This is a genomic window from Pseudomonas sp. 8O (assembly GCF_902506495.1).
Taxonomy (GTDB): Bacteria; Pseudomonadota; Gammaproteobacteria; order Pseudomonadales; family Pseudomonadaceae; genus Aquipseudomonas; species Aquipseudomonas chaetocerotis.
The window spans coordinates 1,376,159-1,488,017 of record NZ_LR733264.1 but is presented as its reverse complement, the minus strand read 5'-3'; the positions used below and the strand labels follow the sequence as shown (position 1 = coordinate 1,488,017).

At 61.0% G+C, this 111,859-nt stretch carries 107 protein-coding genes, 1 tRNA gene and 6 pseudogenes (2 of these 114 cut by a window edge); 50 read left to right on the top strand and 64 right to left on the bottom strand.

Going from position 1 to position 111,859, the window contains the following annotated elements; all coding sequences use genetic code 11:
* On the bottom strand, window positions 1-364 hold the 5' end (the start) of the coding sequence (locus GV002_RS09610; RefSeq protein ID WP_160018082.1) for a LysR family transcriptional regulator. The gene continues 491 nt to the left of window position 1, outside the view; only the first 364 of its 855 coding nucleotides appear in the window; the start codon lies at window positions 362-364; the stop codon falls past the left edge of the window.
* Between the two features lie 97 nt (window positions 365-461).
* Here GV002_RS09610 and GV002_RS09605 point away from each other — a divergent pair, with 97 nt between their 5' ends.
* Genes GV002_RS09605 through GV002_RS09590 form a run of 4 tightly spaced genes read left to right on the top strand, consistent with a single transcriptional unit; the run spans window position 462 to window position 3,352 of the window.
* A complete protein-coding gene (locus GV002_RS09605; protein ID WP_160018081.1) occupies window positions 462-686 on the top strand; it encodes a DUF1127 domain-containing protein in 225 nt (74 codons plus the stop codon).
* A gap of 24 nt (window positions 687-710) precedes the next feature.
* Window positions 711-1,655, top strand: a complete 945-nt coding sequence (locus tag GV002_RS09600; protein WP_160018080.1) for a DMT family transporter — start codon at window positions 711-713, stop codon at window positions 1,653-1,655.
* A gap of 17 nt (window positions 1,656-1,672) precedes the next feature.
* Complete coding sequence (locus GV002_RS09595; RefSeq protein WP_160018079.1) at window positions 1,673-2,119, top strand: DUF3291 domain-containing protein; 447 nt, start codon at window positions 1,673-1,675, stop codon at window positions 2,117-2,119.
* Window positions 2,120-2,158: 39 nt separating this feature from the next.
* Complete coding sequence (locus tag GV002_RS09590; RefSeq protein WP_160018078.1) at window positions 2,159-3,352, top strand: winged helix-turn-helix domain-containing protein; 1,194 nt, start codon at window positions 2,159-2,161, stop codon at window positions 3,350-3,352.
* Here the strand turns inward: GV002_RS09590 and GV002_RS09585 are convergent.
* The 8 genes from GV002_RS09585 to GV002_RS09550 form a co-directional block, all read right to left on the bottom strand.
* Complete coding sequence (locus GV002_RS09585; protein ID WP_160018077.1) at window positions 3,349-3,735, bottom strand: lysozyme inhibitor LprI family protein; 387 nt, start codon at window positions 3,733-3,735, stop codon at window positions 3,349-3,351. The two genes, GV002_RS09590 and GV002_RS09585, sit on opposite strands and share 4 nt — an antisense overlap.
* 52 nt (window positions 3,736-3,787) lie before the next feature.
* Window positions 3,788-4,543 carry a M48 family metalloprotease gene (locus GV002_RS09580; RefSeq protein WP_160018076.1) on the bottom strand — a complete coding sequence of 252 codons (756 nt, stop codon included), beginning with the start codon at window positions 4,541-4,543 and terminating at the stop codon, window positions 3,788-3,790.
* A 162-nt stretch (window positions 4,544-4,705) separates the two neighbouring features.
* Entirely contained in the window at window positions 4,706-6,052 is a 1,347-nt protein-coding gene (locus GV002_RS09575; protein ID WP_160018075.1) for a class II 3-deoxy-7-phosphoheptulonate synthase, read from the bottom strand.
* Between the two features lie 85 nt (window positions 6,053-6,137).
* A complete protein-coding gene (locus tag GV002_RS09570) occupies window positions 6,138-7,931 on the bottom strand; it encodes an N-acyl-D-amino-acid deacylase family protein (RefSeq protein WP_160018074.1) in 1,794 nt (597 codons plus the stop codon).
* Window positions 7,928-8,668 (bottom strand): sulfite exporter TauE/SafE family protein, encoded by a 741-nt coding sequence (locus GV002_RS09565; RefSeq protein WP_160018073.1) that lies wholly within the window; start codon window positions 8,666-8,668, stop codon window positions 7,928-7,930. The genes GV002_RS09570 and GV002_RS09565 overlap by 4 nt, the downstream gene beginning before the upstream one ends.
* Window positions 8,668-9,450 carry an SDR family NAD(P)-dependent oxidoreductase gene (locus GV002_RS09560; RefSeq protein ID WP_160018072.1) on the bottom strand — a complete coding sequence of 261 codons (783 nt, stop codon included), beginning with the start codon at window positions 9,448-9,450 and terminating at the stop codon, window positions 8,668-8,670. Before GV002_RS09560 ends, GV002_RS09565 begins: the two co-directional genes overlap by 1 nt.
* On the bottom strand, window positions 9,450-10,388 hold the full coding sequence (locus GV002_RS09555; protein WP_160018071.1) for a bile acid:sodium symporter family protein: 939 nt from the start codon (window positions 10,386-10,388) through the stop codon (window positions 9,450-9,452). The genes GV002_RS09560 and GV002_RS09555 overlap by 1 nt, the downstream gene beginning before the upstream one ends.
* Window positions 10,385-11,713 carry a flavin-containing monooxygenase gene (locus GV002_RS09550; RefSeq protein ID WP_160018070.1) on the bottom strand — a complete coding sequence of 443 codons (1,329 nt, stop codon included), beginning with the start codon at window positions 11,711-11,713 and terminating at the stop codon, window positions 10,385-10,387. The genes GV002_RS09555 and GV002_RS09550 overlap by 4 nt, the downstream gene beginning before the upstream one ends.
* 136 nt (window positions 11,714-11,849) lie before the next feature.
* Between GV002_RS09550 and GV002_RS09545 the strand changes: the two genes are divergently transcribed.
* Window positions 11,850-12,629, top strand: coding sequence for a spermidine synthase (locus GV002_RS09545; RefSeq protein WP_160018069.1), 780 nt, complete (start codon window positions 11,850-11,852; stop codon window positions 12,627-12,629).
* A 289-nt stretch (window positions 12,630-12,918) separates the two neighbouring features.
* A complete protein-coding gene (locus GV002_RS09540) occupies window positions 12,919-14,601 on the top strand; it encodes a DEAD/DEAH box helicase (protein WP_160018068.1) in 1,683 nt (560 codons plus the stop codon).
* A gap of 87 nt (window positions 14,602-14,688) precedes the next feature.
* Here GV002_RS09540 and GV002_RS09535 read toward each other — a convergent pair whose 3' ends face one another.
* The 3 genes from GV002_RS09535 to GV002_RS09525 all read right to left on the bottom strand — a co-directional run bounded on the left by GV002_RS09535 (window position 14,689) and on the right by GV002_RS09525 (window position 17,371).
* On the bottom strand, window positions 14,689-15,090 hold the full coding sequence (locus GV002_RS09535) for a transcriptional regulator (protein WP_160018067.1): 402 nt from the start codon (window positions 15,088-15,090) through the stop codon (window positions 14,689-14,691).
* Between the two features lie 141 nt (window positions 15,091-15,231).
* Window positions 15,232-15,729, bottom strand: coding sequence for a DUF934 domain-containing protein (locus GV002_RS09530; RefSeq protein ID WP_064494784.1), 498 nt, complete (start codon window positions 15,727-15,729; stop codon window positions 15,232-15,234).
* Window positions 15,713-17,371, bottom strand: a complete 1,659-nt coding sequence (locus GV002_RS09525) for a nitrite/sulfite reductase (RefSeq protein WP_160018066.1) — start codon at window positions 17,369-17,371, stop codon at window positions 15,713-15,715. The genes GV002_RS09530 and GV002_RS09525 overlap by 17 nt, the downstream gene beginning before the upstream one ends.
* Before the next feature lie 464 nt (window positions 17,372-17,835).
* Between GV002_RS09525 and GV002_RS09520 the strand changes: the two genes are divergently transcribed.
* Window positions 17,836-18,864 (top strand): ABC transporter substrate-binding protein, encoded by a 1,029-nt coding sequence (locus GV002_RS09520; protein WP_160018914.1) that lies wholly within the window; start codon window positions 17,836-17,838, stop codon window positions 18,862-18,864.
* Here the strand turns inward: GV002_RS09520 and GV002_RS09515 are convergent, their stop codons facing one another.
* Complete coding sequence (locus GV002_RS09515) at window positions 18,865-19,092, bottom strand: DUF2970 domain-containing protein (protein WP_160018065.1); 228 nt, start codon at window positions 19,090-19,092, stop codon at window positions 18,865-18,867.
* Window positions 19,093-19,211: 119 nt separating this feature from the next.
* Between GV002_RS09515 and GV002_RS09510 the strand changes: the two genes are divergently transcribed.
* Genes GV002_RS09510 through GV002_RS09495 form a run of 4 tightly spaced genes read left to right on the top strand, consistent with a single transcriptional unit; the run spans window position 19,212 to window position 22,987 of the window.
* On the top strand, window positions 19,212-20,033 hold the full coding sequence (locus GV002_RS09510; RefSeq protein ID WP_160018064.1) for a helix-turn-helix domain-containing protein: 822 nt from the start codon (window positions 19,212-19,214) through the stop codon (window positions 20,031-20,033).
* 45 nt (window positions 20,034-20,078) lie between these two features.
* A complete protein-coding gene (locus tag GV002_RS09505; RefSeq protein WP_160018063.1) occupies window positions 20,079-21,485 on the top strand; it encodes an NAD(P)/FAD-dependent oxidoreductase in 1,407 nt (468 codons plus the stop codon).
* A 34-nt stretch (window positions 21,486-21,519) separates the two neighbouring features.
* The gene (locus tag GV002_RS09500; RefSeq protein ID WP_160018062.1) at window positions 21,520-21,861 is read left to right on the top strand and encodes a cupin domain-containing protein; all 342 of its coding nucleotides are present in this window, start codon (window positions 21,520-21,522) and stop codon (window positions 21,859-21,861) included.
* Window positions 21,862-21,910: 49 nt separating this feature from the next.
* Window positions 21,911-22,987, top strand: coding sequence for a polyamine ABC transporter substrate-binding protein (locus GV002_RS09495; protein WP_160018061.1), 1,077 nt, complete (start codon window positions 21,911-21,913; stop codon window positions 22,985-22,987).
* A gap of 69 nt (window positions 22,988-23,056) precedes the next feature.
* On the opposite strand, the gene GV002_RS24600 is transcribed toward GV002_RS09495, so the two are convergent.
* From GV002_RS24600 to GV002_RS09480, 4 genes and pseudogenes are all read right to left on the bottom strand, one after another.
* Complete coding sequence (locus tag GV002_RS24600; RefSeq protein WP_372241830.1) at window positions 23,057-23,884, bottom strand: methyl-accepting chemotaxis protein; 828 nt, start codon at window positions 23,882-23,884, stop codon at window positions 23,057-23,059.
* 30 nt (window positions 23,885-23,914) lie between these two features.
* Window positions 23,915-24,940: pseudogene (locus GV002_RS24595) on the bottom strand (cache domain-containing protein); the annotation flags it as partial.
* Between the two features lie 147 nt (window positions 24,941-25,087).
* Window positions 25,088-26,128 carry an RNA methyltransferase gene (locus tag GV002_RS09485; RefSeq protein WP_074678479.1) on the bottom strand — a complete coding sequence of 347 codons (1,041 nt, stop codon included), beginning with the start codon at window positions 26,126-26,128 and terminating at the stop codon, window positions 25,088-25,090.
* Window positions 26,129-26,143: 15 nt separating this feature from the next.
* A complete protein-coding gene (locus GV002_RS09480) occupies window positions 26,144-27,169 on the bottom strand; it encodes a DUF5924 family protein (RefSeq protein ID WP_160018059.1) in 1,026 nt (341 codons plus the stop codon).
* Between the two features lie 139 nt (window positions 27,170-27,308).
* Here GV002_RS09480 and GV002_RS09475 point away from each other — a divergent pair, with 139 nt between their 5' ends.
* Window positions 27,309-27,608, top strand: a complete 300-nt coding sequence (locus GV002_RS09475; RefSeq protein ID WP_160018058.1) for a DUF1883 domain-containing protein — start codon at window positions 27,309-27,311, stop codon at window positions 27,606-27,608.
* A gap of 148 nt (window positions 27,609-27,756) precedes the next feature.
* Here the strand turns inward: GV002_RS09475 and GV002_RS09470 are convergent, their stop codons facing one another.
* Both GV002_RS09470 and metH read right to left on the bottom strand, forming a co-directional pair.
* On the bottom strand, window positions 27,757-27,900 hold the full coding sequence (locus GV002_RS09470) for a hypothetical protein (protein ID WP_160018057.1): 144 nt from the start codon (window positions 27,898-27,900) through the stop codon (window positions 27,757-27,759).
* Window positions 27,890-31,600, bottom strand: a complete 3,711-nt coding sequence (gene metH, locus GV002_RS09465; protein WP_160018056.1) for a methionine synthase — start codon at window positions 31,598-31,600, stop codon at window positions 27,890-27,892. The genes GV002_RS09470 and metH overlap by 11 nt, the downstream gene beginning before the upstream one ends.
* A 152-nt stretch (window positions 31,601-31,752) precedes the next feature.
* Here metH and GV002_RS09460 point away from each other — a divergent pair, with 152 nt between their 5' ends.
* Both GV002_RS09460 and nfuA read left to right on the top strand, forming a co-directional pair.
* Window positions 31,753-34,029, top strand: coding sequence for a fatty acid cis/trans isomerase (locus GV002_RS09460; protein WP_160018055.1), 2,277 nt, complete (start codon window positions 31,753-31,755; stop codon window positions 34,027-34,029).
* 145 nt (window positions 34,030-34,174) lie between these two features.
* On the top strand, window positions 34,175-34,759 hold the full coding sequence (gene nfuA, locus GV002_RS09455; RefSeq protein WP_160018054.1) for a Fe-S biogenesis protein NfuA: 585 nt from the start codon (window positions 34,175-34,177) through the stop codon (window positions 34,757-34,759).
* A gap of 50 nt (window positions 34,760-34,809) precedes the next feature.
* Here the strand turns inward: nfuA and GV002_RS09450 are convergent, their stop codons facing one another.
* The 4 genes from GV002_RS09450 to GV002_RS09435 form a co-directional block, all read right to left on the bottom strand.
* Window positions 34,810-35,037 carry a DUF1272 domain-containing protein gene (locus GV002_RS09450; protein WP_160018053.1) on the bottom strand — a complete coding sequence of 76 codons (228 nt, stop codon included), beginning with the start codon at window positions 35,035-35,037 and terminating at the stop codon, window positions 34,810-34,812.
* Window positions 35,038-35,140: 103 nt separating this feature from the next.
* The gene (locus GV002_RS09445) at window positions 35,141-35,410 is read right to left on the bottom strand and encodes a hypothetical protein (RefSeq protein ID WP_160018052.1); all 270 of its coding nucleotides are present in this window, start codon (window positions 35,408-35,410) and stop codon (window positions 35,141-35,143) included.
* Between the two features lie 181 nt (window positions 35,411-35,591).
* Window positions 35,592-36,785 (bottom strand): catalase family protein, encoded by a 1,194-nt coding sequence (locus tag GV002_RS09440; protein ID WP_160018051.1) that lies wholly within the window; start codon window positions 36,783-36,785, stop codon window positions 35,592-35,594.
* 36 nt (window positions 36,786-36,821) lie between these two features.
* Window positions 36,822-38,696: a di-heme-cytochrome C peroxidase gene (locus tag GV002_RS09435; protein ID WP_160018050.1), complete on the bottom strand. Its 1,875-nt coding sequence runs from the start codon at window positions 38,694-38,696 to the stop codon at window positions 36,822-36,824.
* Between the two features lie 266 nt (window positions 38,697-38,962).
* Here GV002_RS09435 and GV002_RS09430 point away from each other — a divergent pair, with 266 nt between their 5' ends.
* Both GV002_RS09430 and GV002_RS09425 read left to right on the top strand, forming a co-directional pair.
* Window positions 38,963-40,138, top strand: coding sequence for a sigma-54-dependent transcriptional regulator (locus GV002_RS09430; RefSeq protein WP_256667054.1), 1,176 nt, complete (start codon window positions 38,963-38,965; stop codon window positions 40,136-40,138).
* Window positions 40,139-40,207: 69 nt separating this feature from the next.
* Complete coding sequence (locus GV002_RS09425; protein WP_160018049.1) at window positions 40,208-40,675, top strand: DUF3429 domain-containing protein; 468 nt, start codon at window positions 40,208-40,210, stop codon at window positions 40,673-40,675.
* Here the strand turns inward: GV002_RS09425 and GV002_RS09420 are convergent.
* The 5 genes and pseudogenes from GV002_RS09420 to GV002_RS24585 form a co-directional block, all read right to left on the bottom strand.
* The gene (locus GV002_RS09420) at window positions 40,643-41,194 is read right to left on the bottom strand and encodes an AAA family ATPase (RefSeq protein WP_160018048.1); all 552 of its coding nucleotides are present in this window, start codon (window positions 41,192-41,194) and stop codon (window positions 40,643-40,645) included. The two genes, GV002_RS09425 and GV002_RS09420, sit on opposite strands and share 33 nt — an antisense overlap.
* Window positions 41,191-41,760, bottom strand: coding sequence for a nicotinamide riboside transporter PnuC (gene pnuC / locus GV002_RS09415; RefSeq protein ID WP_160018047.1), 570 nt, complete (start codon window positions 41,758-41,760; stop codon window positions 41,191-41,193). Before pnuC ends, GV002_RS09420 begins: the two co-directional genes overlap by 4 nt.
* 50 nt (window positions 41,761-41,810) lie before the next feature.
* A complete protein-coding gene (locus GV002_RS09410) occupies window positions 41,811-42,425 on the bottom strand; it encodes a hypothetical protein (protein ID WP_160018046.1) in 615 nt (204 codons plus the stop codon).
* A gap of 7 nt (window positions 42,426-42,432) precedes the next feature.
* Window positions 42,433-43,200: pseudogene (locus tag GV002_RS24590) on the bottom strand (methyl-accepting chemotaxis protein); the annotation flags it as partial.
* A 138-nt stretch (window positions 43,201-43,338) separates the two neighbouring features.
* Window positions 43,339-43,977, bottom strand: a pseudogene (locus tag GV002_RS24585) (cache domain-containing protein); the annotation flags it as partial.
* Between the two features lie 341 nt (window positions 43,978-44,318).
* On the opposite strand from GV002_RS24585, the gene GV002_RS09400 reads away from it, so the two are divergent.
* Both GV002_RS09400 and GV002_RS09395 read left to right on the top strand, forming a co-directional pair.
* Window positions 44,319-45,149: an undecaprenyl-diphosphate phosphatase gene (locus GV002_RS09400; RefSeq protein ID WP_160018044.1), complete on the top strand. Its 831-nt coding sequence runs from the start codon at window positions 44,319-44,321 to the stop codon at window positions 45,147-45,149.
* Window positions 45,146-45,868, top strand: coding sequence for a DUF1294 domain-containing protein (locus GV002_RS09395; protein WP_160018043.1), 723 nt, complete (start codon window positions 45,146-45,148; stop codon window positions 45,866-45,868). The genes GV002_RS09400 and GV002_RS09395 overlap by 4 nt, the downstream gene beginning before the upstream one ends.
* Here GV002_RS09395 and GV002_RS09390 read toward each other — a convergent pair.
* Complete coding sequence (locus GV002_RS09390; RefSeq protein ID WP_017676915.1) at window positions 45,854-46,207, bottom strand: MmcQ/YjbR family DNA-binding protein; 354 nt, start codon at window positions 46,205-46,207, stop codon at window positions 45,854-45,856. The genes GV002_RS09395 and GV002_RS09390 overlap by 15 nt on opposite strands.
* Window positions 46,208-46,367: 160 nt before the next feature.
* Between GV002_RS09390 and GV002_RS09385 the strand changes: the two genes are divergently transcribed.
* Window positions 46,368-48,218 (top strand): diguanylate cyclase, encoded by a 1,851-nt coding sequence (locus GV002_RS09385; protein WP_160018042.1) that lies wholly within the window; start codon window positions 46,368-46,370, stop codon window positions 48,216-48,218.
* A 68-nt stretch (window positions 48,219-48,286) separates the two neighbouring features.
* On the opposite strand, the gene GV002_RS09380 is transcribed toward GV002_RS09385, so the two are convergent.
* The 4 genes from GV002_RS09380 to GV002_RS09365 all read right to left on the bottom strand — a co-directional run bounded on the left by GV002_RS09380 (window position 48,287) and on the right by GV002_RS09365 (window position 55,220).
* On the bottom strand, window positions 48,287-49,675 hold the full coding sequence (locus GV002_RS09380; protein WP_160018041.1) for an efflux transporter outer membrane subunit: 1,389 nt from the start codon (window positions 49,673-49,675) through the stop codon (window positions 48,287-48,289).
* Window positions 49,672-52,851, bottom strand: coding sequence for an efflux RND transporter permease subunit (locus GV002_RS09375; protein ID WP_160018040.1), 3,180 nt, complete (start codon window positions 52,849-52,851; stop codon window positions 49,672-49,674). The genes GV002_RS09380 and GV002_RS09375 overlap by 4 nt, the downstream gene beginning before the upstream one ends.
* 29 nt (window positions 52,852-52,880) lie before the next feature.
* The gene (mexE, locus tag GV002_RS09370) at window positions 52,881-54,119 is read right to left on the bottom strand and encodes a multidrug efflux RND transporter periplasmic adaptor subunit MexE (RefSeq protein WP_160018039.1); all 1,239 of its coding nucleotides are present in this window, start codon (window positions 54,117-54,119) and stop codon (window positions 52,881-52,883) included.
* Window positions 54,120-54,305: 186 nt separating this feature from the next.
* Entirely contained in the window at window positions 54,306-55,220 is a 915-nt protein-coding gene (locus GV002_RS09365; RefSeq protein ID WP_100548906.1) for a LysR family transcriptional regulator, read from the bottom strand.
* Between the two features lie 218 nt (window positions 55,221-55,438).
* On the opposite strand from GV002_RS09365, the gene GV002_RS09360 reads away from it, so the two are divergent.
* The 4 genes from GV002_RS09360 (at window position 55,439) to GV002_RS09345 (ending at window position 59,151) form a co-directional block, all read left to right on the top strand.
* On the top strand, window positions 55,439-56,461 hold the full coding sequence (locus GV002_RS09360) for a zinc-dependent alcohol dehydrogenase family protein (protein ID WP_160018038.1): 1,023 nt from the start codon (window positions 55,439-55,441) through the stop codon (window positions 56,459-56,461).
* Between the two features lie 58 nt (window positions 56,462-56,519).
* Window positions 56,520-57,413 carry a chemotaxis protein CheV gene (locus tag GV002_RS09355; protein ID WP_072424018.1) on the top strand — a complete coding sequence of 298 codons (894 nt, stop codon included), beginning with the start codon at window positions 56,520-56,522 and terminating at the stop codon, window positions 57,411-57,413.
* A 165-nt stretch (window positions 57,414-57,578) separates the two neighbouring features.
* Window positions 57,579-58,082, top strand: coding sequence for a hypothetical protein (locus GV002_RS09350; RefSeq protein WP_160018037.1), 504 nt, complete (start codon window positions 57,579-57,581; stop codon window positions 58,080-58,082).
* 205 nt (window positions 58,083-58,287) lie between these two features.
* Window positions 58,288-59,151 (top strand): helix-turn-helix transcriptional regulator, encoded by an 864-nt coding sequence (locus tag GV002_RS09345; protein WP_160018036.1) that lies wholly within the window; start codon window positions 58,288-58,290, stop codon window positions 59,149-59,151.
* 46 nt (window positions 59,152-59,197) lie between these two features.
* Here the strand turns inward: GV002_RS09345 and GV002_RS09340 are convergent, their stop codons facing one another.
* Entirely contained in the window at window positions 59,198-60,403 is a 1,206-nt protein-coding gene (locus GV002_RS09340; protein ID WP_160018035.1) for an NAD(P)/FAD-dependent oxidoreductase, read from the bottom strand.
* Window positions 60,404-60,529: 126 nt separating this feature from the next.
* On the opposite strand from GV002_RS09340, the gene GV002_RS09335 reads away from it, so the two are divergent.
* Window positions 60,530-62,029, top strand: a complete 1,500-nt coding sequence (locus GV002_RS09335; RefSeq protein ID WP_160018034.1) for a PLP-dependent aminotransferase family protein — start codon at window positions 60,530-60,532, stop codon at window positions 62,027-62,029.
* A gap of 33 nt (window positions 62,030-62,062) precedes the next feature.
* Here GV002_RS09335 and GV002_RS09330 read toward each other — a convergent pair whose 3' ends face one another.
* The 4 genes from GV002_RS09330 to imuA all read right to left on the bottom strand — a co-directional run bounded on the left by GV002_RS09330 (window position 62,063) and on the right by imuA (window position 68,749).
* Window positions 62,063-63,316: an OprD family porin gene (locus GV002_RS09330; protein WP_160018033.1), complete on the bottom strand. Its 1,254-nt coding sequence runs from the start codon at window positions 63,314-63,316 to the stop codon at window positions 62,063-62,065.
* Window positions 63,317-63,649: 333 nt separating this feature from the next.
* Complete coding sequence (locus GV002_RS09325; protein WP_160018032.1) at window positions 63,650-66,718, bottom strand: error-prone DNA polymerase; 3,069 nt, start codon at window positions 66,716-66,718, stop codon at window positions 63,650-63,652.
* Entirely contained in the window at window positions 66,715-68,124 is a 1,410-nt protein-coding gene (locus tag GV002_RS09320) for a Y-family DNA polymerase (protein WP_160018031.1), read from the bottom strand. Before GV002_RS09320 ends, GV002_RS09325 begins: the two co-directional genes overlap by 4 nt.
* Window positions 68,125-68,131: 7 nt before the next feature.
* Complete coding sequence (gene imuA / locus GV002_RS09315; protein WP_160018030.1) at window positions 68,132-68,749, bottom strand: translesion DNA synthesis-associated protein ImuA; 618 nt, start codon at window positions 68,747-68,749, stop codon at window positions 68,132-68,134.
* 771 nt (window positions 68,750-69,520) lie between these two features.
* Between imuA and GV002_RS09310 the strand changes: the two genes are divergently transcribed.
* The 4 genes from GV002_RS09310 to GV002_RS09295 all read left to right on the top strand — a co-directional run bounded on the left by GV002_RS09310 (window position 69,521) and on the right by GV002_RS09295 (window position 72,052).
* Complete coding sequence (locus GV002_RS09310; RefSeq protein ID WP_160018029.1) at window positions 69,521-69,838, top strand: hypothetical protein; 318 nt, start codon at window positions 69,521-69,523, stop codon at window positions 69,836-69,838.
* A gap of 12 nt (window positions 69,839-69,850) precedes the next feature.
* Window positions 69,851-70,306 (top strand): hypothetical protein, encoded by a 456-nt coding sequence (locus GV002_RS09305; protein WP_256667053.1) that lies wholly within the window; start codon window positions 69,851-69,853, stop codon window positions 70,304-70,306.
* Between the two features lie 379 nt (window positions 70,307-70,685).
* The gene (locus GV002_RS09300) at window positions 70,686-71,660 is read left to right on the top strand and encodes a lysylphosphatidylglycerol synthase domain-containing protein (RefSeq protein ID WP_160018028.1); all 975 of its coding nucleotides are present in this window, start codon (window positions 70,686-70,688) and stop codon (window positions 71,658-71,660) included.
* A 170-nt stretch (window positions 71,661-71,830) separates the two neighbouring features.
* A complete protein-coding gene (locus tag GV002_RS09295) occupies window positions 71,831-72,052 on the top strand; it encodes a hypothetical protein (protein WP_160018027.1) in 222 nt (73 codons plus the stop codon).
* 234 nt (window positions 72,053-72,286) lie between these two features.
* Here the strand turns inward: GV002_RS09295 and GV002_RS09290 are convergent.
* The 5 genes and pseudogenes from GV002_RS09290 to gorA form a co-directional block, all read right to left on the bottom strand.
* A pseudogene (locus GV002_RS09290) lies at window positions 72,287-72,436 on the bottom strand (general stress protein); the annotation flags it as partial.
* Window positions 72,437-72,639: 203 nt separating this feature from the next.
* Window positions 72,640-73,503, bottom strand: a complete 864-nt coding sequence (gene galU, locus GV002_RS09285) for a UTP--glucose-1-phosphate uridylyltransferase GalU (RefSeq protein WP_160018025.1) — start codon at window positions 73,501-73,503, stop codon at window positions 72,640-72,642.
* Window positions 73,504-73,672: 169 nt separating this feature from the next.
* Window positions 73,673-74,053 carry a VOC family protein gene (locus GV002_RS09280; protein ID WP_160018024.1) on the bottom strand — a complete coding sequence of 127 codons (381 nt, stop codon included), beginning with the start codon at window positions 74,051-74,053 and terminating at the stop codon, window positions 73,673-73,675.
* 2 nt (window positions 74,054-74,055) lie between these two features.
* The gene (locus GV002_RS09275; RefSeq protein WP_160018023.1) at window positions 74,056-74,679 is read right to left on the bottom strand and encodes a trimeric intracellular cation channel family protein; all 624 of its coding nucleotides are present in this window, start codon (window positions 74,677-74,679) and stop codon (window positions 74,056-74,058) included.
* A gap of 7 nt (window positions 74,680-74,686) precedes the next feature.
* Entirely contained in the window at window positions 74,687-76,045 is a 1,359-nt protein-coding gene (gene gorA / locus GV002_RS09270; RefSeq protein WP_160018022.1) for a glutathione-disulfide reductase, read from the bottom strand.
* Window positions 76,046-76,117: 72 nt separating this feature from the next.
* Here gorA and GV002_RS09265 point away from each other — a divergent pair, with 72 nt between their 5' ends.
* Window positions 76,118-76,540: a VOC family protein gene (locus tag GV002_RS09265; protein ID WP_160018021.1), complete on the top strand. Its 423-nt coding sequence runs from the start codon at window positions 76,118-76,120 to the stop codon at window positions 76,538-76,540.
* Between the two features lie 48 nt (window positions 76,541-76,588).
* Here GV002_RS09265 and galU (GV002_RS09260) read toward each other — a convergent pair whose 3' ends face one another.
* Both galU (GV002_RS09260) and GV002_RS09255 read right to left on the bottom strand, forming a co-directional pair.
* Window positions 76,589-77,428, bottom strand: coding sequence for a UTP--glucose-1-phosphate uridylyltransferase GalU (galU, locus tag GV002_RS09260; RefSeq protein WP_160018020.1), 840 nt, complete (start codon window positions 77,426-77,428; stop codon window positions 76,589-76,591).
* Window positions 77,429-77,470: 42 nt separating this feature from the next.
* Entirely contained in the window at window positions 77,471-78,832 is a 1,362-nt protein-coding gene (locus GV002_RS09255) for a UDP-glucose dehydrogenase family protein (protein ID WP_160018019.1), read from the bottom strand.
* Between the two features lie 540 nt (window positions 78,833-79,372).
* Here GV002_RS09255 and GV002_RS09250 point away from each other — a divergent pair.
* Entirely contained in the window at window positions 79,373-79,597 is a 225-nt protein-coding gene (locus GV002_RS09250; RefSeq protein WP_160018018.1) for a hypothetical protein, read from the top strand.
* Window positions 79,598-79,701: 104 nt separating this feature from the next.
* Here GV002_RS09250 and GV002_RS24580 read toward each other — a convergent pair.
* The 8 genes and pseudogenes from GV002_RS24580 to GV002_RS09215 form a co-directional block, all read right to left on the bottom strand.
* A pseudogene (locus GV002_RS24580) lies at window positions 79,702-79,758 on the bottom strand (mRNA interferase MqsR); the annotation flags it as partial.
* Window positions 79,752-79,961 (bottom strand): type II toxin-antitoxin system MqsR family toxin, encoded by a 210-nt coding sequence (locus GV002_RS09245; protein ID WP_306109745.1) that lies wholly within the window; start codon window positions 79,959-79,961, stop codon window positions 79,752-79,754. The gene GV002_RS09245 and the pseudogene GV002_RS24580, both read right to left, overlap by 7 nt.
* Before the next feature lie 745 nt (window positions 79,962-80,706).
* Window positions 80,707-81,393 carry a hypothetical protein gene (locus GV002_RS09240; RefSeq protein ID WP_160018017.1) on the bottom strand — a complete coding sequence of 229 codons (687 nt, stop codon included), beginning with the start codon at window positions 81,391-81,393 and terminating at the stop codon, window positions 80,707-80,709.
* 29 nt (window positions 81,394-81,422) lie between these two features.
* Window positions 81,423-82,349, bottom strand: coding sequence for a hypothetical protein (locus GV002_RS09235; RefSeq protein WP_160018016.1), 927 nt, complete (start codon window positions 82,347-82,349; stop codon window positions 81,423-81,425).
* Between the two features lie 45 nt (window positions 82,350-82,394).
* Window positions 82,395-83,165 carry a hypothetical protein gene (locus GV002_RS09230; protein ID WP_160018015.1) on the bottom strand — a complete coding sequence of 257 codons (771 nt, stop codon included), beginning with the start codon at window positions 83,163-83,165 and terminating at the stop codon, window positions 82,395-82,397.
* A 34-nt stretch (window positions 83,166-83,199) separates the two neighbouring features.
* Complete coding sequence (locus GV002_RS09225) at window positions 83,200-84,240, bottom strand: hypothetical protein (protein ID WP_160018014.1); 1,041 nt, start codon at window positions 84,238-84,240, stop codon at window positions 83,200-83,202.
* A 112-nt stretch (window positions 84,241-84,352) separates the two neighbouring features.
* On the bottom strand, window positions 84,353-85,069 hold the full coding sequence (locus GV002_RS09220) for a hypothetical protein (RefSeq protein WP_160018013.1): 717 nt from the start codon (window positions 85,067-85,069) through the stop codon (window positions 84,353-84,355).
* Window positions 85,066-85,863: a hypothetical protein gene (locus tag GV002_RS09215; protein ID WP_160018012.1), complete on the bottom strand. Its 798-nt coding sequence runs from the start codon at window positions 85,861-85,863 to the stop codon at window positions 85,066-85,068. The genes GV002_RS09220 and GV002_RS09215 overlap by 4 nt, the downstream gene beginning before the upstream one ends.
* A 430-nt stretch (window positions 85,864-86,293) precedes the next feature.
* Here GV002_RS09215 and GV002_RS09210 point away from each other — a divergent pair, with 430 nt between their 5' ends.
* The 6 genes and pseudogenes from GV002_RS09210 (at window position 86,294) to GV002_RS09190 (ending at window position 88,270) form a co-directional block, all read left to right on the top strand.
* The gene (locus GV002_RS09210; RefSeq protein ID WP_160018011.1) at window positions 86,294-86,509 is read left to right on the top strand and encodes a DNA-binding protein; all 216 of its coding nucleotides are present in this window, start codon (window positions 86,294-86,296) and stop codon (window positions 86,507-86,509) included.
* Window positions 86,506-86,655, top strand: a complete 150-nt coding sequence (locus GV002_RS24155; protein ID WP_178094634.1) for a hypothetical protein — start codon at window positions 86,506-86,508, stop codon at window positions 86,653-86,655. The genes GV002_RS09210 and GV002_RS24155 overlap by 4 nt, the downstream gene beginning before the upstream one ends.
* Window positions 86,656-87,090: 435 nt before the next feature.
* Window positions 87,091-87,300: pseudogene (locus tag GV002_RS24300) on the top strand (DUF5447 family protein); the annotation flags it as partial.
* On the top strand, window positions 87,206-87,502 hold the full coding sequence (locus GV002_RS09200) for a hypothetical protein (RefSeq protein ID WP_256667081.1): 297 nt from the start codon (window positions 87,206-87,208) through the stop codon (window positions 87,500-87,502). The pseudogene GV002_RS24300 and the gene GV002_RS09200, both read left to right, overlap by 95 nt.
* On the top strand, window positions 87,489-87,668 hold the full coding sequence (locus GV002_RS09195) for a hypothetical protein (protein ID WP_160018010.1): 180 nt from the start codon (window positions 87,489-87,491) through the stop codon (window positions 87,666-87,668). Before GV002_RS09200 ends, GV002_RS09195 begins: the two co-directional genes overlap by 14 nt.
* Before the next feature lie 359 nt (window positions 87,669-88,027).
* Entirely contained in the window at window positions 88,028-88,270 is a 243-nt protein-coding gene (locus GV002_RS09190) for a type II toxin-antitoxin system Phd/YefM family antitoxin (RefSeq protein WP_160018009.1), read from the top strand.
* Between the two features lie 94 nt (window positions 88,271-88,364).
* On the opposite strand, the gene GV002_RS09185 is transcribed toward GV002_RS09190, so the two are convergent.
* Window positions 88,365-88,454 (bottom strand) — tRNA-Ser (locus tag GV002_RS09185).
* A gap of 90 nt (window positions 88,455-88,544) precedes the next feature.
* Complete coding sequence (locus GV002_RS09180; protein WP_160018008.1) at window positions 88,545-88,763, bottom strand: hypothetical protein; 219 nt, start codon at window positions 88,761-88,763, stop codon at window positions 88,545-88,547.
* A 186-nt stretch (window positions 88,764-88,949) separates the two neighbouring features.
* Between GV002_RS09180 and GV002_RS09175 the strand changes: the two genes are divergently transcribed.
* A complete protein-coding gene (locus tag GV002_RS09175) occupies window positions 88,950-89,639 on the top strand; it encodes a crotonase/enoyl-CoA hydratase family protein (protein ID WP_160018007.1) in 690 nt (229 codons plus the stop codon).
* A 134-nt stretch (window positions 89,640-89,773) separates the two neighbouring features.
* Here GV002_RS09175 and GV002_RS09170 read toward each other — a convergent pair whose 3' ends face one another.
* The gene (locus GV002_RS09170) at window positions 89,774-90,166 is read right to left on the bottom strand and encodes a hypothetical protein (RefSeq protein ID WP_160018006.1); all 393 of its coding nucleotides are present in this window, start codon (window positions 90,164-90,166) and stop codon (window positions 89,774-89,776) included.
* A 154-nt stretch (window positions 90,167-90,320) separates the two neighbouring features.
* Between GV002_RS09170 and GV002_RS09165 the strand changes: the two genes are divergently transcribed.
* The 12 genes from GV002_RS09165 (at window position 90,321) to cobA (ending at window position 105,936) form a co-directional block, all read left to right on the top strand.
* Window positions 90,321-90,635 carry a hypothetical protein gene (locus GV002_RS09165; protein ID WP_012018520.1) on the top strand — a complete coding sequence of 105 codons (315 nt, stop codon included), beginning with the start codon at window positions 90,321-90,323 and terminating at the stop codon, window positions 90,633-90,635.
* Window positions 90,636-91,021: 386 nt separating this feature from the next.
* Window positions 91,022-92,305, top strand: coding sequence for a CmpA/NrtA family ABC transporter substrate-binding protein (locus GV002_RS09160; RefSeq protein ID WP_160018005.1), 1,284 nt, complete (start codon window positions 91,022-91,024; stop codon window positions 92,303-92,305).
* Window positions 92,306-92,317: 12 nt separating this feature from the next.
* On the top strand, window positions 92,318-93,169 hold the full coding sequence (gene ntrB / locus GV002_RS09155) for a nitrate ABC transporter permease (protein ID WP_160018004.1): 852 nt from the start codon (window positions 92,318-92,320) through the stop codon (window positions 93,167-93,169).
* A gap of 180 nt (window positions 93,170-93,349) precedes the next feature.
* Window positions 93,350-94,141, top strand: coding sequence for an ABC transporter ATP-binding protein (locus tag GV002_RS09150; RefSeq protein WP_160018003.1), 792 nt, complete (start codon window positions 93,350-93,352; stop codon window positions 94,139-94,141).
* Window positions 94,142-94,236: 95 nt separating this feature from the next.
* Entirely contained in the window at window positions 94,237-94,926 is a 690-nt protein-coding gene (locus GV002_RS09145; protein WP_160018002.1) for a polysaccharide lyase family 7 protein, read from the top strand.
* A 48-nt stretch (window positions 94,927-94,974) separates the two neighbouring features.
* Window positions 94,975-95,418, top strand: a complete 444-nt coding sequence (locus tag GV002_RS09140) for a thioesterase family protein (RefSeq protein ID WP_160018001.1) — start codon at window positions 94,975-94,977, stop codon at window positions 95,416-95,418.
* 700 nt (window positions 95,419-96,118) lie between these two features.
* Window positions 96,119-97,330 (top strand): nitrate/nitrite transporter, encoded by a 1,212-nt coding sequence (locus GV002_RS09135; protein WP_160018000.1) that lies wholly within the window; start codon window positions 96,119-96,121, stop codon window positions 97,328-97,330.
* 116 nt (window positions 97,331-97,446) lie between these two features.
* Window positions 97,447-99,114, top strand: coding sequence for a bifunctional protein-serine/threonine kinase/phosphatase (locus GV002_RS09130; RefSeq protein ID WP_160017999.1), 1,668 nt, complete (start codon window positions 97,447-97,449; stop codon window positions 99,112-99,114).
* A gap of 354 nt (window positions 99,115-99,468) precedes the next feature.
* Window positions 99,469-101,925, top strand: coding sequence for a nitrite reductase large subunit NirB (nirB, locus tag GV002_RS09125; protein ID WP_160017998.1), 2,457 nt, complete (start codon window positions 99,469-99,471; stop codon window positions 101,923-101,925).
* Window positions 101,922-102,239: a nitrite reductase small subunit NirD gene (gene nirD, locus GV002_RS09120; RefSeq protein ID WP_160017997.1), complete on the top strand. Its 318-nt coding sequence runs from the start codon at window positions 101,922-101,924 to the stop codon at window positions 102,237-102,239. The genes nirB and nirD overlap by 4 nt, the downstream gene beginning before the upstream one ends.
* Window positions 102,240-102,327: 88 nt before the next feature.
* Window positions 102,328-105,042 carry a nitrate reductase gene (locus tag GV002_RS09115; protein WP_160017996.1) on the top strand — a complete coding sequence of 905 codons (2,715 nt, stop codon included), beginning with the start codon at window positions 102,328-102,330 and terminating at the stop codon, window positions 105,040-105,042.
* 150 nt (window positions 105,043-105,192) lie between these two features.
* Window positions 105,193-105,936, top strand: a complete 744-nt coding sequence (gene cobA / locus GV002_RS09110; RefSeq protein WP_160017995.1) for a uroporphyrinogen-III C-methyltransferase — start codon at window positions 105,193-105,195, stop codon at window positions 105,934-105,936.
* A gap of 112 nt (window positions 105,937-106,048) precedes the next feature.
* On the opposite strand, the gene GV002_RS09105 is transcribed toward cobA, so the two are convergent.
* The 6 genes from GV002_RS09105 to rraA all read right to left on the bottom strand — a co-directional run bounded on the left by GV002_RS09105 (window position 106,049) and on the right by rraA (window position 110,417).
* Window positions 106,049-107,029 carry an OmpA family protein gene (locus tag GV002_RS09105; protein WP_160017994.1) on the bottom strand — a complete coding sequence of 327 codons (981 nt, stop codon included), beginning with the start codon at window positions 107,027-107,029 and terminating at the stop codon, window positions 106,049-106,051.
* A gap of 108 nt (window positions 107,030-107,137) precedes the next feature.
* Window positions 107,138-107,728, bottom strand: a complete 591-nt coding sequence (sigX, locus tag GV002_RS09100; protein WP_160017993.1) for an RNA polymerase sigma factor SigX — start codon at window positions 107,726-107,728, stop codon at window positions 107,138-107,140.
* Window positions 107,729-107,810: 82 nt separating this feature from the next.
* Complete coding sequence (locus GV002_RS09095) at window positions 107,811-108,635, bottom strand: mechanosensitive ion channel family protein (protein ID WP_160017992.1); 825 nt, start codon at window positions 108,633-108,635, stop codon at window positions 107,811-107,813.
* 1 nt (window position 108,636) lies between these two features.
* Window positions 108,637-108,888 (bottom strand): CrfX protein, encoded by a 252-nt coding sequence (locus tag GV002_RS09090; RefSeq protein WP_372241829.1) that lies wholly within the window; start codon window positions 108,886-108,888, stop codon window positions 108,637-108,639.
* Between the two features lie 49 nt (window positions 108,889-108,937).
* The gene (locus GV002_RS09085; protein ID WP_160017990.1) at window positions 108,938-109,924 is read right to left on the bottom strand and encodes a zinc transporter ZntB; all 987 of its coding nucleotides are present in this window, start codon (window positions 109,922-109,924) and stop codon (window positions 108,938-108,940) included.
* A 4-nt stretch (window positions 109,925-109,928) separates the two neighbouring features.
* Window positions 109,929-110,417, bottom strand: coding sequence for a ribonuclease E activity regulator RraA (rraA, locus tag GV002_RS09080; protein ID WP_017676814.1), 489 nt, complete (start codon window positions 110,415-110,417; stop codon window positions 109,929-109,931).
* Here rraA and GV002_RS09075 point away from each other — a divergent pair.
* Window positions 110,416-110,556 carry a hypothetical protein gene (locus GV002_RS09075; protein WP_160017989.1) on the top strand — a complete coding sequence of 47 codons (141 nt, stop codon included), beginning with the start codon at window positions 110,416-110,418 and terminating at the stop codon, window positions 110,554-110,556. The two genes, rraA and GV002_RS09075, sit on opposite strands and share 2 nt — an antisense overlap.
* A 63-nt stretch (window positions 110,557-110,619) precedes the next feature.
* Here the strand turns inward: GV002_RS09075 and GV002_RS09070 are convergent, their stop codons facing one another.
* Both GV002_RS09070 and ppsA read right to left on the bottom strand, forming a co-directional pair.
* Complete coding sequence (locus GV002_RS09070) at window positions 110,620-111,609, bottom strand: alpha/beta fold hydrolase (RefSeq protein ID WP_160017988.1); 990 nt, start codon at window positions 111,607-111,609, stop codon at window positions 110,620-110,622.
* A gap of 169 nt (window positions 111,610-111,778) precedes the next feature.
* Window positions 111,779-111,859, bottom strand: partial view of a phosphoenolpyruvate synthase gene (ppsA, locus tag GV002_RS09065; RefSeq protein ID WP_160017987.1) — the end only. The gene runs 2,292 nt beyond the window's last position; 81 of the gene's 2,373 nt are visible here — the last part of the coding sequence; its start codon lies beyond the right edge, outside the window — the gene reads right to left on this strand; the stop codon is at window positions 111,779-111,781.

Here is a 111,859-nt window from a genome sequence, read left to right as displayed (position 1 = left end):
AAGCCTGGGCAAAGCGCGAGAGAATCTCCGGCAGAAAACGCATCACGTAGTCGTCCGGTGTACCGATGCGCACGGCGCCGACCATGTGTGGTTCGCGCAGGGTGTTGAGCACCTCGCCATGCAGCTTGAGGATGCGCCGCGCGTAGCCCAGCAGCACCTGGCCTTCGGGCGTCAGCCGCACCTGGCGGCCGTCGCGCTCGAACAACGGGCGCTGTACCACGTCTTCCTCCAGCCGCTTCATTTGCATGCTAACGGCTGACTGGGTGCGATTGACCGTTTCTGCGGCGCGGGTGAAACCACCGGTGTCGGCGATGGCAACGAAGCTGCGCAGCAATTCGGTATCAATACTGGGGTGGAAGGCCATTCATCAATCCTCGAGATGGATTCCATAAGAAACATTCGTTGGATTGATCTTAAGCGCGACCCGACACTGACGCCAACCCCACAAGGAGGGCGAAAAGATGAAAGGTCAGAAAGGTTACGCGTTGGCTCAGGCCATCCACTTCGAACGTCTGCCATCACTGGCTGGTATGTGGCGTATGCTGCGGCGCTGGCGTCAACTGGCACGCGAGCGTGGGCAACTGGCGCGGTTGGATGATGCTGCACTGAAGGATCTGGGCCTCTCCCGGGCCGATGTGTTGCAGGAGGCCGAACGGCCGTTCTGGGATGACCCGTTGAGAAAGTGAGTGACACATGACAGGAGTTGCTGAATGACCGCGGTACGCAAGGGCGCCGATTTTTTCCTGTTCCAACTGATGCTGCTGCTGTGCGCCATCTGGGGCAGCCAGCAGGTGGCGATCAAGCTGGCGGCGGACGATATCGCGCCCATGCTGCAGGTGGCGTTGCGCTCGGGCGTTGCCGCGCTAATGGTCGGCTTGCTGTTGCTGTGGCAGCGCGGTTGGCGCGAGTGGGTCAGTTCCACTTGGCTGGCCGGGATTCTGGCCGGCGTATTGTTCGCGCTGGAGTTCTTTTTTATTGCGCTGGGCCTGCGCTACACCACGGCCTCGCACATGGCGGTATTCCTTTATACAGCGCCGATTTTCTCGGCGCTTGGCCTGCATCTGCTGTTACCCAGCGAGCGCTTGCGTCGCCTGCAGTGGCTGGGTATCGCGCTGTGTTTCGGCGGTGTGGTGATGGCCTTCGGCGTGGGCGGTAACTGGGCCCAGATCGATCGCAGCATGCTGCTCGGCGATGCGCTGGGGCTGTGCGCCGGCATGGCCTGGGGCGCGACCACGGTCGTCGTGCGAGGTTCGCGATTGTCCGAAGCGCCGGCCGGGTTGACGTTGTTCTATCAACTGGCGGTGGCGTTCGTGCTGCTGCTGACCTATGCGTTGGCGATAGTCGACCTGTCCCAACTGCGCTGGACCCCGATTGCCATCGCCAGCATCCTGCTGCAGGGCGTGGTGGTGTCGTTCTTCACCTACCTGGCCTGGTTCTGGCTGCTGCGCCGCTACCTGGCCTCGAATATGGCGGTGTTCTCCTTCATGACCCCGCTGTTTGGCGTCACCTTCGGCGTGCTGGTGCTGGACGAGCCGTTGACCCTGAACTTCATCATCGGCGCAGCGCTAGTGCTGTCGGGCATCACCCTGGTCAGCAGTGAGGCCTGGCTGCGTCGCCGTCTGGCCGGCTGGCGTGGTTTGCCACAGCAACCCTGACGCAAGGAGGCTGGAAATTGTCTGCTTATCACCTGGCTCAATTGAACATCGCCTGGATGAAGGCGCCGCTGGAGTCGCCAGAGATGGCTGACTTCGTCGCCAATCTGGAGCGTATCAACGCGCTGGCCGAAGGCTCGCCTGGCTATGTCTGGCGTTTGCAGGACGAGGCGGGTGACGCGACGGCGATCCGTCCGTTCGGTGACGAGGTGTTGGTCAATATGTCGCTCTGGCAGAACGTGAAGTCGCTCAGCGATTACGTCTATAAATCGGCGCATACCGAGATGCTCAAGCGCCGCCGCGAATGGTTCGAGCGTGTCGAACAGGCGCACCAGGTGCTGTGGTGGGTGCCAGCCGGGCATCGGCCGAGCGTGGTCGAAGCCGCCGAGCGCCTGGCGCATCTGCGCGAGCATGGCGCGACGGCACAGGCCTTCACCTTTCGCCACGCCTTCGCCGCGCCGGCCTGAACTCGTCGGCAGCCAAACTGCCTGATAGGCTGAGTCGCCATGACGCTCTCACTTTCTCTCGCCGAAGCCCGCCGCCTGGCCCTGGCTGCCCAGGGGTTCGGTCGTACGCCACGCGGCGCCATAGGCCGCAAGCACCTGCAGGCGCAGATCGAGCGCCTTGGTGTGTTGCAGATCGACTCGGTCAATGCCCTGGTGCGCTCGCACTACCTGCCGGCTTTTTCCCGTCTTGGTCATTACCAGGCCGAGCACCTCGATGAACTGGCCTGGGACCGGGCGCGGCGCAGGCGGCTGTTCGAATACTGGGGGCACGAAGCCTCGCTGATGCCACTCGAGCTTTATCCGCTGCTGCGCTGGCGAATGCGCCGGGCTGCGGATGGGCAGGGCATCTACAGTCAGCTGGCGAAGTTTGGTGTGGAGCGGCGCGATGCGATAGACAGCGTGCTGCAGGCCGTGCACGAGCGCGGTGCGCTGGGCGCCGGCAGCCTTTCCAAACGAACCGAAAAGGCTGGCCCCTGGTGGGACTGGAGCGCTGAAAAGATGGCGCTGGAATGGCTGTTCGCTGCAGGTCTGGTCACTGTTGCTGGGCGCCGCGGCTTCGAACGGCTGTACGATCTGCCGGAGCGGGTCATTCCCGCGGATGTGCTGAATCACCCGGATCTGCATGAGGCCGAAGCGCAGCGCCGGCTGTTGCTGCGTTCTGCCGATGCCCTTGGCGTGGCGACCGAGCGCGATTTGCGCGACTACTACCGACTCGACGTCAGTGACAGCAAGCACCGTATCGCCGAACTGGTGGAGGCGGGCGAGCTGTTGCCCGTCACGGTACAGGGCTGGCGACAGACGGCCTATTGCCGTGGTGAGCCGCGTATTCCAAGGCGCGTGCGCCATAGTGCACTGCTTTCGCCGTTCGACTCACTGATCTGGGAGCGCGAGCGCACCGAGCGGTTGTTCGGCTTTCGCTATCGCCTGGAGATCTACACTCCTCAGGCCAAGCGCGTGTATGGCTACTACGTGTTGCCGTTTCTGCATCACGAGCGCTTGTTGGCGCGGGTGGATCTGCGTAGCGAGCGCGCGACCAGGCGCCTGGCGGTGCATGCCGTGCATCTGGAAGAAGCGGTGTTGAGCGAGGAGGCGCGCCTGGCGCTGGAAGATTCGCTGCGTGCGCTGGCGCACTGGCTGGGCCTGGATGAGGTGTGGCTGGCGCCGAGCATCAGCCTGCGCGGGCTGCTGGGCTAGCCACCGTTCTCCAGCAGAAACTTCAATTCATCGACGCGCTGGATGTTCAGCTCCATCGGGCAGGTGTAGTACATCGGTGAACCGACATGCTTGCCTTGCAGGTCGCACTGGCCGTTGCGGTAGATCAGCCAGGCCTTTTGCGTCGTTTCCAGTTGTTCGGCATCTTCCGGGGCACTCTCCTGCAGCTTGAGGAACAACTGCTGGTAAATGCGGTTCATCTCCTTCTTCACCGTTTCGGATACCCCTTCGGCGCAGCCGGCGACGCTGGCGTTGTTGATCACTCCGCTGGCATCCAGACAGGCCTGGTACTGCTGGTCATAATCGGCCTGAACCGCGGGTGAAAGAATGAGCAAGAGTGCTAGGCAGTTGCGCGGTTTCGACATGGCGATCTCCAAATGAAACAGGGGCTGCATTAGCAGCCCCTGGACTTGGCCTTTACTTGGCCGCCAGGCGGGTGCGCATGTTGGCGGCGCGGTCGCTGGAGCCGGGGTGCGAGTCGAACATGCTGCTTTCGCCGCCGCCCAGCTTGGCCAGCTTCTCGAACGCAGTGACCAGGCCATCGCGCGGGATGTTGCGCTGGCTCAGCAGGTCGAAGGAGAAGTTGTCGGCGGCATTCTCCTGGCTTTGCGAGAACTGGGCATTGACCAGTTGCTCACCCAGAGCGCCGAGCTGCGAGGTGGACAGGGCGGCGAGGGTGCCGTTGCCCGAAGCGGCTGCTGCATTGCGCGCGGCGGTGGTGGCGTAAGCGGTCTGCATGGCCTTCTTGCTGTGGCCGAGGGCTACGTGGCCGATCTCGTGGCCGAGCACGCCTTCCACTTCGTTGTCGCTCATCAGGTCCATCAGGCCGCTGTAGACGCGCACGCAGCCGTTGGCCATGGCCCAGGCGTTGACCTCATCGGCCTGGTAAACCTTGTAGGTGATCGGCGTGCCGTTGATCTGGTGGCCAAGGTTGTTGGCGATCTTGTCCAGACGCTTGCTGTACGGGCTGTTCGGGCCGGCGATGTTGGCTTCGGCATCCATTTCGGTGCAGGCCTGGTCGGACATGCTGCGTACTTCGGCGTCGCTGAGGGTTGCGGCCTGTACGGCCATCAGGCCGGATTGCAGCATGGCGTCGGGAGACATGTTCTGGCAGCCGGTCAGCAGAACGGCGCTGGACAGGGCGAAAGCGGAGAGGGTGGTGCGCAGTTGCATGGTTCATCGTCCTTGTTGGGGGTGTTGGCCGCGAGTCCTTTCCGGCTGGGTAGCGTCTTTGGCACCTGCACGGTGCTCGCGATGGAGCGGCATTATGCCGGATAGCGCACAGAAGATGTGCGAGCCCGTTCGCGCCCTGGCCAGTGGCCAGGGCGCGGAGGATCAGCGGCGTACCTGCTTCAGCGTTTCGGCGATCATGAAGGCCAGCTCCAGGGACTGATCAGCGTTCATGCGCGGGTCGCAGTGGGTGTGGTAACGGTCGGACAGGCCGTCCTCGGTGATCGGGCGGGAACCGCCGATGCACTCGGTGACGTTCTGCCCGGTCATTTCGATATGGATACCGCCGGCATAGGTGCCTTCTGCCTGGTGCACAGCGAAGAACTGCCGGACTTCGCTGAGAATCTGCGCGAAATCGCGGGTCTTGTAGCCGCTGCTGGCCTTGATGGTGTTGCCGTGCATGGGGTCGGAGCTCCACAGCACCTGGCGACCTTCTTCCTTGACCTTGCGCAGCAGACGCGGGAAGTGCGCCTCGACCTTGTCCGCGCCCATGCGCACGATCAGGTTGAGGCGACCGGGATCATTTTCCGGGTTGAGCGTGTCGATCAGGCGGATCAGCTCGTCCGGGTCCATGCTCGGGCCGACCTTGACGCCGATGGGGTTCTCGATACCGCGCATGAACTCGATGTGCGCGCCGTCCAGCTGACGGGTGCGGTCGCCGATCCACAGCATGTGCGCGGAGCAGTCGTACCAGCGGCCGGTAAGGCTGTCGCGACGGACGAAGGCTTCTTCGTAGTTCAGCAGCAGCGCCTCGTGGGCGGTAAAGAAGCTGGTTTCACGAAGCTGCGGGGCGCTGTCCATGCCCACGGCACGCATGAAGGCCAGGGTTTCGTCGATGCGGCCGGCGAGCTGATGATACTTCTCGGCCAGCGCCGAGTTGGCGATGAAGTCGAGGTTCCACTGGTGCACCTGATGCAGGTCGGCAAAACCACCCTGAGCGAAGGCGCGCAGCAGGTTGAGGCTGGCGGTGGCCTGGTGGTAGGCCTGCAGCAGGCGCTCCGGGTCGGGTGCGCGACTGGCTGCGTCGAAACCGATGCCGTTGACGATATCGCCCCGGTAAGCGGGCAGGGTGACACCCTCGATGGTTTCGCTGCCGGACGAGCGCGGCTTGGCGAACTGGCCGGCCATGCGCCCGACCTTGACCACAGGGCAGCCGGCAGCGAAGGTCATGACGATGGCCATCTGCAGTAGCACCTTGAAGGTGTCGCGGATCTTCGCGGCGGAAAACTCGGCGAAGCTTTCGGCGCAGTCGCCACCCTGCAGCAGGAAGGCGCGTCCCTGGGTGGCCTCGGCGAACTGGCGACGCAGCTCGCGCGCCTCGCCAGCGAACACCAGCGGCGGATAGCCGGCCAGGGTTTGCTCGACGCGGGTCAGGTGAGCGGCGTCAGGGTATTCAGGCTGCTGCTGGATGGGTTTGGCCCTCCAGCTTTCGGGGCTCCAGGCGTTCGACATGCGGCGTCTCTAGCGGTTGATCAGGCGAAGGCGCATGGTAACCGATAAGCCCCAGGGCTCGTACGTGTAATGGCGCTGCTGCGGCTCATGACGCAGCGGCGGGCTCCAGGTCGCACGCCGGCAGGTGTCGCGGCGAGACATCGCGCGCCGGCAGGAAGTGTCCGTAGCGCTGTGCCTTGCCGAGATCATCCGGGTATTCCAGACCACGGCGATAGGCGATGCGGCCGTTGATCACCGTCAGTGCGACCGCAGCATCGTTGCGTTTGACCACCCGCACCAGGCCGAGCACCTCCATCGGCGCTTCGTGCAGTTCGTCCAGCGTTTCGTCAAGGCCTGCGGGATCGATCAGCACCAGGTCGGCACGATCGCCGACGCGCAGGTAGCCGGCATCGACACCGATGAAATCGGCCAGCTCGCCACTGCAGCGGCGCACCGCCTTGCCCAGTTCCATGAAAGGTTCGCCGGCCAGCTCGGCGTCGCGCACGTATTTGAGAAAACGCAGCGGGAAGTTGTACTGGGCGATGGAGCGCAGGTGCGCGCCAGAATCGGCGAAGCCAGGGTGGGTCCAGGGACTGGCCAGCAGCTTGCGCATGATCGCCTCGCGCTGGTTGCCGTAGCAGGTCGTCCACTTCAGCGCCTCGCGGTATTGGCAGGCCAGCTCGAAGTAGGCGTCTACCGCATCCAGGCCGCGCGCCTGCCCCAATTGCTTGAAGTTCTTGCCGACCAGGCTGGCGTCCGGGCATTCGGTCACCCAGCAGTCGGAGAAGTCGCGGTGCCAAAGGCCCTTGGTCAGTACGGCCTTGACCTGCTTCTTGAACAGGGCGCGGAACGCCGGCTCCCTGACCTTGGCGTAGAGCTCATCCGGGTCCTTGATGTTGCGCAGGATCTCGCCGGCACCGAACTCCTCGAAGGCATTCACGTTGAGCCCTTCCAGGCGCAGGGTGAAGGGCGCCGGCAGGGTCTGCCAGCGGAAGTGGCCGCGCAGCGCTCGGTTCGCCAGCCAGCCGGAGAGCCGGGTAAAGCGGTGCAGCAGCGGCTGCGATTTGAGATCCAGCGCCGTGAGCATGGTGCATTTCAGCGGTTTCCTGAACCAGCCGTGGGCCTGCCAGAGGAAGGCGAATACGTTGACCTTGGTCACCGCATTCGGTGCGCCCTGCAGCACGGCGCCGCGCCGCCGAAGTACGGCGAACAGCCGGGAAAACTCCTTCCAGCTGGCGAAGGTCGACGGCAACGGGCTGGACCAGGCGCGGTCGCCGTCCATCTTGTCCAGGCGCGTGGTCATCACTGACAGGCCAATACACCCGGCGTCCAGCGCCTCTTCGAGCAACTGCTCCATGCGCGCGAGTTCGGCTTCGCTGGGCTTCACCCGACTGGTGGCGCGCTCCAGGCCCATCACCGCCACGCGCAATTCCGAATGGCCTAGGAAGGAATTGACGTTCGGGCCCAGCGGCAACTGGTCGTAGAAGGCGCGATAGCCGGCGGCGTCGCGCCAGGTTTTCTTTTCCTTGAGGATTGGCAGCACGTAGTCTCGTGGCACCGCTTCGACGCGGGTGAACAGGTCGGAGCAGTCTTCGGCGTCGGCCAGCACCATGCTGATGGAGCAGGAGCCGATGGTTACGCTGGTGACACCATGGCGCACCGACTCCTTCAGTGCTGGTGCGGCGATCACCTCGGCATCGTAGTGCGAGTGGATCTCCAGAAAACCAGGGGTGATCCATTGGCCTTGGGCGTCGATCACCTCGGGACAGTCGGTGGCGTCCAGCGGGCTGAGGCTGAGCACCTCGACCTTGCCGTTACGGATACCGATATGACGGATTGCCCCCGGCGCGCCAGTACCGTCGAAGTACAGGCCGTTGTTGATGATGATGTCGTAGCTCATGGCAGTCTCCAGGGCGCCAGCAGCAGGATGCCGGTGACCAACAGCAGGATGTAGATGGCGAGGCGGAAATGACGCTCGTCGAAGCGCCGGTGCAGGCGTTCGCCCAACCACACCCCGAGCAGCAGCAACGGCATGTAGGTGAGCACCTGGGGCAGCGCCGGCAGCAGGCGGCCGTCGAGCAAAAAGGCGAGGGTAAGCAGGCTGTTCAAGGTGAACCAGACGGTGACCAGGGTGGCGCGCAGTCGCGCCTTGTCCAGCTGGGTGCCGGCCAGGCCGTAGACCAGCAGCGGGCCGCCCGAGGCGAACAGACCGTGGCTGAGGCCGGCGGCCAGGGTAATCACGCGAGTCAACCAGGCCGGACGTTGCCGCAGATCGTTCGCCCGGCGCAGGCGCCACAATTCGCGGCTGGCGAACCAGACGATCAGCGCACCGAAGCCGACCTTCAGCGCCTGGGTGTCCAGATAAGGCAGCAGCCAATAGCCGAGTAACGTGCCGATGAGCATGCCGGGCAGCAGGGTGCCAAGCAGCAGGCGGCGGTCGATCTGCTGCCAGTGGCGATGCACCAGATAGCCGGTCATGCAGATGTTCAGCGGCACCAGGATCGGCAACAGCTGATCGATGGGCAGCAGCAATGCGCCGAGCGACAGCGCGATGACCACGCTACCGAAGCCGGTGACGGCTTCCAGGGTGTAGGCCAGCAGAATGAAGCCGCCGAGGGCGTAGGGCGCCAGGGCCATCAGCTGATCTCCCCGGCGAAGCGCTGGCTCATCTTGCGGTGGTACAGCGCCGGTGCCAGGCGCCAGAGCAGGCTCGCCAGCCAACTGCCGCGGTCCGGGAACAGGCGCTCGCGGCGCTGCTGCAGCGCATCGAGAATCAGGCTGGCCATCCAGTCGGCGCCGCGAATCTTGCCGATGGTCGAGCGGGCGTGGCCGGCCGGTTTGCCGTCGCCGCCCAGGGCATTGCGGTCGATGGGGGTATCGAGAAAGCTCGGATAGACCATCAGCAGGCCAATGCCGTCACGGGCGATCTCGGCGCGCAGCACCTCGAAGGCCTGGCCCAGGGCGCTCTTCGCAGCGCAGTATCCGGCGCGGCCGAGCACCGGCATCCAGCCGGCCATGGAGCCGATGGCGACCACCTGGCCGCTGCTTTCACGCAACAAGGGCAGGGCGGCCAGGGTCAGTTCCAGCGGCGCGTGATAATCCACCGCCATGATCTTGCGAAACACCGCTGGGTCGGTGCGCAGCGTAGGCGAGCGGTGAGTGATGCCGGCGTTGTTGATCAGCACGTCCAGTCGGCCGAAGCGCTGCCGGCAGCCATCGAGCAGGCGTGCATGCAGCTCGGGTTCGGTGATATCGCCAGCAAGGGCCAATACCCGTTCGCTGCCCAGTTCATTGGCGCGAGCCGTGAGACCATTGGCGTCGATGTCGGTGAGCAGCAGTGCATCGCCACGGGCGTGACAGGCGCGTGCCAGTTGCCAGCCGAGGCCGCTGGCGGCGCCGGTAATCAGGACTACGCGCATCATCGTTCTCCAGCGTTGGGCAAAGGCGTCAGCAACGCGTCAGCTGCAGGCGGTCTGCGTGACCACAGCCAGGCCAGGCTCAGACCGGATACCAGGTGCCAGCAACCCCAGAACGCCGCGATCAGCAACATGCCACTGGCCTGCGGGAAGAAGGTGAAGATGATCACCAGGCCCAGCGCCGAATTCTGGATGCCCACTTCCAGCGTCAGGGCACGGCGGTCGGCCACCGTCAGCCCGCTCAGGCGTGCGCTGAGGTAGCCAATGCTCAGTGCCAGGGCGTTGTGCGCCACCACCAGCCAGAAGAACAGATGGAAATGTCGGGTGAACTGCTCGAGGTTACGGCTGAACGCCAGCGCGACGAAACCGAGCATGACCAGCAAGGCGAACAGACGCAGGGGCTTTTCCACGTTCAGCGTCAGTTGCGGGAAGCGCCGGCCGATCCACATGCCAGCCAGCAGAGGCAGGCCGAGTACCAGCAGCACGAGCAGCAACAAACTCAGCGGGTCCAGTTCGATCTGCGTCAGCAAGGGCCGCGTGTGGGGATTGAGCCAGGCGTACAGCGCGAAGTTGAGCGGTGTCAGCACGCTGGCGACAACGCTGGAAACGGCGGTCATGCTCACCGACAGCGCGACGTTGCCGCGCGCCATCCAGGTCATGATGTTGGAGAAGCTGCCGCCCGGGCAGGCGGCGATCAGGGTCATGCCCAGCGCCAGTTGCGGCTCGATGGCCAGGGCCCAGCAGGCCAGGCAGGTCAGCGCCGGCAGCAACACGAATTGCGCCAGCATGCCAATCACCGGGGCCTTGGGCGCGCGGACGATGCGGCGGAAGTCTTCGGCGCGCAGGTCCAGGGAGACGCCGAACATCATCAACGCGACGATCAGGTTGATCAGCACCAGACTGCTGGGGGCGAAGGCGATATTGACCTGTTCCATGCTCATGCCCCCTGTGCAGCGAGTGTGCCGTCGCTGGCCAGCTCACGACGTAGCGCGGCGCTGTGTTCGGCTATGCGTCTACGATAGCTGTCCTTGTGCACGTAATAGGCCATGCGCTCCAGCTGCAGGTAGCGATAGCCGCCGTCCAGGCGCTGGCTGGCTTGAGCACGAATGGTCTGGCGCAGGACCTGAGCAGCGGGGCTGCCAGTCTGCGACTGACGGATATACAGCGCCACCAGCTCCGCCTGCTCGTCACGACCCTGCCAGCCCAGGCCGGAGGCCTCGACCATGCCGAGCATGAACAGGTCGTCGTGCTCGGGGTGGAAGACGTTGAGATACAGCTGTGGTGCACCGGCATCTTGCGGCCAGTTCAACTCGTCGCGGGCGATGAAGGGGTAGTCGAGCTTGTAGCCGGTGGCCATGAGGATCAGGTCGTACTCGGCCTGTTCACCATTGGCAAAGGTCACGCTTTGCCCGTTCACCGCTGTGACATCGCCCCGAGGGCGGATGTCGCCATGGCCGATATGGTGCAGCACCAGCGAGTTCATCACCGGATGCGACTCGTACAGGCGGTAGTCCGGGTCGGGCAGACCGTACTGCGAAGGTTTGCCGACCAGCGCACGCACCAGCAGACCGTCAACCAGCTGTTTGAGACGGCGCGGTAGCCTGATCGAGCCGCCGAAGGTATCGGTGGGTTTACCGAGGATGAATTTGGGCAGGAAGTGATAGCCACGGCGCACCGAGAGGTCGACCGAGGCGGCGCGATGCACGGCATCGATGGCGATATCGCAGGCGGAGTTGCCGCAGCCGACCACCAGCACCCGTTTGCCGGCGAAGATATCCGCGCTCCTGTAAGCACTGGAGTGCAGCAGCTCGCCGGAAAATTCACCGGGCAGGCTAGGCAGGTTGGGCGTATGCAGGGTGCCATTGGCGATCAGTACGCCCTTGAAATACCACTCGCGCTGCTCGCCGTTGCGCTCGCTGATCAGCTTCCAGCCGTGTTGCTCGCGCTGCACATGCAGCACGCGGGTGTCGAACTGGTAATGCTCGTAGAGACGAAACTGCCTGGCGTAGTCGCGGAAGTAGCAGCGCATCTCGCTGTGGTGCGGGTAGGGCGCCACCTCGGCACGCATGGGGAATTCGCGAAACTCGGTGGTGCCCTTGGAGGAAATCAGGTGCGCCGAGTGGTACATGCTGCTGTGCGGGTTATCGATATCCCACAGGCCACCGACGTCGCTGTGCAGTTCGAAACCGACGAAATCGATACCGTGCTTCTTCAATTGCCGGGCCGTGCACAGGCCCATCGGGCCGGCACCTATGATGGCGTACATGGCGAACCTCGTTATTGTTATGAGTAGCTGCGCAAGTGTTTGAATTATTGCGTGACCGGGGGCGGCTGCTTCAATGACAATCGGCGCCTTTAGCCCGGTTCTTGTGGTACGGGATGTCACTGTGGGAGAGGTATCGATGCCAGGGTTGCCGCCGATCGACGAGTTGCAGCAGCAGGAAGAGGTTCTGCTTGCCGAGGTGCGCGACGCCTTCGGGGTGATCCGTGTGGTGCAGATCGGCGCCTACCGCTTTCTCGAGTTTGGTGATGCCATCGAGCAGAGTTGCGTGTTTCAGGGCGATCCCAGCTGGCTGGAATACGACTACACCCGCGCCATGTTGCTGGGCGCGCTGTGTCACGATGCCCCGGAAACCGCGCTGTTCCTGGGGCTGGGCGCCGGCAACCTGACCCAGGCCTGCCTGAAGTTCCTGCCGCTGGAGGACGTCGAGGCCATCGAGCTGCGCCCGGACGTACCGCGCCTGGCCATGGAGTTTCTCGGCCTGGACGATGACCCACGGCTGACCATTCGCATCGGCGATGCCACCGAACTGCTCGACAGCGCGGAAACTGCTGACCTGATCTTTCTTGATCTGTACACCGACCAGGGGCCGGGCGTCGGGCATCTGGCCTGGCGGTTTCTCGAGCGCTGCCGCGAAAAACTCAACCCGGGCGGCTGGCTGATCATCAACCAATGGGCAGGCAATGACGGCAAGCCGCTTGGCGCGGCACTGCTGCGCGGCCTCTATCACCGGCACTATTGGGAGTGCCCGGTGAAGGAGGGCAACGTGGTGCTGCTGATCCCGGCCGACCTTGAGCAGCGCTTGAACATGGGGCGCCTGCAGATGCGTGCTGGCGAGCTGGCGCCGCGCCTGGGGTACTCGCTACAACCGCTGATCGAAGCGCTGCGCCCGGCCACTTGATGCGCCGTTGAGCGGTTGGATGCGTGGCAATCGATAAAAACCAGCACCCGAGTCAGGATTTTCCGGTATAGTTCGCGCCGGCCAATTTTCTGGCCACGTTCAGGTAGTGCAACTCGCCCGGGAAATTAACACCCGGCAGCCAGTCCCCAGCGGACTATCCTTGACGATTCACTTTCATCACGTTTTCGCAAATCCCCGCCGACCAGGCTGCCAGGGTGACCCACAAGGTCTTACACGGCATGCGCAGCTTTGGAACATGGGTCTTTGCGGATGCACTTGAGGCAGACCCATGACCCAGGAAATCGGCGGCTTCGCCGCGCTCGGACTTCACTCCAATATTCTCGCCGCTCTGACCGCCGTTGGTTACGAAGAGCCGTCTCCGATCCAGTCGCAGGCCATTCCGGTGATCCTCGCCGGCCAGGACATGATCGGCCAGGCCCAGACCGGCACCGGCAAGACCGCAGCATTCGCGTTGCCGATCCTGTCGAAAATCGACCCGGCCAAGCGTGAGCCACAGGCACTGATTCTGGCGCCAACCCGCGAGCTGGCCCTGCAGGTCGCCACCGCCTTCGAAACCTATTCCAAGCAGATGCCTGGCCTCAATGTGGTCGCCGTCTACGGCGGAGCGCCGATGGGTCCGCAGCTCAAGGCCATTCGCCAGGGCGCTCAGGTCATCGTTGCCACCCCGGGCCGTCTGGTCGACCACCTGCGTCGCGACGAGAAAGTGCTGTCGACCATCCAGTACCTGGTACTCGACGAAGCAGACGAAATGCTCAAGCTGGGCTTCATGGATGACCTCGAAGTGATCTTCGAAGCCATGCCGGAAAGCCGCCAGAGCGTGCTGTTCTCCGCCACGCTGCCGCACTCGATTCGCGCCATTGCCGAGAAGCACCTGCGTGAGCCGCAACACATCAAGATCGCTGCCAAGACTCAGACCGTCTCGCGCATCGAGCAGGCGCATCTGATGATCCACGCCGACCAGAAGACCAACGCCGTGTTGCGTCTGCTGGAAGTCGAGGATTTCGACGCGCTGATCGCCTTCGTGCGTACCAAACAAGCCACCCTGGATCTGGCCAGTGCCCTGGAAGCCAAAGGCTACAAGGCCGCTGCGCTGAACGGTGATATCGCCCAGAACCAGCGTGAGCGCGTGATCGAATCGCTCAAGGATGGCCGCCTGGACATCGTCGTGGCGACCGACGTGGCTGCTCGTGGTATCGACGTACCGCGCATCACCCACGTTTTCAACGTCGACATGCCGTACGACCCGGAGTCCTACGTACACCGTATCGGTCGTACCGGTCGCGCCGGTCGTGATGGCCGTGCGCTGCTGCTGGTGACGCCGCGTGAGCGTCGCATGCTGCAGGTGATCGAGCGCGTCACCGGGCAGAAGGTCGGTGAAGTCAAACTGCCGAACGGTCAGCAGGTTCTCGATGCCCGCATCAAGAAACTGACCAACAGCCTGGCGCCGCTGGTGGCCGATGCCGAAGCCAGTCATGGCGATCTGCTCGACCGCCTGACCGCCGATATCGGCTGCAGCCCGCGTGCCCTGGCGGCTGCGCTGCTGAAAAAGGCCACCAACGGCCAGGCCCTGGATCTGGCCACTGTCGAGCGCGAGCAGCCGCTGGTGCCGGGCGCTGGCGGTGCTCCGCGTGAGCGTCGTGAGCGCGACGGCGATCGTGGTGGTGAGCGCAGCGAATACCGCGAGCGCCGTGCGCCGGTACCGCTGACCGAAGGTCGCGTGCGCTGCCGCACTGCACTGGGGACGCGCGACGGTATCGCCGCGAAGAATCTGCTTGGCGCTATCCTCAACGAGGGTGGTCTGGCTCGCGAAGCGATCGGTCGTATCCAGATCCGCGAAACCTTCAGCCTGGTCGAGCTGCCGGAAGACGGCCTGGACCGTCTGCTGGGCAAGCTGAAAGACACCCGTGTGGCCGGCAAGGCACTGAAGTTGCGTCGCTACCGCGAGGATTGATCCGCCAGGCCTTGTGCCTTGCTTCAGGATCAGCAAAACGCCGCGCCCCTTGTAAGGGCGCGGCGTTTTTGTTTATGCGCTACCTACTCAGCTGGTTTCGCCGAGATTGGCCCTGGGCGCCAGGCGGTCGAACACTTCGGGCGTCAATGCTGCTTCACCCACTTCGTCGAGCACTGCGCGTGGCCGCTCACTGCCAGGGATGCTGCTGTCGAGCATGCTCAGCAGTTGCGCGCCGCGAGCGGTGAGCACGAAGTTTTCACCGTTGCCACCTTCGTCTTCCGGGCGTGGTTCGATAAAGCCGTTTTGCAGCAGACGCGCTTCGTAGCGTGCAGCCTCGGCGCGCAGATGATCGAGATTGTCCACGGGGTCGCCGGCATTCTCATGCTCTTCGGCCAGGTCTTCGGCGTAGCGACGCGGGGCGAAGGGTTTGCCAGCGGAGTTCTGTGCCTCGTGCAGCAGGCGTTCGATCAGGTCCCAGTCGTGCTTCATGGCGCTCTCTCCCTATGCGATGGGCTTATAGAGTCCGACTTCAGCAACGCACTACGGTTCGACCTGAATTCTGCGAGCGGAGTACACAAAGCAAAACGCCCCGAACCAGTCGGGGCGTTTTGGGGGTTTCAGCCGCCGTGATCAGGCGCGGCGACGGAACAGCGGTTGCGGCTGATCGGCCGAAGCCTGGTAAACCTCGCTGTAGTCCTCGAAGGCTTTCAGCGCGTCGTAAGGGTCTTTGTCCGCACGCACGGCGAAGGCATCGAAACCGACACGCTTGAGGGCGAACAGCTGGTCGCGCAGCACGTCGCCAATGGCGCGTACTTCGCCCTTGTAGCCGTAGCGGGTGCGTAGCAGGTAGGCGGTGGAGGAGTGACGGCCGTCGGTGAAGGCCGGGAACTCCAGGGCGATGACCTGGAAATGCGCCAGGTCATCGGCGATCTCCTCGATCTCGTCACCGGCTTCCAGCCATACGCCGAGGCCGCCGTCACGGGCCTTGAGGGCGTGCGCATGCTCGCGCCACAGGGCCAGCGGGACGATGATGTCGTCGCAGTTGGGGATGACGTCCAGGGTCACGTCCTTGGCCAGCAGGTGCCAGGTCTCGTCGACCACCTGACCGTTCTTAATGATTCGCTGCATAGACGCGCTCCTTGAACGGATCGATACCGACGCGACGGTAGGTATCGAGGAAGCTTTCTTCTTCGGTGCGTTGCTCGACGTAGACCTTGATGATCTTGTCGATCACATCGGCCATGTCCGCTTCGGCGAAGGATGGGCCGAGGATCTGCGCCAGGCTGGCGTCACGGCCGGCGCTGCCGCCGAGCGATACCTGATAGAACTCCTGGCCTTTCTTGTCGACGCCGAGAATGCCGATATGGCCGACGTGGTGGTGACCGCAGGCGTTCATGCAGCCGGAGATGTTCAGATCGATATTGCCGATGTCGAACAGGTAGTCGAGATCGTCAAAACGACGCTGAATGGCTTCGGCGATCGGGATTGACTTGGCGTTGGCCAGCGAGCAGAAGTCGCCGCCCGGGCAGCAGATGATGTCGGTCAGCAGGCCTACGTTCGGCGTGGCGAAGCCTTGCTCGCGCAGCTCGCCCCACAGGGCCAGCAGCTGACGCTGCTCGACGTCGGCGAGGATGATGTTCTGGTTGTGGCTGTTGCGCACTTCACCGAAGGAATAACGATCGGCCAGGTCGGCGATGGCGTCGAGTTGCTTGTCGGTGACGTCGCCCGGCGCTACGCCGGTGGGCTTGAGCGACAGGGTCACGGCAACGTAGCCAGGCTTCTTGTGGGCGAAGGTGTTGCGCTCGCGCCAGCGGGCGAAGCCGGGATGTTCGGCGTTCTGCTGGGCGAGCAGGGCGTCTTCGTCCTGCAGGGGCAGATAGGCCGGATCGACGAAGTGCGCGGCAACGCGGGCGACTTCGGCTTCGGTCAGGGTGCTCGGGCCATCCTTGAGGTGCGCCCACTCGGCGTCCACACGCTGGGCGAACACCTCGGGAGTCAGTGCCTTGACCAGAATCTTGATGCGCGCCTTGTACTTGTTATCGCGACGGCCATAGCGGTTGTACACGCGCAGGATGGCGTCGAGATAGCTGATCAGGTGCTGCCAGGGCAGGAATTCGTTGATGAAGCTGCCGACGATCGGGGTACGACCCAGGCCGCCGCCGACGGAAACGCGGAAGCCCAGCTCGCCGGCTTCGTTCTTCACCGCTTCCAGGCCGATGTCATGCACTTCGATGGCGGCACGGTCGCTCACGGCACCGTTGACGGCGATCTTGAATTTGCGCGGCAGGTGCGAGAACTCGGGGTGGAAGGTCGACCACTGACGGATGATTTCGCACCAGGGGCGCGGATCGACGATCTCGTCCTTGGCCACGCCGGCGAACTGGTCGGTGGTGGTGTTGCGGATGCAGTTGCCGCTGGTCTGGATGGCGTGCATCTGCACGGTGGCCAGCTCGGCAAGAATCTCCGGCACGTCTTCGAGCTCCGGCCAGTTGTACTGGACGTTCTGCCGGGTGCTGATATGGGCATAACCCTTGTCGTAGTCGCGGGCGATGCGCGCGAGTACGCGAACCTGGGCGGACGACAGCAGGCCGTAAGGCACAGCGACGCGCAGCATGGGCGCGTAACGCTGGATATACAGACCGTTCTGCAGGCGCAGCGGACGGAATTCCTCGCCGCTCAGCTCTCCGGCGAGGTAGCGGCGGGTTTGATCGCGGAACTGCTTGACGCGATCCTCGACGATCTGTTGATCGTACTGGTCATAAACGTACATGAAGGGTCCTGTTTTCAGGCTACTTACTGCCAATCAGCGCGCACGGCCGCGCACTCCCGAGGAGCCGGGGCACGATACCAGCTCAGGTTTATGCGTAAAAGTGATGTTTGAATATATAAACCTAGGTTTAAGGAATAAGACTGCCCTAGAGCATAACCATATGGTTTGAGCGATGGCCAAGCCTGGGCTTAAATGCAGTGTGCATCACCTAAAAGCACAAGAAGAGGGGGAACCATGACCGAACACACCGAAGTGGAAAATTCCGACAGCGTTATCGATGCTTGGGCGATCTTTTGCCTGATCCTGATTGCGGTAGGCACGGCAGTCTTCTGGGTCAGCGGACAGTGAGGGCAAAGGCCGACACGCATTAGCGGTCGGCCTTTTATCATTTGCGCCCTATACTGCGCCCCGGTTAATTGGGGAGGGGAGCCGTGATCCGGTGGGTGTTGGGCCTGTGGTTATTACTGTGCTGCGCATTGGCGTCAGCACAACCCCGTGCGCCGTCAGTGATCTTCCTCAACCCTGGTCATTCCGACGAGCCATTCTGGGCCGATTACACCCGCTACATGCAGGACGCCGCAGGCGATCTCGGCCTCGAGCTGAAAGTCCTCTACGGCGAGCGTGATCCAGCGCGCATGCTAAGCAACGCCCGGCAGGTTCTGGACGGTGAGCATCCGGACTATCTGGTCTTCACCAACGAGCAGTTCCTGGGGCCTTTGCTTCTGCGCCTGTTCGAGGGCAGCCAGGTTGGTCTTTTCGCCTTGCACAGCACGCTCACCGACGAGCAGCAGGCGTTGATCGGTGGCAGTCGCGAGCGTCATCGCAACTGGCTCGGTAGCCTGGTTCCCAATGATGAAGAGGCGGGTTACCTGATGGGGCGCGAGCTCATCGCGCTCGCCAAGGGGCAGCCGGCCGAGCTGCTGGCATTTTCCGGGGTCAAGCAAACGCCGTCATCGATCTTGCGTCTGGCCGGTTTGCAACGTGCGCTGAACGAGGCGCCGCATGTGCGTCTGGTGCAGGCAGTGCATGGCGAGTGGCAGGAGCAGCGCGCCTATGAGCAGGCGATGAGCCTGTTGCCGCGCTATCCGGATGTGAGCCTGGTCTGGTCGGCGAACGATGCAATGGCATTTGGCGTGATGCGTGCTGCTGGCGAGCAGGGTAGAGAGCTGCGTTATGCCGCCCTGAACAACTCGGCTCGGGTGCTGCAGGCGCACATCGATGGACGAATCGATGTTCTGGCGAGCGGCCACTTCATTCTGGGTGCCTGTGCCCTGGTGATGCTCAGTGACCATGCCCGTGATCTGGATTTCATCGAGCGCGGCGGCCAGGATCAGGTTGCATCGCTGCTGCGCCTGCTCGACAGGGCGCAATCGCAGAAACTGCTGGCACGCCTCGGTCAGCCGGACATCGATATGGACTTTAGCCGGTTCAGCGCGCTGACTAAGCCCCAACAGCAGCGCTACGACTGCTCGATAGCACGCCTGCTGGACTGATCAACGGGTAGCCAGATGCAGAATCAACTTCACCGTGACCAGCAGCACGATCACGAACAGCGCGGTGAACAGCACGCCGAGCAGAATGAAGTGGCTGGGCTTGCCGCGACTGAAGTCGCGGCTGCGGTTCTTCCCGCTCTGCACGCCGAGCGCTGCCGCCAGCACGCTCTGCAACATCTCGCGCAGTGTCAGCGGGCTCTGGTCGGGGTCTTTGTCCTGATTGCTCATGGTTGGCCTCTACGTCAGTCCTGCAAGCATAGTCTGCAGCCGCGAAGTCGCCACGAAGGGGCTAGGCCGGTTCCGGCGAATCAGGCAATCTGCCTGGTCGCTGACCACCGATCTTGAACATGTCTGACGATCTGTTTCCCGACGACGCCGCGCAGACCGAGCGCACTCGCGAAACTATCCTGCGCTACCACCTGAGCTGGAAGCACCGCGACCTCGACGCGGTGATGGCGCTGTATCACCCCGAGATCGAGTACAACGATTTCTACCAGCAGCGCTGCATGCGCCTGGGCGATCTGCGCGAGTACGTCGAGAACAACCTGCCGCGCCGCCCTGGCGAGCTGCTGGAGCACGTCGACCGCATCCGCATCGACGGTCATACCGCCTTCATCCAGTACTGCACCAGCCTGCAGGGTGGGGAAGGGCTGGTGTCGTTCCGCACCGGTGAAGCCATCACCGTGCGCGACGGGCTGATCTGGCGGATCAACGAATACGCCACCCTGGTACGTGAAGCACGTGGCACTGGCGAAGCGGCCAGTTCGCGCCCGGCCATCAGCCGCCTGGGGCTGTCGACCCGCCAGCTCGGTCAACTGGCGCAGGATCTGCAGGACTATTTCCAGCGCAGCCAGCCCTTTCTCGACCCCGAACTGGATCTGCAGCAGGTGGCGGCGGCGACGGGTTACAGCCGCAACCAGATTTCCCACCTGCTCAATCAGGTGTTGGGCGAGAGCTTCTACCGCTACGTCAACCGCGCGCGCCTGCAGTACCTGCTCGATGGCTTGCAGGCGGGTAGCGACCTCAAGCGTATCGACGAGCTGGCCTTTGCCGCCGGCTTCAATTCCTTGTCGGCCTTCTATAGCTGCTTCAAGCGCCACACCGGGCTGTCGCCCAAGGCCTATCTCAAGCAGATTTCCTCGCGGGCACGCACGCAAGACAGCGACTGACTGTCACTACTAGCCTTGTGTCATCGATTGATGACGGAGGCGTGGATGAATCCCTGGCGCAACATCAGTCTGTGGATGGATCAGCTCGATGATCCGCTGCAGGCGCGGCCCAGCCTGCAAAGCGACCTGCACGCCGACGTGGCGATCATCGGAGCGGGTTACACCGGCCTGTGGACGGCCTATTACCTCAAGCGCCAGGCGCCGCAGCTGCGTGTGGTGATTCTGGAGGCCGAGACCGCCGGCTTCGGCGCCTCCGGGCGCAATGGCGGCTGGCTGATGGGCAACCTGCTCGGCGAAGATCGCCTGCTGGCCGGTCTGCCAGCGACCGAGCGCAAGGCGTCCTTCGATCTGCTGCACGGTATTCCTGATGAAGTGGCCTCGGTGGTTGCACGGGAAGGTATCGACTGCGACCTGCGCAAGGGCGGCGTGCTGTATTGCGCCGCGCGCTATCCCGAGCAGGAAGTACGCCTGCGTGAATATCTCGAAGAACTGCGTGCGCTGGGCCTGAGCGAAGACGATTACCGCTGGATGGCGCCAAGCGAACTGGCCGCACAGTTGCGCCTGGCCAATGCCTACGGCGCGCTGTACAGCCCGCATTGCGCGACGATCCAGCCTGCCAAGCTGGTGCGGGGGTTGGCGCGTTGCGTCGAGGGCCTGGGTGTAGAGCTCTACGAGCGCAGCCCGGTGATCGACTGGCAGCCCGGTCTGGTGCGCACCGCTCAGGGACGCGTCAAAGCTGATTGGGTGGTGCCGGCCATCGAAGGTTACGCTGCCAGCTTGCCGCCGCTGGGCAATCACCAGTTGCCGGTGCAGAGCCTGATCGTCGCCACCGAACCGCTGCCAGCGGACATTTGGGCCGGAATCGGCCTTGAGCGAGGACAGGCGTTCAGCGAATTCAGTCGTCAGGTCACCTATGGCCAGCGCAGCCTCGATGATCGCCTGATCTTCGGTGCGCGCGGTGGTTATCGCTTTGGCGGACGCCTACGCAGTGACTTCAATCTCACCGAGGACGAGTTGGGCCTGCGCCGCTACCTGATGGGAGAGATCTTCCCGCAGTTGCGCAACGTGCGTTTCACCCATTCCTGGGGCGGCAATCTGGGCATGGCGCGGCGTTTCCAGCCACACATGCTGCGCGACACCCGCAACCGCATCGCGCTGTCTGGCGGTTATGGCGGTGAGGGTGTCGGTGCCACCAACCTCGGCGGGCGCACCCTGGCTGACCTGATTCTTGGCCGCGACAGCGAACTGCTGCGCCAGCCCTGGGTATCGACTGACAGCCCGATTTCCAGCCTGCAGCGCTGGGAGCCCGAACCCTGCCGCTGGCTTGGTTACAACGCCATCATCCGCAGTTTCGTCCATGAGGACGAGGTGCTCGCCAACCCGCGCAGCCCGGCCTGGCGTCGACGCCTGGCGCAAGCGGTCGCGGCGCGCATGGAAAGCCTGATGGGCTGAGCGAGTGCCAGCCGTCCTTTGATCTGGAGTTCACATGAACATCACCCATTTTCGTGACACCCCCAACGTCGCCCTGGACGCGTCCAACCCGGTCGCCGTGCCCCTGAGTAAGCCGGTGGCAGTTACCTCGACCACCAGCGTCGAGCGCAGTGACGGCGTAGAGACCGGTATCTGGGAATGCACGCCGGGGCGCTGGCGCCGGCAGATCGTCCAGCAGGAGTTCTGCCACTTCGTGGCGGGGCGTTGCACCTTCACCCCTGACGGCGGCGAGCCCATCGAGATTCGCGCCGGCGACGCGCTGATGATGCCGGCCAATACCCTCGGCATCTGGGACATACAAGAAACGGTGCGCAAGACCTATGTGCTGATCTTCTGAGTCAGCACCTTTTCAGTACTGCCTAGAACAACAACTCACGAGGTATCCCATGCTGAAGAAACTCCTGCCGTGCCTGATCCTGGCTGGCACCGCTCATGCCGCTGATAGCGTGCGCATCTACAACTGGACCGACTACATCGCCCCGGACACCCTCAAGCAGTTCGAAAAGAGCAGCGGCCTGGGCACCCATTACGATGTCTACGACAGCAACGAGACCCTGGACGCCAAGCTGATGGCCGGCCGTTCAGGCTACGACGTGGTCTTTCCCTCCAACCATTTCATGGCCCGGCAGATTCAGGGCGGTGCGTTGAAGAAGCTCGACCGCAGCAAGCTGCCGAACTGGAACAATCTCAACCCGGTGCTGATGAAGACGCTGGAAGTGAACGATCCGGGCAACGAGCACGGCTTCCCCTATCTGTGGGGCAGCACCGGTATCGGCTACAACGTCGACAAGGTGCGCGCAGTGCTGGGCGATGACGCGAAGATGGACAGCTGGGACGTACTGTTCGACCCAGCCAAGCTGGCCAAACTCAACGAGTGTGGCGTCGCGATCCTCGACAACGGCCCGGAAATGCTGCCAATCGCCCTGCATCACCTGGGCCTGCCACACCACAGCAAGAACCCCGAGGACTACAAGCGCGCCGAGGCGTTGCTGATGGAGATGCGCAAGAACGTGCGTTATTTCCATTCCTCCAAGTACGTCGGCGATCTGGCCAACGGAGAGATCTGCATGGCCGTGGGCTTCTCCGGCGACATCATGCAGGCCGGTGCGCGGGCTACGGAAGCGGGCAACGGCGTGAAGATCCAGTACGAGATTCCCAAGGAAGGTGCGCCGATCTGGTTCGACATGGTGGCCATGCCGGTCGATGCCAGCAACGAGGAGGGCGCTTACGCCTTCATGAACGACCTGCTGCAGCCCGAGGTGATGGCTGCCATCAGCAATCACGTGAAGTACGCCAACGGCAATGCCAAGGCCAGCGCTCTGGTCGACCCGGCGCTGAAGGCGGACCCGACCGTATATCCGCCGGAGTCGGTGATGGACAAGCTGTACACCCTGGAGGCCATGCCGCTGAAGATCGACCGGGTGCGCACGCGCATCTGGAGCAAGGTCAAGAGCGGCGTCTGAGCGTCTACTCGATGAAAAAAGCCCCGGCATGCCGGGGCTTTTCCTGTGCGTCATTCAATCGCTCATGGTTCAGACCTTGAAGCGACCAAGCAGGCGATCCTGCTGCCCAACCTGATCCACCATCGAGGCGCACTGGCGCACCTGCTGCTCGGCGCCGCCGGCCAGTTCGTGGCTGATATCACGAATGTTGGTGGTGTTGCGGTTGATCTCCTCGGTGGTGGCGCTCTGTTCTTCGGCCGCCGTGGCGATCTGCAGGTTCATGTCGTTGATGCGGGTGATCGCCTCACGGATACGGCCGAGCATATCGTTGGCCGCGCCAGCGTCCTCAGCGGTCTTGCTGGCCGTGTCGCGGCTCTGTTGCATGCGGCTTTCGGCCTGGCGTACACCGCCTTGCAGCTGATCGATCATCTGGCGGATTTCCTGGGTGGCTTGCTGGGTGCGCGAAGCCAGCGAGCGCACCTCGTCGGCCACCACGGCAAAGCCACGGCCTGACTCTCCGGCGCGCGCTGCTTCGATAGCGGCGTTCAGTGCCAGCAGATTGGTCTGTTCGGCGATGCTGGTGATCACCTGCAGGATCGACTCGATGTTGTGGCTGAGCTTGGCCAGTTCGTTGATCGCGTGGCTGGTTTCGTCCATCTCGTTGGCCAGATGGCGAATCGCCGAACTCGATTGCGAGACCACGCGCACGCCATTCTCGGTTTCTTCGTTGGCGGCAACGGCAGCCTGGGCTGCAGCCTGAGCGTTACGCGCCACCTCTTCGGCAGTGGAGGCCATTTCCTGCATGGCGGTGGCCAGCTGATCCAGTTCCTGCAGCTGTTCCTGCAGGCGGCGGGCGGCCTGCTCCGACTCGTTTGAAGTCAGGGCCGTACTTTCGCGGACCTGGTGCGAGCTGCCCATGACGTCGCCAATCAAGGTCTGCAGGGTCTGCAGGAAGCGGTTGAACTCTTGCGACAGCTCGCCGATCTCGTCATTGCTGGTGATCGCCAGGCGGCGCGTCAGGTCACCTTCGCCGCTGTTGATCTCACGCAACGAGGTACTGAGCAGGCTCAGCGGCTTGAGCAGGCTGTTCATCAACAGGCCCAGCACCACCAGGCTGATGGCGACGCCGACCACGGTGCCGACCACGGCCAGCCAGGTCAGGCGGTTGGCTTCGGCCATCACCACGCTCTCGTCCAGCACCACGCCGATATACCAGTCCATGCCGCGCAGGTTGGGTAGCGGGGTGAAGGAGACCAGCAGATTCTTGCCACCGGCTTCGACTTCGCGCAGTTCCTTGCCCAGCGCCGGACTCTGGCCGTCGAACAGGTCGCTGTAGGACTTGCCGTTGTACTCGGCATTGGGGTGGGAAATGATATTGCCCGAGCGACTGAGCAGGAAGGCGTAGCCGGCACCGTTGAAGTCCAGGGTGTTGACTGCATCGGCGACCGATTGCAGGCGGATATCGCCACCGAACACGCCGAGGAACCGGCCGGCGTCGCTGATCCGGGCCACGGCGGAAATGAGGATTTCATTGGTGGTGGAGTCGACGTAGGGTTCGGTCAGCACTGCCTGGTTGCCAGCCTTGCCGGTCGCGTACCAGGGGCGCTTGCGTCCGTCCCAGTCAGCGCTGGGTTTCCAGTCGTCGCTGTTCTTGATTGGCTTGCCGTCCGCTTCCAGCGCGCCGAAGACCAGAATGAACTCGTTCTTGAGCAGTGGCGCATCGAATACGCGCTGGTTTTCCTGCGGGCTGTAGCTGCTGTCGATGGTTTGCGACATCAGGTCAATCAGACGCAGTTTGGCGTTGAGCCAGTTCTCGATCTGCCTGGCCAGGGCATTACTCGATTCGGCAATGCTCGATTCGACCTGGCTGCGCAGGGTGTCGCGAACCTGGCTGACCTGGGAGAGCGACAGCAGGCTGGTGGTGAGGAACAGCACGGTAGCGGCGGCGATACCGACCTTGTGGGCGATTTTCATGAATGGGCTCCTGGGCGCCAAAACGACGGGGCTGCATCCATGCAATGCGGTTCTTTGCAAACCTAGTACAGTGCTGGCGTTTTGCCTGCTTGACGTGTGGTCTCTCTGTATGCGCTTGTATCGGCTCTCAGGTGCCGTTCTTGAGCCTCAGCCGCGCTTTCTGTGCAAGCGACTGGTATTGACCACATCCACTGCGCGGGCGCGCAGTTGGCCGCAACCGCCGTCGACATCCTGGCCGGCCGAGTTGCGCACCTTGGTCAGAACGCCACGGCTGTGCAGATAACGCACCATCTCGACGATGCGCTCGCCGTCGGGACGCTGGTAGTCGTCGGCTTCCAGGCTGTTGTAGGGGATCAGGTTGAGCACGGCGAACTTGCCCTTGAACAGACGCAGGATGTTGTCCATTTCTTCCTGGCTGTCGTTGATGCCCTTGAGCAGGGTCCACTGGTACTGGATCGGGTAGTCGATGGTGCGCGCGTAGGCTTCGCCCAGTTCCACCAGCTCTTCGGGATCGATGCGCGGCGCCTTGGGCAGCAGGCGCTGGCGCAGTTCGGCGTCAGTGGTATGCAATGACAGCGCCAGGGCAGGGCGCACGCGTTGCTTGGGCAGGCGCTCGAACACTCGCGGGTCACCAACGGTGGAGAACACCAGATTGCGCTGACCAATGCCGCCCTCGGTGCCGAGCAGGTCGATGGCTTCCAGCACGTTGTCGAGGTTGTGCGCCGGCTCGCCCATGCCCATGAACACCACTTTCTTCACCGGACGAAAGCGCCTGCCCAGGGCGACCTGGGCGACCATTTCGGCGCTGCTGAGCTGGCGCAGCAGGCCGCTCTTGCCGGTCATGCAGAACACGCAGGCCACGGCACAGCCCACCTGGCTGGAGATGCACAGGCCATCGCGCGGCAGCAGTACGCTTTCCACCATCTGTTTGTCGGCCAACTCCACCAGCAGGCGTGCCGAGCCATCGGCGCCAGGGTGCTCGGAGCGCAGCCGGGCCAGTGCGTCGAGTTCGCTGGCGATGGCTGGCAGTCCTTCACGTACCGTCAGTGGCAGAAAGTTCTCGGTCTTCTGGTGCTTGGTACCGGTATCCAGGGCCTTGCCTTGCAGCCAGGCACGGGTAATGCGCCCGATATGCTGGGGTTTGGCGCCAAGGTCGGCGAGGCGTTGGTTGAGTTCGGTGAGCTGCATGGGGCGCGAATGCTATCACTTGGCCGTGGGAGCGACCACGTCGAAGCGCAGAACGCCGATCATCTGCCCGGCTTCAGTGACGACCCGCACCTGCCAGCGGCCTTCGGGCGAGGCCGGAAAGTTGAGTTTGTGCGTCCAGGCGCGATAGCCCTCCTTGCGCCCGCCGTTGATGTCCAGCGCAATGCGGTCGACTTCCTGGCCGTTGTGTTGCCAGACGTGGTAGATGCGCTCGTTCAGGCCGCGTGGCGCGTTGATCGAGGTGTAGGCGTAGAGTCCGTCGACGCGTAGTCGTTCCGGGCTGATCTGTTGCAGGCTTTCGCCAGGCGTGCGTTGCGCGCCATCGAAGTGATCGCTGATCGCCACCTCGGTCAGCCACAGTGTCGCCGGGGGCACCCAGCCCCGCGCCATCCAGCCAGCGCTGGCCATCGCCAGAGGCAGAGCGGCCAACAGCACAATGCGTCGCCAGCCAGCGAAGCCGATCAGACCGGGCAGGCTCGGTAGCGCCAGCACCGTGGCGACCAGCAGGGCGATGCGGTAGCTCTGTGGGGTGCTGAGGTGAAAGATGATCGGCAGCGCGGTGAGCATCACCGCGAACAGCGCCAGGCTGTGAAAGATCAACAGCAGCCAGCGGCGCGGCGCCAGCCAGCGGTAGTAGATCGGGTCGGTGATCGAGGCCAGTGCGGCGATCGCCAGCAGGCCGCTGAACAGCAACTGCCCGCTGTTCCAGGTGGTGGTGATGAAGAAGAACGGCAAAACGAAGAACAGGCTTTCCTGGTGGATCATCTGCGTGCCGTAGCGTAGCAGTGGCAGCGGCAGTTCGAAGCCGAAGCGCCGGGCAATGCGTTCGCGCAGCAGGTTCTCCAGAATCAACCAGACCCAACTGACCAGCAGTACCACGCCCAACACCTTGGCCAGATGCGCCTGGCGGTCGACCAGGAGAAAACTGGCCACGCCCGAGCAGAAGCCGAACAGGGCCACCAGGCCTGGGTAACGGCGCAGCAGGGCGATCAACGTAGGGATGCGGTCGAGCACGACTTTCATGGCAGCAGCAAATGGCAGTGTTGGGCGCGCATCCTAGGTAGCGCGAGCCTTTGCTGCAAGCGAGTCGTCAGCTGTGCTGGCGGTGCCGGGCCGCTTGCGGCAATATTGCGCCCCCGTTTCACCACCGAGTCCGAAAACGATGAAATTCATCCATCAACGCGAGCATCTGGAAGAGGGCGATCTGGTGGTCATCCAATGTTCGCAGCCCTGCAACATCCGCCTGATGAACGATGCCAACTTTCGCGCCTTCAGGAACCGTGGCCGTCACAGTTATCACGGCGGTGCCTTCATCAAGTTCCCGGCGAAGATCCGTGTGCCCTCCAGTGGTTTCTGGAACATCACGCTGGATACCGTGAGCCGTAAAGCGGTGAGCGTGACGCGCAAGCCGCAGCTCGAATACAGCATCACCTTCAAGCGCCAGCGGCGCGAAGGTATTTAACAAGCGTCGCTGCCGAACAAGGCGCCATACAGCGCCTCGATCGATTCCCGTCTTTTGACGCGCGAGCGCGTCACGACGCGGAGGTTGACGCGTTCGGCCTTGTGATCCTGGGCATTGCCTTTGCTGTGTCTGGCGACTTTGCAGATCGTCAGATCTGGCAGTGGTTCTCCGGGGGCGCCGCCTGCCTGAGCCAGTACAGCTCAAGCAGCTCGCCGATGAACAAGTGCTCGATCAGCTTTTCGCGGCAGACGGATTGGCGCGTATCCAGCGTCACCGGCGTGTCAGTCGTCATAACCCAGGTTGGGCATCAGCCAGCGTTCGCTGACGGCGATGTCCTGCGCCTTGCGCTTGCTGTACTGCTCGATCTGATCCTTGTCGACCTTGCCCACGGCGAAGTACTGCGCCTCGGGGTGGGCGAAGTACCAACCGGACACCGCCGCCGCCGGGAACATTGCATAGTGCTCGGTGAGGAACACGCCGCTCTTGCCGGCCTTGTGGTAGTCGGCCTCGGGGTCGAGCAGCTTGAACAGCGTGGCCTTCTCGGTGTGATCCGGGCAGGCCGGATAGCCGGGGGCAGGGCGGATGCCCTTGTACTGCTCGCGGATCAGCGCGTCGTTGTCCAGTTGCTCGTCCCTGGCGTAACCCCAGTACTCCTTGCGCACGCGCTCGTGCAGCCATTCGGCACAGGCTTCGGCAAGGCGGTCGGCAAGGGCCTTGACCATGATCGCGTTGTAATCGTCGCCCTTGGCCTCGTAAGCCTTGGCCACTTCCTCGGCGCCGATGCCGGCAGTGGTGATGAAACCGCCGACGTAGTCGGTCACACCGCTGTCCTTGGGTGCGACGAAGTCGGCCAGCGACAGGTTCGGCTTGCCATCGGGCTTGATGGTCTGCTGGCGCAGGTGGTGCAGGGTGGCCAACTGCTCGCCATCCTTTCCATATACTTCGATATCGTCGTCACGCACCTGATTGGCCGGCCAGAAACCCAGCACCGCGCGCGCCTTGATCAGCTTCTCGTCGATGAGCTTTTTCAGCAGTTGCCGGGCATCGGCAAACAAGGCAGTGGCCGCTTCGCCGACGACTTCATCGGTGAGAATGCGCGGGTATTTGCCGGCCAGGTCCCAGGAGATGAAGAAAGGCGTCCAGTCGATGTACTCGGCCAGTACGTTGAGGTCGATGTCATCCAGCACCTTGACGCCGGTGAAGCTTGGCTTCGGTGCGGTGTAGCTCGGCCAGTCGAACTTCGGCTTGTTGGCGATGGCACTGTCGTAACTCAGACGTTCGGTTCGCGAGGCGCGAGCGGAGGTACGCTCACGCACCACCACGTACTCGTCGCGGGTACGCTGCACGAAGTCAGGTTTGAGTTCCTTGGACAGTAGCTGGGTGGCAACGCCAACCGCGCGCGAAGCGTCGGTGACGTAGATCACTGCATCATTCTTGTATTGCGGCTCGATCTTCACCGCCGTGTGCGCCTTGGAAGTGGTGGCGCCGCCGATCATCAGCGGCAGGGTGAAGCCCTGGCGCTGCATTTCCTTGGCGACGTGGACCATCTCGTCCAACGACGGGGTGATCAGGCCGGACAGGCCGATGATGTCGCATTTTTCGGCGATGGCGGTCTGCAGGATCTTCTCCGCCGGCACCATCACGCCCAGATCGACGATGTCGTAGCCGTTGCAGCCCAGCACCACGCCGACGATGTTCTTGCCGATGTCGTGCACGTCGCCCTTGACGGTCGCCATGAGGATCTTGCCCTTGGCTTCCGGCTTGTCGCCTTTCTCCGCTTCGATGAAGGGAATCAGGTGCGCCACGGCCTGCTTCATCACCCGGGCGGACTTGACCACCTGGGGCAGGAACATCTTGCCCGAGCCGAACAGGTCGCCAACGATGTTCATTCCGCTCATCAACGGGCCTTCGATGACTTCGATGGGACGCGCGCACTGCTGGCGGCACTCCTCGGTGTCTTCGACGATGAAGGCAGTGATGCCCTTGACCAGCGCGTGTTCCAGGCGCTTGACGACCGAAAGCGAACGCCACTCTTCGTTTTCGACTTCCTTGGCGGCGCCGTCACCCTTGTATTGATCGGCGATGGCCAGCAAGGCGTCGGTGCCACCGGGTGTGCGGTTGAGCACCACATCCTCGACCTTGTCGCGCAGCTCCTTGGGAATCTCGTCGTAGATTTCCAGTTGGCCGGCGTTGACGATGCCCATGGTCAGGCCGTTCTGGATCGCGTAGTAGAGGAACACCGAGTGGATCGCCTCTCGCACCGGGTTGTTGCCGCGGAACGAGAAGGACACGTTGGAGACACCGCCCGAGCTGAGTGCATAGGGCAGGTTGTCGCGAATGAAGGCGCAGGCTTCAATGAAGTCGACCGCGTAGTTGTTGTGCTCCTCGATACCGGTGGCGACGGCGAAGATGTTCGGGTCGAAGATGATGTCTTCCGGCGGAAAACCCACTTCATTGACCAGGATATCGTAGCTGCGCTGGCAGATTTCCTTCTTGCGTGCAGCGGTGTCGGCTTGTCCGACTTCGTCGAAGGCCATTACCACCACAGCGGCGCCATAGCGCTTGCACAGCTTGGCGTGGTGCTTGAACTGCTCGACGCCTTCCTTCATGGAGATGGAGTTGACGATGCCCTTGCCCTGGATGCATTTCAGGCCGGCTTCGATCACCTCCCACTTGGAGGAGTCGATCATGATCGGCACACGAGAGATGTCCGGCTCGCCGGCAATCAGGTTAAGGAACCTGACCATGGCGGCTTTCGAGTCGAGCATGCCCTCGTCCATGTTGATGTCGATCACCTGGGCGCCGGCTTCCACCTGCTGCAGGGCGACTTCCAGCGCCTCGGTGTAATTCTCCTCGCGGATCAGGCGGGCGAATTTGGCCGAGCCAGTGATGTTGGTGCGCTCGCCGACGTTCACGAACAGCGAGTTGCGGTCGATGGTGAAGGGCTCGAGGCCGGACAGGCGGCAGGCCTTGGGAATGTCCGGGATCACGCGCGGCGGGTACTTGGCCACGGCCTCGGCGATGGCCTGGATATGTCCCGGCGTAGTGCCGCAGCAACCGCCGATGATGTTCAGAAAACCGCTGGCGGCGAACTCTTCGACCACCGCAGCCATCTCGGCGGGCGATTCGTCGTATTCGCCGAAGGCGTTCGGCAGGCCGGCGTTGGGGTGCGCGGAAACGTGGGTGTCGGCCTTGTTCGACAGCTCTTCCAGGTAGGGGCGCAGGTCCTTGGCGCCAAGGGCGCAGTTCAGGCCAACGGAGATTGGGTTGGCGTGCCGCACCGAGTTCCAGAATGCCTCGGTGGTCTGGCCGGACAGCGTACGGCCGGAGGCATCGGTGATGGTGCCGGAAATCATGATCGGCAGCTCGACGCCGTCTTCGTCGAAGACCTGCTGCACCGCGAAGATCGCAGCCTTGGCGTTGAGGGTGTCGAAGATGGTCTCGATCAGGATCAGGTCGGCGCCGCCGGCGATAAGGCCGCGAGTGGCCTCGGTGTAGTTCTCTACCAGTTCGTCGAAGGTAACGTTGCGGTAGCCGGGGTCGTTGACGTCCGGGGAGATCGAGCAGGTGCGGCTGGTTGGGCCCAGCACACCTGCAACGAAGCGAGGGCGATCCGGGGTTTCCAACGTCTTGGCATCGGCCACTTCACGGGCTACGCGGGCACCAGCCAGGTTCAGCTCGTAGGCCAGCGCTTCCATGCCGTAGTCGGCCTGGGACACCTGGGTGGCGTTGAAAGTGTTGGTTTCCAAGATGTCGGCGCCGGCATCCAGATAGGCCTTCTCGATGGCAGCGATGATCTGCGGCTGGCTGAGCAGCAGCAGGTCGTTGTTGCCTTTTACATCGCTCGGCCAGTCGGCGAAGCGCTCGCCACGGTAGTCTGCCTCTTCCAGCTTGTAGCTCTGGATCATGGTGCCCATGCCGCCATCGAGGATCAGGATGCGCTCCTTCAGGGCTTGCTGGAGGGCTTGGAGGCGGGCGCTGCGATCGGACATGAGTACTACCTGAGCAAAGCGAAAACAGAGGGGCGCGATGATAGCAAAGCTGCAGGGTTCTGGAGCGTGTCTGGGCTTTCCATGAATTTCATTCATGTTGCTAGGAGCGGCGTCTCGTTAGAATTGCCAGCATCGCAATCAAGGACGTGGTCATGCTCAAGCCCGCTGCTCTGTTTCTTCTTTCTTTCGCAGCCGGCCTGGCCCGAGCGGAAGCGATTTCCTATATCGACGACGTCCAACCGATCCTTACCCACAAATGTGTGGCCTGCCATACCTGCTATGACGCGCCGTGTCAGCTCAATCTGGGCAGTGGCGAAGGCATCGCGCGCGGCGCCAGCAAGCAGCCGGTGTACGACGGCACACGCAGCCAGGCGCAAGCGACCACTCGGCTTTATCTGGATGCACAGGGCGAGGCCGCCTGGCGCCAGCGCGACTTTCATTCGGTGCTCGATGGCGAGAACGGCCAGGCTGCGCTGATCAAGCGCATGTTGGAGCTGGGTCGCAGTCAGCCATTGGAGCCCAATGCCAGGCTCCCGGACAATCTCGATATTGCCATCACCCGCAGCAACAGCTGTTCATTGCCGGGTGAGTTCGCCGCCTACGCACAGAAGAATCCCCATGGCGGTATGCCGTTCGCCGTGACGGGTCTGAACGATGACGAGTACACCACCCTGGAGCAGTGGCTGGCGCAGGGCGCGCCGGTCGCCGAGCTGGCGCTCACACCAAGCGCGGTCGAGTTGCGCCAGGTGGAGCAGTGGGAAAGCTTCATGAATGCGCCCGGTGCGCGGCAGGATCTGGTGTCGCGCTGGCTGTACGAGCATTTGTTCCTCGCGCATCTGCACTTCGAGGGCGGTGAGTCCGGGCACTTCTTCCAGATGGTCCGTTCGCGCACCCCCAGCGGCAAACCCATCGATCCGATCGCCACGCGCCGCCCCAACGACGATCCGGGCACTGAGTTCTACTACCGGCTGTGGCCGATCCAAGGCGTGATCGTGCACAAGACGCACATCACCTATCCTTTGGGTGACGCCAAGCTGGCGCGGGTCAAGGAGCTGTTCTTCGGCGAAGATTGGGCGCTGGACGCTGTACCGGGTTACGGCGCACAACGTCGCGCCAACCCCTTCGAAACCTTCGCCGCGATTCCGGCGCGAGCGCGTTACCAGTTCATGCTGGATAACGCCGAATACTTCGTGCGCACCTTCATCCGTGGTCCGGTGTGCCGCGGGCAGATCGCCACTGACGTGATTCGCGACAACTTCTGGGCCGTGTTCCAGGCGCCGGAGCACGATCTCTACATCACCGATGCCAATTACCAGCGCGAGGCCACGCCGCTGTTGGCCATGCCCGGCCAGTTCGACGATATCGGCGATCTGCTGGGCCTGTGGCGCAACTATCGCGACAAGCGCAACGATTACGAGAACCTACGCAAGGACGCTTACGCCGACGCCCCTCCTGCAGACTGGGCGCATATCTGGAGCGGCAACGACAACGCGCTGCTGTCGATCTTCCGTCAGCACGACAGTGCCTCGGTGCGCAAAGGCCTGCTCGGCGAGATTCCGCAGACCCTCTGGTGGATGGATTACCCGCTGCTGGAGCGCACCTACTACCAACTGGTGGTCAACTTCGACGTATTCGGCAACGTCTCGCACCAGGCGCAGACGCGGTTGTATTTCGATCTGATCCGCAATGGTGCCGAGGTGAACTTCCTGCGCCTGCTGCCAGCGCGTTCTCGTGAGGCTTACCTGGATGACTGGTATCAGAACAGCGGCAAGTTGAAGATGCTGCTGGACTACACCTCGGTCGATCATCGTTCACCGAGCGCCATTGGCCTGACCGGTGACGATCCGAAGAAGCAGTTCGCCGAACAGCTGCTGCAGCGCTACGGCAAACTCAACGCGCGTCCTGACCCGATCAACCGCTGCACGGGCGCGCAGTGTTATCGCGACGGTTTGCCCAGGGAGCTGCAAGATGTCGAGCAGACGTTGGCGCGCCTGGCCAGTCGTCCGGCGGGCGGCTTGCGGGTGATCGATCAACTGCCAGAAGCGACGATGCTGCGGGTGGAGCTGAGCGATGGTTCGCGTGAGATCTACAGCCTGCTGCGCAACCGCGCACACAGCAACGTGGCGTTCATGCTGGGAGAGGAGCTGCGCTATCAGCCGCGCCTGGACACCCTGACCATCTACCCGGAAGTGCTGAGCAGTTATCCGAATTTCCTGTTCACGGTCAAAGCGGGCGAGGTGGATGCCTTTGTCAAGCAGATGGAGGGCGTCAGCGACGCAAAATCCTTCGAGCGTCTCGTCGAGCGCTGGGGCGTACGGCGTAGTCATCCCGAGTTTTGGCGCTATTTCCATGATATCGCCGAGCATATTCGCGAAACCCAACCGTTGGAGGCGGGCGTGCTGGACATGAACCGCTACCAGAACCTCTGAGCGCATCACCGGAGCGCATGTGAAGTGCGCTCCGGATTGCTTGTCACATGGCGGCTATGGCTGCGATCAATTCCTACTAATTTAGTTGGGCTTTAACCGGGCGGCGCTCTGGCGTACACTGCGCCCATGTTCGCGAGGAGTTGCCATGAGCGCCATCATCATTACCCAAGCTGCCGAAGATTACCTGGCCGAGCTGCTGAGCAAGCAGGACACGCCGGGTATCGGCATCCGAGTTTTCATCACCCAGCCAGGTACGCCTTACGCGGAAACCTGCATTGCCTACTGCAAGCCGGGTGAGCAGAAGCCTGAAGACAACGCCGTCGGCCTGGCCAGTTTCACCGCCTGGATCGATGGTGTCAGCGAGCCTTTCCTGGAAGACGCAGTCGTCGACTACGCCACCGATCGTATGGGCGGCCAACTGACCATCAAGGCGCCGAACGCCAAGGTGCCGATGGTCAACGAAGACAGCCCGCTCAACGAACGAATCAACTACTACCTGCAGACCGAGATCAACCCTGGCCTGGCCAGCCACGGCGGCCAGGTGACGCTGATCGACGTGGTCGAGGAGGGCATCGCCGTCCTGCAGTTCGGAGGCGGTTGCCAAGGTTGTGGTCAGGCCGACTACACCCTCAAGGAAGGCATCGAGAAAACCCTGCTCGAGCGCATTCCGGAGCTCAAGGGTGTGCGTGACGTGACCGACCACAGCAATCGCGAGAACGCTTACTACTGATAAGCCCATGCACATGAAAAAGGGGCGACCAAGGTCGCCCCTTTTTTATTTCAGGCTTTGAGCACACGTTTGCTGGAGGCTGGGAAACGCTCGAGCTTTTCAGCAGGGCGAATCGGGCGCTTTACCAGTTCACCGCCGCAGTTCGGGCAGCGTAGCGCCAGCACGGATTCTGCACAGGAGCGGCAGAAGGTGCACTCGAAGGAGCAGATCAAGGCGTCAACACTGGCTGCAGGCAGATCGCAGTCGCAGTTCTCGCAATTGGGGCGCAGTTCAAGCATGGCGCTAAGCTCGGCACAGTGGGTCGTTGCAGCAGTCTGCAACCGCCGGAGATTAAGCGCAACGGGGCAAATCTGAGGGCGCACAAGGCGCCCCGAAAAGGACTTACTCCGGCATGCTCCACGGCGCGAGATCGAAGCCCTGACGGCTCAACTCATCGCGCGAGCGCTGCAGCGCGTCTTCCAGCTGTTGCGGGTCACTGTAGGTAGCGCTGGAAAGCTGGGTGCGGCCAAGCAGGCGAGTGTTGGTGCGGTCGATGACGCTGATGCTGACGACGCCGGTGCCGTCCTGCGGAGCCCAGGCCACGCACTGGAACGGGCGGAAGGCGCGATCGGCAATCAGCAGGGCTTCGTTGAAACGCAGCGGTGTGTTCATGGGGTCGGTTTCTCCGAGTTGATCCCAACAATCAATGGCGGCCAACAGGTTATTGATGTTGGCCTTTCAATGTTATTGATGAACTCAGTCGACCCATAAGTCACACATACCTGAAAAAAGTTTTATTACCGGCGTAGTGTGCCTTGATAAAAACTTCTGGCGTCTCGCCGGCTACAACTTTCTACTGCGAAAGTTCCGCCTCTGTTTCTTGCGTAAGTGGCTGCGGCGCAGCGCTGGCAGGGGCTGAGGCGTTGCGCTGATGACGATAGGCGCTTACCGCCTCATATACCGTTTTGCGCAAACGGTTTATGCCACCGATAGGACGGTGTTCGGGAAGTGCATGCCAGGGGTTGAAGGACAAATTGTCGCAGAACAGGTTTTGTTCGCGGCTATCGAAGTCCTGAGGGTGTACGGTAATACGCGCAACGCTCTCGAAGGGCGATATCTTTTCACTCCATTCGACTGTCGGATCTTCGATGGGCATGTAGTACTGCGCGTTCTGTTTTTGCACCTGAAGTTCAAAACAGGCCGGTGCGCGGTCCAGTGACAACTGCTGGTAGAGCGCATTGCGCAGGAAGTTGGGCAAGTCAGTGTTTTGTTCCGGCAGCGCGTAGGGGGGGCAATTCTGCGGGGCCGGCACCACGCGATACTTGATGTTCAACTCACCGAGCTTGAACGGCGCGATGGAGTTGTAGGTAGTAGCCACCGGGCTCTCTGGTGCAGGAGCGAGGGTCTTCAGGGCGATGATCAGGTGGCGTGCTTCCCAGGTGCGTGGGTCCCAGCTGGGGAAGAACGCCAGGGCCTTCTTGCCATCGGCCTGGGCGGCGAAGTTGGTGCGGTATTCAGCCACGTCGCGAACGAAGAAGGCCGGATGGTTGAACATCACGAAATCCTGTTCGCCTGCATGCGCCGGGCTCTTCATGAGTTTCTCGCCAGGCACATCGAGCAATTTGATTGCCATGCCGCGCGCATCGCGGGCACGGTCGAACTGCGGGTAGGCATTGCCGTTGGAGAGGCGCATCCAGGCCTGCCAGGTGTGCCCCGGTTCACTGAACACACCCTGGCGCAGTGACTCATCCAGTGTATCGAGCACTTGCACCTCGGCTTTGACACAGCCGTGGGCCTTGGCATGGGCATCGCGCAGCACGCGGGTGTTGTCGCGGTGCTGCTCGACGATGCGTACAGCATCTTCGATGATCAGTCTGCTCAATACCGCTTCTTCCGGCGCGATCTGCTCTTGCGTGGAGACCGGGCCGGAGAATTTCCAGGCGTAATAGGCTTCGCCCAATCCCCAGCCAACCAGGCCGACCAGGGCGACGGTGAGCAGCAGTTTGCCGAGCAGACGGCCGAGCCAGAGCCAGAAGCGTTTCAACATCGTTGCAATCCTTGTTCTCGAACCTGTTGGTTGAAATCAGCCTTCGCAGCTCGGACCGGGCGTCCAGGCTTGTACCGGCACGTCACTGAGCCGGGTTTCCAGGTCAGCGTTACCGAGCACCTTGAGGTATTCGATCAGCGCCAGGCGCTCGTCCGGCGACAAGGCGCGCCCGATGACACCCTCTTGGCGGCAGCCATCGCGGAACTCATGGCCACCATTGCCGTTGCCGGTAACGCGGGTATCGAGCAGGAAACCGCCTGGGAACTTGTCGCTGCGATAGCCCACGCGTACCGGGTCGAATTCGAAGTCGCCGACCCAGAACTGAGCCTGCCGCTCGTATACGGGAGAGAGCAGTTCGAACAGGTTGGGTACCGAGCCGTTGTGCAGGAAGGGCGGGGTCGCCCAGATGCCGTCGAGTGGACGGGCCTTGTAGCCGCGCTTTTCCTGTACGCCGATGGGCAGGCCATAGCCATCCATTTCCTTGCGCTGTTGTGGTCCGATACCGGCGTCCTGATAGGCGCGGTTTTCCACGTAGGCGGTGATATAGGCCAGACCCTTGGCGCTGGAAATGCTCTTGAAATCGACATCATCCAGGCTGGAACCGAACAGTTTCACATCCAGGCGCGATAGTTCAGCCTTGGTCCAGCCCAGACGGCTGATGTCGAAACGATGGTCAGCGATGTTGTCGGCGGTAGTTGGATCGGTGCCGACGATGCTGATCGGTACGACACGCATCTTCCACTCAGGGTCGCGCGACGGGGCCAGGCGTTGGTCGCGCGGCTTGGGATCGGGGGCATGGCAATAGGCGCAATTCTCGGTGTAGAGCGCTTTGCCACGACTGGCCAGCGGCAGATCCACCTTGCCGAATACAGCCTCTGGCCACTTGGGTGGCTGCAGCCGTTTCAAGGTTTCCTCCAGGGTGTAGAGGTCATGCAGGCGCACGCTGGAGGCGTAGCGATCAGCCTCGGCGACGCCTTTGCCATGTTCGTCGAGCAGATGCAGGCTGGCGCCGACGCCAAGGGCTTCGCCAACGTTGCGCGCCATCGGCTGCATGGCCGAGCCATTCCATTGCACCCAGTCGAATTTCCAGATATCCCAGAGTTGCGGGTAGCTGACCGGGGCATTGGCAACGCGGTAGTTGGCGTCATCCAGCACATCACCGAACACGGTATTGGCGATACGACCGAATGCATCGGTACGGCCAAAACCTTCTTCGGTCGGATACAGGCCGCGGTGCCAGTCGTTGAGGGCGGTCGCCAGTAGCCTGTCGAGCACTTGCTTGAAATCCTCGCGCAGTTGATCACGGCCCTGTGGGTACTGATCACCCAGGACTTCCTGGGCAAACCGACGGAATTTCAGCGGGTTGTAATAGGTGAAGGCCATGCTCATACCCAGCGCCTGGCCAAAACCGCCGCCACGCAGGGTCGGTACAGTGGAGGCCAGCGAGTGCAGGGCTGCACCACCGTCGATACGTACGGCCTGGCCTTTGTAGCGCAACTCGCCGGTATGGCAGGCGGCGCAGCTGATATCGAGGAAGTGCTCGCCGCTTTCGCTGTCCTGGTGACGGGTAAAGCCGACCGGCAGATTGCCGGGATTCAGATCGCTTGGCCGCTGCCCGGGATCGGTGAGAAAACCGAAGCGGGCCAGATAATCGAGGCGGGCGAATTTCTCGGTGCCGAACGGCATTTCCAGCGCGCTGAACCAGTCATAACGCAGGCCTTTAACCGTGGTGCCCTGTGGCGTGTAGTAATAGGTCTGGCGCTGCTCCTCGCTCCACTGGTCCAGATAGTGCAGCTCACTGGGCTGCTGATAGGTCGGGAGGTTGGGGTTGGCCACGTAATACAGCGCAACCGCCAGGCCGATCAGTGCCAACAAAATGACGAGTTTCAGGGTGCGGCGCAGCAGACGCATCAGAGACTTCCTTGTAGCGTTCTTATTAATCAGCCTGTTATGCCAATACTGCAGGCTATTGGCAAGGTGCCATCGCCGTGATCATGAAAACTCTTCAATAACCAGCAGGAACAACGCATATAGAGAAATGATCCATGAAGCGTCAAAGTTCTTGCTAACTTTACGTTTGCGAGCGCCAAATTGTTGTTTTTATTGGAATTACAAAATAATGGCGCCAAGGATGGAGTATGTTGGAGGCTGTTTCCGTCGCATCCCGGCAATTACTCGTGCTCGATCCTTTCGAGGCATGCGCAGTGCTGTTTCAGCCGTTGCAGGCCGCTGGCTGGACCGTGCAGCGCTGCACGCCAGAAACGCTCAACGGCCATGCAGGCGATGCACTCCTGCTTCACCTCGATCAGCAACCTGGTCATGCGCTGCTCAAGCAACTGCAACTGACAAAGCTTGGCTGCATCGTGCTGGCGGATGCCGAGCGATTGATGCAGGTCGGCAGTGATGAGCTGGTCGGTGAATGGTGTTTCGCCGCGCTGACATTGCCAGTGGAAATGCCCCGGTTACTGGAAACCTTGCAACAGGCGCAGGCAGCCACTCGCTTGCGCAGATTAAAAAATGACGGACGACATGCGCCGCAGTTTTTGGGCAATTGCGCTGCAGCGCGCAGTCTGCGTCGGCAGCTGGATCGCCTGAGTCATACCGATGGACCGCTGCTTGTCAGCGGGGAGCGCGGCAGCGGCAAGCATCTTCTGGCACGCTTGCTCCACCAGCGTTCATCTTTTTCAGCCCAGGCCATGCGCGTTATCGACTGCGCCGAACCTCTCGACGGCGCTGCTCTCGCCGCATCGAGCATCACCAGCGTGCTACTCGAAAACGCCTCTCGGCTTTCTGAAATGGACCAGCAAAGGTTGTTGGACTACCTGCAGCGCAATCCTCAAGCGCATCTGTTGACCCTGGACCGAGGCGAGTTGGTGCAGGCCCTGCATCAGGGATGTTTCAGACGGGATCTGTTTCATCAATTGGCAGCGCAACAGCTGCAAACGCCGAATCTGCGCGAGCATCCTGGTGATCTGTCGCTGCTGGCCGAGCATTTCGCCAAACAGCACGGGGCAATGATCGGGCGGCATCATCGGCGTTTCAGCGAAGAAGCGATAGACGCCATGATCAGCCATCCCTGGCCAGGCAATGTTCGCGAGCTGCGCAATCGCGTGGTCCGCGCGCTGGTGCGGGCTCAAGGACGACAGATTCTCGCAGCCGACCTTGGCTTGCGCCCGGCACAGGCCAGCATCGACGCCCCGGTGACGCTGGAGGACTACATACTGCGCGCCGAACGGCAGGCGCTGAACGACGTCCTGGGTCGCTACACCAACAACATGAGCCAGGCGGCGCGGACGCTCGGGGTGTCGCGACCAACCTTCTATCGCTTGCTGCACAAGCATCGCCTGCGCTGAGGCTCAAGGCTGTAACGCTCGAGAAACACTGCTAAGGTGCTCGGCACACCTATCGCCAAGGAGATCGTCATGCACCCGTTCGACGCCGAGAAGCCGCCGCAACTGGCCGTGTTGCTGGGTTATGCCGGGCTGGTGCCATTCGTTGGCGGTGCGCTGGGCATCTGGGTGATTCCCATCGGCTGGCGGCCTTTCGTGCTGGATGCATTGCTGGATTTCGCTGCCGTGATCCTGGCCTTCATGGGCGCCATTCACTGGGGGCTGGCGATGCGTGCGGAGGAAACCGACGAGAAGGCCAAGTTGCAGCTGGGGCTTTCGGTGATTCCACCCTTGCTGGGCTGGGCTGCACTGGCTGGCGGACTGCCGATGGGCTTGTCGCTACCGATTTTCCTTTTTGCTTTTATCGGTCTGTATCTGGCGGACATGCACGCGGTACGCGTCGAACTGGCGCCGCAATGGTATCCGGCACTACGTACGCCACTGACGCTGGTGGTGTGCCTGAGCCTGTTAGTGGCCTGGGCCAGCGTCCTGATCCGCTGAGCCGAGCAGCATTGCGACCTGCTTCAGCGCTGCCTGGCGTCGTTCGTCCCAGCCACCTGAAAGTTCGCAGAAACGCTGCCCGTTACCCTGCAGCCAGCCGCGGCAGGCCTGATGAAAGGCCTGCCGCTCTGCCAGCTGTGGCTGGCAACGCTGGCCATCTTCGATCCAGGGCACGCCAGCGGGGTCGAGCAACAGATGCTGGTCGTAGTGGCGCGCCAGCAACTCGGCCTCCAACCACGGTGGACAATCGCCGAACAGGCAACGGCTCCAGAGCATGTTGCTCAGCAGGTGCGTGTCGAGGATCAGCAGCGGCGGCCTGGCTGCCCGCGCAGCATCCTCCCAGGCCAGTTGACCGCGAGCGATCTCGTCGATGTCTGCGTAGCAGGTATCGCGCTGCTGCTCGTCGATGAAGTCGCGCACGTACTCGCCCACCACAATGCCACCGAAGCGCGCCTGTATGTGCGCCGCCAGCCAGCTTTTGCCGCTGGACTCCGGCCCGGTCAGTACCAGCACCTTCATGGCGCGCACTGCAACGCGGGGTCGCGGCGCCAGCTCAGCCAACCGCTGACGGCCAAAGCGGTGAAGGCGGCGTAGAGACCCGCAGTCAGATACAGCTCGCTATAGAGGAAGAAGGCCACGTAGCAGAGGTCGACGATTACCCAAAGCACCCAGCATTGCAGGCGTTTCTGCGCCATCCACAATTGTGCGACCAGGCTGAATGCGGTCAGCGCCGAATCCAGCCAGGGTGAGCTGGCGTCGGTGTAGGTCGCCATGAGATAGCCGAGCAGCCCGGTACCGAGCGCGCCGATCAGTAGCCCAGTCAGGACTGCGACCGCGCTCAGGCGGCTGACATTGCGCCCATCGTGGCGTTCGCCGCCACGGGTCCACTGCCACCAGCCGTAGAGCTGCAGCGCAGCGAACAACAGTTGCAGGAGCAGGTTGGAATACAGCCGCCAGTCATAGAACAGCCAGGCGTAGAGCAACACCATGATCAGGCCGATGGGCCAGCACCAGGGGTTCTGTCTGACGGTCAGCCAGACGGCGACGATGCCGAGTCCGGCGGCAACGAGTTCGAGCCAGGACATCCGGCGCTCTCAAATAAGGAAAGGGTGGCGATTGTACTGATGCAGGCGACTCAGCACACCAGGCTGTCGGCTTGTCGATAGAGCATCAGCAGCTTACGGGTGATGGTTTGCTGGATGTCGTCGCGCTCGAAGCTCGACAATCGCTCCAGACGTGCCAGTTGCAAGCGATGCAGGTGGATATAGGGCATCTGCTGGTCGAATTCGCGCAGATCGCCCTTCATCAATACCGGCAAGAACAGATCACCAATTTTCTTCTGGTTGCTGATGATCTGCGCCAGTGCCGGTTTGAAGGGCATGGTCTTGGGCGCCGGCCCACCATCCTTGATCTGGGTGCTGAGCAAGAGCCCCGGCTTGCCCATGACCTTGCCCGGCAACACGCACAGGCCCGTCTTGCGGATGGCCTGGCTATCGATGCCGTGCAGGGTGTCGTGGAAGGCGTAGGGGTTGGGCAGCACCACCATCTTGCGCCCGAGATCGGTGGGGAAGTGCAGGCTGTAGTTGGTGTACAACTGCCCCACCGATTCGGAATAGACGCACAGGCGATTCTCGAACAGCTTGATGAAACGCTCGGCCAGCTCGCGGCGGGCCATGCTGTCCAGGTCCCAGATCAGGTCCTGGTTCTGTGGCCGACTGAAATCGACCTCCTGATGTTGCATGCTGCTCATGTCCGTCTCATACGCGGAACTGCCCAAGCAGACGATTGAGCTGGTCGGCCAGCTGTTTCAGGTGCTGACTGGCCGCGCTCGACTGCTCGGCAGCCTCGGCGGTGTTGTGGGCCAGCGCTGCCGTCTGCGTGACGTTCTGATTGATGTCTTCCACCACGTGAGATTGTTGCAGGGTGGCGCTGGCGATCGAGGCGTTGAGCCCGGTCAGGTTGCGCAGCGATTGGGCGATCTGGGCGAGGCTCTCGCCAGCCTGGCTGGCCTGCTCCACGGTCAGTTGGGAAGCGCGGCTGCTTTCGTTGATCACCTTGACGGCGGCTTCGGAGTTGCCTTGCAGGCGCTCGATCATGCCCTGAATTTCGGCGGTGGACGTTTGCGTCCGCTGCGCCAGGAGTCTCACTTCGTCCGCGACCACAGCGAAACCACGGCCCTGCTCACCGGCGCGGGCAGCCTCGATGGCGGCGTTGAGAGCGAGCAGGTTGGTTTGCTCGGCAATGGAGCGGATCACCTCGAGCACGCTGCCGATCTGCGTGCTCTCGCTGGCCAGTGACTGAATCACCTCGACAGCCTTGTCGATGGTGCCCGACAACTGATCGATCTGGCGCAGGCTCGCTTCGATGTTTTGCTGGCCCTGGCTGGCCTGGTCCTCGGCGGTATGCATCTCGCTGGAGGCGTGCTCGGCGTTCTTCGCCACGTCCTGCACCCCGTAGGTCACCTCGTTGACAGCGGTCGCCACCAGCTCCATCTGCTGCGCCTGTTGCTGGCTGTGGCGCTGCGCTTCGCTGGAGATGTCGCCAAGCGAACGGGCGGCCTGGTCGAGCGACCCCGCCGAATCGAGCATCTGCCGGATCACATGGCGCAGCTTCGCGGTGAAGGCATTGAAATAGGTCGCCAGGGCGGTCAATTCGTCTCGCCCGTGGGTGTCGAGGTTGCGGGTCAGGTCACCTTCGCCGCTGGAAATGCTAGCCATGGCGTCCACGGCCGCCTGCAGAGGCTGCACGATGCTGCGAGTGATCAGCACCACCAGTCCAGTCAGAAGCAGGGCGATCAGCAGGCCGATGCTCATGGCTTTCACCGCCTGGGCCCTGAACTCCACCTGCACGTCATCGACATAGACGCCGGAGCCGATGATCCAGCCCCAGGGCTGGAACAGTTCGACGTAGGAGATTTTCGGTACCGGGTCAGTGGCGCCGGGTTTCGGCCAGCGGTAGTCGACCTGGCCGGCCCCTTGGCTGCGGGTAATGGCGACCATCTCGTTGAACAGCGCCTTGCCGTCCGGATCCTTGAAGCCGGAAAGATTCTGGCCCTCGAGCTTGGCATTCATCGGGTGCATGAGCATGACCGGGGTCTGGTCGTTGATCCAGAAGTACTCCTGGCCGTCGTAGCGCAAACCGCGCACCGCTTCCATGGCCTGCTTCTGCGCCTCTTCGCGGCTCAGGCTGCCGGCGCTTTCCAGGCTGTGGAAATGCTTGAGAATACCGGCCGCACTCTGCACCACATGCTCGGTCTTTTCCGATTTGCCGGCGTAAAGATCAATGTGGATCTGGCGCAGCATGTAAGCGCCCTGCAAGATCAGCGTCAGAATGGCCAGCGCCAGGATCAGCCATAGACGGCGGCTGATGGGAAGACTACGTAAGCTGTTCATGGACGAATTCCTGATTGTTGTAATTGTCGGCTTCAGGGCTGCCTCGAAGGGCGCAGAGCAATACTGTCACATCGAGGCATTATTCACTCTAGTTGTCTGATAGCATTTCGGCAGCCCGGCGCAGAACCTGAATGAGTACCGGGCTAGACCGTTGCAAGGAACCTCCATGACGGTTTTGTGTCCCAGGGCCGGGGCCATGCTCCACGTTCTGAGTTTTACGCGTAGGTAGTTGCCGCGCTTTGGGGGATTTGATGGATTTATGGGTGGCCTTTCAGGCCCTGCTTCTGGGCATAGTGGAAGGCCTGACCGAGTTCTTGCCGATTTCCAGCACCGGGCACCTGATCGTGGTTGGTGATTTGCTGGGGTTCAATGGCGAGAAGGCGACGGCGTTCAAGATCATCATCCAGCTTGGCGCCATCCTGGCCGTCATCTGGGAGTTTCGAACGAAGGTACTCGGTGTCGTAATCGGCTTGCCCAGCGACCCGAACGCGCAGCGTTTCACCTTCAACCTGCTGCTGGCATTCATTCCGGCGGTGATTTTCGGCCTGGCCTTCGCCGATCTGATCGAACATTGGTTGTTCAATCCGATCACGGTCGCCATGGCGTTGATCATTGGCGGCATCATCATGCTCTGGGCAGAGAAGCGCGAACACGCGATCAAGGCCGAAACGGTCGACGACATGACCTGGAAGCTGGCGCTGAAGGTTGGCTTTGCGCAATGTCTGGCGCTGATTCCGGGTACGTCCCGTTCGGGTGCCACCATCATCGGCGGCCTGGTATTCGGTTTGTCGCGCAAGGCGGCGACCGAGTTCTCCTTCTTCCTGGCCATGCCGACCATGGTCGCCGCTACGGTCTATTCGCTGGTCAAGTACCGCGACATCCTGCTGATGAGTGACTTGCCGATCTTCGCCATCGGTTTCATCAGCACCTTCATCGTTGCAATGATCACCGTGCGCGCGCTGCTCAAGTTCATCACCAGCCACAGCTATGCGGTGTTCGCCTGGTACCGCATCGCCTTCGGCCTGGTGATTCTCGCTACCTGGCAGTTGCACCTGATCGACTGGAGCACGGCGCAGCCGTGATTGGTAAAGAGCGCAAGGGGCGCCTGAAAAGCTGGGATGATGCCAAGGGTTTTGGTTTCATCCAACCGTTCAATGGTGGCGCTGATGTCTTCGCGCACATCTCGGTGATGCGCGGTGATCGCCGCCCGCTGCCGGGCGACGAGGTGCTGTTCATCGAAGGGCGTGACGAGCGAGGGCGGCCACGCGCCGAGCACTTGCGCCTGGCTGGCGAGCTCAGCCTCGATCACCAGGCGATCCGGCGCAAACCGAAAACGCCCGGCAAGGCTATTCCTGCAGCACGCAAGGCTGCTGCCAAACTCGCGCTGCGATCATCCACTCAAGGCTCCATCCACAACTTCTCCAGCAAGGCTGTGGTGCTCGCGTTGCTCTGCGTCCTGCCATTGCTCGGCGCCGTAACGCTGTTCGGCAAGGGGGGCTGGTGGGTATTACCGCTCTATCTGCTGGCCAGCCTGCTGAGTTTCCTGCAGTACTGGCTGGATAAACGCAGTGCCCAGACGGGTGACCGACGCACAGCGGAGAATACGCTGCATCTGGTCGAGCTGGCTGGTGGCTGGCCAGGTGCGCTGATCGCTCAGCAGATGTTCCGGCACAAGACGCGCAAGGCGTCCTATCAGGCCGTTTTCTGGCTGATCGTCGCAGTTCATCAGCTGTTCTGGATCGACCTGCTGCTGCTCGACGGTACCTACATCGCCCGCCACATACCCTTATTCGTCCAGTAGCAGGCCGGGTTGCAGGCGCTTGGGCAGGCGGCGCACCACCAGTTGATGCGAGCGCGTCAGCAACTGGCGCAGCTCATCGTCGCCCAGCGGCGGCCGGTGGGCGCTCATACTGATCCAGTAAGCACGAGCCAGATACGGGGCAGGGCGGATGCCCGGACGGTCTACATGACCGAGAAACAGGTCGTTATCGACCTTGAAGGCCAGGTCCTCGCCAAGAAAATCGAGAATGGCGAACATCTTGTTGCCCGCCACCGAAAACACCCGGTTGCTACCCCATTTGAGGTCTTCGCGGGCGCCGGGCAAGGCGAGGCAGAAGGCGGCGATCTGATCCGGCGTCATAGTGGGTCTCCTTGCCTGTTTTGAGTGTCCAGGGTGACAGCCTGGGCTGGCCAGTAAAGGCTCCTGGCTTTTGGGCATCTATTAAGCTTGTGTTGAAGCCTTTAGGTCTCTGATCATGCACTGACCATATCTCGGTCCGCGCTGCCCTCGAAATGTGCTCATGAATCGCCGCCATCGTCTTCGGTTAATCCGTTGGTTGTTGTTGAGTTCGATGATCTGCTCGCTTGGCGCGTGGGCAGAAGATCGTGTACTCGATAGTGCACAGCTGAAAGAGGAGCCTTTGTCACTGACGACATGGGTAGGGCTCCTAGAGGATTCTACTCGTACACTGACGATCGAGACCGCTCGCTCGGCCGAAATGGCCGAGCGCTTCCATCACGAGCGCATCGCAAGCGCGTCGTTTGCTTTGGGTTTCACTCGTTCGGCCTACTGGTTCCGCCTGGCCATCGGCAACAGCAGCAACCAGGCACTGACCCGTTTGCTGGTAGTGGACAACCCGCGCATTTCCCAGGTCGACGCCTACGTGCCGGACGGGCAGGGCGGCTATCGCGCCTGGCGCACAGGCGCTGATCGTCCGCAGACAACCAAGGCCTACGACAATCGCAACTTTGTCTTCCCGCTGTACATGGCGGCCAACTCGCAGCAGGAGGTTTATCTTCGGGTCGAGTCGAGCATTGGCCTACTGGTACCGCTGCAGCTCTGGACCGTCGAAGGTTTTCAGGCCTATGCGCGTGAGGACTACATGGCGCGCGCCGGCTACATCGGCATCGCCGTTGCGATGATCCTGTTCAACCTGATGCTGTTCATCGCCCTGCGTGAGCGTATTTACCTGCTCTACGTGACCTTCGTACTGTGCGCCGTCTGCGCCCTGACCATAAAGAACGGTATGGCGCCAGACTGGACGCTGTTCGGCCTGCCGCTCAACTCCAACGTGGCCTATTACTCGGGCGCATCACTGGCATTGAGCGGCATGCTGCTGTTCATGCGCAGCATGTTGCAGACCGCACGTCTTTTGCCGCGGGTCGACCGCTGGTTGCTGGCGTTGGTAGCGTTGTATCTGGTTTCCCCGTTGATCTACGCCACCGCTCTGGCGCAGGTATCGCGCATAGCCATCGTGATCAATCTGCTGACGGCTTTCGTGATGATGGGCGTGGCCTTGGCCTGCGCCCTCAAGCGTCAGCGCAGCGCCTACTTCTTCCTGGCCGCCTTTGGCCTGCTGATTCTGGGTGGCGCAACCACCACCCTGCGTGCCATGGGCATCTTGCCGACCAATGCCTTTACCGTGGATGGCCTGCAGATAGGCTCATCGCTGGAGATGCTGCTACTGGCCTTCGCCCTGGCCGACCGTATCAACGTCATGCGCCAGGAAAAGCTCCAGGCGCAAGCACGACTTTTGCAAACTCAGGAGCAACTGGTCGAAACCCTGCAACGTTCGGAGCGCGAGCTGGAGCACCGCGTCACCGAGCGTACCGAAGAGCTGCGAGTGCTCAACAGCCGCCTGCAGACGCTGAGCCTGACCGATGCCTTGACCGGTATCGCCAACCGCCGACACTTCGACGAGGTCTTGATCAAGGAATGGCAGCGTGCCCAGCGTGTTGGCTACCCTCTGGCGTTGGCACTGGTGGATGTCGACTGGTTCAAGGCCTATAACGACCACTACGGCCATCTGGCTGGCGACAGCTGTCTGCAGCAGATTGCACATACCCTGGCTGCGACCATCAATCGCTCCACCGACCTAGTGGCGCGCTATGGGGGTGAGGAATTCGTCTTTCTGGCACCGTCTACCGGCCTCGATGGCGCGCAAAGCATGGCAGAGAAGCTGGTAGAAGCCGTGGCGGCATTGGCGCTGCCGCACGAACACTCGCCGTTGGGCCATATCAGCATCAGTATCGGCGTCGCCTCGATGCGAAGCGATGCCGCAAGCCCGCCACAAAGCCTCCTGCAACGGGCCGATGCCGCGTTGTATCGGGCCAAGGCGCAGGGCCGTAACCGGGTAGCGAGCGACTCATAAAAAAGCCCCAGAGCATCGAACCCTGGGGCTGAGGATGGTCGGCATGGCGCCGACCGGGGAGAGTGGGTTCAGGCCTGCGGCTGCCAACCGCCACCGAGCGCCTTGTAGATCGCGACGATACCGCTGTAAAGCTCGACCTCCGCCGAGGCCTGGGCATCTTCGGCGGCCAGGCGCTCACGTTCGGCGTCCAGCAGCACGAGGAAATCCACCGTGCCTTCACGATAGCGAATCGCCGCTTGATCCGCCGCCGCGCGGCTGGCTTCGGCCTGGCGCACCAGGGAAACCAGGCGCTGCTGGCGCTTGGCGTAGTCGCTGAAGGCGTTTTCCGACTCTTCCAACGCCAGCAACACCTGCTGCTCGTACTGCGACAGCGCGCCATCGGCCTCGGCTTCGGCGCCGCGCAGGCGCGCCCGCACGCTACCGAGATCGAAGGCCGCCCAGCTGATACTTGGCGCCACACCCCAGGCGCGGGCCGCAGACGACCCCAGCTGCGAGCCGCGCCCGGCAGTAAAGCCGAGAAAGCCGGAGAGGCTGACGCGCGGGAACAAATCTGCCGTCGCCACGCCAACCTCTGCAGTAGCCGCCGCCAGTTGCCGCTCGGCCGCCTGGATATCCGGGCGGCGACGCAGCAGCTCGGCCGGATTGCCGATGGGCAGCGCCTTGGCAATCACTGGAAGGGGCTTGGGCGAGAGGTCGATCTGCAACTGCTCCGGGCGCTGGCCAAGCAGGGTAGCGATGCGATTCTGTGCACGCACCTGCTGCGCCTGCAGTTGCGGTAGGCTGGCTTCGGTGGCGGCCAGACGTGCATCGGCGCGCAGTACGTCCAGCTCGTTGCCAACACCGGCATCGCGCAACTGCTCGGTGATGGCACGCGAATCCTGCTGATTCTTCAGGTTCTCGCGGGCGATGCTTTCGCGCAGTTGTGCGCCACGCAGGGTTCCGTAGGCATCGACCAGTTCGGCGATCAGGCTGACCTGCAACTGGTAGTAATCAGCTTCGGCCACTTCGATGCGCGCTTCACTGGCTTCCAATTGGCGCTGGATACGGCCGAACAGGTCCACTTCCCAGGCCATGTCCAGCCCCAGGTCGTAGCGTTCCTGACGGATGCGCTCGTCCGTGGTCGGCGGCTGCTGGGCCTTGCCGAACTCGCCACTGGCGCGGCTGGTGACGGTGGGGAAGCGGTCGTTGGCCACGTCATCGCGGATCGCCCGTGCCGCACGCAGGCGGTTGAAGGCCACGCGCAGCTCGCGGTTGTCCTGCAACGAGCGCTGCACCAACTGGTTCAGCGTCGGGTCGTCGAATTGCTGCCACCAGGCGGCTTCGAAACGGCTGCGGTCGTAATCGGCCGCTTCCAGCGCGGCAATGCGCGCTGGGTCGGTCACGGGCGCTCGATAATCCGGGCCGACGGCACAGGCCGACAGCGCCAGGGTCAGGAGAGCGGGGGCAAAGGCTTTCATGCATGCGACTCCTGCAGACGGGCGGCTTTGCGGGCTTCGCGTTTTTCGACGAAGCCGCGGATCAGGACATAGAACACCGGCGTCAGCAGCAGACCGAAGAAGGTCACGCCGATCATCCCGGAGAACACTGCCACGCCCATGGCATGGCGCATCTCGGCGCCTGCACCGCTGGACAGCACCAGCGGCACCACGGCCATGATGAAGGCGATCGAGGTCATCAGGATCGGGCGCAGACGCAGGCGGCAGGCCTCAAGCACGGCCGCGACACGGTCGAGCCCCTCTTCCTGTTTCTCCTTGGCGAACTCGACGATCAGAATGGCGTTCTTGCACGCCAGGCCCACCAGCACGATCAGACCGATCTGAGTGAAGATGTTGTTGTCGATACCCGCGATGATCACCCCGGCGATGGCGGTGAAGAGCACGATCGGCACGATCAGGATCACAGCCATTGGCAGGCTCCAGCTTTCGTACTGGGCAGCCAGCACCAGGAAGGCCAGCAGCACGCAGAGCGGGAAGATGAAGATCGCGGTATTGCCGGCGAGGATCTGCTGGTAAGTCAGATCGGTCCACTCGAAGGTCATGCCGATCGGCAGTTCCTCGTTGAGCAGTTTGGCGATGGCTGCCTCGGCCTGGCCCGAGCTGTAACCCGGCGCGGCGGCACCGTTGATCTCGGCGGTGAGGAAGCCGTTGTAGTGCATCACCCGATCAGGGCCGGAACTGTCATCGACCTTGACGAAAGTCGACAGCGGCACCATCTCGCCACGGTTGTTACGCACCTTGAGCTGACCGATCTGCTCTGGCTCCAGGCGGAATTGCTGGTCGGCCTGGACGTTGACCTGGTAAGTGCGGCCGAAACGGTTGAAGTCGTTGGCGTAGAGTGAGCCCAGGTAAACCTGCAGGGTGTCGAAGATGTCGCTGATGGCCACACCGTGGGTCTTGGCCTTTTCGCGGTCGATGGCGGCATCGACCTGCGGTACGTTGACCTGATAGCTGGTGAACACCGACATCGGGTTCAGCTCCGGCAACTGGCGGGCCTTGTTGAGGATGTTCTGGGTCTGCGCGTACAGCTCTTCATAGCCCAGGTTGCCTCGATCCTGAACTTGCAGGCGGAAGCCGCCAATGGTGCCCAGGCCCTGTACCGGCGGTGGCGGGAAGATGGCGAGGTAGGCCTCCTGAATCTCACCGAACTGGCCATTGAGCTCTGCGGCAATGGCGCCGGCAGACATGCTTTCGTCCTTGCGCAGACTGAAGTCCTTGAGGGCGACGAAGACGATGCCGCTGTTCGGGCTGTTGGTAAAACCGTTGATCGACAGGCCGGGAAAGGCAATGGTGTTTTCCACACCAGGATGTTTACCGGCAATTTCGCTCATGTGCTTGATCACTGCTTCGGTGCGATCGAGCGTCGCGGCGTCCGGCAACTGGGCGAAGGCCACCAGGTACTGCTTGTCCTGCTGCGGCACGAAACCGGTCGGAGTGCTGGAGAAGCCCAGGTAACCGAGCACCAGCAGGCCACCATAGACCAGCATGGCGATGCTGCTGCCACGTAGCACACGGCGCACAGTGCCGACATAGCGGTTGCTGGCGCGCTCGAACATGCGGTTGAACGGAGCGAACAGCCAGCCACCGAACAACTTGTCGAGCCCGCGTGAGAAGGCATCCTTCGGCGCGTTGTGATCCTTGAGCAGGATGGCGGCGAGTGCTGGCGACAGGGTCAGCGAGTTGATCGCCGAGATCACCGTGGAAATCGCGATGGTCAGTGCGAACTGCTGGTAGAACTGGCCCGAGAGCCCCGAGATGAAAGCAGTCGGCACGAATACGGCGCACAGTACCAGGGCGGTGGCGACGATAGGGCCGGTCACCTCCTTCATGGCCTGCCGAGTGGCCTCGACCGGCGATTTGCCCAGGGCGATGTTGCGCTCGACGTTCTCCACCACGACGATGGCGTCGTCCACCACGATACCGATGGCCAGCACCAGGCCGAACAGCGACAGCGCGTTGAGCGAGAAGCCGAACATGTGCATGACCGCGAAGGTGCCGATCAAGGACACCGGCACGGCAGCCAGGGGGATGATCGAGGCGCGCCAGGTCTGCAGGAACAGCACGACCACCAGCACCACCAGCACGACGGCTTCGAGCAGGGTGTGCACCACCGCCTCGATGGACCCGCGGACGAAGATGGTTGGGTCATACACCACTTCGTAGTCCACGCCTTGCGGGAAGCTCTGCTTCAGCTCGGCCATGCGCTCGCGCACCGCGTCGGACAGTGCGATGGCGTTGGAGCCAGGGCGCTGGAATATCGGGATGGCCACGGCTGGCTGGTTGTTCAGCAGCGAGCGCAGGGCGTACTGGTTGGAACCCAGCTCGATGCGGGCAATATCGCGAAGACGCGTGATCTCGCCGTTGTCGCCAACGCGGATGATGATGTTCTCGAACTCTTCCTCGGAGACCAGGCGGCCCTGGGCGTTGATCGACAGCTGGAAGCTGTTGCCGGCATCGGAAGGCGGCGCGCCGAGGGCACCTGCGGCGACCTGACGATTCTGCTCACGAATGGCGGTGACCACGTCAGTGGCAGTCAGCCCGCGCGAAGCCACTTTGTTCGGGTCGAGCCACACGCGCAGTGAGTAGTTACCCATGCCGAACAGCTGCACGTCACCGACACCGTCCAGGCGCGCCAGTTCGTCCTTGACGTTGAGCGCGGCGTAGTTGGACAGGTAGAGCATGTCGTAGCGCTGATCCGGCGAGGTCAGGTGCACCACCATGGTCAGGTCCGGGGAGGCCTTGTCCACGGTCACACCGAGACGCTGCACTTCGGTGGGCAGTGTCGGCATGGTGCGGGTGACGCGGTTCTGCACCTGTACCTGGGCATTGTCCAGGTCGGTGCCGAGGGCGAAGGTCACGGTCAGCGTCAGGCGGCCGTCGATGGTCGACTGCGACGACATATAGAGCATGCCTTCGACGCCGACGATGGCCTGTTCCAGCGGCGAGGCGACGGTTTCACCGATCACCTTGGGGTTGGCACCCGGGAAGTCGGCACGCACCACAACGGTGGGCGGCACCACTTCCGGGTATTCGCTGATCGGTAGCTGGAACAGCGAGATGGCGCCGCCGATCAGGATCAGCAGCGACAGCACCGCGGCGAAGATCGGCCGCTGGATGAAGAATTGCGAGAAATTCATGAGTCTTTCCTCTAGTCGCGCGGGCTTGATCAGCCGCGCGGCGAGCGAGCTTCGATTTTGTCGGCGGCGATGCGCGGGGCCTGGCTACCATCGACGGCCTGGCGCATACGGGCCAGTTGTTCGAGGGTGCTGTCATCGGCCATGGACACCGGTTGCGGATCGACGGTGGAGCCAGGCATGGCGCGCTGCAGGCCGTTGACCACGATCTTCTCGCCCTTGCTCAGGCCGCTGCGGACGATGCGCAGACCTTCAAGCTTCGGCCCCAGCTCGATGGAGCGATAGGCCACGGCGTTGTCGTCACCCAGCACCAGCACGTACTTCTTGCCCAGGTCGGTACCGACGGCTTCGTCCTTGATCAGGGTGGCAGCGTAGGGCTTGCTGCCCACCAGCTTCAGACGGGCATACAGGCCCGGGGTGAAGCGGCCATCCTGGTTGTCGAACACGGCGCGGCCGCGAATGGTGCCGGTGCGCGGGTTGACCTGGTTGTCGAGAAAGTCCAGTTGGCCCAGGTGTGGATGGTCGGTCTCATCGGACAGACCGAGGTACACCGGGCTGGCGCCACGAGCGTCGGAGCCGGATTCACGGGCCAGCTCGACATACTTGAGGAAGGCACGTTCATCGGCATCGAAGTAGGCATAGACCTTGTCGGTGGAGACCACCGAGGTCAGCAGGCTCTCGCCGGCACCGACCAGGTTGCCTTCGGTGATTTCGGCGCGGCTGACGCGGCCGTCGATGGGCGCGGTGATGCGGGTGAAGCTGAGGTTGAGGCGGGCGTTTTCCAACTCGGCGGCGATTGCGGCGACCTGAGCCTGTGCTTCGGTGGCGGCGCTGGCACGAGCATCGGCCAGTTCGGCGGAGATGGCGTTGCTTTGACGCAGACGCTCACCACGGCGTGCTTCGTTGGCGGCGCGGGCCTGGCCGGCGCGGGCCTGTTGCAGCTGGGCTTCGAGGCGTTTGACTTCCGCCTGGAACGGACGCGGGTCGATCTGGAACAGCAGATCGCCTTTTTTCACCAGGGTGCCTTCGTCGAAAGCGACCTTGTCTATGTAACCGGAAACGCGCGGGCGGATTTCGACGGACTGCGGCGCTTCGAGACGCCCGGTGAACTCGTCCCACTCGTTGATCGGCTGTTCGATGACTTCGGCGACGCTGACCTTGGGAGCGGGCATTTGCGCCTGAGTTTGCGCAGCCTGTTCGCACCCGCTGAGTGCGAGTACACCGGCGAGGGCCAGGGGGAATATCCAGATGTTCTTGTGCTGCTGTTCCATGGGTGACTCCGCCAGTCGGATTTGTGGATTGGCGGAGTCTGCGACGAGTCTTGAAGGGCTACGAATCGAACGCCATGAATTTCAATATCATCGGGAATGATAAACGACGCACTTATATCAATTTCGATCTACGAAGGTGCACCAAGGTTCCTGGCGGCACTTGGATGGTGCGTTTCCGGATGTTTGTCAGAGGCTGTCTGGGTCGCCGCAGAACATCTGAATGCGCGAGCGCAGCCAGCGCTCGGCTGGGTCGTTGTCCTGGGCGCCACGCCAAGCCATATGCAGTTCGTAGGTTTGCGCCTCTAGCGGCAGATCCTCGGCGCGCAGGCCGCCGGCTGCGGTCAAGGCGGCTGCAGTGTAGTCCGGCACGCTGGCGACGATATCGGTTTCCGCCAGCAGAGTCGCCAGGCCGTTGAACTGCGGAACGGCCAATACGATGTGGCGCTCGCGTCCAAGCTTGGCCAGTTCGTCATCGATGAAACCGGTGAGGTCTCCGGCGAAGGACACCAGCGCATGGGGACGTGCGCAGAAATCGTCAAGGCTGAGCGCGCCGGGTACGGTGTCGGCGCGCAGCAGCTTGGCCTTTGTGCGACGCAGCACCTTGCGCTTGGCGTTGGCCGGCAGCTCTTCGGTGTAGGCCACGCCCACCGAAATCTCACCAGATGCCAGCAGGCCGGGCATCATCAGATAGTTGGTGCGGCGAATCACCAGCACCACGCCCGGCGCTTCTGCGCGCAGGCGTCGGAGCATAGCTGGCAGCAGGGCGAACTCGACGTCGTCGGAGAGGCCGATGCGAAATATAGCTTTGCTGGTCGCGGGATCGAAATCGGCGGCGCGGCTGACAGCGGTGGAGATCGAGTCAAGCGCCGGCGAGAGCAGGGCGAAAATCTCCTGCGCGCGCGGTGTCGGTTCCATGCTGCGACCGGTACGCACGAACAGGGGGTCATCGAACAGGGTACGCAGACGAGCGAGCGCCGCACTGATGGCGGGCTGGCCGAGAAACAACTTCTCCGCGGCTCGCGTCACGCTACGCTCGTGCATCAAGGTCTCGAAGACAATCAACAGGTTCAGATCGAGGCGGCGCAGGTCGTTGCGGTTCATCCGGGTACCATTCGAGGGATACGGGCCTTGTCAGCACGGCGCTGCAAATGAGAGCCTTTGCCCGGGCAATAGTACGGGCAGTGTGTAGCGGATTGAAAGTCGCTGAATCACTGACAGGCATGAAGACTATCGATAGAGTCTGATAGTGTCGCCGCCGCACAGCGGATAGAGTCCACAGTCATTGAAGTGTTAATCCGCGATCAAGCTCGAGGTAAGCGATGTCCCGCATGATCCGTTTTCATAAGTTCGGCGATGCCGATGTGCTCCAGTACGAAGAGGTTCCGACCCCTGTGCCCGGCCCTGGCGAAGTCTTGGTGCGCGTTCAGGCCGTCGGCCTGGGCTGGAAAGACGTGCTGTGGCGTCAGAACCTGGCGGCCGAGCAGGCCAAGCTTCCAGCCGGTACCGGTTTCGAACTGGCCGGCACCGTTGCGGTGCTGGGCGAGGGCGTGAACGACTTCGAAGTCGGCACCGCCGTTGCAGGTTTCCCTGCGAGCACGCCGAACCGTTACCCGACCTGGGGTGATCTGGTGCTGATGCCCAGCCATGCCCTGACCCGTTATCCCGACGTTCTCAGCCCGGTCGAGGCCAGTGTTCATTACACCAGCCTGCTGTTCGGCTACCTGGCTCTGAACGATCTCGCTCACCTCAAACCCGGCCAGCATGTGCTGATCACCGAGGCCAGCCACTGCATGGCACCACAGACCGTGCAACTGGCCAAGGCGCTGGGTGCCAAGGTCATCGTTTCCACCAGTTCTTCGGAGGATCGCGAGTTTCTGCGTGGCCTGGGTGCCGACAAGGTGATCGCCACCGAGGAACAGGACCTGGTCCTGGAAGTCGAGCGCTACACCGAAGGCAAGGGTGTCGAGGTGATTCTCGACCAGTGTGCCGGCCCGCAGATGAAGCTGCTGGGTGATATCGCCGCGCCGCGCGGCAAGCTGATCCTGTATGGCATCAATGGCGGCAACGATACGGCTTTCCCTGCTTGCGCCGCATTCAAAAAGCACCTGCAGTTCTTCCGTCACTGCGTGCTGGATTTCACCGGGTGCCCGGAGTTGGGTATCGAGCCGAACAATGATGCCGTGCAACGCGCGCTCACGCACATCAACCAGATGACTGCGGACCGCCTGCTGACGCCGGTGATCGACAAGGTGTTCGACTTCGAAGATTTTGTCGAAGCGCATCGCTACATGGAAACCTGCCCGAACCGCGGGCGGGTGGCCCTGAAACTGGCCACGGATTAAAGTCCTTGGCCATGCGGTCGCTATAACCTAGGTCTACGTTCGTTCTAAGGATAGGTACATGAGTCTGGTTACCGGCGACGCGCTATCGTTGTTGTTGTTTCGTTTGCATAGCGGCCGCCTGCTGGGGATCAACCTGCTCAAGGTCAACGAGATCATTCCCTGTCCAGCCTTGACCAAGCTGCCCAATCGTCACCCCAACGTGCGCGGCATCGCCACCTTGCGTGGCGCCGCGATGACGGTGATCGATCTGGCTCGCGCCATCGGCGAACGCGGTGCGGCTGACGAAGATGACGGCTGCCTGATCGTCACCGAGTTGAGCCGCTCGCGTCAGGGGCTGCACGTGAAAAGTGTCGAGCGTATCGTGCAGTGCTCCACCCGTGACGTGCGTCCGCCACCCGCCGGGGCCGGTAATCGTGCCTTCATTACGGGTGTGACCCAGATCGATGGCGCCATCGTGCAGGTTCTCGATATCGAGAAGGTACTGCACGACATTGCGCCTGCGCTGGAGGAAGCACCCGTCGGGCAACTGCTCGACGGCCAGGATGCTCGCCTGCTGCAAGGTCGCCGTGTGTTGCTGGTCGACGATTCGCAAGTCGCGCTGCAACAGACCCTCAACGTGCTGCGCCAACTGGGGCTCGATTGCACGGCAGTGCGCAGTGCCCAGGCTGCTCTGCAGCAACTGCACGAATACCATCAGGCCGGGATGCCATTCGAGCTTTTGGTCTCGGACATCGAGATGCCTGAATTGGATGGCTACAGCCTGGTTCAGGAAATCCGTCGCAGTCCCGATATTGCCGACACCTACGTGCTGCTGCACACCTCGCTGGACAGCACCATGAATACCGAGAAGGCGCGTTCGGTCGGAGCCAACGCAGTACTGACCAAGTTTTCCTCGGTCGATCTCAGCCAGGCACTGCTCGATGCCTTCCGGCAAATGAGCGGGCAGCACTGAGCCCGCCACTGCAACCCCTTGCCGCTTGACGGCAAGGGGTTGCCTCGCTTCCTTTCTAGTCGATTATAAAATTCAATACTTTCAATTGGTTAAGCGCGCCTCATGAGCTGGCATGCGCTTTGAATCAGTGCGCCTGGCAATTGCAACTCAGTCAAGGAGCACGGCATGAGCACGATTGGAGGTATTGGCAGTTACGGTGGCATATCCCTGACGGGATTTCGCAACAAGCAGAGTGAAGAGCAGGGCGAGCTGGCCCAGTTGGCGCGCAATGTCGAGAAGACCACGCGCACGGCGAACGCCGAGTCTGAACGCGAGTTCCGCGCCAGGCAGGCTACGGAGGAGGGCTTTGCTCGTTTGCGCGTCGCCCTGCAGAACGCGCCGGATGGCAAGGTCGAGACATCAGTCAGTTCAGGGCAGGTAGAAAAGCCACTGGGCGATGAGGGTGGTAACGCCGCGCTGGAGGCTTTCAAGGCCTACATGGCGATGACTCCGGCCGAGAAGATGCGCGACAGTATCCTCAAGGAAATAGGCATGACAGAAGAGGAGATCGAGGCGCTGCCACCTGAGCAGCAGAAGGCAGTCGAAGAAGAAATTGCCCAGCGCATGGAGGAGCGAGCCAAGATGCAGGCCCAGTCAGAAGACAATGGTCATTCCTATGGGCTGATCTGATCGGCGTGCGCCTTGTTGGATGGGTGGTTCAGGGTTGGGCCTGTAAAAACCGTGATGTAAATCACGGATGATTCTCCGTCCTGGTGAATGACCGTTGGAATTTTCATGAGTTGAACTGTCTATCAATCGACGACGGTTCAACCCATGGGCTCTAACCGGTTGAGCTTTCACCAACGTAGAGAATCTTTATCAGGTCGTTACCAATATGGATGTTCTTTCCGAGTTCTTCGAGCGCACGAGCCTGCAAGGGCGACTGTTATTCGCCGGCCCGGTAGACGGTACCCTGGTGCTGGATAAACCTCCTGGCATGGCATTCATCCACGTGATCGAGCGAGGTGCACTGGATATGGTGCACGCCGACAAGCCTCGTATCGCGATCAGTGAACCCAGCGTTCTGTTCTGTCCCAGCACCTGTTGCTACAAGCTGCGTGCGCACCAGCCCGGCGGCGTGGATCTGATCTGCTCCTCGTTCCAGTTCGGGCGTTCGGGGCAGCAGCCATTTCCGCTGGGCCTTTTGGAAACCCTGGTGTTTCCGCTGAGCGCCCTTGAGCAGCTCGGGCCGGTGATCGGCTCACTGGTCAACGAATTCCGTACACAGGCACCCGGCCGGAGCAAGGCGTTGAACCTGCTGTTCGAATACGTGTTCGTCCTGCTGGTGCGCCGCGCGGTGAACGAAGGGCGCATAACCAGCGGCCTGCTTTATGCGCTGCAAGACAGTCAACTGGGGCCCGCGCTGATCTGCATTCACCAGGAACCCCAGCTGGCCTGGAGCGTCGAGCGTCTGGCAGCGTTGGCGAAGATGTCGCGTACCAAGTTCGCAGCGCTGTTCTCCGAGGTCATGAGCATGACGCCCATGGCCTATGTGACGGCCTGGCGCATGAAGGTGGCGCAGGATCTGCTGCGTGAGGGGATGCCGATCAAGGTGGTCGCCGATGCAGTGGGCTACGCATCGCAAGCGTCGTTCTCGCGTACCTTTGCCCAGCACGTCGGGCAACCGCCAGGCGAATGGCTACGGGCTGAAGGGGAGGACCCGCCAGCGAAGCTGCAGGTGCAGATTTACCGCGATTGACTCTGGCCAAGCCCAGGGCTGCCGGCGCCCTGGGCATTTTCACCCGTCAGGCGACGACCGGAATCAGCGGGTCGGCTGCGGCCAGGGCGATCTCACGCTTGGCCTCCGGCGGGTAGATCCACTGGGTGTTGATCTGCGTTTTCAGCTCTTTGCCTTCCTTGCCGGTCAGCACCACCTTGCGCTCCCAGCCCTCGGTGAACACTGCACCCCAGGCGCCCAGGTCCAGGCAAGTGACGTACTTGGGTTGGCTGTAGGGAATCGGCTCGACACCCAGCAAATCGGCTGCCGCGTTATTACCAGAGGAGCGGCCGAGAGCGATGGCATGCTGGCAGGTCATCAGCGCGTGATTGCCACGATCATCCACCGCGGCATAAGCGGTATCACCGGTGGCGTAGATGGCGTCCTGACCGAGTACTTTCAGATTGCGGTCGACGTGTAGGCGGCCAAAGGCGTCGCGCTCGCCATCGATCTGCTGCGTCAGCGGTGAGGCTTTAACCCCTACGGTCCAGATTACGGTGCTGGCTTCGATACGTTCGCCGTTGTCGAGCTGGACGCCATGCTCATCGACCATCGACACCGGCCTACCGAGCTTCCAGGTCACGCCCAATGTGTCGCTGGCTTCGGCGATCACCGAGGCGATTTGCTCGCCCATGACGCTGCCGACCTTTTTGCCCATGTCGACGACAATCACCCGCACATCGGCCCCTTTACCCAGAATGGCGCGCAGCCGCGCCGGCATTTCCGTGGCCGTTTCGATACCTGTGAAACCACCGCCGACCACCACCACGGTGTTACGAGCCTGGCTGGACGGTTTGTCGCGTAGGCTCTGCAGATGGGCTTCAAGTTTCTGCGCCGACTCCAGGCTGTCGACATCGAAGGCGAAGCGGTCGATACCGGCCAGTGGAGGCCGGGCGACCTGGCTACCAGAGGCCAGAATCAACCGATCGAAATTCAGTTCGGCCTGGGCGCCGCTCGCGTCACGGTAGATGACTCGCTTGCCTGCGGCATCGATACGCGTAGCGCTGCCCTGGACGAACTGCACACCGACCGCATCGAAAAGCGGGCCGAGTGGGGCAACGGTGGTGGCCAGGTCGCTTTCATAGAAACGCGGGCGTACGCGCAGTTCCGCTTGCGGAGCGAGGAGGGTAACGGCGACGTCCAGGCGCTGGTGCTGGTCCAGCAGGCGAACGGCGCTCAGCGCACTCCACATACCGCCGAAGCCGGCACCGATGATCAGGATCTGCTGTTTCATATCGTGAATTCCCATAGTCGCTGAAGAAAAGAAGTGTTGGCTGGCTACGGGATCGATTGTGTGGTTGTTTTGGATCAGGGTATTGATCCAGTATCTGCAAAAATAACTAGTCCACTTAGAGGCCCTATGCCACTCGATAAAACCCCACCGCAAGTGGTCTTTCTGCCGCTGGGAACGCCGGAGGAGGGAGTCAGCCTGCAGGGATGGCTATACGAGTCGCTGCGCCGCGCGATTCTGGGCGGGCGCCTGCCCGCTGGCAGCAAGCTGCCCAGTACTCGCTCCATGGCCGAGTACTACGGCCTGGCACGCGGGACGGTGCAGGCTGCTTATCAGCAGTTGCTTTCCGAAGGCTACCTGCAAGCTCGGACCGGCAGTGGTACGCGCGTCAGCGAGGTATTGCCGGACCCGACGTTGAACGCGGGATACGTTCGGCGCAAGGTGGTGGCCGAGGTGGAAGAGAAGCGCGCGGCACCTGACACGCCTTGGCTGAGGCGTCTGGCCGAGATCGAGCCCATCTTCTCTCGGCGAACGCCGCCAACCGGGGTGCGTCCGTTCTTTCCTCACCGTGGCGATATCAACGCCTTTCCCATCGACCTGTGGCGCAAGTTGCACACGCAGCAGTTGCGCAGCTCGCGCCTGACAATGCTGCTCGACGCCGACCCGGCAGGCTTGCCCGAGCTGCGTGAAGCCATCGCCGGCTACCTGGCCATCGCTCGCGGGGTACAGGTTTCGCCGGAGCGCATCCTGGTGCTCGGCAGCGTGCAACAAGGCCTGGATATCTGCCTGCGCTTGCTGGCACCAGGCGACTCTCAGGTGTGGATGGAAGATCCGGGTTATCCCGGCGCACGGCAGTTGATGGACATCTCTGGAGTGACGCGAGTGGACGTTTCGGTGGATCAAGCAGGCTTGCGAGTGGAAGAGGGCATACGTTCGGCGCCTGGTGCACGACTGGCCTACGTCACACCTTCACGCCAGGCACCACTGGGCGGTGAGTTGTCGCCTGCACGCCGCCTGGCCTTGCTGAAGTGGGCGACGGAGCAGGGCAGTTACATCTTCGAAGACGACTACGACAGCGAGTACCGTTTCATCGCCAAGCCCATTCCAGCGTTGCGCTCCATGCCGGGTGCCGAGCACTCGGTCATCATGGCCGGGACCTTCAGCAAACTGCTGTTCCCCTCGATTCGCCTGGCCTATCTGGTGCTGCCTGAGCATCTGATGGAGAGTTTCACCCGTGCATCTGCACTAATGTCGCGCCATGCCAACAGCCTGGCGCAGGCCGTGCTGGCCGACTTCATCCATGAGGGGCATTTCGACCGCCATGTGCGGCGCATGCGCAAGATCTACGCATCACGTGCCGATGCCTTCGCCGAAGCTGCGCACAAGCATTGGCAAGGGCTGATCGAGGTGCCGGAAATTCGTGCTGGGATGGATATCGCCTGTCGTTTGCAGGTAGAGACCGAACAGGATGCTTTTGGCCGTCTGCAGGCTGCCGGTATCGATGCGATACCGCTGTCACGTTACTGCGTCAATCCGCGAGGGCCGGGACTGGTAATGGGCTTTGCACCCTATGAGGAACGCGCCATCGAGGATGCCGCGAGGGCAGTTGCGCAGATCCTGCGCGGCTGAGAACTGCCCCGGCCAAGGCCGGGGCAGCGACCATCAGAGGATGCTCAGCGGGTATTCGACAAAGGCACGAATCTCGTTGAGATCCGGCCCTACGTCGGTGCTGGAGCGGTAGATGGAGTTGCGCAGGCGCAGGTGCAGATCCTTGGCCGCGCCACTCTGGAAGGTGTAGCCGATCTGGTTGAAGATCTCGCGTTCGGTACCATTGTTGTCGCTACCGGTATCGATGTTGTCACCGCGTACGTAGGCGAACTTGTAACGCAGACCCGGCACACCGTACTCGGCGAAGTTCAGCTCGTAGCTGGCCTGCCAGGAGCGCTCGTCCTTCAGGTTGAAGTCCGAGTAGTAGGAGTTGGCCACATAGATGGTTCCGCCGCCGTCGCCATAATCTTTGGCAAATCCGGCATCGCCGCTGTTGCGCTGGTGAGCGACGATAAAGGCATGGGCGCCAATGCTGTATTTGGCCGCCAGGCTCCAGATGGTGTTGCGGTCACCTTTGCCATCGCCGCCGTAATCCAGGGCTGCCACGGAACCGGTGTCGTACTTGGTGCGATAGATGTTGAAGTCGAAATTCAACGCCTGTTCGGCGGCCAACACCAGGTTGTAATTGACGTTGGCGTAATAGCGTTTGTACATGTCCTCGAGGTCGGCGTGATAGAGCGCCAGGCTCAGATCGTCGCTGACAGCGTAGCTGCCACCGAGCACATCGATGCTCTTGAGTCGGTTGGGATCGCGTGCCGAGTCACCCATCGGGCTGTCAGCAGTGAAACGACCTGCATTCAGTTCCAGGCCTTCAATTTCGTTGCTGGTGACCAGCGTGCCGGTGAAAGACTGTGGCAGCAGACGAGTGTCGTCATGGGCCAGAACCGGCAGGGAAGGGAACTGGTTGCCGTACTTGATCACGGTATTGGAGATGCGCAGCTTCACCGCACCGCCTGCCTGGGACAGCTCGTCTACTGGGCGACCTTCGCTGTCGGTATCGAAGAAGGGGCGATAGTTGCGGCCGCGGCCACTGTCGAGCTTGACCCCGAGCAGGCCGAAAGCATCGACGCCAAAGCCGACGGTGCCCTGGGTAAAACCGGACTCGAAGGTAGCGATGAAACCCTGACCCCAGGTTTTCGCATCGTTGGTGTTGTCTTTGAAATCACGGTTGAAGTAGGCATTGCGCAGCAACAGATCGAGGCTGGCGTCCTCGACGAAACCATTGGCTTCGGACTGGCTGCTGGCGTGGGCCAACTGCCCGCCAAGCGCGAGGCCGCAAGCCAGCGCGAGACAGTGCTTCTTGTACATGAGTGCTCCGGTGTTGGTATGTTTTCTTGTCAGGCCTCGCATCGAGACAAGGCCCAGTCCAAAAGGACCGCTCATAAATATCACCGAGACGTTACAGGCACTACTGAAGGTGGTCGATGATCACTATCGACTTCTTCGATGAGGGCTTGGCAGCGAGCGGGGGTAGGCTTCTCCCCGATGAAGATTCCAGGGGTGGCGGCTTTTGCATCTCTCCCGGAAGCCGACGCTCTGGCTCCACTTCATCTCCTTTGGTTAAGACGACTTGTGGCCGCCTGGTGATCCAGTGCGGCTTTTTTTTGCGTTCGTACAATGCTTGGTGGTGCAGCCGACGGCTCAGTGAAAATCCCGACTGCGTATATCCAGCCCCGTCAGCATAGTCGTCATGTCCGTCAGACGCCCGGCGATCACGTGGCGCACACCGTCGACGGTCTCCAGGTGGCCATCGATGCGCAGCATCTGCGACTGCACCAGAACCCGTCGCTGCCGCTCGGCCAGGTCGTGCCAGACGACCACATTGACCAGACCGAACTCATCTTCGAGGGTGACGAAAATGACGCCGCTGGCGGTTTGCGGCCTTTGCCGGCCGATCACCAGACCGGCAATGCTGACAGGCCGGCCGTGCTCGACTGCCTGTAGCTCCCGCGAGCTCTTGCAGCGTATCGCGCGCAGCGCCTGGCGCAGCAGGGCCAGAGGATGCGGACCGAGCGTGGTGCCAAGCGTGACATAGTCGGTCAGCAGGTCTTCTCCTTGCGATGGTGCAGGCAGACTCAGGATTTCTTCACTCGGCGCAGACACGCCAGCGAACAGAGGCAGTTGCTCCTCGACGCCAGCAACCGCCCAGCGCGCCTGGTAGCGGTGGCCAACCAGGCCGGAGAGTGCGCCTGCATCGGCCAATCGCTCGCGCGCCGATGCATCCAGGCATGCACGTATGCTGAGGTCTTCGACATCACGGAATGCGCCGCACTGGCGCGCCTGTTCGATACGGCCCGCATCGTCTTCGCGCATGCCACGAATCATCCTCAGCCCCAGGCGGATGGTCGGCTCGCCATGTTCATCGGGCTCCAGGCTGCAATCCCAGTCGCTGTAGCGCACGTCCACGGGACGCACTTCGACATCATGTCGCCGTGCATCCTGCAGCACCTGATCCGGACTGTAGAAGCCCATCGGCCAACTGTTGACCAGCGCGCAGGCATAGGCAGCGGGCTCGTGGCACTTCAGCCAGCAACTGGCATAGGCGAGCAGGGCGAAGCTGGCCGCGTGCGACTCGGGAAAACCGTAACTACCGAAGCCCTCGATCTGGCGGAAGATCCGCTCGGTGAATGCCTGCGTGTAACCCTTTTCCAGCATGCGCGAGGTCAGCCGCTGACGATGCGGTTCGAGCCCGCCATGACGTTTCCAGGCGGCCATGCTGCGGCGTAGTTCATCCGCCTCGCCGGGTGTGTACTCGGCAGCGACGATGGCCAGCTCCATGACCTGCTCCTGAAACAGCGGCACGCCGAGCGTGCGCTCGAAGACCGGCTTGAGTTCATCAGAGGGATAGTCGATCGGTTCTTCGCCGTTTCGCCGACGCAGGTAGGGATGCACCATGTCACCCTGGATCGGTCCCGGACGGACGATGGCCACCTGGATCACCAGGTCGTAGAAGGTGTTCGGACGCAGTCGTGGCAGCATCGCCATCTGCGCACGGGACTCGATCTGGAACGCGCCGATGGTGTCTGCACGGCTGATCATGGCGTAGGTGGCCGGGTCTTCCTTGGGCAGGGTGGCCAGCGTCCACTGTGTGCCGCGGTAGCGCTCGATCAGGCCGAAACAACGGCGCAGTGCGCTGAGCATACCCAAAGCCAGCACGTCTACCTTGAGCAGGCCGACCCTGTCCAGATCGTCCTTGTCCCACTGGATGACAGTGCGCTCGGCCATCGTCGCGTTCTCCACCGGCACCAGCGTATCGAGGGCATGCTCGGAAATGACGAAACCGCCCGGATGCTGCGACAGATGGCGAGGGAAGCCGATCAACTCGCCAGTCAGTATCAGCACACGCCTGAGCAGTGGATTCTGCGGATCGAACCCCGCCTCCAGCAGGCGCTCGGGCGCTGGCGGGCCGCTGCTCCAACGGCCACAGCAGTCAGCCAGCGCATTGACCTGATCAGGCGGCAAACCAAGAGCCTTGGCGACGTCGCGTATCGCCCCGGCGCCATGATAGGTGTTGACCACGGCCGTGAGCGCAGCCCGCGTTCGACCGTAGCGACGAAACACGTACTGGATGACTTCCTCGCGCCGTTCGTGCTCGAAGTCGACATCGATGTCCGGCGGCTCGTTACGCTCGCGAGAGAGAAAACGCTCGAACAACAACCGGCTTTGCGTGGGGTCCAGCTCGGTGATGCCGAGCGCAAAACAGACGCTCGAGTTGGCTGCCGATCCCCGACCCTGGCAAAGAATATGTTGCTCGCGGGCGAAGCGGACGATGTCGTGCACGGTCAGAAAGTAGCTTTCGTATTCCAGCTCGGCGATCAGTGCCAGCTCGTGTTCGATCTGTGCGCGGGCCCTGGCCGGCACTCCTTCAGGCCAGCGCTCGGCAGTGCCACGCTCCACCAGAACGCGCAGCCAGGATGTGGCGTCATGACCTGCCGGCACCAGCTCGTGCGGGTAGTGATACTCCAGCTGATCGAGATCGAAGTTGCAGCGCTCGGCGATACGCAGGCTCTGTGCGAGCAGCTCGGGCGGATACAGCTCGGCCAGCTCCTCAGCTCGGCGCAGATGCCGTTCGCCATTGGCAAACAGATAGGCGCCGGCCTCAGCCACGGGCAGATGATGACGGATGGCGGTCATGCAATCCTGCAGGGCGCGGCGGCCACGGGCATGCATATGTACGTCGCCACAGGCCACGGCCGGCAGGTCGTGATCGCCTGCCAGCTCGAGTAGGCGCTGCAGGCGCGCGGTATCGTCCGCGCTGCGGTGCAACTCAACGCCCAGCCACAGGCGCTCGGGAAACAGCGAGCGAAGCCAGGGCAGGGCGCTGGCGTCACCGTCGCTGAGCCAGATGGCCAGCAGGCCATCGAGCGGCGCCACGAAATCCTCGTGCAGCAATCGGTAGGTGCCTTTTGCCGCTCGGCGCCGCGCCCGAGTGATCAGGCCGCATAGCGCCTGATAGCCCGTCAGGTTCTCGGCCAGCAGCACCAGCTTCGGGCCTTTTTCAATGACCACCTCGCTGCCCACGATCAGCTTTACGCCAGTCTTCTTCGAGGCTTCCCAGGCGCGCACGATGCCCCCCAGTGTGCATTCATCGGTGATTGCCAGGGCGCGATAACCCAACCTTGCCGCGCGCTCGAACAATTCCTGCGCACTGGACGCGCCGCGCTGGAAGCTGAAGTTCGACAGGCAATGCAGCTCGGCGTAATCACTCATGCGAACCAGCCGTGCAGCAGCAATGGCCCATCACTACCGACTGTGCGATACGCCCAGCCGCGCTGACCGGCACGGGTTTGCACCACGTAATAGTCGCGGCGCACATCCTCGCCATCCCACCAGCCGGACTCGATGCGCTCCGGGCCGGAGAGAATGCGCAGCGAGGCCTCACGCATCGGCAGGGGCTCGCTCAGCAGCCAGCCGGGGCGCGGGCCGCTGGGAGGCAGCAAGGGGTTGGTCGGTTCATGTTGCCAGGCATGCTCGGGACGGTGATCGGCTCTGGCACCGAGGCCATGCAGGGCGTCATCACCGAGGCGCGCCCTTAGCCGCTCACGTAATTGCTCCCAGGGCTGGTTCTGCTGTGGACGCTCGTCGAACAGTTGCTGATGCTGCGGCGCAAAGACCGGCAATTCACGCGCCTCCAGTCGCACGGCCAGCACTGGCGCTGGTAGCTGCTGATGCTCCAGACGACCGCGTGTCAGCTCGAACAGCATGCCGGGATCACGCTCGGCGCTGAGCAGGCCCACCTGTATCTGCGTATCGGCACCCGCGCGGTGTTCCAGATGCAGGGTGAAACGCTGCACGCCACTGTCACGACAGGCCAGGTAAGCCGCCAGATCGGCTGTCAGCCGGCGCAACGGGAACAGCAGTGCCTGATGCGATTCCACTTCGAAACTCAGCTCGATACGAGTATCGAAAACATCCGCAGGCATGAAGAAGTCCAGCGCTAACGGGCGCTGGCCAGACAGGGTATCGAGATGACGTAGCACTTCGGCAGGAAAACGCTTGGCCAGGCTGTCACGCGGTAGAGCCAACAATTGCCGCAACTGCCTTAGCCCCATGCGATTGAAGGCCATGGTAACCGTAGCCGATAGCCCGAGACGCTCCACTGGCAAGGGATCGAGCATCTGCTTGAGCATCCGCTCATCACTTGCCATCAACCCATCACCGACATTGACCAGCACTCGGGCCGCTGCCGGATTCGGCGCGACGGCAATGCGGTGCTGGAAGGCCAGCGCCGAAAGCTCGGCGCGCAATCGTGCTTCGAAACGCGACCAGGGACCGAACAGTCCCAGGCTGGACTGCACCTCCAGCAGCAGGCAGCGCGGATAGTGCAGGCTGACCTGGGCACTGAACCCATAGGCCCAGGCGGCCAGAAACTGCTGCCAGCGCTCGATGGCCGCAAGATCGTATTCTGCCGTGGCAACCCCCCGTGTCAGCGTCTGCGCTGCAGTCAGTGACTGGCCGGGCTTCAGTCCCAGGGCTCGGGCTGCCGGGTTGACCGCCTGTAGAACGCGCCGTTGTGGCGAGCCGGTAAGCAGCACCAACGGCTCGCAGGGATTGGCGCGGTGGCGCTGCACGCCGTCCATGGCCAGTTGCGGTAACAAGATGCAAGCCCAGAGCATGGCAGGCTCAATGCCAGGCAAACGCGAGCGGCTGCGCGGGTGGTAGACCACCCCGACACTTGATCACCCGCAGCTGCGCCGGCTGGCTGTCGAGCACCAGTCGTAGTGCTGCCGGTGAAGGATTGGTCGCTTCTACCTGCGGCCGATAGGCGAAAGCCAGGGTTTGTCCGGTAGCAGCCGCTACTTGCAGACGTCTCAGCGATCGATCATCGGCCTGACGCAACCAGCTCAACACTGCACCACAACTCCCTGAGCGCAAACATTGTTCGGCAGCCCACAGGGCATCGCGACCATCTGCCTGGATGATGCTCAGTTGGCGTAAATCGACACCGGCATGAATCCAGGCCTGAGGGTAGGGCAGATGAGGAGGGGAGATCAGCACCACCCGTTCGCCTGAAACCGTCAGGCTGGCAAGGGTCGGCCACAGCAGGCTCAACTCGCCGATGCCAGGCGCAGTCGTGAGAATTTCACTGAGTGCAGCCTTAGGCCAGCCGCCACCTGGCAGTACGGCGTCGAGAAAATGGTGTCCAGTTGAGAAATTGGCACCTGATGGCGATGAAACGACCTGACCTCGCCATACACGACGAGCGTCGATCAACCGGTCAAGCGCGACCACGGATGACATGGGACAATAACCAGATACTGTATATGAATACAGTATTATTTGAGCCGACGCGCGGGTCAAGAGAATGACGATAAGGTGCTCAACCTGGTTACGGAGGCGCGGCCGAGTCAGCCGAATAAATCACGTGTCGATCCAGGGAGTCGCGTTCTACGTACAACCAACCCATATGATCTGTCGTGTTGTGCAGACGCTGACTCGAAGCGAACCCATATGGTGTCTCGGGAATTTATCGCTGGCTGCAGATGCGGTTGAGAGTGACCAAGCGTGAAGGTCTCAATTCCCATGGGAGTACATGGATCATGGGAACGATGAAGCCCGGTGTTTCAGGTGCCTGGGAGCCAAAGTGGGTGATTCAGTCTGGCCAAATCGAGCGCAAAGAGCCCTACATTGGATAAGCCGTAGCTTCGCATAATGTATATTATGTTAAATTACGAATCGTATCATGAGACCGCTGCGACGACGCCACTGCCTAGGCTTGTCCCATCCCTTCTACGTTCAATTCGAGCCAAGGTGCTGCAGATTTGGTTCGGAGTGTTTTTTGTCAGTGCGAAACAATTGGCCTGTTCTGTCGCGTAAGGCCCTGTGTCTGAACGATAAAGTATTGGTCACTGCAACCGGTTCGCAAACATCTTCCCTGATAGCCTTGCCGAGAATGTTTCTACAACTTCGGCAAATGATGTCATTTTGGAATTTCTTTTTACCAATCGTCCCAACTGTTGGTATGCAGTGAGTTCACGGTTATGTTTCATGGGTGCGATTAAGGAGATGCCTATGAAACATGATTTGGAAAACATCAGATCGGCATTGGCCAATTACGAAGTTGATATGACACCCCGACCGGACGGTAGCGTCGTACTGACCGTTGTTCATGAACAACGGCGACTGGTACGCGTACTCGATGGCAGCTGTCCGGTGCAAGAATTCATTCGCTTGATTCACTTCGACATGGCTCTGGATAAAGGCGCGAAGTCGATCAAAGAAGCGGTCAAATACAGCAGCACTACGAAATTGCCTACCTACTCGCGTGACCCGATCTTTCGCACACGTCTCTCTCGCTTATGGGCCATGAGAAAACTCACCCAACAATGAGGAGATGCGCAAATGCCCAGATGCAACGACTCGGAAACGGGCCACGGCAAGCACGAAGATCTGCTGAGAACAATCAGAAGATATATGCCCTATCAGCACCAGCTGATGTACGAATGGCCTTATGTGGCCGGCGCTACCTGCCTGGTTTTTTTGCTGGTCTGGCAGCCCTTTCAACCGCCCACACTGGCGGTGATGTTCTCCCGGTCGCAGCCCGGTGCCCAGGCCACGCAGCGATCTTTAAAGGAGATTGACGCAAACTGCTATCAGGTACGCAGCAAAACACTGATCGATCCGCTCTGCCAGGGTTGCGACAAGGAGGAGCAAGCCACCGCTCGCCCTGGTTCCTTCGAATTCGGTCGCTCGACTCTCACCTGCCTGGACATACGGCGTGACGCTTCGCATGAATCCGGCACGGATATCCCTGCCAACATGCTGATCGAAGTGATCAGGTCGAATCACTCTTTCTAGTTCGACGCCCTGGCGTCTGGCGGATTTAATGCATTTATCTGTGCTGCGATTGCGGCAATCGTAATCGTAGTCATTAGTCATTTAGGAACTTGATACACACAAAGAGGGTTGTAGTTTTGCCGCTTCTCCCCTGCCCTGCAATTACCCAGACTTAGTCGTCGAACACTGCCCGTAAAGTGTGCGGCAGCTCATGCCATCACGAGATGACCTGACGAGTCATTACAGCACAATAAAAACCTGAACCCCAATTTGACCCTGTCACTCGAAAACACATGCGTCGCATGTCATGCGGCATGCAGGTCATTTTGCCCTGCAAGGGGAACCGGACATAGGAGCTAGGCCTTCTCGCGCCGGCTCTACATACAAAGGAAAAGTCGCGATGAATGGTACTCAGAAGAACCCCTGGATGCGCTGGGGCAAACGCGGACTCACATTGATCTTTCTTCTCACCATGTCAACGCTGCTGTACATGTTGGCGCGCAATCTGGACGGGTGGGAAGTGCGTCAGGCACTCAGCGATTACAGCGCACAGACCCTGCTGTTGGGGGCGCTCATTACGCTAGCCAGTTACCTGCTGTTCAGCTGCTACGACCTGCTCGGCCGCAAGTACAGTCGCCATCATCTGCCTACGCGCCAGATCATACTCGTGGCGATGGCTGGCTACGCCTTCACCCTCAACTTCACCACCTGGATCGGCGGTGTGGCGATGCGCTACCGGTTGTACACGCGCCTCGGCCTGAGCGCCTCGACGGTGACGCGCATCCTCAGCCTCAGCCTTCTGACCAACTGGACCAGTTGCATGGCACTGGCCGGAGTGATTTTCTCTCTGCGCCTGATAGAACTGCCGGACAACTGGACATTGGGCATGAACAGCTTGCAGTTGCTGGGTTTTGCCTTGCTTGGGCTGGTTAGCGCCTATGTGGGCATCTGCGCGTTTTCCAGACAGCGCGTTTGGCGCTTTCGCGAGCGCTACGTCACCCTGCCCTCGTTGCGCATCGTGTTACTGCAGCTATGCCTCGGCGCAAGCAACTGGTCGTTGATGGCCGCCCTGATCTATTGGCTGTTACCGGAAGGTGCCACCTATGCCTCGGTGCTTGGTGTGCTGCTGATCAGTTGCATGGCTGCGGTTGTGGCGCATGTTCCCGCCGGGCTCGGGGTGCTGGAGGCCGTGTTTCTCGCTTTGCTACAGCACCAGCACAGCCAGGCCAGCCTTATCGCCGCTCTCATCACATACCGTGTGCTCTACTACCTTCTGCCGCTGCTGGTGATCAGCGTCACCTACGCGGTGCTGGAAAAACGTGCGAAGAACCTGCGCAAGCGCAACGAACAGCCAGTTGAAACGCAGCTCGGTTAGCGAGAGCAAACGACGCGTTGACACAGGGTGCGCCATACGCACTGCTGCAGAGGGCGCCGGGACTGTTGCGCGCAGCGCACCCTACGGGCAACCACTCGGCGGATGGCGGGAACTTGCAAGCGAGTTGGGCAGGTCTATCTCACATCATTCAGCAAAACCGGAGGCACGAGATGGCCAAGCCATTGCATCTGATCAGCTATACCCTGCATGACCAGTCGCACAGCGTGGAAGTCGAATCCGACCGCGAGCAACTCACGCCCTACCAGGCTCGTTTCTACTTGAGCGCTCTTCACACCTTCGAATGGCCCAGCGAATTCAGCGATGTACAGGTCACTCGCATCTTGCAGTCGAAGAAAGACAGCGCTACTCCGACACACCGCATCCAGCGCTGAGCAGACTACAGCCCTCCTCCGGTTCTCGTCACACGCTGGTAGCGGCACCTGCCAGGTATCCACGGCTCGTGAGGCTGGGGCCTACAGACGTTCCGAGACGGTGCGAGAAGGCGACGCTCAGAGTGTTTCAGTCAGGAGTCTTTGTCGTTGCCAGCGGACAGCCATAGCAACCTGACGCAGCGCCCCTGAATCAGAAACACCAAGGCCCGCAAAATGCGGGCCTTGGTCAGGTGGTCACGAATTTCGAGTTGCCTGGCTCTTCTGGCCACCCTTGCGACCGGCTTCGGACGCTCTCTGGCGGTCATTGGCAAAGTTGCCACCGCTGTTGTGGCCACCTTTGCGGCCGGCCTCGGATGCTTTTTGACGATCGTTTGCGAAGTTACCCGGATTTTTACTGGTCGCCATTGCTGGTACCTCCTGATAGTTACTCGCGAGGCGTTATTGCCCCTACTTGAAGTCAGGCAGGCTCAGCTCCGAGTCGTTCAGGCTTTTTTCACCTTCGGCGATAGCGCTGCCGGCGTCGTGCTCGGCAACAGCTATCCCCACAACTCTCTGTAACCAAGCACCTTCGGCGCCTGGGTAAGCATTCAGACGGCCTTGAGTCGCGGGTTGGCAGTAACCGGATGGGTCTTGTGGCGATTCTCGAAGCAGAAGTTGGTGGCCTGCACGTAGCCTTCAGCCGAGCCACAATCGAAGCGGCGGCCCTTGAACTTGTAGGCCAGTACACAGCCCTGCTGGGCCTGCTTCATCAGCGCGTCGGTGATCTGGATTTCGCCGCTCTTGCCCGGCTCGGTCTGTTCGATCAACGAGAAGATATCGGGCGTGAGGATGTAGCGGCCGATGATCGCCAGATTCGACGGCGCGTCCTCCGGGTTGGGTTTCTCCACCATGCTGTCGATGCGGAAGATATCGTCGCGCAGCGCCTCACCGGCGATCACGCCGTAACGCGAGACTTCGTCCATCGGCACTTCCTGGATGGCGACGATGGAGCAGCGGAACTGTTCGTAGAGCTTGACCATCTGGCTCAGCACGCCGTCGCCGTCGAGGTTCAGGCACAGGTCGTCGGCCAGCACCACGGCGAAGGCCTCGTCGCCGATCAACGGGCGCCCGGTCAGAATGGCGTGGCCAAGGCCCTTCATCTCCACTTGGCGGGTGTAGGAGAAGGTGCATTGATCGATCAGGTGACGAACGCCGCTGAGGGATTTTTCCTTGCCGGTGTTGGAGATCTCGTGCTCCAGCTCGTAGCTGATGTCGAAGTGATCCTCCAGTGAGCGCTTGCCGCGACCGGTGACGATGGCGATTTCATTGAGCCCGGCTTGCAGTGCCTCTTCGACGCCATACTGGATCAACGGGGTGTCGACCACCGGCAGCATTTCCTTGGGCATCGACTTGGTAGCGGGAAGAAAACGGGTGCCGTAACCGGCTGCGGGAAACAAACATTTCTTGATCATGAGTTCTATACCAATTGAGTGACTCGGTAATAGAACCTGACCCGTTTAGAACCTTTAGGGTTCAAGATATTTCAGCAAGCGCCGTTTCGCTGCTGTACTTTTTGTGAAGTTCGGCACCTCGACCTCAGCACGCGGATGGCGAGGTGCCGCTGCAAGCAAGAAGCCGTCGCTATGCGGGATAACGGCTCACTTCGATCAGGTTGCCGTCCGGGTCTCGAAAGTACACCGACTCGATGGGCCCCACGGCGCCTGTGCGCGCCACCGGCCCCTCTTCCACCGTCACGCTCTGCTCGGCCAGATGAGCCATGACTCGCTCCAGCGGCCACAGGGTGATCAGGCACAGATCGATGGCGCCCGGTGTCGGCTTGATCGCCTTGGGCTCGAACTCACGCCCGGCCTGATGCAGATTGAATTTCTGCTGACCGAATACCAGCGCGCTGCGCCCGGCGCCGAAGCGTTCGTGACGCATGCCCAGAACGCGCTCATAGAAATCGACGGTGATGTCGATGTCCGCCACTGTCAGTACCAGATGGTCCAATCTCTCGATCATGTTCAATGCCTGTCCAGAAGATGAAAACGTGGCAACCCCAGGTGCCAGTGGATCGCCGCCAGACGTGCGGCCAGCACCGCGAACATTGCCGCTGCGGTATCGAGCCAGTGCGGCGTGCCCAGAGCGCGCAGGCCGATAAAGGTGAGCGCACCGGCGATGCAGGCCGTGGCGTAGATTTCCTTCTGGAAGATCAGCGGGATCTCGTTGCACAGCACATCGCGAATCACCCCGCCGACCACGCCGGTCATCACCCCCATGATCACCGCAGTGCTGATCGGCGTACCGCTCTGCAGCGCCAGCTCGGTGCCATACACGGTGAACACGGCCAGGCCGAAGGCATCGGCGATCAGCAGACCTTTCTCGTGAATCGGCCGGGTCATGCGCACCCAGGCCACGGTGCCCAGCGCCGCCAGTGAGGCGACCAGGATGTAGGTATCGTCACGAATCCAGCTGACCGGGTGGTTGTCCAGAATCAGGTCACGCAGCGTACCGCCACCCAGCGCGGTGACGATGGCCATCACCAGCACGCCGAACAGGTCCATGGACTTGCGCCCCGCCATCAGCGCACCGGTGATGGCGAACACCGCAACGCCGAACAGGTCGGCGACATAGAAAAGCGTTTCCATGCTGCCCTCAGCGGCTGACCGGCGTACGCAGGGTGACGAACTCCTCGGCGGCGCTCGGATGCACACCGATGGTCTCATCGAAGATCTGCTTGGTCGCGCCTGCTTTCAGGGCGACAGCCAGGCCCTGAACGATCTCACCGGCCTCCGGGCCGACCATATGGCAGCCGAGCACACGGTCGCTGTCAGCATCCACCACCAGCTTCATCAGCGTGCGCTCCGGGTTTTCGGTCAGCGTCAGCTTCATCGGCCGGAAGCGGCTCTCGAAGACCTTCACCTTGTGCCCGGCTTCGATGGCCTGCTCTTCACTGAGGCCAACGGTGCCGATGTTCGGCAGGCTGAATACGGCGGTGGGGATCATGCTGTAATCCAGCGGCCGGTATTCCTCGGGCTTGAACAGCCGGCGCGCCACGGCCATACCTTCGGCCAGCGCAACCGGGGTCAGCTGCACGCGGCCAATCACGTCGCCCAGGGCAAGAATCGACGGTGTGGAAGTCTGGAACAGGTCATCGACCTCGACGTAGCCGCGCTTGTCCAGCTTGACCTCGACGTTTTCCAGGCCGAGGTTATCCAGCATCGGCCGGCGGCCGGTGGCGTAGAACACGCAATCGGTCTCCAGCACGCGACCATCCCTGAGCGTCGCGGCCAGGCTGCCATCGGCCTGGCGCTCGATGCTGGCGATATCGGCGTTGAACTGCAGGTCGAGGCCCTTCTTGCTCAGCTCGTCGCGCAGGTGCTCGCGCACGGCACCGTCGAAGCCGCGCAGGAACAGATCGCCGCGATAGAGCAGCGAGGTCTGTGCGCCCAGGCCATGGAAGATCGAAGCAAACTCCACGGCAATATAGCCGCCGCCCACCACCAGTACGCGCTTGGGCAGTTGCTTGAGGAAGAAGGCTTCGTTGGAGCTGATGGCGTGTTCGCGGCCAGGAATATCGGGAATCTGCGGCCAGCCGCCGGTGGCGATCAGGATGCGTTCGGTGCTGTGACGCTGGCCATTCACTTCGACGGTATGCGCATCGACGATGCGCGCATGGCCTTCGAACAGGCTGACGCCGCTGTTGGTCAACAGATTGCGGTAGATGCCATTGAGGCGCTCGATCTCGCGGTTCTTGTTGGCGATCAGCGTCGTCCAGTCGAAGTTCGCCTCACCCAGCGACCAGCCGAAACCCGAGGCTTGCTCGAAGTCTTCGGCGAAATGCGCACCGTACACCAGCAGTTTTTTCGGTACGCAGCCGACGTTGACGCAGGTACCGCCCAGATAGCGGCTCTCGGCGACCGCGACGCGGGCACCGAAACCTGCGGCGAAGCGCGCCGCACGTACGCCGCCGGAACCGGCGCCGATAACGAACAGGTCGAAGTCGTAACTCATGGGGTATCTCCTTGGCAGACGAGGAGCATACCGTAAAGGCCCGCGCTAAGCTGAACGTCGGAGGTGAAGAACATGCGCCCTACCCTGACCCATCTTGCCCTGCACGTCCCGGATCTCGATGCCTGCATCGCCTTCTACCAGCGTTTCTGCGCCATGCAGGTGATCCACGAGCGCCCCGGCAAGGGCACACGTATCGTCTGGATGGCCGAGCCGGGCAAGGAACACCAGTTCATCTTCGTGATCATGCCCGGCGGCCAGAACAGGAACCTGGCAGCCAATGACTACAGCCACTTCGGCTTTGCCCTGAGCAGCCGCGAGGACGTCGACCGCATCGCCGCCCTGGCCGAAAGCGACGGCTGCCTGATCTGGCCGCCACGCGACGAACCCTACCCGGTCGGTTACTACTGCGGCCTGCGCGACCCGGCCGGCAACTACGTGGAGTTCAGCTACGGCCAGCCGCTCGGCCCCGGCTCGGAGAAAATGCCCATTCCCTGAAATGCAAAACGCCACCCGAAGGTGGCGTTTCGTTGACCTGCAGGGTTATCAGAACGCCTTGCCAGTCTTGTACAGGTTCTCGAAACAGAAGTTGGTCGCGTCGATGTAACCCTCGGCGCTACCGCAGTCGAAACGCTGCCCCTTGAACTTGTACGCCATCACACAGCCCTGCTGGGCCTGGCGCATCAGCGCGTCGGTGATCTGGATTTCGCCACCTTTGCCCGGCGGCGTGCTGCGAATCAGGTCGAAGATGTCCGGGGTGAGGATGTAGCGACCGATGATCGCCAGGTTCGACGGTGCGTCTTCGGGCTTGGGTTTCTCCACCATGTTGCTGACGCGGTAGATGTCATCGCGGATCATCTCGCCAGCGATCACGCCGTATTTATATGTTTCGTCCTTCGGCACTTCCTGAATCGCCACGATGGAGCAGCGGAACTGGTTGTACAGCTTGACCATCTGCGCCAGCACGCTATCGCCTTCCAGGTTCAGGCACAGGTCGTCGGCCAGTACCACGGCGAACGGCTCGTCACCGATCAGCGGCTGACCGCAGAGGATGGCGTGGCCCAGGCCTTTCATCTCGACCTGACGGGTGTAGGAGAAGCTGCACTCGTCGATCAGACGACGAATGCCAACCAGGTACTTCTCCTTGTCGGTGCCCTTGATCTGGTGTTCGAGCTCATAGCTCACGTCAAAGTGGTCTTCCAGCGCGCGCTTGCCGCGACCGGTGACGATGGAGATCTGGTTGAGGCCAGCCTCCAGTGCCTCTTCAACCCCGTATTGAATCAGTGGCTTGTTCACCACCGGCAACATTTCCTTGGGCATTGCCTTGGTAGCAGGCAGGAAGCGCGTGCCGTAACCGGCAGCGGGGAACAGGCATTTCTTGATCATGGGACTCCCTAGTGGGGACGGTTGGAATGCGCGCCCAGTCTATCAAGCCGCGCTGGCCTTACAACTGCCGCTTGCGGGCCGTCCGATGCCTCGGTAGAGAAAACCCAGCTCCGCCAACTGATCGGCGTCATAGATGTTACGCCCGTCGAACAGCACCGGCATGCGCATCACGCCGCGAATACGCGGGAAGTCCGGCTGACGGAACTGCTTCCACTCCGTCACCAGCACCAGCGCATCGGCACCCTGGGCGACGGCATAGGGGGATTCGCTCAGCACCAGTTGCCCCGCCTCCACGGCCGCCGGATAGCGTGCGGCAACAGCTGCCGTGGCAGCAGGGTCGCAGGCCTGCACCTTGGCGCCAGCGGTCAGCAGTGCGTCGAGCAGCACCAGGCTGGGCGCCTCACGCAGATCGTCCGTACCGGGCTTGAATGCCAGCCCCCAGAGCGCGACGACTCGCCCTTGCAAATGACCATTGAAATGCTCGCGCAGGGCCTGGAACAGCAGCGTCTTCTGCAGCGCATTGCGCGCCTCGACCGCACGCAGGATGCCCGGCTCGATGCCCTCGTGCTCGGCCGTGCGGATCAGCGCCTTCACGTCCTTGGGAAAGCACGAGCCGCCATAACCGCAGCCGGCATAGATGAAGTGCGTACCGATACGCCGGTCGCTGCCGATGCCACGCCGCACCTCCTCGATGTCCACGCCCAACCGCGCGCAGATACCCGCCATCTCGTTGATGAAGGAAATCTTGGTCGCCAGAAAGGCATTGGCCGCGTATTTGCTGAACTCCGCGGCGCGCACGCCCATGCACAACAGGCGGTCGTGATTGCGCAGAAAGGGCGCATACAGCCGGCGCAGCAGCTCGCGCCCACGTTCGTCATCGCAGCCGACGATCACCCGGTCGGGGCGCATGAAGTCCTCGACCGCAGAACCTTCCTTGAGAAACTCCGGATTGCTCGCCACGATCACCCGCGCCCGCTGTTCCCGACGCGCCAGGCCGGCGTTGATGCGCTGCGCCACACGCTCTGCGGTGCCCACCGGCACCGTGGATTTGTCCACGACCAGGCAGGCATGATCAAGTCGTTCACCCAGCTCGTCAGCAACCGCCAGGACATGACTCAGATCGGCCGAACCGTCCTCGCCACTGGGCGTGCCCACCGCAATGAATATCACCTCGGCGCGGCGGATGCCGGCCTTCAGCTGTGACGTGAAACTGAGCTGCCCACCGGCCAGTTGCGCCTTGAGCATCGCTTCCAGGCCAGGTTCATAGATCGGCACTTCTCCTCGCGAAAGCATCGCGACGCGCTGCGCATCTCGCTCGACGCAGACCACCTGATTGCCCATCTCGGCAAAACAGGTGGCCGTCACCAAACCTACATACCCTGCTCCAATCACGCATATCTGCATCGCAGCATCCTCTCGGCCTATGCTGCGATTGCAACCAATCGCGGTGGCAGCGATATGACGGAACGACGAAAGAATGATGACAGGCACCCGCCGTTGTCGGCAGGTATTGAGCCAATGTGGCTGTATCTTCGGCGCTTATGGTTAGGACAGAGTCGGCACGTCAGCCGCCTCCGTGCCCCTTGCGGGTTGCGCGGTGACACTGCTCAGCTACAGCCAGCCTCAACACCCAGGCTTGAAATGGGACCGTGCCAGACAGCCAACCAGTAATGCTTCGCCAGCCTACGCGAGCGTGGGTGTGCGGGGCTGAGTTGCAAAAAACTGGCAAAAAAAAGACCAACCATGGAGGTTGGCCTTGCCTAATAAGAAGTATGAGCTGCACCAACTTTCGTGGAGTGCACGCCTACTATCGCTCTACCGCATTTCAGATTCATGACGACCGCCAGTTTTTCCCAGCGCCCATCCGTCCGCTCGCTCATTCGCTGCAATATTTCAGAAACACTCGTCCAGTACCTTGCAGCCCTCTAAAACGAGGGTTTCACCGTGATTCGCAATGTACGCAAGACGCTGGACTCCATCGCCGCCAACAACGAGGACGCCGCATTCGCTTTGATGCGAGCCGCTGAGAGCACCCGAGACGAGGTCCTACGCCAGCACATGCTTCGACTGATTCACCGCTTGAATCAAGACGCTGTAGACCTTCGCATTCTGCGCGACGAAGTCTTCAACCCCGCCACCAAGCGTGCCCTGTCAGTCAACATTCAGTGACCCAATGTCCTGCCGCTCCACTATCGTTGGAACACCTGCTTTTCATGACATTGGCGCGCTTACTCCAGACGCATCCGCCCCGCCGCATACTGGACATTTCATGGTCACTTCTCCTTGAAGGAAACGATCAGCAGATCGGCCACCAGCGTGAGCTTCAGGTATACCTGCCCGAATTCGGTGTCGGGCCGGTAAACTTCTTGCCGGTAGTATGATCCGCATAGGTTGTCATGCTCTTGAAAAAGTCGCGGCTGCTCAGGGCACTGATGACGGCCGGCATGTCGGCCATCTCCATACCCAGCTCGGCGCCCCCTTCCAGAGCTACGCGGGTGAAGCGATAACGCTGATCGGCTACGGCTTGCTTCACCCGCTCAAGCTTGAAATGGGGTTTACGCTATTACATGCCACATAAAATAACCTTTCAGGTTAATTTCTTTGAGGGAGCACTCATGCCAGACGACAGCCGTACACGATTGCGCAATGAACTGCTTGCCGGTGCTGCCTCCAAGCCCACAACGCCTGCTGACAGCCAGTATTTCAAGCACCTTCGTCATCGCATAACACCCCCAAACGCTAACCAACAAGATCAGGCTGGATCAATTAAACCTTCTTGAGCGCGGTAGCCGAGTGCACCAAGGAACTGGACGGGTAATTTCGCAGACAAGGGCTTTCGGCAGTTGCCGAAAGCCACAAAGCAAAAAGCCCTGCAGGTTTCCCTGCAGGGCTTTTGCGAAAGTGGCGGTGAAGAAGAGATTCGAACCCGTTTCGACAGCGTGTCAGTCCGTGCCAAAGCCGCTCAATACGGGCTTTTCGCTCCCCTCGCCTGCTCGTTTCGTAGCTATTCGGCCCTATGATTTCGACACTTTTTCGACACCTGAGCGCCCTAGCCCGCTTCGACCTGCTGCCGAAAACGCTTCATTGCAGCCATTACCTTTTCGTTCTGCTCCTGGTCGCTCCAACGCTATCCCTACCTTGTGTTCTATGTCGAGCAAGATAGCCATATCGATGTCTGGCGGGCACTGCACGAAATGAGAGATATTCCCACCTGGCTCACCAATTAAAAAACCTGACAGTCATATTATGAGAGAATAATTTCTTTCCGAAAGAAAGTATCAGCCCACATCCGAAACAGTTAAATCTATAACTTTTTTGTCCTCAAGCTTGAACATCAAGCGCTGAGAACTCTTTTCACCCAAACCATCTAGATAAAAAATATCGCACTCTAAGAAGTCAATCAAATTAAGGTTAATTGTCTTGCACTCAAACCAGAGCGGTATACTTTCATCTTTTTTCCATTTGCTCAACTTACTACTTCTATCTCTACTATGTTTAACCAGCTCACCCCTAACACTTATCAAAACCTCATTCACTTCACTCCCGTAATTATGTAAATATACTGCAAACTCGGCATCATCCATGCCAAAATACTGGAGAACCGAATCATCAAGTCTAAAAATTGGCTGAGCCAGTTTCTTTCTCTCTCGCCTTAACTCATCCGCTTCCGTTTTAGCAAAGGCGATATCTTCTTGCGTAGCCTTAACTAACTCCCTTTGCTGCTCAACAGAGTTCCTCAACTCTTCAGCTTGCATCTTAAGCGCAGCGGTACTTAACCGAAGCTCCTTACCCTGTTGAAAATACCCTATTACCAACCAAAAAAATGCCAACGGCGCAAAGCCTCCCGCAAGAAAATCTCCCCACTCATTTAGGTCCAACCCAATAGCCTTATCAATGTTTAGCCAGACAACAACCGCCAAACCTAAAACCCATATTATTGTTACAGCAGCTCCCAATATCAACATGTCTACCCCTCGCAACTGCCAATGTACAATCAGCCTTCCTCGAGCTGTTTATCTTCTTTTCTTTCTGTATCTCTTAACCTGACAGAAAACTTATCACTCACATAAAAAAAGGTCTCAAATTCAGCGTCTTTATCAATCAAAAGAAACGAGTCACCGGATTTTATTAGCACATTTGCCATGCCTTTAAATTTTTCTGAAGAAATATAAACCGCATCCTCCTCCATTATTTTATCGAACCGAACAATCCCAAGGTAATATGAAAAAGCAAGTGAAATACCAGTAAGGAAATAAATAAAAGCATTGAGAAGCTGCCGCCTATAGGCAATACGCTTTCTGTCAAACAGTCGTTTTATCACTACCACTGGGGATCTAGCTAAGAAGCCGGCCTTAAGAACCAACGCCACAACCATACTGCCGCCCAAAAACCATACCACTTTACTAATCTCAGAATACTTAACCTTAAGATAAGAAAAATTAAAAACCAGATAGACACCAATAGCAAAAACAACCCAATAGAGCACCTTCTCGTACACCATGCTTTCTTTATATATTTTTGGCGCACTCCTATTAAAGCGTAATGGCCAATGTCGCCTCAGTCTCAGCGCAAAGGCTGCAATAGCATGAAAAAACGAAAAGTAAAACTGCGATATCGCAAAGGCAAAAACCCGCGCAATTGTATAACTCATGAGAAAATAGAACACAAAAACAGATATAAATGCTGACAGGAAATCCACCGCCACTATAGACAGCATTTCAAAGGGTACCTGGGTCATGAACCCTGAATAGTGGGCCGAAGCTAAGGACAACACAACCAAGGTAGCTTTTACTATCGCTTTTATTGAGTCCTCTCTGACTCCAAGGATTTTGGTAACCGTACCAAGAATACCTTCCTTTTCGGTCTGCCCCTTTTTATTTCTCCCCCAAAGTTTATCCAATAGAGCTACATTCCTTACCATGCCGCTGCATTCCTTTTCATATGATTTAAGTATTTCTTTGTAGCTTTATCCCATAGGATTAAAACTGCTAGCCGCAGAGCAATATCGCGTTTTCATGCGATCACTACTTGTCTTGCGGTCACTGTCATAGCGGGCACGCCAGGTTCTGCACTGTTCGTGAAAGTGCTGTTTGGCAGCCTTGCGGCATTCGCGATAGTCGATTGATCCGCGCCGGTGATTGGCGCAGACGCTGGTGCCGTCGATGTAGTTGTTCACCGATAGCCATTCCGCCAGGTAGTTGCTGCCGCCGTTCCAGCTCTTTATCCATCTGGAAGTGCGCTCGTTGCTCACCTGTCTGGTTTGGCGCTGCTGCGTTTGCTGGGGTGCTTGGGCTATGCGATGGGTTGCAGGCGGTGTGTAGGTGCTGGCCGGCTGCTTGGGCGTGTAGTTCTTGTCACTGAACACGTTCTGAGAGCTGGCAATCGCCCTCGCCTTTTCTTCCTCTGTCCACTCCATCGAGGCGTATGGCTGAGGCTGGCTTACCGGCTCATATGCAACTTGTTGCGCGGGTGGATCGATGGGAATGGATGGCAGCCTTACAGGCTCTTCCGGCTCGCTGTAGGGCCGTTGCGCCGGTTGCTGGCTGAATAGCGGTTTGCCGTCTACGTGGATCGCCTGCTTGAGCTGATCCACATTGATCACGATTGGCTTGGCAAACATCGCGATCACGCCCCAGGTAATCGCGGAACCCACACCCAGGATGGCCACCATTCGCCATGGGCCAGGCTTTTTCTTGCTGCGTAGATAGTCTGGTGCGTCGTCCCAGTCACTTTTCATATCGCTTCCTTGCTTTAAATATCCTTAAGCAGTTTTATTTTGCTCTAATTTCTTTGGCAATTTTCAAAAGCTGATCTACACCATCAAAAGTGCTGGGCACATTACTCTCATCCGGCGTTATGCCAGAAAATATAATAGACTCGAATTTTGACAAAGAATCTACATCCTTTGTTTTTCTAGATTTAGCAAAGTCAGCATAACTTTCAATAAAACCACAAAGAGACAACCTCAACTCCAGCTGAAGCAACTGGGCTTTTACCGAATAGTAGTTCTTGAGTGCAATTCTAAAGAAATACAAAAGCGCCACTTCCAAACCCAGCAGTGACAGTATCTTCCCTGTTTCAACATAAGAGAAGCCACTCCCGTCATCCGTAGCAACCAGTCCACCGACTAAAAACTGGTAAGCCAGAGGAATAATAACCACCACACCCAGCAAAACCATAGAAAAGAAAGCATATCGTAGCTCCCCTTTCTTTTCGGAGTGCATTTCATGAAACGCCTTAGAGAGGTGAACGAAATTAAATTTCCCCCTCTGCTCCTTAAGTACAGAAACATATGAATCTATAGTTTTTTTATAGCCCAGCAATTCAGCTTCCCAATCGGCCTTTGCCGATGAAAAACTACTTTCCTTCTCAGATATATATTCAAGATAGTCAGTCGCAATATACTTAGGCATTGAAGCCCATATAAAATCAGAGTTCTCCTTGTCACTTAAATTGTTAAATTCTTTTCCGTAGTCAAAAAACTCAAACAGCTCTAGCTCTGGGCTTTTCGCCTTATAGGGAGACCTAAGATTTGATTCTCTTGCAATTCGCGAAAGATATTGACAAAGATCATGTAAGGCCACGTCATCGACTTTTTTGTCGAGAATTATCAACCTCAGCTCATCCCCAATCCATTTGATATTTAGCCGAGCTGATTTATCAAATTCTTTTGGCGCTGCAGCAATTTTCCTGAGCATGCCAGCGCATAGAGCCACCCTTTCATTTACAGGCTCGTTTTTTTTGAAAAGAGTCTCTAGCTTTTGGCAGTAACTTTCTATATCAGTAGAAATTTCTTCAAAAAACATAGCCACTTTGCTCTCCTAGCATTCTCAAAACTCTTGCCACCCTTTATGGGCATACCAGCATCGAGTTACTTCCATTTAGATTTCATACTCCCTCCTTGGAGCAAACAAAATTCTAATTTTAATTCCGAGGCAAACTATTAATAAGGCCTGCCATAGCCGGCTTTTCGAAGAAACCCAAGGTTCTTGCAGGCGAGAGTACTGGCCACCTTGTGTAAACCTCTGCCATGCATACCAAATGTATTGCTTTTGACGGCATCAACGAAACTGAAATAGATGCATACTTTTGCTTTTCCTCTTCAGGGCAAAACTCATTTATTATTTTAAAAAGAGAGCAATAGCCTTGCACAACCACATATATTGCATTGTGGTTTTGCTCATCAGTAATCTCAAAAAACCTGTCTACCTTAGTGTTTTGCTTGAGAGCCTCAACCATCCACTCAGAAACCAAGGTTACTGCTTCATTCCCTGTATATCTCGACTTACCATCAGCAATTGTAAAATTGCTGTAAGCACGACTTGCAATTTCAGTAAAAACAAAAAACAAGGATTCAAATTGTTTTATTTTTTCAGTTTTTTCTTGCAAGGAAAACGTTCTTTTTGCTTCATTTAACTGGGCTTCACTATGAATGAGCGTCTTAGACTGTGATTCTAAACTTTTAATCAGCAGATAAACTGTTGTAAACGTTAGTACTGGATTTAAAATCCCGCCTATAAAATCACCAAATGCTCCCCATACAGACTGCTGATCTGACAGCCCACCATGAAAGTTTCCAAAATAAAACACCAGTGCCAAAGCGAGAATGGCACCGGGCACATACATCGGACGAAAACTCATGTCACCGAATGCAAATAATAGTGTTTTATTCTGCCATCCCGTGAAGTCACCCTAGTAACTTCTGCAGTCACGGCCGTGAATTGATCGTTTGCCAAATCCCTCAAGCTGTCAGCAAGTTTCCTTTTGGCGTTTTGCGCGATAACCCCTCTGAAAGGTGAGAAACTCACAGAGTCAGCTTCATTATCAAGAATGAATCGACCAGTTCCAGTGCGTGCGTTAAACCTACTAACAGCCATTTGTATATTTTCTCTATGATCACTTGTGATCGACGTAGTCAAGTAATCATGGGTACGCTCATTGAACCCAACCAGCGGCGTCCTGGCCTTTGATAACACCATCTGATATCCCTGCCCATATACAGGTTTATGCAAATTTTTTAATGGATTGTGGAGCCGGGCCAATAACTCTTCACCATTATTCATATAGGATCGAAACCACCGCTTTGCAGACACAGTCTCCAATGCCATCGGACTACCCAAAGGCAAAGCCAAGTGAATAGCTAATAGCTCGACATATGAATCAACCCCTAGATAATTCATAGTCCTTACAGTTTCTTCGCTAGTAAGCTCAATCTCAAATTTTTGTACGAAAGACCCTGTATGAGAGTTCTTGAAGTCCACACTAAACCCGCGAACAGCTGTCGTATGATCTTTTACTTCGTCATGCAGTATCGCATGCGTTGTAATTGACATGATTTCAGACAGAGCGCCTAGAGCATTTGCCCCATAATAGAGCCCTAGCTTAGTGAAATTTGCAGTGCCACTATCAAACTTAAAACTGAATGGTATTTTCATACTGCCCTAGCTTCCCTCTTATAATTTCCTTTATTTAAAATGGCTAATTATTTTTCTATTCTCTCATGCCACCTCATTTCAATATGATCTGGGCTTATATGACCATTCTTCATTTCTACCCTGCCACTTATAAGCCAAAGAGCATACTGCGGGAACAACTCAGCTAATACAGCTAACTCTTCCGTACTAATCCTTATCTTCCCTTTGCTGATGTTCTTCCACCTATCATAGTTCTTACCCCCCTGCTCACTCAGCTCCTTTGGCCCTACCTTTCTGATCAATAGAAGGGCTCTTTCTCTAATCATATCCACGATAGATATTACTCATTAAGGGTACTATTTACCCTGGCTTTTTTTGGGGCTACCATTGCTCGGCCAGGGTACATACTACCCTGACGCATTTTCATTGACTGAATAGTGACGGAACGAGCATGGAACTGGAAGAGCTGGAGCCTTCGAAGCTCATAGGCCCGCAACAGGACGTTGAAACCGTCGAGTCCTGGGCCGACCGTAACGGCCTGACCTACGGCACCGCGCGTGCCTGGGCCATGAAAGGCGTTCTGCCCACCGTCAAGCTGGGCAAGCGCCGCATGGTCAACAGCGCCCTGCTCCGCTCCTGGCTGCTGCAGCAAAAGTGGACGGCATGAAGCCTCTTTTCCATGCGCAGGCCGCCTTCGCCGCCCTATCCGGTGTTCCCGTTGAGCGGGTCGCGCAGTGGGTCAGCAACGGCATCGTCGACTGCATGAAGCCAGGCAAAACCTGCGTGGCGCGGCTGGCGGGGGTGAGCCCGTGAAACGCAATTATCAGTCGGTTCATGAGCGCATGGAGCGTGACCTTGCTCACCCCAAGGCTTGCGGGCCTGGCGCTTGTGAATACCTGCGGTTCTACCTGCGGGGCTACATCGAAGGCTTTCATGAGGCTGGAGGCATTTCCGGCAACGAATGTGGGCGCCTTATCCAGCTTGGCCGCGCCGCGTCTATGGCCACCCCGAAACCCGAGGTGTTGGCCAATGAAAAGCCTGAACCAGTATTCGCTCCAAGCGCACGCCGTGAACTGCGACTGCTCTGTCTGCTGGCTAAACCGACACCGGATGCAGCCCAAGGCGCCTTCCTGCCCATACACACCCGGCACCTAATGCCGCCCCGCACGATGATCCGGGGTAAATGGTCGGCCCCAGGTTACGCAGGCCTATACCTGCGAGAAACACAAGCCCGGCAACCGTCCGCCGCAGTGCTGGCACGTTGTGAGCGACACCGGCAAACCAATGCCCTTCGTGCCCCCGCGCGAACCGTTCGAACTGGTGGGCTTATTGAATGACGACTTCATTGCGCGTACGCCGCTATCTGGCCGCCCTGCTCTGGTCGTGGTCTCTGCCCTTCCTGATTGGCGCTTCGCTCGGCGGCTTCTATATCAGCCACGCACACATAAAGATTCTTGAAGCGAACGACGATCTGTTTCTTCGTTCATTCGAGGCCGTGATTGACCGCTGCACTGCCGCCCCGGTCGCAGCTCCCAGCGTTCCAGCCAACGATACCGCCGCCGAACAGGCCAAGCCTGCTCACGCCGACAAGCCATTGCCTCAACCTGGCCGGCTGACGCTCCCAGGTCTGATCGGAGGAAGCCGCCGTGCTGATCGTTGATCGCGTGCTGTGTGACTGCTGCGGGCAACCCATGGGTCAGCTCTACAACCAGCCGGCTCCGCAAGCCGATCTGCTGCCCGACCTGACCAGGGCGCCCCACGTAACCCTGTGCCCGGACTGCCAGGACATGGCCGAAGTCCTCCCCGACCCCAGCCCGTACGATTAACAGGGGTGCGCCATGAATGTCATGGTGTGCGACGGTGTATGGGAGAGCGCAGGCCAGACCCTGGTTTTTGTCCGCACCCTCTGCACCGCCGCGCTCAGTGAGACAAGCCTGGCCGGGCTAACCGCTGAGGACCATGCACCGCTCCGCGAACACCCGCCACCTTCGCCAGTCGCCTCGTCATGCGGGGTGGGAACATGCTGACGCTGCAGAACGTCCTGGGGTATAGGTCTTGGGCAATGCACATGCGCTTACGCATCTGTCGCCCGATCACTTGCGGGACGCATTACGACTCAAGCCACTAACCGACGAAGGGCATTAACATGCCGCCCGCTTATGGCATGACTGAGGAGAACGGCTTCATGCGCACCCTTACAGCACGCGAAGCACGCACCCACTTCTGTCGGCTGATGGATCAATCCGCCGAATCTCATCAGCCCATTCTGATCACTGGCAAACGGACGAATGCCGTCCTGCTCTCGGCTGAGGATTGGGACGCCATTCAGGAAACCCTGTGCCTGCTCTCGATTCCCGGCATGCGCGAATCCATCAAGGAAGGCATGGCCGAACCTGTAGCCGAGTGCGCCAAGGAACTGGACGGGTAATTTCGCAGACAAGGGCTTTCGGCAGTTGCCGAAAGCCAGAAAGCAAAAAGCCCCGAAAACTTGTTAGCTTTCAGGGCTTTAGGTATTGCGAAAGTGGCGGTGAAGAAGAGATTCGAACTCTTGATACGGTTTCCCGTATACACACTTTCCAGGCGTGCTCCTTCAACCGCTCGGACACTTCACCGGATCTCGATTGGCTGTGCAGCCCGTCGAGGTGCGCTAATGTAGTCGAATGTTTTCCCGATGGCAAATTTTTTTTAAAGGATTCATGCGCTTAAGAGCGCAGCGAGTTTTCGTCGTGCTCCTCGCAGGGCTGCTCGTCGAAGCGAATGTGGCCGAACAGCAGAAAACCCAGGGACATGAACAGGCCCAAGCCAAATAGCAGCAGCACGCCGGATGGGCTGCGCAGGTAGAGGGTTTCGCTGAGCACGACCGATGCCAGTAGCAGGCCGATCACGGTGACCATATAAAGGATGGAGTAAAGGGTATTCATGGGCAGCTCCTGCGGTTCGCTGCTCACCTTAAAGGCCTGGCTTTGTATTCGACCAATTGCCATCCGGCATCGCCTCGATAGGCAAAAGCACTGACCAGCCAGTCAGCCGCGGCGCTTTACCAGAGCGCTTCGGCTGAGTACCTTCTGCCCACATTCGCCCCCCAGGCTCTAACAAGGAAAACCGCCATGAGCGACCTGATCAGCTATCAACTCGAAGACGGCATCGCCACCCTCACCCTGAGCAATGGCAAGGTCAATGCCATCTCGCCCGATGTGATCGCTGCGTTCAATGCTGCCCTCGACCGCGCCGAGCAGGATCGCGCCATTGTCGTCATCACCGGCCAACCGGGGATTCTTTCCGGCGGCTATGACCTGAAGGTGATGACCTCCGGCCCGCAGAATGCAATCAACCTGGTAGCGGCTGGCTCTACGCTGGCGCGGCGCATGCTCGCGCACCCCTACCCGATCATCGTCGCCTGCCCGGGTCATGCCGTGGCCAAGGGGGCGTTCATCCTGCTGTCGGCCGATTACCGTATCGGCGTGGAAGGTCCGTTCAATATCGGCCTGAACGAAGTGCAGATCGGCATGACCATGCACCATGTCGGCATCGAGTTGGCCCGTGATCGCCTGCGCAAGTCGGCGTTCCACCGTTCGGTGATCAATGGCGAGATGTTCGACCCGGCTGGCGCGGTGGATGCCGGCTTCCTGGACAAGGTGGTGCCGGCCGAACAACTGCTGGCTACCACTCAGGTAGTGGCGCAGCAGATGAAGAAGATCAACATGACGGCGCACAGGAACACCAAGCTGAAGGTGCGCAAGGCGCTGCTGGAAACCCTCGATGCCGCCATCGAGATGGACAAGCAGCACCTGCTGTAAGCACGTGGTACCGCATGAATGAAAAGCGCCGCTTCCGTTGAGGTCGCGGCGCTTTTTTTCGCGCATCTCGCGGGTCAGTTCGCCGTCGAATGTCGGTGCGTATCACATATTGGTGCGCGCGGCGCACCCCACGGTCAGCCGGAATAGTCCAGAGCCGTCCAGGCTCGGCTCAGGCCTTGCGCGAGCACGCAGCCGGGCTGGCTCAGTTGCTCGTTGAAGGCGGCAGGCAACAGCGTGGTTTCACCCTCTGCAGCACCATGGCGTTCGGTCAGCCACTGCAGCTTGCCGCAGTTGGGCGTTTCGATCACGTAGCTGGCGGCAATGTTGGAGTGGTGGCTGGGCAGTCGAATTACGTCGAGCACTCTGCCCGCCTCTTCGACACGCTGGCCATCGGAAACCAGTACAGCCCAGGCCTGTTCGCCCTCGATCACCAGGTAGGCACCGTTGGCCTGTGGCCGATCTATCTGCGGTTGCGCGCAGCCGCTCAGCAGGGCCAATAGCACAATCGTCATCAGCATCTGTTGCATTGCCAATACCCCCTTGCAAGGCGCCCACCTTCAGGCAGTGGACGGGTTGTTGTCACCTAAGTGAGGCCAATATCACTCAATACTGTTTATTTGTACAGTACTTTTCGATTAGGCTAGATCACAGGCAAATGATCGATTGCACAGGAGCGCCATCATGCTGGACGTACTGCAGCTGAAACACCGAGTGAACCGCATGCCGCTGGAGCGGGTGCGCGAGATGGTCGAGGAACTGCAACTCGAAGGCATCGTCACCGAGAGCCGCACTCCCTTCAATCGCCAGCACTTCAATACCTGCTTCGCCGAGATCGAGGCGCTGCTGCAGCGCGCCGGCTACCATCGGCAACTGGATGTGGTGGGCTATCAGGGGCTGGCCTATGCACTGTTCGATCCAGCTCGCTGGGAGGCCGTCGAAGTGCTGCGCTGGTTGCGCGACTTCGTCGAGGAAGCGCGCGTTCAACCAGCATCCTGAGCCTGCGCCACGAACCAAAAAGGCTCAGCGACGCCCGCTCATGCACGGCATTGGCTCAGAAACATGCGGGGTGAGCTGAGCGAGCGTTCGCTCAACGTACTTCAAAAAAATTTCAGAATACAACTGCAACCTATTGATCCTAAACATCTAGCCACTGGCACTCCGGCATCCGGCCACTACCTGTCAGGTGCCACATGCCGCTGCTCGGCGGCTGTGCACGAAAGCTGGCAAGCCCCTTGCTAAGTCCCTGTCAACCATCCTGCGTAGCACGCCAACGGCGGCGGGCCGAGGATCACGGACAACGGCGTCCGTCAGGTCATCTTCATTTCATGGAGGTGGCCTGGCGTACGCCGTTTTTGTTTATGCGCCTGACAAGGACTAGACCCATGACCGATCGTGATTCGAACAAGCCCCTGACCACCAGCCGCCGTCACTTTCTCAAGCAATCCATCGCCCTGGCCGGTGCCGTGAGTGGCATCGCCGCACTCGGCCTGTCAGCGCCGGCTTCGCTGCGCAGCGCGGCCTGGGCGGCCGGCTCCGATGCGCCGGAGAAGTCCGCGCTGACCGTCGGCTTCATTCCCCTGACCGATTGCGCCTCCGTGGTGGTCGCCGCCACTCAGGGTTTCGGCGAGAAGTACGGGCTGACCATCACGCCAAGCAAGGAAGCCTCCTGGGCCGGCGTGCGCGACAAGCTCAACACCGGCGAACTGGATGCCGCCCATGTGCTCTACGGCATGATGTACGGCGCTCAGCTCGGTTTGGCGGGACCACAGCGGGACATGGCGGTGCTGATGGGGCTGAACCAGAATGGCCAGGGCATCACTCTGTCCAAGCAACTGCGCGAGGCTGGCGTTAGCAACGGCGCGCAACTGGCCGAGCACGTGAAGAAAGGCGGTACGCCGCTGACCTTCGCCCAGACCTTCCCCACCGGTACCCACGCCATGTGGCTGTACTATTGGCTCGGCAGCCTGGGCATCAACCCCATGAGCGACGTGAAGACCATCGTCGTGCCGCCGCCGCAGATGGTCGCCAACATGCGCGTCGGCAACATGGACGGCTTCTGCGTCGGTGAACCCTGGGGCGCGCGGGCGATCTTCGACAAGATCGGCTTCACCGCCACCACCACGCAGCAGATCTGGCCGGATCACCCGGAGAAGGTGCTCGGCACCACCCGCGCCTTCATCGAGCAGTATCCCAATGCCGCCCGCGCACTGATCATGGCTATTCTCGATGCCAGCCGCTTCATCGAGGCCAGCGAGGAGAACCGCAAGAGCACCGCCAAGCTGATTTCCGGCAAGGCCTACGTCAACGCGCCGGTGCAGGTGATCGAGCCGCGCTTTCTCGCTCAGTACGAGGACGGCCTCGGCAACAGCTGGAAGGACGAACACGCCATGGCCTTCTGCAAAGACGGCAGTGTCAACTTTCCCTATCACTCCGATGGCATGTGGTTTCTCACCCAGTTCAAGCGCTGGGGTCTGCTCAAGGACGCGCCGGATTACGCGGCCGTGGCCGCGCAGATCAACCAGACCGCGCTCTACGCCGAGGCCGCTGGCGCCCTCAAGCTGGCGGTGCCGAGCAGCCCGCTGCGCAGCAGCACGTTGATCGACGGCGTGGTCTGGGACGGCAGCAATCCGGCTGCCTACGCCGACTCCTTCGCCATCAAAGCCTGACTGGAGGTGACCATGAATGCGCCCCTGAAAACACCGCTTCCGCCAATCGCCAAACCTCGTCTGTCTGCAAAGGCCTTGCAGCCCAGCGCCGCCGCACTGGGCAGCCTGCTCAAGGCCGGCATAGCCCCGCTGCTGGGGATCATTGCCTTCATCGGCTTCTGGTCGCTGCTGGCGCAGTACAGCGAAGGCCTTCCAGGCCCCTTGAGTACCTGGCAGGCCGCCCTGGTGCTGTTCGCCGACCCTTTCTACGACAACGGCCCCAACGACATGGGCATCGGCTGGAACATCCTCAACTCACTCGGCCGCGTCGGAGTCGGCTTCGGCCTGGCCGCGCTGGTAGGCATTCCCCTGGGGTTCGCCATCGGCCGTTTCGCCTTTCTCGCCGGCATGCTGGCGCCGATCATCAGCCTGCTGCGCCCGGTATCACCGCTGGCCTGGCTGCCGATTGGCCTGCTGGTGTTCGAGGCCGCCGGCCCGGCGTCGATCTGGGTGATTTTCATCAGCTCGATCTGGCCGATCATCCTCAATACCGCCGCCGGTGTGGCCAGCGTGCCACAGGACTACCTGAACGTTGCCCGCGTGCTCAAGCTGTCGGAATTCAAGGTGCTGACGCGCATCCTTTTCCCCGCCGTGCTGCCGCATCTGATGACCGGCATCCGCCTTGCCATTGGCGTGGCCTGGTTGGTGATCGTTGCTGCGGAGATGCTCACCGGCGGCATCGGCCTGGGCTTCTGGGTGTGGGACGAGTGGAACAACCTCAACGTCGAGCACATTCTCATCGCCATCATCATCGTCGGCCTGGTGGGCCTGGCGCTGGAGCAGATGCTGCTGTTGATCGCTAAACGCTTTGACTACGCAAGCTGAAGAGGCACGTTCGGCCAACTCGTAGCCCGGATGCAATCCGGGAACGCGATCTCCGTTTCCCCGGATTGCATCCGGCTACGCAACCTACAAGTTAATTCAACAATAGACGCCAAGTCTTTGTTTTAAATGAAAGTGTCTCTGATTTAATCCGGGGCACTGCGCCAGAACGGGAGAACTCCGATGGACAAATTCGTGGAGCTGACCGCTGTCAGCAAGCACTTCGACACCAAGAAAGGCCGCTTCCAGGCACTGGCAGACGTCAACCTGAGCATCGCCCGCGGCGAGTTCGTGGCACTGATCGGCCACTCCGGCTGCGGCAAATCCACCGTGCTCAACCTGATCGCCGGTTTGCTCGACGCCAACGAAGGCGGGCTGATCTGCAACGGCCGCGAGATCGACGGCCCTGGCCCGGAGCGTGCCGTGGTGTTCCAGAACCACAGTCTGCTGCCCTGGATGACCTGCTTCGGCAACGTCCACCTGGCCGTTGAGAAAGTTTTCGGTGCGCGCGAAAGCAAGGCCCAGCTCAAGGCCCGCACCGAGCAGGCGCTGAACATGGTCGGCCTCAGCCATGCCATGCACAAACACCCCAACGAGATCTCCGGCGGCATGAAGCAGCGCGTCGGCATCGCCCGCGCCCTGGCCATGGAGCCCAAGGTGCTGCTGATGGACGAGCCGTTCGGCGCCCTCGATGCCCTGACCCGCGCGCACCTGCAGGACGAGCTGCTGCGCATCGTCGGGCAGACCCAGAGCACCGTGGTGATGGTCACCCATGACGTCGACGAGGCCGTGCTGCTGTCCGATCGCATCGTGATGATGACCAACGGCCCGGCGGCCACCGTCGGCGAAATCCTCGCCGTCGACCTGCCGCGCCCGCGTGATCGTCTGGCGCTGGCCAACGACCAGCAGTACCACGCCTACCGTACCGCCGTGCTGGAGTTTCTATACCAGCGCCAGCAACGCCCGGCCGCCTGAGAATCAAACCGCTCTGGCTCAAGGGCTGGGGCGGTTGAACCTCTGGCCCGTTGCAGGGACGAACAAGGGCCCTCAACCGACAAGCAGAGAACCCCGTGCTCGACCTAACCACCTGGAATCTGTCAATTCCCACCGAACCGGCGCCGACCACCATCACCACCGAACGGCTGAATAACGGCTATGCGAGTCGGTACTTTCGACGCAATACCGACGGCAGCGTGACCTTCTGGGTGCCAGTCACCGGCTCGACCACTGCCGATGCCCGCTATCCACGCAGTGAGCTACGCGAAACCCAGCACGACGGCAGACTCGACAACTGGCTCCACGCCAGTTCGGACAGCTATCTCAGTGCCGTGCTGCAGGTCGACCAAGTGCCCAGTCGCAACAAGGTGGTAATCGGCCAGATCCACAGTACCGACGTGCCGGGCAGCCAGAACGATCCGCTGCTCAAGCTGCAATATCACTATCGACGTGGCGTTGGCCGGGTGGAGCTGCTGCTGCGCGCTCGCCCAGGCGACAGCGACGTGCAAAACATCCTGCTGGCCGAGAACATCCAGCTTGGCGAGCGCTTCGGCTACGACCTGCGCGTCACGCCCAGCGGACGCATCGGCATCAGCGTGGCCAGCACCGATGGCGACAATGGCTCGCTCTACCGCCAGTTGAGCAGCAGCTGGAGCAAGCAGTACCTGTACTTCAAGGCGGGCGCCTATATCCAGGACAATTCCGGACCGGATAGCGAAGGTGGTCGCGTCACGTTCTATCACCTCAACAGCCTGCACCGCTGAGGAACGCGGCGGTTTACAATCGCCGCCCTCCAAGACGAAGGCTCGACCATGGCACGCCTGACCCTCGATTTTCCCGAAGACCAGTACTGCTACAGCACTCACCTGACCGTGCGCGTTACCGACATCAACGGTGCCAACCATCTGGGCAATGACTCGATGATCTCGATGATTTCCGAGGCGCGCGCCCGCTTCCTCTTCGAGTTCGGCATTCGCGAAACCGACGGCAAAGGCACTGGAATCATCGTCACCGACCTGGCCACCACCTACCGCGCAGAAGCTCATGCGCGCGACCAATTGCTGTTCGAAGTCGGCGTGATGGATTTCAACCGATATGGCGGTGACATCACCTTCCGCATCATCCGTCCGGCCGACGGCACCCTGGTGGCCATGGCCAAGTCCGGCTTCGTGTTCTTCGATTATCGTCAGTCGAAGGTAGTGCCCATGCCGGAATCCTTCAGCGCCAAGTTCCCCAAGGTCAATCGGCTCGACTGAGTCAGCGATTGCAATGCTTCAGGGCTCCGGGCGAACAGGCGTCTGCAAACTTGCACAGTTATTGCTGCTAATAACGTGACACATTGTCATTCGTCTGCTACGCCTAGGTCAGAACAGAAAAAAAGGGGGGATCGAGGATGACCGACACCTACCGCCGTGCCCGTCAGGCGGGGCTGCTGAGCAATCTGCTGGCACTCGCCCTGTTGACCGCGCCGCTACCCACTCACGCAACCAGCGTTGCCCAACTTTCCAGCGTCCAATCTCACGCCACTCTCAGCACGCAGCGATCGCCCCATTCGGGGGCATAGACGACGCAAGCGCCTCGTTTTACGGCAGCACTGCGCGTACTGAAGGTGCGTAGCGCGTGATCCCAGGGCCTCCGCTCGGTTGGCTCGGCTCTTGCTTATTCCCTTGCACCAGGTAGCCAACGGCGGCCACCTCCCTCACGACAAAGACGTCGCCTCACCTCGCCTTCATGGCCTGTGGTGAAGCGGCGTTTTTTTTCGTGTTCGCCCCAGTGACCGGGGCCGGCGCAGGCATCGCGATCCGAGCCTGCACTGCAATCGCGCAAACCTGCTGTGGCTTCGGCCGCAGGGCTCTGCACCACAAGTGCACGGCCTTCCCGGCAGACGCGGTAGCCGTGTCCACGACCACGGTTCGCCGCGCCTGGCCGGGCTCCTTCTCGCTGATGAGGTGATCGATGAATACAAGTTTCTGGAAAGCCGGCCACGCCCCCACCCTGTTTGCCGCCTTCCTCTATTTCGACCTGAGCTTCATGGTCTGGTACCTGCTCGGCCCACTGGCGGTGCAGATCGCTACCGACCTCGACCTCAACGCCCAGCAACGCGGCCTGATGGTGGCCACGCCGATTCTCGCCGGCGCCGTGCTGCGTCTGCTGATGGGCTTTCTCGCCGACCGCCTGTCGCCGAAGACCGCCGGCCTGCTCGGCCAGGTGGTGGTGATCGTCGCGCTGTTCTGCGCCTGGCAGATCGGCATCGGCAGCTACGAGCAGGCGCTGCTGCTCGGCCTGTTCCTCGGCTTCGCCGGCGCGGCGTTCGCCGTCGCCCTGCCGCTGGCCTCGCAGTGGTACCCGCCGCAGCACCAGGGCAAGGCCATGGGCATCGCCGGCGCTGGTAACTCCGGCACCGTGCTGGCGGCGTTGTTCGCCCCCGGCCTGGCCGCGCTGTCCGGCTGGCAGAACGTGTTCGGCTGGGCGCTGATCCCGCTGCTGGCGACCTTGGTGATCTTCGCCCTGTTGGCCAAGAACGCGCCGGAGCGACCCAAAGCCAAGGCCGTCGGCGACTACCTCAAGGCCCTCGGCGACCGTGATAGCTGGTGGTTCATGTTCTTCTACAGCGTCACCTTCGGCGGTTTCATCGGCCTGGCCAGCGCCCTGCCCGGCTACTTCAGCGACCAGTACGGGCTGAGCCCGGTGACCGCCGGTTACTACACCGCCGCCTGCGTCTTCGCCGGCAGCCTGCTGCGCCCGCTCGGCGGCGCTCTGGCCGACCGCATCGGAGGCATTCGTACACTGCTGATGATGTACACCATCGCCTCGTTGTGCATCGCCGTGGTGGGCTTCAACCTGCCCAGCGCGGCCGCCGCCCTGGCCTTTTTCGTCGCCGCCATGCTTGGCCTTGGTGCCGGCAATGGCGCGGTGTTTCAGCTGGTACCGCAGCGTTTTCGCAGGGAAATCGGCGTGATGACTGGGCTGATCGGCATGGCTGGCGGCATCGGTGGCTTCTTCCTCGCTGCCGGCCTGGGCACCATCAAGCAGCACACAGGCGACTACCAGCTGGGCCTTTGGCTGTTCGCCAGCCTCGGTGTGCTGGCCTGGATCGGCCTGCACGGAGTCAAGCAGCGCTGGCGCACCACCTGGGGTAGCGCCGCGGTGACCGCCGCACGGGTGTGAGCGGGTTCTCGACGATCCGCCACACTGCGTAGGGTACGCCGCGCGCACCAGTGATTTGCGTCGAGCCAGGTGCGCACGGCGCACCCTACGGTCCAAAGATCTACGGAAACCGCATCATGGCCCTGCAACTGAGCATCGGCGAAACCAGCGCCATCGGCCCGCGCAGCGAGAATCAGGACGCCCTGCGTGTGGTCACCCCAGCGCCAGCCCTGGCCGCTAGCAAAGGCTATCTGCTGGGTCTGGCCGATGGCGTCAGCCAGTGCGCCGACGGCGGCCTGGCCGCGCGCGCGACCCTGCAGGCACTGGCGCTGGATTACTACTCCACGCCCGAAACCTGGCCGGTGCAGCACAGCCTGGATCGCCTGCTGATCGCACATAACCGCTGGCTGCAAGCCAACGGCGGCGGCCAACCGCTGCTGACCACCCTCACCGCCCTGGTGCTGCGCGGCCGTCGCTACACCCTGGCGCATATTGGTGACAGTCGCGCCTACCTGTGGCGCGACGGCCGACTGCTGCGCCTGACCGAGGACCACGTCTGGGAACAGCCGGGCATGCAGCACGTACTCAAGCGCGCCATGGGTCTGGATCAGCACCTGGTGGTGGACTATCGCGACGGCGAGCTGCAGGCCGGCGACCGCTTCCTGCTGGTCAGCGACGGCGTCTGGGCCTGCCTCAGCGACAAGCGTATCTGCGAGTTGCTGCAACGAGACGATGACGCCGAAGCAATCTGCCTGGCACTGGTCGACGAGGCGCACCACGCCGGTAGCCAGGACAACGCCAGCGCCCTGCTGGTGCACGTCGAGCAATTACCCGAGGCGGCACTAGCCGACACCCTGGCCCAGCTCGAGCACTGGCGGCTGCCGTCGCGTCTGCGCGATGGCCAGGAGTTCGAGGGCTGGCGAGTCGAAGGGCTGCTCGGCGAATCGCGCCAGTCGCTGATATACCGGGTTCGCGATGCTGACAACCTGCCCTGGCTGCTCAAGACCCTGCCGCCCAGCCGCGCCGGCGAGGAGCAGGCCGGCCCGGGGCTGCTGCAGGAGGAATGGTTCCTGCGCCGCGTCGCCGGTCGCCACTTCCCCGAGTTGCATGCTCTACCGCAGCGCCAGCATCTGTATTACGTGCAGCGCGAATATGCCGGCCAGACCCTGGCCGCACGCCTGCAGCAGCATGGCCCGCTGAGCCTGGCCGACTGGCAGGACCTGGCGCCGCGCCTGATCAAGGCGCTCGGCCTGTTGCACAGGCGCAATATCATCCACCGCGACATCAAGCCCGAGAACCTGCTGCTCGGCGACGACGGCGAACTGCGCGTGCTCGACTTCGGCCTGGCGTACTGCCCCGGTCTGACTCGCGACGAGGCCCACAGCCTGCCCGGCACGCCTAGCTATATTGCCCCCGAAGCCTTCGCAGGCAGCACGCCCAGTACGCAGCAGGACCTCTACGCCGCGGGCGTGACGCTTTATCACCTGCTCACCGGCCACTATCCCCACGGCGAGGTCGAGGCCTTTCAGCACCCGCGCTTCGGTCAGCCAGTGCCGGCCAGCCGCTACCGCCCGGATCTGCCGGCCTGGCTCGATGAGGTCTTGAACCGCGCGGTAGCCGCCGCCCCAGCGCAGCGCTTCGAAACCGCCGAGGAGTGGCTGCTGGCCCTGGAAAGTGGCGAACGTCAGTCTCTGAACAACCGCCCGCGACCGCTGCTGGAGCGCGAGCCGCTGCTGGTGTGGCGCAGCGTGGCGCTAGTGTCGCTGCTGCTCAACCTGCTGCTAACGTTCCTGCTGCTCAAATAGCCGGCTGCGCACCAAAGCGGCGCCAAACGCTTCGCAAAGGTGCAAAAAGCCGCTCCACAGATCCAGCCAAATGGCTGAAAAGCCTGAAAAACCCTGATCTGATCGAGTTGGCACAAGGTCTGCATTCGCACTGCCACAAACTACATAAAGCGCGACCTTCAACGAAGAAGGCTGCACTTCCCGATAGAACGGGACCTGGACAAAGGCGTCCTCGCTAGGTGACTAGCGGGACGCCTTTTTTGTTTTTCTGGCCTGCCATCCCTGGCGGCCACTCTTCGAGCCGTCGCGGAGCGACGTTAAAAATTGCTCCCGACAATTTTTTCGACCGTGATTTTTCTTCAGGAGATGGCCGGCATGCAAAAACTCAAGCTGGTGATGATCGGCAACGGCATGGCGGGTGTGCGCACCCTCGAAGAGCTGCTCAAGCTCGCCCCCGACCTCTACGACATCACCGTGTTCGGCGCCGAGCCGCACCCCAACTACAACCGCATCCTGCTCTCCCCCGTGCTGGCTGGCGAGCAGACCTTCGAGGAGATCGTTCTCAACGATCTGAACTGGTACGCGGAAAACGACATCAAGCTGTTGCTCGGGCGCAAGGTGGTCAAGATCGACCGCAAGAAGCGCCTGGTCATCGCCGACGATGGCAGCGAAGCCGAGTACGACCGCCTGCTCATCGCCACCGGTTCCAACCCCTTCATTCTGCCGATCCCGGGCAAGGACCTGGCCGGTGTGATCGGCTACCGCGACATCGCCGACACCCAGATGATGATGGACACCGCCAAGACCCATAAGCACGCGGTGGTCATCGGTGGCGGCCTGCTCGGCCTGGAGGCTGCCAACGGCCTCAAGCTGCGCGGCATGGACGTCACCGTGGTGCATATCGGCGACTGGCTGCTGGAGCGCCAGCTCGACCGCACCGCCGGCGAGCTACTGCAGAAGTCCCTTGAAGATCGCGGCCTGAAATTCCTCCTGCCCAAGCACACCGCCGAACTGCTGGACAACGGCGAAGGGCGCGTCTGCGCGGTGAAGTTCAAGGACGGCGAGGTGATTCCCGCCGACCTGGTGGTGATGGCGGCCGGCATCCGCCCCAACAGTGAATTGGCCGAGAGCGCCGGGCTTGCCTGCAACCGCGGCATCCTGGTCAACGACACCCTGCAGACCTTTGACCCACGCGTCTACGCCATCGGCGAATGCGCCAGCCACCGTGGCATCGCCTACGGTCTGGTGGCGCCGCTGTTCGAGCAGGCCAAGGTCTGCGCCAACCACCTGGCCCAGCTCGGCTTCGCCCGCTACCAGGGCTCGGTGACCTCGACCAAGCTCAAGGTCACCGGCATCGACCTGTTCTCCGCCGGCGAATTCATGGGCGGTGAAGGCACCGAGACCATCACCCTGTCCGATCCCATTGGCGGCGTATACAAGAAGCTGGTGATCAAGGACGACGTGCTGGTCGGCGCCTGCCTGTACGGCGACACCGCCGACGGTGGCTGGTACTTCCGCCAGATCCGCGAGAACCACAACGTCAGCGAGATCCGCGACCACCTGATGTTTGGCGAAGGTGCCATCGGCGACGTTGGCCACCAGGGCGCAGGTAAAACCGCCAACATGCCCGACAGCATGGAAATCTGCGGCTGCAACGGCGTGTGCAAGGGCACCATCGTCAAGGCAATCCAGGAGAACGGTCTGTTCTCGGTCGACGAGGTCAAGAAGCACACCAAGGCCGCCAGCTCCTGCGGCTCCTGCGCCGGTCTGGTCGAGCAGATCCTGATCAGCACCGTCGGCGGCGCCGCCGACGTCAAGCCCAAGAGCGAGAAAGCCATCTGCGGCTGCTCCGACCTCAATCACGGGCAGATCCGCAAGGCGATACGCGAGCAGCATCTGACCTCCATGGCGCAGACCATGGCGTTTCTCAACTGGAGCACGCCCAACGGCTGCGCCACCTGCCGCCCGGCGCTGAACTACTACCTGATCTCGACCTGGCCAGGCGAGGCCAAGGACGACCCGCAGTCGCGCCTGATCAACGAGCGCGCCCACGCCAATATCCAGAAGGACGGCACCTACTCGGTGGTACCGCGTATGTGGGGCGGCGTAACCAATCCGTCCGAGCTGCGCCGCATCGCCGATGTGGCCGACAAGTACAACGTACCCATGGTCAAAGTCACCGGCGGCCAGCGTATCGACCTGCTGGGCATCAAGAAGGACGACCTGCCGGCCGTGTGGAAGGACCTGGACATGCCCTCCGGCCACGCCTACGGCAAGTCCATCCGCACGGTGAAGACCTGCGTCGGCAGCGAGTTCTGCCGTTTCGGTACGCAGAACTCCACCCAGCTGGGCATCGACCTGGAGCACGACCTGTTCAACATGTGGTCGCCGCACAAGGTCAAGCTGGCGGTCTCCGGCTGCCCGCGCAACTGCGCCGAGGCCGGCATCAAGGACGTCGGCATCATCGGCGTGGACTCCGGCTTCGAGATGTACATCGGCGGCAACGGCGGGATCAAGACCGAGGTGGCCGAGTTCTTCGTCAAGGTGAAAACCGCCGAAGAAGTACGCGAATACAACGCCGCCTTCCTTCAGCTCTATCGCGAAGAGGCCTTCTATCTGGAGCGCACCGTGCACTACATGCAGCGCGTCGGCATGGAGCACATCAAGAAGGCGGTGCTGGAAGACGAAGTCAATCGCAAGGCCCTGGCCGCGCGCCTGCACTACGCCCTGTCGTTCGAGCAGGACCCGTGGAAGGAGCGCATTGAGACGCCGCAACTGAAGAAAGAGTTCGACACCATCAAGGTCGTGCAAATCGAGGAGGCCACCGTATGAACTGGCTGGATATCTGCGCCCTGGAAGAGATCAACGTGCTCGGCTCGCGCATCATCGCCGGGCCGAAAGGCGATATCGCCATCTTCCGCACCAGTAACGATGAAGTATTCGCCCTCGACGACCGCTGCCCGCACAAGGGCGGCCCACTGTCCCAGGGACTGATCTACGGCAAGCGTGTGGCCTGCCCGCTGCACAACTGGCAGATCGAGCTGGAGTCCGGCGATGCCGTGGCGCCGGACGTGGGCTGCGCCCATCGGCACCATGCCAAGGTGGAGAGCGGCCGCGTGTTGCTGGCCCTCGCTCTTAGCAGCTAGCCAGCCCTGTGGGAGGCGCTTCAGCGGCGACGGTCGCGGCTGAAGCCCCCTCCCACCAGAACTTCCCCGCGCCTCAGGAGCTCCGAACATGGCCAGCCCCACTCAAATCACCGCCTCCACCTGCTGCTACTGCGGCGTGGGCTGCGGTGTGCTGATCGAGCACGACGGCGAGAAGATCCTCGGCGTCGCCGGCGATCCCAGCCACCCGGCCAACTTCGGCAAACTGTGCAGCAAAGGCTCGACCCTGCACCTGACCGGTGACCTCGACGCCCGCGCCCTCCATCCCGAACTGCGCCTGGGCAAGGACCTGGCCCGTTCGCGCACGGACTGGGACAGCGCCCTGGACCACGCCGCGGCGGTGTTCGCCGAGACCATCCGCGAGCACGGCCCGGACAGCGTGGCCTTCTATATCTCCGGCCAGCTGCTGACCGAGGATTACTACGCCTTCAACAAGCTGGCCCGCGCCCTGGTCGGCACCCACAATATCGACTCCAACTCGCGGCTGTGCATGTCCAGCGCCGTGGTCGGCTACAAGCGCAGCCTCGGCGCCGACGCTCCGCCCTGCAGTTACGAGGACATCGAGCAGAGCGACTGCGTACTGATCGCCGGCTCCAACATGGCCTACGCCCACCCGGTGCTGTTCCGCCGTCTGGAAGAAGCCAAGGCTCGCCGCCCCGAGATGCAGGTCATCGTCATCGATCCGCGGCGCACCGACACCTGCGAGCTGGCCGACCTGCACCTGGCGATCCTGCCCGGCACCGACGTCGCGCTGTTTCACGGCATCCTGCACATCCTGCTGTGGGAAGGCTGGGTCGACCGCCGCTATATCGACACCCACACCGAAGGCTTCGAGGCGCTGAAAAACCTGGTGCGCGACTACAGCCCGGCAGCCACCGCCGATATCTGCGGCATCAGCCTCGACGCCCTGCAGCGCTGCGCCGAGCTTATCGGCCGCGCGCCCTCCTTCCTCTCGCTGTGGTGCATGGGGCTCAATCAGTCCAGCGCCGGCAGCGCCAAGAACAGCGCGCTGATCAACCTGCACCTGGCCACCGGGCAGATCGGCAGGCCCGGCGCCGGCCCCTTCTCGCTGACCGGCCAGCCCAACGCCATGGGTGGCCGCGAGACCGGCAGCCTGAGCAACCTGCTGCCGGGCCACCGCGAGGCCGGCAACGCCGAACACCGCGCCGAAGTCGCCGCCTACTGGGGCGTCGACGCCCTGCCAGAGAAGCCCGGGCTGTCCGCCATCGAGCTGTTCGATGCGGTGCACGACGGGCGCATCAAGGCGCTGTGGATCGCCTGCACCAACCCGGCGCAGTCGCTGCCGGACCAGAACAAGGTGCATGAGGCCTTGGCCGCCTGCCCCTTCGTCGTGGTGCAGGAAGCCTTCTTCACCACCGAGACCTGCCGCTACGCCGACCTGCTGCTGCCCGCTGCCAGTTGGGGCGAGAAGGAAGGCACGGTAACCAACTCCGAGCGTCGCGTCAGCCATGTACGCCGCGCCGTGCCAGCGCCCGTAGAGGCGCGGCCCGATTGGTCGATCACCTGCGACTTCGCTCGTCGCCTGGAACAACTGCTCCGCCCCGGCCTGCCCAGCCTGTTCGACTTCGCCAGCAGCGAGGCGCTGTTCGAGGAATACAAGCATCTGACTGCCCAGCGTGACCTCGACCTCTCGGGGCTGAGCTACGCGCTGCTCGATGACCAAGGTCCCCAGCAATGGCCGTTTCCGACCGGCGCACGCCAGGGCACCGCGCGACTCTATGCCGACGGCCGCTTCCCAACCGCCAGCGGACGCGCGCAGTTCCACGTCGACCCGTACCGCGCGCCGAAGGAAAAGCGCGAGGCACGTTACTCGCTGACGCTCAACACCGGACGCCTGCGCGACCAGTGGCACGGCATGAGCCGCACTGGCACCGCCGCGCGCCTGTTCGGTCATGTCGAGGCCGCCGTGCTCGGCCTGCACACGGACGAGTTGCGCCGCCGTCGCCTGCAGGACGGCGATCTGGTCAAGCTGCGCAGCCGTCGTGGCAGCCTGATCCTGCCGGTGCAGGCTGACGAGTCGGTGCGCCCAGGCCAGGCCTGGCTGCCGATGCACTGGGGCGACCGCTTCCTCAAGGGCCTGGGCACCAACGTGCTGACCCAGCCGGCCTTCGATCCGCTGTCCAAGCAGCCAGAGCTCAAGCATGCCGGCGTCGAGGTGGACAAGGTCGAGCTGCCCTGGCAGTTGTTCGCCCTGGTCGAGGGTGAGGTGCAGAGCCGCTTCGAGTCCCTGCGTCCGCTGTTCGAGGAGTTCGCCTACGCCAGCCTCACCCCCACCGGTCGAGAGCGCCCCGCCCTGCTCATTCGCGCTGCCAGCGCCGTTGCGCCGCAGCCCGAGCTGCTGGCGCAGATCGACCGCCTGCTGCGCCTGAATGAAGGCCCGGTGCTGGCCTACGACGACCCGCGTCGCGCGGTAGGCAAGCGCGTGCGCATCGAGAGCGGCCGTATCGTCAGCATCCGCCTGGCCGGCGAAACCGCCGCCAGCGAATGGCTCAGGACCCTGTGGCTGGAGGGCCAGGCTGACGCCGATCTGCGCCGTTGGCTGCTCGCCCCGGTCTCAGCACCGCCAGGCAATGCCGCCTCCACCCGCAGCAAGACCCTGTGCAACTGCCTGAACATCAGCGAAAGCGCGGTGTGCGCCGGCATTGCACGCGGCCTGGATCTGGAGAGCCTCATGCAGGAGCTCAAGTGCGGCACCAGCTGTGGCTCCTGTGTCCCTGAAATCAAACGTCTGCTGGCCCAACAGCCCACTGCAGTGAACGCATGAATTGATCGTACCCACGCTCTGCGTGGGTATGCAGGCCGAGACGCTCCGCGTCTCATGGGACGCAGAGCGTCCCCGAATCCGTTCCCACGCCGGAGCGTGGGAACCAGCAAACGACTTGGTGCGCACGACGCACCCTACGAGGAACCCGATATGAACGCAAAAGTCTGGCTGGTTGGCGCTGGTCCCGGTGATCCCGAGCTACTCACGCTCAAGGCGGTCAAGGCGCTGAAACAGGCCGAGATCGTGATGATCGACGATCTGGTCAACCCGGCCGTGCTCGAGCACTGCCCCGGCGCCCGTATCGTATCGGTAGGTAAGCGCGGCGGTTGTCGCTCCACCCCCCAGGCCTTCATCCATCGCCTGATGCTGCGCTATGCACGCCAGGGCAAGTGCGTGGTGCGCCTGAAAGGCGGCGATCCGTGCATCTTCGGCCGTGGCAGCGAGGAAGCCGACTGGCTCGGCGAGCACGGCATCGAAGTGGAGATGGTCAACGGCATCACCGCCGGGTTGGCCGGTGCCACCAACTGCGGCATTCCCCTGACCCTGCGCGGCGTGGCACGCGGCGTAACCTTGGTCACCGCCCATACTCAGGATGACAGCTCACTGAACTGGCATGCGCTGGCACAGAGCGGCACTACATTGGTCGTCTACATGGGCGTGGCCAAGCTGGCGGATATTCGCGATGGTCTGCTCGCTGGCGGCTTGAGCGGCGAGATGCCGGTGGCCATGATCGAGAACGCCTCGCTGCCCGAGCAGCGCGAATGCCGCAGCCACCTCGCGACGATGCAGGACGACGCCATGGCCTTCGCTCTGAAAAGCCCGGCCATTCTGGTGATCGGCGAAGTCGCCCGCGCCAGCACGCAGATCAGCATGCCCCTGCTCCTACATGCCTGATAACTTCGCGCTCCTGCGAAGTCGTTGCTTGCCCGCCCCCCATGGCGAGCTTTTTTATTCCAGAAAAGAAAAACCCGGCCGAGGCCGGGTTTTTCTTGGAGCACCAGAAGCGTTACTGCTGGATCTGGGCTTCTACTTCAGCTTCAACGCGACGGTTGATAGCGCGACCGGAGTCGGTGGCGTTGTCAGCAACCGGACGGGTTTCACCGTAGCCGGCAGTGTTCACGCGGCTACCGTCAACACCATACTGGTTGACCAGAACTTCACGAACGGCGTTCGCACGACGCTCGGACAGCTTCTGGTTGTAAGCGTCGCTACCAACGGAGTCGGTGTGACCTTCAACAGTGGTGGTGGTCTGCGGGTACTGGTTCATGAAGTCAGCCAGGTTCTTGATGTCGCCATAGCTTTCTTCTTTGACGCGGTCTTTGTCGAAGTCGAACTTGACGTCCAACTCAACGCGAACAGCTTCCATCACCGGCTCCGGAGCGGGCTCAGGCATCGGCTCGGGCGCAGCAGCAACGACCGGGGCCGGAGCAGGCTTGCTGCCACCACCGAAGTTCAGACCAACACCCACGCCAGCTTGCCACTCGGTGTCGCCCTGGTCGATGTTGTACAGAGCGTCAACGCCAGCACGGGCGTAGAACATTTCGGTGAAGTAGTACTTGGCACCTGCGCCAGCGATGGCCAGGGTGGAGTGGTCACGACCACCGCTGTTGGCGTCGCCAATGCTCTGGTGGCCGAAACCAGCAGAAACGTACGGACGCAGACCAACACCCGGCTGACCGAAGTGGTAGATGGCCTTCAGGTCGGTCAGGTTGCCCTTGATGTTCTTGCTGCCTTGCGAACCTTCACCGCGCAGATCATGGTATTCGCCATAGGACAGCGCCAGTTCGACGTCGTCAGTCAGGTAGTAGCCGATGCTGCCACCGAACAGGTTGCCTTCGTTGTGCGCGTAATCACGCTGAACGTCGGTGAAGTAGCGATTGACGAAGCCCTCCACCTCGACAGCGCCTTGGCCTTGCGCCAGCGCGCCGAAGGAGGTTGCGGCAACGAGAGAGCCAATGACTACGCCCAAGGTGTTTTTTACTTTCATCCGTTAAATCCCCATCTTGGTGGTTAATAAGTTGCCGTTAACTTCAGTCGACAACTTGGCGGCGATTTTATCAGGTTTCGCCACTCCCTTAGTGGTCGGAAAGCTGAACTAAGTTTCGGAATTTTCCGAAAATTTATCCCGCAACCGATCCAATGCTCGCTTGTAGCGCATTTTCGTTGCGCTCAAGCCCATGTGCATGATGTCGGCAATCTCTTGAAACTCGAGTTCTGCGACAAAACGTAGCACCAGAATCTCGCGATCGATCGGGTTGACGTGAACCAACCAGCGATCCAGACCGCCTCGCTCCTCGACTTTGGGTGTCTTATCGTCGGAAGCCTCTTCGAGCGGGTCCAAACTTAAGGCGTCAACCAATCGACGCTTTCGCCGCTCTTTTCGATACTGAGTAATGCATTCGTTGTAGGTAATGCTGTACAGCCAAGTTTTGAACTTGGATTTACCCTCGAAGTTCTTGAGACCATAGAGAACTTTGAGCATCACCTCCTGACAGACATCATCAGCATCCCTTTCGTTCCCCAAATAACGCGCGCACACGTTAAATAATGTTCGCTGGTAGCGCCTCATCAGCTCTTCATAAGCACGAGTTATATGAAACAGCTCGTCGTGGGCGCGCGCCACCAGCTCTTCATCAGTGAGCTCGCGGGGGTCGTAGCGCGTGGGCAAGGGCTGGGCTTTGTTCAAAACGAGTCGGGCCGACAGTCAGGACGAAAAGCGCCCGGCAGGTCACGCCTGCCGGGCAGCGGCATAAAATAACAGATTGGCGTCAGCGACTGTTCACGCGTTGCTCGAGCATCACTCGATTTGCCACCGATACCAGCTCACCAGTATCGGTCAACAGGATGGTTTTCACTGTGCCGATCTCTTCGATCTGCCCTTCGACCTCACCAACCTGCACTTGTTGCCCGACCTGATACAGCTCGCGCACATAAATGCCGGCGAGAATCTGGCTGGCGATATCGCGGCTACCCAGGCCCAGCGCCAGCGCGACCGCCAGACCAACGGAGATCAGCACGATGGCGATCACGTTGTTGAGCAGATCGGTCTTGATCTCGAGCTGGCCGATGGCCACCGAGATGCTGATGATGATCACCAGGCCTTGCGCGACACGCCCCAACCCGTTCGCATACTCCAGGCCGACGCCCTCGGCGGCGCCACGCACCAGGCTGCTGACCAGTTGCGCCAGTAGCACACCGGCAAGCAACACCAAGGCGGCGCCGAAAACTTTTGGCAGGTACAGCGCCAGCACGTCGAGGGTCGCGGAAACCCGCTGTAGACCAAGCGATTCAGCGGCCGAAACCAGGAAGATCAGGAGCACGAACCAATAGACGATCTTGCCGATCAGGGTCGATACCGGTGCGTGAATGCCAACGCGTGCCAGCAACTTGGTCAGACCGGTCCCCGTCATCAGGCGATCCAGACCAACCTTGCCGAGCAGCTTGGACAGCAGCGTGTCGAGCAACTTGGCCACGACGAAACCAAGCAGTACCAACACCAGTGCAACGAACAGGTTGGGAATGAATCCGGCAACCTTGGTCCACAATGCGGTCATCGCGGAGATCAGGCTTTGGGTCCAGGGATCGAGTTCCATTTCAGTCGGCCTTATCAGCAGAAGCAGAGGATTGGGTACGGCGCGAAACCGGCGCGACATGCGCCGAACCGTTGTTCAGGGCGATCATCAGGGCCTGCGCCCAGTGGCCTATCAGGCTGAACAGGTCACCAGCACCGACCTGGCGGTTGGCGGTCTTGAGAACCCGGTGCAGGCAAGCATCGTCGTCATGGCTGGACGGCGAGGACTTGAGCAAATCGCGTAGAGACTCTTCAAATGGATCGTGCATGCGCACCTCACGGGATGTCACGGCTAGACGCAGTAACCAGCGGATGAGTCACACATCACAGCCAACGCCAGCGGCGAAAAAGCAGTAGTTGGCCCAGTGCCAGAAGGACCATAAGGCCGCAGGCGATAAAGAAGCCGATCGGGCTTTCCGAGCCCGGAATCCCGCCGACATTGATGCCAAGAAGCCCCGTGAGGAAGGTCAGCGGCAGGAACATGCCGGTGATCACGGTGAAGCGATACATGATGCGATTCATGCGCTCACCGAGACGCCGGCTTTCCGCCTCCAGCACCAGGCCGACGCGTTCGCGAATCAGTTCTAGCTCCTCCAGATAGCGGGTCAGGCGGTTGTTCAGCTCGTTCCAGTAGTCACCGTCATCCTCGACGAACCAGGGCTGTCGATTACGCACCAGCTGCGCGTAGAGGTCGCGTTGCGGGGCGAGAAACCGACGCAAGCTGGCCGCACGCCGACGTACCTGTAACATCAGGCCATGGTCGGGACGATAACGCTCATCGCCATCGAGACCATCCTCCTCACCGTCGAGCTGCTCGCTCAACTCGGCGATCAGATCATCAACGCGACTGGTGAGATGGCGGGCGAGCTCCAGGAGCAGTTCGGATGCCGTCTTCGGTCCCTTGCCCGCCAGCAGGTCGGCAATCAGTGCGTCGGTCGCGAGCAACGGACGCTGACGCAGGGAGATCACCCGCCGGGCATCAGCGAAGATACGCACCGACACCATGTCTTCCGGCTCGGCACCGGGATTGCGGTTAACCCCGCGCAGGAACAACAGCAACTTATCATTGGGCAGGGGTAACAGACGCGGTCGGGTGTTTTCCTCGAGCAGCAGGTCGCAGCTGAATTCATCCAGTCCGCTGTGCTCACGCAACCAGCGCTGCGACTGCTCCTGGGCGCGATCCCAGTGCAGCCACAGGCTTTCCTGCTCGCTCAACTGCAGGTTATCCAGTTCGTGGCGAGTGATGCTGCGTGCACCGCCCCGACCATCGAGCACGAAGGCATGCAGCAACGCCGAATCCTGATCCTGCATAGGCTTATTCCGGCATGCTCAGAGCTTGCGGGGAAACGATGATGCCGTTGTTGTCGGCGTACAGGTAATCGCCCGGTTTAAAGGTCACGCCGCCAAAGCTGACGGGCACATTCAGATCGCCAATGCCGCGCTTGTCGGTCTTCATCGGATGGCTGGCCAGCGCCTGTACGCCCAGATCGGTCTGCGCGATGACGTCAACGTCACGGATGCAGCCATATACCACGATGCCTTCCCAACCGTTTTTGGCAGCCTTCTCGGCCAGCATGTCACCGAGCAGAGCACGGCGCAGGGAACCGCCACCATCCACGACCAGGACCTTGCCCTGACCAGGCAGGTCGACCTGCTCCTTCACCAACGAGTTGTCCTCATGACACTTGATGGTGACGATCTGACCGCCGAAAGAATCGCGGCCGCCGTAGTTGGCGAACATCGGCTCGACGACCTGAACCAGTTCCGGATAGGCATCGCACAGATCGGGGGTGATGTAGTGCATGACAGAACTCCTTTCGACAATGGATGAGAAGGCAGCCACCTTCATGGACCTGCTTGAGGCTGGACAATTCAGCATCGAGCTATCGCCCGAAATGAACGACGAGCACGTAGATGAGCCCGAAATGACCACCCAAAGATGATGCGTCACATCTTACCGCCAAGCCTCTGCCGAAGAAACGGCCGGGACAATCTCAAGCAGCGACTCAAGAACCTATAGCAGACGCCTGCTCGGCAAAACCGGCAGGCAGTTGCAGATGCTGCAACCAATATTCGGTCAAGGGCCACACCTCTCGCTGCGCCTCCTTGCTGACCAGCATTTCGATATGCCCGAAGTCGCTGGAGAAGCCGTTCTCCTTACCCAGCAGCAAGAACTGCGACGGCGCGGCACTGCACTGCTCCAGCAGCTTGCGACAGGCCCAGGCAGGGTCCTGATGATCGGCTGCAGCCCCTACAGCCAGAATCGGCACGCTCACCTGAGTCAGGCCTGCCCACCAATCCTGATCAGCATCACCGAAACGCCCGAAGAGCCTGAGCCAGCGCAGGGTTTCCAGTGCCAGGCCGGCCGGCTCGTCTTCGGGGCCGCGCTTCAGCCGGCGCCCGGACAGGTAGGGAAAGGCACGTAACAGCAGACGACCGCCCCACTCCACCGGCGGCAGCTTGAGCGGCCAGTAGATACGGCTGACCTGACTGCCGAACAATGCCGCCGAACGCACACGCGACGCCTCGAGATAACCGCCCCCCAGCGCTGCCGCCAGCGTCACTCCGCCGAGGGAATGGCCGATCCAGTGCGCGGCTTGCCCGGTCTGCTCGATGATGAAATCAGCAATGGCTGGCAGATCATGGCGCACGTACTGCGCCACGTGGTTGTCTCGATAGTTTTCGTTGCGCGGCGACAGGCCGTGGCCGCGCATTTCGGCGATCCACACATCGAACCCCGCGCGCGCCAGGTAAGGCCCCAGGCCAATGCCCTTGGGCGAATACCAGAAGCGCCGATTGGAAAAGCTGCCATGCAGCAATACCACGGGCACGCCACGCTCGCCTTCTGAGCCTGCGCGGCCGAGCCGGGTCAATGCCAGCTCGACACTGGAGTCAGGGCTGTTGTTGGGTTTGAGAAGATAGACGTCTTCGCTGAGGTCGCCGCGCAGTTCGGCGCTCATCAGGGAAACGGGGAAAAGCTCACTACTGCTTTGCATGGATCAGATGACCGCACTGGCGAGACGCCATAAAAGAATAACGACACGCATAAAAAACCGCCGGGAGCGATATTGCATATCGCTGGCGACGGTTTGGAATGACCGGCAAAACGCGATGGACACCAAAAAGGGCGGGATCAACCCGCCCTTTCTGGATCGATCACAGACCTCAGGCAGGCTGAGTCTCAGCCAGGAAGAACCAGGTATCGAGTACCGAGTCAGGGTTCAGCGACACGCTCTCGATGCCCTG

Bases quoted from the DNA above. Each gene is read 5' to 3' on its own strand.
- GV002_RS09360 (WP_160018038.1), top strand. From the start codon at position 55,439: ATGTCCCGCATGATCCGTTTTCATAAGTTCGGCGATGCCGATGTGCTC.
- GV002_RS09365 (WP_100548906.1), bottom strand. From the start codon at position 55,220: ATGAACCGCAACGACCTGCGCCGCCTCGATCTGAACCTGTTGATTGTC.
- GV002_RS09500 (WP_160018062.1), top strand. From the start codon at position 21,520: ATGAACATCACCCATTTTCGTGACACCCCCAACGTCGCCCTGGACGCG.
- GV002_RS09485 (WP_074678479.1), bottom strand. From the start codon at position 26,128: ATGCAGCTCACCGAACTCAACCAACGCCTCGCCGACCTTGGCGCCAAA.
- GV002_RS09570 (WP_160018074.1), bottom strand. From the start codon at position 7,931: ATGAGCTACGACATCATCATCAACAACGGCCTGTACTTCGACGGTACT.
- GV002_RS09585 (WP_160018077.1), bottom strand. From the start codon at position 3,735: ATGTCGAAACCGCGCAACTGCCTAGCACTCTTGCTCATTCTTTCACCC.
- GV002_RS09555 (WP_160018071.1), bottom strand. From the start codon at position 10,388: ATGAGCATGGAACAGGTCAATATCGCCTTCGCCCCCAGCAGTCTGGTG.
- GV002_RS09310 (WP_160018029.1), top strand. From the start codon at position 69,521: ATGAAACATGATTTGGAAAACATCAGATCGGCATTGGCCAATTACGAA.
- GV002_RS09510 (WP_160018064.1), top strand. From the start codon at position 19,212: ATGTCTGACGATCTGTTTCCCGACGACGCCGCGCAGACCGAGCGCACT.
- GV002_RS09390 (WP_017676915.1), bottom strand. From the start codon at position 46,207: ATGACGCCGGATCAGATCGCCGCCTTCTGCCTCGCCTTGCCCGGCGCC.
- cobA (WP_160017995.1), top strand. From the start codon at position 105,193: ATGAACGCAAAAGTCTGGCTGGTTGGCGCTGGTCCCGGTGATCCCGAG.
- GV002_RS09605 (WP_160018081.1), top strand. From the start codon at position 462: ATGAAAGGTCAGAAAGGTTACGCGTTGGCTCAGGCCATCCACTTCGAA.
- GV002_RS09445 (WP_160018052.1), bottom strand. From the start codon at position 35,410: ATGAACACACCGCTGCGTTTCAACGAAGCCCTGCTGATTGCCGATCGC.
- GV002_RS09435 (WP_160018050.1), bottom strand. From the start codon at position 38,696: ATGCGTCTGCTGCGCCGCACCCTGAAACTCGTCATTTTGTTGGCACTG.
- GV002_RS09475 (WP_160018058.1), top strand. From the start codon at position 27,309: ATGAAATTCATCCATCAACGCGAGCATCTGGAAGAGGGCGATCTGGTG.
- GV002_RS09325 (WP_160018032.1), bottom strand. From the start codon at position 66,718: ATGAGTGATTACGCCGAGCTGCATTGCCTGTCGAACTTCAGCTTCCAG.
- GV002_RS09535 (WP_160018067.1), bottom strand. From the start codon at position 15,090: ATGAAGCACGACTGGGACCTGATCGAACGCCTGCTGCACGAGGCACAG.
- mexE (WP_160018039.1), bottom strand. From the start codon at position 54,119: ATGGAACAGCAGCACAAGAACATCTGGATATTCCCCCTGGCCCTCGCC.
- GV002_RS09375 (WP_160018040.1), bottom strand. From the start codon at position 52,851: ATGAATTTCTCGCAATTCTTCATCCAGCGGCCGATCTTCGCCGCGGTG.
- GV002_RS09545 (WP_160018069.1), top strand. From the start codon at position 11,850: ATGCCAGGGTTGCCGCCGATCGACGAGTTGCAGCAGCAGGAAGAGGTT.
- gorA (WP_160018022.1), bottom strand. From the start codon at position 76,045: ATGAGTTACGACTTCGACCTGTTCGTTATCGGCGCCGGTTCCGGCGGC.
- GV002_RS09540 (WP_160018068.1), top strand. From the start codon at position 12,919: ATGACCCAGGAAATCGGCGGCTTCGCCGCGCTCGGACTTCACTCCAAT.
- metH (WP_160018056.1), bottom strand. From the start codon at position 31,600: ATGTCCGATCGCAGCGCCCGCCTCCAAGCCCTCCAGCAAGCCCTGAAG.
- ntrB (WP_160018004.1), top strand. From the start codon at position 92,318: ATGAATGCGCCCCTGAAAACACCGCTTCCGCCAATCGCCAAACCTCGT.
- GV002_RS09495 (WP_160018061.1), top strand. From the start codon at position 21,911: ATGCTGAAGAAACTCCTGCCGTGCCTGATCCTGGCTGGCACCGCTCAT.
- GV002_RS09425 (WP_160018049.1), top strand. From the start codon at position 40,208: ATGCACCCGTTCGACGCCGAGAAGCCGCCGCAACTGGCCGTGTTGCTG.
- GV002_RS09420 (WP_160018048.1), bottom strand. From the start codon at position 41,194: ATGAAGGTGCTGGTACTGACCGGGCCGGAGTCCAGCGGCAAAAGCTGG.
- GV002_RS09505 (WP_160018063.1), top strand. From the start codon at position 20,079: ATGAATCCCTGGCGCAACATCAGTCTGTGGATGGATCAGCTCGATGAT.
- GV002_RS09150 (WP_160018003.1), top strand. From the start codon at position 93,350: ATGGACAAATTCGTGGAGCTGACCGCTGTCAGCAAGCACTTCGACACC.
- GV002_RS09095 (WP_160017992.1), bottom strand. From the start codon at position 108,635: ATGGAACTCGATCCCTGGACCCAAAGCCTGATCTCCGCGATGACCGCA.
- GV002_RS09470 (WP_160018057.1), bottom strand. From the start codon at position 27,900: ATGACGACTGACACGCCGGTGACGCTGGATACGCGCCAATCCGTCTGC.
- GV002_RS09105 (WP_160017994.1), bottom strand. From the start codon at position 107,029: ATGAAAGTAAAAAACACCTTGGGCGTAGTCATTGGCTCTCTCGTTGCC.
- GV002_RS24155 (WP_178094634.1), top strand. From the start codon at position 86,506: ATGAAGCCTCTTTTCCATGCGCAGGCCGCCTTCGCCGCCCTATCCGGT.
- GV002_RS09560 (WP_160018072.1), bottom strand. From the start codon at position 9,450: ATGCGCGTAGTCCTGATTACCGGCGCCGCCAGCGGCCTCGGCTGGCAA.
- GV002_RS09320 (WP_160018031.1), bottom strand. From the start codon at position 68,124: ATGCTCTGGGCTTGCATCTTGTTACCGCAACTGGCCATGGACGGCGTG.
- GV002_RS09385 (WP_160018042.1), top strand. From the start codon at position 46,368: ATGAATCGCCGCCATCGTCTTCGGTTAATCCGTTGGTTGTTGTTGAGT.
- GV002_RS09580 (WP_160018076.1), bottom strand. From the start codon at position 4,543: ATGCAACTGCGCACCACCCTCTCCGCTTTCGCCCTGTCCAGCGCCGTT.
- GV002_RS09180 (WP_160018008.1), bottom strand. From the start codon at position 88,763: ATGAATACCCTTTACTCCATCCTTTATATGGTCACCGTGATCGGCCTG.
- GV002_RS09345 (WP_160018036.1), top strand. From the start codon at position 58,288: ATGGATGTTCTTTCCGAGTTCTTCGAGCGCACGAGCCTGCAAGGGCGA.
- GV002_RS09215 (WP_160018012.1), bottom strand. From the start codon at position 85,863: ATGAAAATACCATTCAGTTTTAAGTTTGATAGTGGCACTGCAAATTTC.
- GV002_RS09350 (WP_160018037.1), top strand. From the start codon at position 57,579: ATGAGCACGATTGGAGGTATTGGCAGTTACGGTGGCATATCCCTGACG.
- GV002_RS09075 (WP_160017989.1), top strand. From the start codon at position 110,416: ATGACAGAACTCCTTTCGACAATGGATGAGAAGGCAGCCACCTTCATG.
- GV002_RS09340 (WP_160018035.1), bottom strand. From the start codon at position 60,403: ATGAAACAGCAGATCCTGATCATCGGTGCCGGCTTCGGCGGTATGTGG.
- nirD (WP_160017997.1), top strand. From the start codon at position 101,922: ATGAACTGGCTGGATATCTGCGCCCTGGAAGAGATCAACGTGCTCGGC.
- GV002_RS09160 (WP_160018005.1), top strand. From the start codon at position 91,022: ATGACCGATCGTGATTCGAACAAGCCCCTGACCACCAGCCGCCGTCAC.
- GV002_RS09400 (WP_160018044.1), top strand. From the start codon at position 44,319: ATGGATTTATGGGTGGCCTTTCAGGCCCTGCTTCTGGGCATAGTGGAA.
- GV002_RS09170 (WP_160018006.1), bottom strand. From the start codon at position 90,166: ATGCAACAGATGCTGATGACGATTGTGCTATTGGCCCTGCTGAGCGGC.
- galU (WP_160018025.1), bottom strand. From the start codon at position 73,503: ATGATCAAGAAATGTTTGTTTCCCGCAGCCGGTTACGGCACCCGTTTT.
- GV002_RS09295 (WP_160018027.1), top strand. From the start codon at position 71,831: ATGGCCAAGCCATTGCATCTGATCAGCTATACCCTGCATGACCAGTCG.
- GV002_RS09265 (WP_160018021.1), top strand. From the start codon at position 76,118: ATGCGCCCTACCCTGACCCATCTTGCCCTGCACGTCCCGGATCTCGAT.
- GV002_RS09330 (WP_160018033.1), bottom strand. From the start codon at position 63,316: ATGTACAAGAAGCACTGTCTCGCGCTGGCTTGCGGCCTCGCGCTTGGC.
- GV002_RS09600 (WP_160018080.1), top strand. From the start codon at position 711: ATGACCGCGGTACGCAAGGGCGCCGATTTTTTCCTGTTCCAACTGATG.
- GV002_RS09275 (WP_160018023.1), bottom strand. From the start codon at position 74,679: ATGGAAACGCTTTTCTATGTCGCCGACCTGTTCGGCGTTGCGGTGTTC.
- GV002_RS09070 (WP_160017988.1), bottom strand. From the start codon at position 111,609: ATGCAAAGCAGTAGTGAGCTTTTCCCCGTTTCCCTGATGAGCGCCGAA.
- GV002_RS09190 (WP_160018009.1), top strand. From the start codon at position 88,028: ATGCGCACCCTTACAGCACGCGAAGCACGCACCCACTTCTGTCGGCTG.
- GV002_RS09220 (WP_160018013.1), bottom strand. From the start codon at position 85,069: ATGAGTTTTCGTCCGATGTATGTGCCCGGTGCCATTCTCGCTTTGGCA.
- GV002_RS09175 (WP_160018007.1), top strand. From the start codon at position 88,950: ATGAGCGACCTGATCAGCTATCAACTCGAAGACGGCATCGCCACCCTC.
- GV002_RS09165 (WP_012018520.1), top strand. From the start codon at position 90,321: ATGCTGGACGTACTGCAGCTGAAACACCGAGTGAACCGCATGCCGCTG.
- GV002_RS09355 (WP_072424018.1), top strand. From the start codon at position 56,520: ATGAGTCTGGTTACCGGCGACGCGCTATCGTTGTTGTTGTTTCGTTTG.
- GV002_RS09530 (WP_064494784.1), bottom strand. From the start codon at position 15,729: ATGCAGCGAATCATTAAGAACGGTCAGGTGGTCGACGAGACCTGGCAC.
- GV002_RS24600 (WP_372241830.1), bottom strand. From the start codon at position 23,884: ATGGGCAGCTCGCACCAGGTCCGCGAAAGTACGGCCCTGACTTCAAAC.
- GV002_RS09515 (WP_160018065.1), bottom strand. From the start codon at position 19,092: ATGAGCAATCAGGACAAAGACCCCGACCAGAGCCCGCTGACACTGCGC.
- GV002_RS09130 (WP_160017999.1), top strand. From the start codon at position 97,447: ATGGCCCTGCAACTGAGCATCGGCGAAACCAGCGCCATCGGCCCGCGC.
- GV002_RS09140 (WP_160018001.1), top strand. From the start codon at position 94,975: ATGGCACGCCTGACCCTCGATTTTCCCGAAGACCAGTACTGCTACAGC.
- nfuA (WP_160018054.1), top strand. From the start codon at position 34,175: ATGAGCGCCATCATCATTACCCAAGCTGCCGAAGATTACCTGGCCGAG.
- GV002_RS09575 (WP_160018075.1), bottom strand. From the start codon at position 6,052: ATGTCGAACGCCTGGAGCCCCGAAAGCTGGAGGGCCAAACCCATCCAG.
- GV002_RS09525 (WP_160018066.1), bottom strand. From the start codon at position 17,371: ATGTACGTTTATGACCAGTACGATCAACAGATCGTCGAGGATCGCGTC.
- imuA (WP_160018030.1), bottom strand. From the start codon at position 68,749: ATGTCATCCGTGGTCGCGCTTGACCGGTTGATCGACGCTCGTCGTGTA.
- GV002_RS09115 (WP_160017996.1), top strand. From the start codon at position 102,328: ATGGCCAGCCCCACTCAAATCACCGCCTCCACCTGCTGCTACTGCGGC.
- GV002_RS09305 (WP_256667053.1), top strand. From the start codon at position 69,851: ATGCCCAGATGCAACGACTCGGAAACGGGCCACGGCAAGCACGAAGAT.
- pnuC (WP_160018047.1), bottom strand. From the start codon at position 41,760: ATGTCCTGGCTCGAACTCGTTGCCGCCGGACTCGGCATCGTCGCCGTC.
- GV002_RS09550 (WP_160018070.1), bottom strand. From the start codon at position 11,713: ATGTACGCCATCATAGGTGCCGGCCCGATGGGCCTGTGCACGGCCCGG.
- GV002_RS09460 (WP_160018055.1), top strand. From the start codon at position 31,753: ATGCTCAAGCCCGCTGCTCTGTTTCTTCTTTCTTTCGCAGCCGGCCTG.
- GV002_RS09410 (WP_160018046.1), bottom strand. From the start codon at position 42,425: ATGAGCAGCATGCAACATCAGGAGGTCGATTTCAGTCGGCCACAGAAC.
- GV002_RS09235 (WP_160018016.1), bottom strand. From the start codon at position 82,349: ATGGTAAGGAATGTAGCTCTATTGGATAAACTTTGGGGGAGAAATAAA.
- GV002_RS09380 (WP_160018041.1), bottom strand. From the start codon at position 49,675: ATGAAAGCCTTTGCCCCCGCTCTCCTGACCCTGGCGCTGTCGGCCTGT.
- GV002_RS09240 (WP_160018017.1), bottom strand. From the start codon at position 81,393: ATGTTGATATTGGGAGCTGCTGTAACAATAATATGGGTTTTAGGTTTG.
- GV002_RS09335 (WP_160018034.1), top strand. From the start codon at position 60,530: ATGCCACTCGATAAAACCCCACCGCAAGTGGTCTTTCTGCCGCTGGGA.
- galU (WP_160018020.1), bottom strand. From the start codon at position 77,428: ATGATCAAGAAATGCCTGTTCCCCGCTGCCGGTTACGGCACGCGCTTC.
- rraA (WP_017676814.1), bottom strand. From the start codon at position 110,417: ATGCACTACATCACCCCCGATCTGTGCGATGCCTATCCGGAACTGGTT.
- nirB (WP_160017998.1), top strand. From the start codon at position 99,469: ATGCAAAAACTCAAGCTGGTGATGATCGGCAACGGCATGGCGGGTGTG.
- GV002_RS09450 (WP_160018053.1), bottom strand. From the start codon at position 35,037: ATGCTTGAACTGCGCCCCAATTGCGAGAACTGCGACTGCGATCTGCCT.
- GV002_RS09280 (WP_160018024.1), bottom strand. From the start codon at position 74,053: ATGATCGAGAGATTGGACCATCTGGTACTGACAGTGGCGGACATCGAC.
- GV002_RS09085 (WP_160017990.1), bottom strand. From the start codon at position 109,924: ATGCAGGATCAGGATTCGGCGTTGCTGCATGCCTTCGTGCTCGATGGT.
- GV002_RS09255 (WP_160018019.1), bottom strand. From the start codon at position 78,832: ATGCAGATATGCGTGATTGGAGCAGGGTATGTAGGTTTGGTGACGGCC.
- GV002_RS09590 (WP_160018078.1), top strand. From the start codon at position 2,159: ATGACGCTCTCACTTTCTCTCGCCGAAGCCCGCCGCCTGGCCCTGGCT.
- GV002_RS09565 (WP_160018073.1), bottom strand. From the start codon at position 8,668: ATGGCCCTGGCGCCCTACGCCCTCGGCGGCTTCATTCTGCTGGCCTAC.
- GV002_RS09480 (WP_160018059.1), bottom strand. From the start codon at position 27,169: ATGAAAGTCGTGCTCGACCGCATCCCTACGTTGATCGCCCTGCTGCGC.
- GV002_RS09440 (WP_160018051.1), bottom strand. From the start codon at position 36,785: ATGTTGAAACGCTTCTGGCTCTGGCTCGGCCGTCTGCTCGGCAAACTG.
- GV002_RS09210 (WP_160018011.1), top strand. From the start codon at position 86,294: ATGGAACTGGAAGAGCTGGAGCCTTCGAAGCTCATAGGCCCGCAACAG.
- GV002_RS09230 (WP_160018015.1), bottom strand. From the start codon at position 83,165: ATGAAAAGTGACTGGGACGACGCACCAGACTATCTACGCAGCAAGAAA.
- GV002_RS09300 (WP_160018028.1), top strand. From the start codon at position 70,686: ATGAATGGTACTCAGAAGAACCCCTGGATGCGCTGGGGCAAACGCGGA.
- GV002_RS09135 (WP_160018000.1), top strand. From the start codon at position 96,119: ATGAATACAAGTTTCTGGAAAGCCGGCCACGCCCCCACCCTGTTTGCC.